Source organism: Enterococcus infantis, assembly GCF_049166715.1.
Taxonomy (GTDB): domain Bacteria; phylum Bacillota; class Bacilli; order Lactobacillales; family Enterococcaceae; genus Enterococcus_C; species Enterococcus_C leclercqii.
Genome location: NZ_JBMHFB010000003.1, coordinates 173,014 through 288,356 on the forward strand (window position 1 = coordinate 173,014; position 115,343 = coordinate 288,356).

Consider the following 115,343-nt stretch of genomic DNA (forward strand, 5'->3'; position numbering starts at 1 on the left):
TCTGGAAGAACATTGCAACGTCCATGTTTGGCATGAAGACTTTCATGATAGAAGAGAACCAGTTAGGTGCTTTATCCAAGACAGCCATCGGTTCTTCCCCATAAGCGTAGCTCAAACCAAAGTGAGCTGCATGAGCTGCCGCTTCGCCTGCTCCGCTTGCCGCTGCTTCACCGGCACCACTGGCAGCAGAAGCCGCATCGACAGTGGAAGAAGCCACAGTTGCAGAAGCACCGCCGACTGCATCGGCTGCTGAAGAGCCGGTAGTTGCCGCTCCGCTAGCTGCATAATCCCAAGTCCATGGGAAAACAGAATTACCAGTAAACCAAGAACCTTCACCAAGCCAAGTGCTTGGTTTCAGGACTTCGCCGTTACCAACGATTTTCTTGAAGGCTTCAATAAACCACACCAAACCGTAGAAGATTCGCAGTGGTACAGACCACAAAACGTTGCCATAACGAGAGGAATGGCCGCGAGTTACGTTACGATCGTCTTTGATATGGAAGAATTCGTGCATCATGTATTGGAACATGTAGTAACCAGAGCGGATATCAAAGAAGTATTTCAAGTTGACAATGTGTTTCATAATCATTGCCAAGAAACCGCTCAAGTGGATCTTACCGAAGAGTTCTGCAACGCCCCATTTGGAACCAACAGAAACCATGAACCCTTGGTAATTGGATTTAAATTTGTGTTTTTCACCGTCGCCTTTAACAGCAGAAACGATGTTGGCTGCGGCACAGTGACCGGTTTGTTCAGCCGCCTGTACAATTTGTGGTGTTGGTGTATTCGGTTGTTCTTCGTAATATACCTGGTCACCAATGATGTAGATGTTTTTGTCTTCATAGCCTTTTGCTTCCATATATTCATTGGCTACCAGACGTTGGCCTCGAGCTGCTTCCAAACCGAAGTCAGCAGCATCGGAAGTCGCTTTGACACCAGCAGTCCAAATCAAAGTGTAAGTCGGAATGACGCTGCCGTCTTTCAATTTGATGTGGTCTTCGTCCACTTCAACGATTGGTGAGTTCAATACCAACTCTACATTTTTCTTTTCCAGGTAACGAACGGCTTTGTCAGCGTCGTTTCGGTTTAACATGTTCAAGATCGTTGGCAATGCTTCAACGACTTTCAATGTGAAATCGGCTGGGTCCAATTTGTAATCAGCTGCTAGGCGGTCTTTCCATTCAATAAGTTCGCCTACCATTTCGATCCCGGTAAAGCCGGAACCACAGACAACAAAAGTCAGCATCGCTTTGCGTTTTGCAGCATCTGGTTCCAGTGCGGCAAGAGCAACTGTCCGCTCGATGTGTTCGCGGATACGAACAGAATCTTCAAATGACCAGAGAGTGAATCCGTGTTCTTTGACGCCCGGTGTGCCGAAATCATTTGGTTCGCCACCCATCCCTAATACGAGGTAGTCAAAGTCATAAGTGCCTTGTTTCGTGATGATTTTTTTGCTTTCTTTGTCGATTCCGGTAACGGTGTCTGTTACCAGTTTGACGTTCTTTTTACGAGAAAACAGACGTTGCAAGTCGTATTGGATAGCAGTCGGTTCGACCCGGCCCCCCGCTACTTCGTGCAGTTCTGTCATCATGGTGTGGTAAGAATGACGATCGATTAAAGTGATTTGGACATCTTGGTCCTTTTTCAACTTTTTCGCCATGAACTTGGTAGCCGATACTCCGGCATACCCGGCACCGACAACGACAATGTTCTTTGTTGCCATTGAAAATCGCTCCTTCAAAATAAGTATGGTGAGGGCTCTCGCTTTCAACTCCTCCCTGGCATCCCCGCAACTGACAGGCAAATAACCCTTAAGCGCAGCGGTATTTTGGGGGAAGTGAACACGGTAGACCTCGGAATTGATAATACGGAATAAAAAAACGGATTGATAATGATTACACAATCTACACTATTATATAGAGAAAAGGTGGATTTGTCTAACACTCTGGCCGAGAAAATGAACGGATTTTCAAAGTTTTTTTAATGTAAGGGTAGACCATTATTTTTATAGACGGTAACAGGCTTTTTCTACTACAAAAAGGAGTAAAACTTTTTGTAACCGTTATTAATAACGAAATTTGTGAAGCTTTTTAGAGGTGCCGGGGCAATTTGGTCTGTATCTTTTGCCGATTGAGACTTTCCCGCAGAGAAAAAAATAAAGTAAGCAGAACGACTTTTTTGAGGATGATTTCACAATCTATGTCAAAAGTTACTCAAACTATCGGAAATCCTACCAAAAAATACACAAGTTAAGAGGCTGTTGTTTCTTTTGTCACAAAGAGAGTTATTTTAATGAGCATATCGAAAAGATAACGACAGCACAGATGATGAAAAAAAACGCAGGTTTGAGAGACAAATGAAAGGGTTTTTCAGCAGATGATAATATAAAAAGCAGTTGATCTGATGATATTTGGCACTTTTTGCTGAAAAGTGTCGTGAAACAGACAACCAGACCATTTCTCTTCTCCATAAAGTTGTTATCATTGCTGTTGACATCTCGCGAAAAAAAACTAAAATGTTAAGTGTGTCACAAACTGACAAAACATATTTGAAAAGGGGAACCACAAAAATGAAATCAAAAAAATTTGTCGCTGGGTTTACAATGTTGGCTTTTTCTGCCTTGGTTTTAGGAGCTTGTAGCTCAGACAACAAAGATACTGCGAACTCTTCATCTTCTGCAGCAGCTTCCAGCCAAACAACGGCTTCATCTGCAGCGACTTCTGAATCTTCTGCAGCCGAAGTGACTTACACTGCTGGCGAAGCAATGCAAGATGGCACTTACAAATTGGAAGAAAAGAACTACTCTAACGGCTACCGCGTGACTTTTGAAATGACAGTTAAAGACGGTAAAATCACAGAATCTAAATACGACAACATCAACGAAGAGGGCAAATCAAAAGCAGACGACGCCGACTACGAAAAGAACATGAAAGACAAAGCCGGTATCGGACCAAAAGAATACATCGAAAAATTCAATACTGAATTGGTGGCAAAACAAAGCCCAACAGCAATCGATGTTGTCACTGGTGCGACTCACTCTTTTGAATCTTTCCAAAACTATGCACAACAATTGATCCAAGCAGCTCAAGCTGGCAAAACTGACACTATCGAAATCGACAATGGTGCGAAATTGCAAGATGGCACATACTCATTGAAAGAAAAAAATGATTCCAATGGCTACCATGTAACTTTCTCAATCGTTGTTAAAGACGGTAAAATTACTGAATCTAAGTATGACAATGTCAATGCTGATGGCAAATCAAAAGCAGACGACACTGACTACGAAACTAACATGAAAGACAAAGCCGGCATTGGACCAAAAGAATATATTGCACAATTCAACGAAGGTTTTGTTAAAGCAATGGGCGAAGAAGACGGCTCACCTGCTAACATGGACGTTGTCACTGGTGCAACTCACAGCTTCCACAGCTTCGTGATCTACGCTGAACAATTGATCAACGCTGCTGAAAAAGGGGACACTGCTGAAATCACTGTTGACAACTTTGTAGCAGCTAAATAAGCAATCTGCCCTGCTGATTTTAAAAACAATCAGAGTTTACAAAAAGAACCTGGTTGTTGTGAAGCAGATCGTTCACAAAAATACTAAAAGCAAAGCTCTGGAGCTTGTCGACAGCAATCGTTGGCAGGCTCTGGCGCTTTTTTTGTTGGACTGTTAACCAGGGGGAAGGTTTCAATGGGTACTGAGGATTCGTAGCTGTTTCACTCTTTTTGTGAAGAGCTGATCACTAATAGAAAATCTTGTCCGGAAAATTGACGAAAAGACTGCTTTTTGTTTTTTTAAAAGAAGGCCACAAAGGCAGTTTTTCTCGCTAGGTGCCGAGAGAATAAGGATTGTCTAAAGAATGGCAGTGAAAAGTTTTTTTGGAGGTTCGTTATCGTTTTTGTTGACATATTCACAAAACCCACTAAAATAAAAGAATAGTGTCCGAATCAGATGGGAACGCTAGCATATGAATAGTGGAAAAGGGGAAAATCAATATGAAATCGAAGAAATTTGTGACGGCTTTTACGGCACTGGCATTTTCAGCAGTGATCTTGGGTGCCTGCAGTCCTGACAGCAACTCCGGTTCAGGCTCAAGCTCATCAACGGCAGCATCTTCCAGCCAAACAGAAACAACTGCGTCATCTGCAGCAGCGAATGCTGATGTGAAAATCGCAGACGGCAAAACTACAGATGCAACTGTACCAGCTGAAGGAACGATCTACATGCGTCAACTGTACGCTGCACCACACGGCGACAAATCTTTTGCAGTAGTCAACGTAACGATGAATGGCGACAAAATCTTGTCTGCCCGCATCGATGAATTCCAATATGTAGAAAAATCCGCTGACTGGAAAGCTGTTCCAAATGTCGACGGCGCATTCGGTGAATCTTTCCCAAGCGGCACAATCTTGGTGGGCAAAGTTGAAAATAGCGACGCTTACTCTGCAATGATGAAAGAAAACGGTGGCGCAACGCAAACTTGGAGTGAAAACATCAGCGCAATCACTGATTTTGTCAAAGGCAAAACAGCGGCTGATCTGGATACTGAAATCGCTAAAATCGCAGACGATGGCAAAAATGTCGCTGACGTAGTATCTGGTGCAACTTTCAGTGATACTCGTGGCTACTTGCAAGCAATCGCGGATGCCGCTACTTCTGGTCTGGTTTCAGTTGGTGAAAAAACTGACAACAGCGACTTGAAAGAAGCTATGATCTTGGGCGCACCCCACGGCGACAAATCTTTCGCTGTAGCGACTGTAGCAATGGATGGCGATAAAGTAGCAGCAACCTTTGTAGATGAATTCCAATTCACAGATCCTGCTGACTTTGGTGGCGTTCCAAACTCCAACGGCGCATTTGGCGAAGGCATCAAAGACGGCCAAGTTTTGGCTTCTAAATTGGCTAACAACGAAGCTTACTCTGCAATGATGAAAGACCACGCAAAAGCAACTCAGACATGGGAAGAAAACGTGGATGCCATCGACGCATTTGTTAAGGGTAAAACAGTTGCTGAAATCGAAGAAGCAGCTGGCAAGATTGACTCAGAAGGTAAAAATGTCGCGGATGTTGTATCCGGTGCTACATTCACAGATTCTAAAGGCTACTTGCAATTGATCGTCGATGCTGCCAAAAAAGCAGCTGAATAAGCGCGAGTCAATCACTCATTGAAATAGTGTTCTGCAATCACGCCTTTGTCCTCAGCGACAAAGGCGTTTTGCATTTTTTTTTGCAAAAAAGCTAATGGTCAGAAGCAATGGTTTAACAAAAATGATAGAAGAGAGGACAAGCAGAAGGGGTCGCTGTTTTCTCAGACTGGGATTTTGTTTAGAAACTGTCAAAAAAAGCAGTAATCGTACCAAAAAAGCGGCAATCCATGCTATGATAACAACGGTCGCCAGTAGTTTAAGGGAGTCTTTGAAAATGGTAAAAACCACGAATAAGACACGAAGGAAAGTAGCTGCAATTGGCGGTGAACAAAGGCAGTTGTTTAGGAACTGCTGTTTATACAGAAAAGAGGATCTGCATGAGAAGAAACAAAAAACAATGGCTCGGTGGGCTGATGATGGCGCTCTTGCTTCTTTTGGTGGCAACCGGCTGTAGTACCGGTACCAAAGAAGAAACAGTGAAAATGCGAGAGGAACCTTATTATCAGGAAAAATTCCTGATGGGGACGTATGTACGAATCAGAATCTATGATGACGGCAAGGAAGCAGCTATGAAACCGGCGTTTGAACGGATTCAAGAGCTGGCGGATAAAATTACCATCAACCAAAAGGGCTCTGAAATTGATGCTATCAATGCCAAGGCCGGCGTGGAACCAGTGAAAGTGTCCGATGATATTTACTCGTTGTTGAAGACGGCTTATAAATACAGCCAAGAAACCAATGAAGCATTCAATATGACCATCGGAGCAGTTACCCAGTTGTGGCGGATTGGTTTTGATGACGCCAGAAAACCGGCGCAGTCGGAAATTGATGAAGCGCTGAAACACATTGATTACAAAAAAGTAAAATTCGATGATAAGAAAAAAACCGTCTTTTTGGAAGATAAAGATATGATTATCGACCTGGGAGCCATCGCCAAAGGATATATCACTGATGAAGCTGTCAAAGTATTAAAAGCAAATGGTGTGACGACTGCTGTAGTGGATTTGGGGGGGAATGTTTTTGTCGTAGGTCACAGCTTCCGGGGAGAGAAACAGCCATGGAATATCGGTATTCAAGATCCGAATCAATCTCGCGGGACTGTCGTAGGGACGATCAAAGAGACCAATAAAACCGTCGTGACTTCCGGAATCTACGAACGCTTCCTAGAAGTTGACGGAGTGAAATATCATCACCTGTTCAATTCGAAAACCGGCTATCCTTTTGACAATGACATTGCCGGTGTTTCCATCGTTACCAATAAATCCATCGACGGCGACGCGTTGTCTACCTCGGTGTTTGCAATGGGAACCAAAAAGGGACTGGAATTTGTGGAAGCCATGGATGACGGCACACAAGCAATCTTTGTTAGTAAAGATGACAAAGTATACATCACTAAAGGTTTGGAAGGCAATTTCGTCATCGGGGAAGACTCCGGCTACACCATGGGGGACCGCTCGAAATTGACGGACAAAGATTGAGTCCAGCTTAAGCCGCGAAAAAGAGTTGCCTTAAGTAAAAAAAGGTTCATGGTATCCGGGCCGCCTGTCAGTTTGGCAATCTGGTAGAGCATTTTGGATAACTGTCGAGAAATTTTTGTTGTAAACACAAGCGTGATGGGGCAGGCCGGCTTTCGGTGCTGCCCTTTTAAATAGACTGGGATTCAGCGGGTTTGAATAGCTGTTGACCGAAAGAAAGGACGTTTTGCATGTCATTATCTGCATTTTGGGAATTGGTGGAAATTCGCACGAAAATTGCCAGCTTGTTTCCCTTCATCATAGGTGTTTTATTTTCTTTGAGCTATTTTGGACAGGTTCATTGGGGGCTGACATTAATCTTTTTTGTGGGGATGTTAATCTTCGACATGACCACCACAGCAATCAATAATTTCATGGACTATCGTAAAGCCAAGTCTGAAACCTATCGTGAAACGGAAAATGTTATCGGAGTAGAGAAATTAAATGTTCGTCATGTCTCTTGGCTGATTATCGGTATGCTGGTGATTGCAGCTTTAATCGGAGGCTACCTCAGCTTTCAAACGGGCTGGCTATTACTGCTGATGGGCTTGGTCTGCTGTTTTATTGGCGTTTTTTATACGGCAGGACCGATTCCACTGTCTCGAATGCCTTTGGGAGAAATCTTTAGCGGTTTTACGATGGGCTTAGGCATCTTTGCCATGGTGGTCTACATCAATACCTATGATTTGCGTCCCTTTTATTTGACGCTGGATCTTTTAGGTGATGGCGGCTTTGCTTTAACCGGCAACTTGTGGCAGCTGGTGGCGGTCTTTGTAGCTGCTCTACCAATGGTCTTTACCATTGCTGATATCATGCTGGCCAATAATCTGCGGGACTTGGAGACAGACATCAAAAACCATCGCTATACGCTGGTTTATTACTTGGGACGAGAACAAGGAATCAAGCTGTTTGGCGGGCTGGTGTACACGTGCTACGGGATTATTTTGCTGGGATTAGTCGTGGGCATCTACCAGTGGCCAATCCTAATCACTTGGCTGACACTGCCAAAAATTCGGCAAAATCTTGCTAATCACCGCCAAGAATTACCGGCACCCCACAGTTTTGTCTACTCTTTGAAAAATATGGTACTGTTCAACAGCAGCTATGCTTTGGGTTTATTGCTGAGCTTGTTGTGGCAATGGTTTTTGTGAGACCGCTATTAGAAAAGCAGATCATGCTGCCTGAGCACAAGCTTTTGAAAAGCGGGTTGCCAACACCCTTTCCGTGATAAGCAATGGGATAGTCATAGTGTCTACTTGTTAAAAATTCTAGATAAAAAAATATTGCGAACCCCTTCAAGAGCTGTTACGACGGCCGAATCTTGGAGGGGTTTTTGACTGTCTTAAAGCGAGTTGAGACAGCAGCGAGCTGCGATTTTTTTAATGTAGGAAAAGCGAAAATTCAGCATCGTGAAATAGTTAAAATTCATAGGTTTTTTGAAAATATTTTATGAATTTAGATTAAAAAATAACTGTTAGAGCCGATAAAATATCGAACGATTCGATAACTTCGGTCTTTTAATTTTTAAAAATGAGATAGAAAACCCCGGTAAAATGAAGGCGTAAAATGGTGGAATAAAGATAAGTAAGCGCTTTTTAGAAAAGTAAAGTTTCGATAAAAAAATCAAAAAAATCGTTTTTTAATCATAAAAATGAATAACTATTGACCGTTATTCTGAATTTGCATATAATTTCCCGTAATATAAATATAAAATAAATTAAATGTTTGTGTGTATTTTCGCTTTTTTTAAGAAAAAGGATGGATATTAATAAGCTTAAATCAACGTTTTTTGCTATCTAAGGAGCCCTCGTGTTTTAAGCTGGAAGTCATTGGGGAAATCCGGCTTTTTCGTATAAAAAATTGAGTGGTATCAAAGTCCGGTTGGGGAATCGGCAAATAAGATTCAGGGGTAGGAGAGAGTGCAATGGCAGTAAAGAGACAATTCAATACCGAGAAAGACGTGACACCGCTTCCGATGCAGCACGAAAAGGCTTCAACGTTCAAAATCACCATGAACCGGATCTTTATCATCATGACAGTCCTTTTTTGGCTACTGTATGTGGCGTCCACGATTTTTGACCAGTGGACTCGGGGAAACGGCAGCTTTCAACAAGTGGTGGAGGCAGCTTTGTATATCGTCATTATGACATTATTGTGTTTTTCGGCATTTGTTTATCTGGTTTCACGAAATGGCGCATTGATTCGTTTTAAAGAGCACAAACGGGTTCCCAGAGAGTTGTTGGAAGAACATTTTGCTGAAGAAAAATCCGCTATTACCGTGTTGGTACCTTCCTATGATGAAGAAGTCGGGGTGATTCGCAAGACGATGCTGTCGGCGATGCTGCAGGAATATCCGCAGATTACAGTTCAGCTGCTGCTGGATGACAAACCGAATCCCACTACTCCTGAAGCGGCGGCCAAGTTGGCAGCTACTCAAGCTTTGCCACAAGAGCTGATGGCACTTTTGGAGGAACCACGCGCGCGCTTTACAGCGGCTCAGGCTGCGTTTTTGGCTAAGGAAAACAAGGGGACGACAGTGTCATCCGCTGATCTGAGATTGTTAACTCAGGAATATCGCTATGGGCGTGACTGGCTCTTGCAATTGGCAGATGATGAGCCACAAGAGGACCATGTAGATGCGTTTTTTGCAGATCAAGTCTTGCGAGAGCTGGCAAAAGAGCTGGGTTTGCAGGCACATGCTTTGAAACAAGCAGCTGCTGCCGGTAGTGGACTGCCGATTAAAAAAGTCAGTGCCATGTACGCGCGTCTGGTTTGGCTGTTTACCGCCAAGGCCGATTATTTCCAACGAAAAGAATACGTATCCTTGTCCCATGAAGCCAATAAAGCGATGAATTTGAACTCCTATATCGATCTGATGGGTGGACGCTATCGCATCGAGCACACAGCTGTGGGGAAAGTGCTGGTAGCAGTGGCAGCGGATCAGCCAGCTGATCTGGAGATTCCCGACAGTGAATTTCTGCTGACGTTGGATGCTGATTCAGTGTTGTTACGGGAATACTGCCTGCGACTGGTTTATCTCCTGCAACAGCCGGGTAATGAACAAGTTGCCGTGACTCAGACACCTTATTCTTCTTTCCGAGGATGTCCGTCACGAATTGAGCGGATTGCCGGTGCCACCACCGACATCCAGCATATCTTGCATCAAGGAACTACTTACTATGGCGCGACTTTTTGGGTAGGGGCCAACGCAGTAATCCGCAAGAGAGCCTTGGCAGATATCGCTGAAACAGAGTCTGTAAATGGTTTTGAAATCCGGCGCTTTATCCAAGACCGGACTGTCATTGAAGATACCGAGTCCTCCGTGGATTTGGAAAAGCACGGCTGGCAGTTGGTGAACTACCCAGAAAGACTCAGTTATAGTGCTACGCCGCCAGACTTCGGTTCTCTGGTGATTCAGCGTCGTCGCTGGGCCAATGGCGGTTTATTGATCTTGCCGAAGCTGTTTGCAACGATGAAAGAACGCCGGAGACAAGGCGAACCATTGAAACTGATGGAAATCTTTTTACGAATGAACTACATGACCTCCATTGCTTGGGCCAGCTTCGGATTAATCTTTCTGTTGGCCTATCCTTTTGACGATCGTTTGTTGAGTGTCTACATCGTCTGCGCGGCACTGCCGTATTTTACAGCAATGGCGTCGGATTTACGGTATTGTCGTTACAAACGCAAAGATATTTTCCGAATTTATGGCTTTAACTTATTGCTGTTGGCAGTCAATACAGCCGGTGTCATCAAGAGTTTGCAACAATATCTGACTGGGGAGAAGATTCCTTTTGCCCGAACACCAAAAGTCAATGACCGGACCGCCTGTCAAAGTCTGTATCTATGGGCGCCGTTGGTCATCATCGGTTTTTCTCTTTTCACTATTTGGCGATCGCTTTCAGTCAACAACTGGCAAAATGCAGTCTTCGCCGCCTTTAATGCCATCACTTGTGCCTGGGCGCTGCTGGCTTTTGTCGGTGTCAAAGACTTACTGGTAGATCTGGTGCACAACTTTTATACATGGCTGTTTGTGGAAGTCTCACCTAAAGATAACGGCGCACAAGAAAGTGAAGGGGAAGGCCTGGATTGGCAAACAGTCCTTTATTACGGTGACACACAAGGGGAAGTGCCGTTGAAAGTGTCGCTGTCTGCGGCGTTAGATACCGAAACAGAAGAACAAGGGCAGCGCTGATTAAAGCAGTTGCGACTCTCCTGATTAAAGCAGTCAAGGACTTGTTGGCAGGAGAGTCGATTTTTTGTCTGACTGGATAACAAAAGAGGCCGCGGCCGTTTCAGTCGAAGCGTGTTTTGCGGTGAATCGAGGAGAGATAATCAGATGATCTTGAAAAATAAAAAACGCCGCTTGTCAGTGCCCCGCTTCCTGCTGGTTCTGGCAATCTTAGTGGCAGGGGGTTTTGGCCTTCGAACATATGGGGCCGATATGGCGGCCGAGCTCGCACCAGGGAAAAAAGAAGCCTCCGATCGCAAGCCGTGGTTTGCTTCCTACGTGGATGCCACCTTGACCCCCCAATATCAGTTTGAGCAATATGAGGACAATGTGGTTTTGAGCTTTGTCGTTGCCAAATCAAATACCAAAGAAGCCAGCTGGGGCAATGCGTATTCTTTAAAACAAGCCTCTGAGGATTTGGATTTGGATCGGCGAATTGCCCGCTTGCGGCAAAATGGCAAAGATGTGATTGTTTCCTTTGGTGGATTGCTCAACGACGAATTGGCACTGGTCTATGACAACGCCGATGATCTGGCCGCCGCTTACCAGCAGGTGATCGATGCCTATCAGCTGAGCACCATTGATCTGGATTTGGAAAATGACGGTTTGACGGATCGTGAAGCTGGCAAGCGGCGAGCAGAAGCGATTGCTAAGCTTCAAAAAGACAACAAAAATCAGTTGGCAGTTTGGCTGACTTTACCGGTGATTCCTCAAGGTTTGACCAAAGACGGCACCGATACAGTGGCGGAAATGCTGGCTGCCGGTGTTGATCTGGCGGGAGTTAATCTGATGACCATGAATTTCGGTCAGGCGCGGGACGATAAAAAATCAATGGCGGAAAACGCCATTGATGCATTGAAGCAGACCCACCGGCAGTTGAAAATCTTGTATCGAGAAGCGGATATTCATTTGAGTGACGGGGCGGTTTGGCAGAAATTGGGGGCGACTCCAATGATTGGGCAAAATGATATTTCACAAGAACTCTTCACATTAGAAGATGCTGCAGTGTTGAACGAATTTGCAGTGGATGTCGGCTTGGGCCGTGTATCCATGTGGTCAGCCAATCGGGACTTATCCTCGAATAAAAACAATGTCAATACCGGTGTCGTGTCCAATCATGCCAGCGGAGTTAAGCAAGATGGCCAAGCGTTTGCAGCCGCTCTACGTGAGGGCATGGATGGGGATATCGCAGCGAGCGCCAAAGGAAAAACAGTTTCTGATGTTAAAGAAGGCGAATCAGACGCAGCCGATGACCCTAAGACATCGCCATATGAAATCTGGCAAGAAACAAAATCCTATTTGAAGGATACCAAAGTTGTCTGGCGGCACAATGTCTATCGTGCCAAGTGGTGGACCAAAGGAGATGCGCCCGACAGTCCGGTATTGCAAGAAAGTGAAATTCCTTGGGAGCTGGTAGGACCGGTATTAGAAGGAGAAAAACCGGTGAAACTGGCGACCTTACCTCCTGGTACCTACCCGGAATGGAACCCAGAAGAAGTCTATGACAGCGGCAAACGTATTATGTACAATGGCATAGCTTATGAATCCAAGTGGTGGAACCAAAATGAAAATCCTGAACGTTCCGGGGTTGACGATGACTTGATTCCGTGGCGAGCACTGTCACAACAGGAAATCAAAAAGATTTTGAAGCAAAAGTAAGTGTGGGAAATGAAGCAGTTGGCTGTTTAAGACATGATGTGAGAGCATGCTGGCTAGTCTGTGAAACCAACGTGACCCTGCGTCTAAAAACAAGTCACTTCTGTTTTTTTACAGAAGTGGCTTGTTTTTTGCGGATTCCGGTTAGTGATGCTGGCAAGTAGTAGTCAACAATCGAAAAAAGCCTGGATTTGTATAAGGTGTGCCAAGTGTTTTATTTTTATGTAAGCGATTGCTTATTGAGCGTGGCGGACGTATGATAGAGACGATATTCAGTCGCTGACAAATGTCAAAATCCGATGGGGCTAAGGAGGGGCAGATGAGAAAAGAGGTTGAGGTAAATTCACTGATATTGCTTCCAGTGTTGTTTCCTGAAGTACTGTTTCTGATTTTTGCGCTGGGGGATAATGGGTTTTCGACAGACGGCTTTATTCAGCTGTTGCTTTTTGTCTTTTTTAAAGGAGCAACAGTGTTAATCGTGGGGGAACGATTTTGTTATTATGGCAAAAATGGTTGGTCAAAAGCTTTCGGTATTGGGCGAAAAGGCGGCTCAGTCATCCGGATCAGCTGGTGGCAGGTCATTGTTCTGGCACTTCCTTGCGCTGTTTTATTGAGCCTAATTGCTTTTAACTGGGCGGCCTATCAACAGAGGCCGCTACTGTTTTATCAAGGGGAACTTGCCGCAGCTGCACTATTAGTGGCGTTTGTCTGGTATCGTGGATTGAAGAATAGTAAGAAAAACAAGTAATCCTTAAAGAAAAAGCGCCAGTTTGAAGGCACTTCTCCGATATAGTTATAAACGGAGCTGTAGGAAAAGGGAATGTGGCAATAGTTGAGTTACCGTCCTCTGAAGCGAACAGGACCAAACGTGAGACCCCAAAAGCCGACGATCTTCCATTAAAATCAGTGGAAGATCATCGGCTTTTCATTGCTAAAAATTTCAAACACAGACTTTCCTTGGTTTCAGCAAAGGAAGTCAGCTTCATTCCCTTCGCTTGACACGTATGGGTATGTTCTCTTTTCGGACAAAGACATCAAGAGGGTCACAAATTTTCCTCATCCGGATACTTTTTATTAATTATGGTTAAACATCCGTTGTTTAACACTTGGAAATGACTTAGGTCATATTCCTTTTTTCGGCTCTCGGTTGATGATGCTCGCTGCAAAGGTTAGTGACAGGACAATTGCCACAACCCTGCTTATAGAAGCCAGCTTCGATTCTTCGAAGAATGCTGTTGCAGTTGTTGGATACGTTATGAGGTGGCTGAGAACTCAGCGTAATTTTCGCTCACCGATAGATTCCAGGCTGATTTCACCGGAATTTAGTGAAATCAGGCCTTCTTTGGTACGGACGACTAATTGGCCATCATCAGTGATTGTTTCAGCAATTCCGGAAATAACCAGACCTTGCCGGCGGAAGCTGACAGTTTGTCCCAACACAAAGGAGCGGCTGCGGTAGTCTTCCAGATAAGCTGTATCTTGGGGCAGCCCAGCCAAAAGGGTAAAGAAACGCCGCCAAATTGCCTGAATCAGTTGATTCCGAGTGATGGGCGGCTGCTTGCCATCTGCAAACAAGGAGGTAGCTTTGGCTTGTAGTTCCTGAGGGAAATCTGTTTGCGGTGTGGAAAAATTGATGCCCATGCCGATTGAAATGTGGCTGATGATACCGGATTCAATGTCAGAAGTGGCTTCTGACAAGATACCCACTAGTTTTTTACCCTCAAGATAAATATCGTTGACCCATTTAATCTCACATTCCTTGCCGGTCAAGTTAGCGATGGCATCACAAACTGCCACCGCCGCCAGCAGAGTATATTGAGGCAAATCGTCAAAAGGATGGTTAGGATTCAACAGCAATGTCATGTAGATTCCCTGACCTTTAGGGGAGAAAAAGGGACGCCCGAACCGGCCATGCCCACCAGTTTGGGCCTCGGTGATGAACAATCGTGGGGCGCTGCGACCGTCGGCAACGGCTTTTTTAGCTTCAATCATGGTCGACTCACTGGTATCTGTGATTTCAACTGCCAAATCAGAGGGCAATCCACCGGGAGTCAGCGTAGAAGAAAGTGCTCCGGATGTTACGGGTCCTGTTTCATCTGTTTCATCGGCTGGCTGGATATCTGCAAGAACATCAACTTCCGCAACTCGCCCGACAATTTTATCATTTGAGACTGCCAGTGATACAGGTGTCAAATAACCTAGAATCTCGCTGGCATCCAGTACATCAGAAGGAAGATAACGGTAACCGCTGGCGGTATGTTCGAAGCGCCAACCTTCTTTTTCCAGCTCGCGGATGGCTTTCCAGACAGCAGTGCGGGAGACTTGCAGCTCCTGTGCTAGTTTTTCGCCGGAAAAAATGGCGGCGGTGTGCTTCATCAATGCTAAAACTTGATCTTTGACTGCCATGATGTTGCTCCATTCTTGGTAAAGTTTGTGTCCTTAGTGTAGCAAAAAAGCCCGGCAAACGCACCCTGCTGTCATCAGAACAATAGACAAAGGTATTAGTTCTCAGGCATGGTGTATCTGAATTGAGTGAAAAAAGACAGCTCGAACCATTGGGGGCTCAAAGCTGTCCAATAATATTTTCTATTTCTCGTAGCTGCCATTTTCACTAAATACAATATACACGAGTAATCCTACACCGACTAATGCACATGCAGCGCCTAAAAACGGAACGACTTTTCCCATTTCAGAGGCGGTCATCAAAATCGCGCCACCAACAAAGAGAAAGCCAGCCGCAAGTAAGTTTTTCATAATAACCTCCTGACATACAAAGCTTATCGTCAGCGAATTTGTTCCTGGCAGTCGTTTCTATGGTAAATTATACAAGAGATGGTTGCTGGCAGACAACCAAGCTGCCTTTAGATTAGGCTTTCTTAACGAGTCGCTTCTTTTTAAGGGCTCAGTTGAAGGACATTACATCCAATGCGTTTAAAATTTTTTCTGATTGGTGTAGAGCAAGTTGTGTGAAATACGGACTACAAGAAAAGGACGACGTGGGGAAAAGAAACGTTGACCGAAGTGCCTGGGAATATTGTAAGAATTGTGACGATTTTTGACAGGAGGTAAAGTGATGCGATATATTCGCGGTTTTCAATTTTCCAATGAAACGACACCCAATCCCAATACGTATCCTTACAATGTGTTTAAAAACAAGACTGGTGAGCTTTTGGTGTTCGATCAGGGAATCACACTGCTTTACGGTGAAAATGGTTCGGGAAAATCGACTTTTTTGAATCTGCTGGCCAATCTACTGCAGTTACCTGGCGCCGAAAAAGTCAAAAGTTTTGATGTCCACAGTGATCGTTGGCAAGACTATCAGCAAGAGGCACTGCTGTTGTATGAAGAGGATGCTGAGGGACACCGTCACAAAATTTCTCCCGACAGTCGCTATATTAAAAGTGAAGACATTTTGTATGAGATTAAAAAAGTTCAACAAGAGGCGGTTTTGCGGGAAGGCTATCGCTATGAGCGGCGGCGTTTAGGAATGACCGCAGAAAAAGCAGCTGAGCACTTGGCGTCTTTTCGTGGTGGTTTGATGATGGAACGTTTGGCATTTGCGCAGGAAAAATACTCCAATGGCGAGACCTCACTGCAAGTGTTTGAAGATTATCTGGTGCCAGACAGCTTGATTTTACTAGACGAGCCGGAGATCTCCTTGTCACCGGAAAATCAGCTGAAACTGGCGGATAAAATCAACCAGTGCGCTTACCGGATGAACAGTCAGTTTGTCATCGCTACGCATTCGCCGCTGCTTTTAGGCAAACTGGAAGGAACCATCTATAACTTCAGTAAGCCTTCACTTGTAGTGGCTCGCTGGCAGGAGCTGCCGGTGGTGCAGTTATACGGAGAATTTTTCCAGAAGCGCTATCGGGTAGATGAAGAATAGACGCTGAAAAACCACCTCATTTGCCTGATAGGATGAGGTGGTTTTTCAGGAGCAGAGCTGCCGGGTTCTAAGACCTATTTCACCGCAGCAGCATTCAAATAGCCAATCCAACTGCCACCGGGAGTGTACAAAGAATAGTACAGGCTACCGTTGAAATGGCGGTACATGGTTTTTGCTACATAGGTTTTGTTCAAGCGATATTTCGTGTTGCCTTTGACTTTCCAATCGAAGTTTGAGTAGAGGTTGTAATTTTTACTGGTGACTTTAACTTTTTTATTGCAGGAAATGTAGTAACCTTGAGGGCCTTTGCCTTTATAGGTAGCCGCGGCATTGATGTAGCCGAGCCAGTTTTTCTTGTTGTCTTGCATGGAATAGTAGGTACTGCCGTTGAAGTGGACGTATTTACCAGTGACTTTGTACGTACGCTGTTTCAATGCTGCTGCTTTCTTGGAGACGGTCCACTTGTCAAAGTTTTTGTAGCTTTGATAGTTTTTCATGACGGTAACGTAGCGGGATTCTGGCTGCCAAGCACCTTGTGCGCCGGTGGTTCGTTTGATAGCGGCAGCATTGATATAACCCATCCAGGTGCCTTTGTTGTTTTGCAGTGAGTAATAGGTGCTCCCGTTGAAATGAAGGTATTTGCCGGTAATTTTGTATGTTTTGCCCAACAATTTGGCACCATCATTTTTCACTTGCCAGTTAAAGCTGCTGTAGAGTTTGTAATTTTTAGATATGGTGGCATAGGCGCTGTCTTTTTGCCAATCTCCCTGTGCAGCAGAATTATATTTAACAGATGCTGCGTCAACGTAGCCCACATGCTGCTTTTTGTTATTTTGCAAGGCGAAGTAGTCGTGACCATTGAAATGCGTATAGCTTTCATAAATCTGTAGTGTTTGTGTTTTCCCTTGGCCCGTTTTCTGAGGGATCAGAGTAGCAACGTTGCTGAGAAGCTTGGTGCCAGCTTTGATGGTGACGTAGCCTTGTTCATCATAGGGAACACCTGCGGGACTGGCGGTTTCGTTCCCGGCAAGGGCATCATCGTTGATATAACCGATAAATTGCTTGTTTGCAGCAGTCAAGCCCCAGTATAACTCGCCTTCATCAATAAAGAAGTCGGTAGCCTTGAATGTTTCTTCTAAAATGTCTCCAGAAAAGCCGTTGAGTGTTTTGAAGGTTTCGTCAGTCCAGATTTCGTAGTCAGTCTCCAAGACGCTGAAGTAAATATTTGCTTTTTTCAATTGATTTCTAGTATACCAAGTCCCATTGATGAAAACGCTAGGTTCTTGTGCTGCTGCGGCCTGAGCGGCTTTAGGTGCTTGGAATGTTGACGGGGAGGATTCAGCGGCGGGGGCGCTTTTGGGTTCCCCTGTAAGCGCTGAACCAGACTCAGAAGAAAGCGTAGTTTCAGCAGATGGTGAAGAGGCCGATTCTGTTGTGGTGCTGTCGCCAGTTGTTGCCCAAGGCGCTTCTTGTGTAACCTCACTGCTAGCTTCACCTGGAGCTGCGTCGTTTGTCTGTTCCGACGATACCAACGTCGTTTCTGCCAATTCTCCAGTGTTTGCGGTACTTGCGGAATCACTTGTGTTTGCGCTTACATTTACAGGCGTACTAACGACCATTGCAAGACCCAATACCAACCCAATTAACCTTTTTTTCATTTTTACACCTCTTTTAATTGATAGTGAAACAAGATAAATCTAGTCTCAGACCTATCCTACCATAGTGGAAACAAAAGTTATATTCCAATTTTGCGCTTTTTTATGGTGGAAATCGACTAGCCATATACAGAAACTGCTGGATTTGATAAGATTAGGCAAATACGTGATGACCATTTGTCAGAGCGTCTGTCTACTTAATTGACGGATCATTTCGACAGCTGTCATCAGGTCAAAATGAGGGGGTTTTTACCATGGAGAAAAAGCAATATGTCTGTGATAAGTGTGGCAATCAGCATTATGAGCAAGATCAGATTCAAACCACCGGTGGCAATTTTGCCAAGCTTTTCGATGTGCAGAACAAGCGCTTCATTACGATTTCTTGCACGCGCTGTGGTTATACAGAGCTTTACAAGGAGAAAACTTCATCCGGCATGAATGTTCTTGATTTTTTGATGGGTGGTTGACAACTATCGGCTAGTATCCACAGCTGTTGGGATGTAGCTTATTTCAGCCGCGACGGCGGTACTGCTGAGTACAAGGAGGATGTCTATGAACCTGCAACAATGCCGCTATGTAGCGGAAATCGCAAAAGCCGGCAGTTTTTCCGAGGCGGCCAAGCGTTTGTATGTGACCCAACCCAGCCTTTCTCAAGCCATCCGCGAGTTGGAAACCGAATTGGATGCGGAGCTGTTTTTGCGTTCCAAAGCCGGCGCCCAATTGACAGAAGCAGGGCGTGATTTTCTGGTTTATGCCAAACAGATTTTGGCGCAGACTGAACAATTGCAGCGGCATTTTCAAAAAGGGATGACCCATGATTTCACAGTTTTAAGCCAGCACTATGATTTTTTGTCGACACCTTTTTTGCAGGTGGTGGCAGATTTCAAAAAAGTTTGTCTGAACTTTCAACTGGTGGAAACCACGACCAGACAGATTTTAAACGGCTTGCAGGAGTTTGAAGGGGACGTGGGAATCATGTACCTCGATGACAACAACCGCAAGATTTTAGAACGGCGGTTTCAACAAGATGGCTTTTCTTTTGAAATTCTAGGAAACTTTCCAACGCAGATTTTCTTGCGGAAGGATCATCCATTAGCCGCACAAAAACAGGTCACGCGGCAACAGCTGGCAGCCTATCCACAGGTGCGCTTTCGTCAGGAAGAACAAGGCAGCGGCTATTTTGAAGAAGACCCGCTGGAGATTTCCCAAGGGGTACTGGCACCAACTCGTGAGGAGCAGCCAACCAATCTGGAGTCTATCGAGGACGCTGGCGCTGCGGTGGCTGACCTTGGAGCGAAAAAACTAGGGCCCACAAAGCGGGATTCTGATGAGCCGCTACCAACTCTTTACACCAATGATCGGGGCACATTGATGAATTTGCTGTGCCAGTCAGATGCCTATGCTTCTGGTTTGGGAATCGTGGAAGGATTTGTGAAAGAATATATCTGTTTGCGACCGTTGGCTGGCGGCATGGAACATCAGTTGATTGCTGTGTTTAATGATCGGCGGCAGCGTTCTGCCATGACGAGCGCCTTTTTGGCAGCCGTCAAAGAAAGCCTGGCCACAAATGACAACTAAAATTTTACAGGAGGCAGCCGTCATCATGGGGCTGTCTTTTTGATAACATAAAAAGCTGCAAGAAAGGTTAAAGTAGCAGCCGGTCTCCATTTTTATAACGAGCTGTTCTTTTCGAAAAGTGTGGCAGACCGCTTTGTTGAGCTGCTTTAATCCGGCAGCCAAATGGCAGTGGTTTGGCGGTTTCGTTGTATAATAAAGGCAGCAAGTCTGGTCAAAAAGCGAGGAGTGAGGGCACAGTGAAACTAATAATCGGAAGCATTTGTCTCGTATTATTTGCGGTATTGGCAGTAGGGATTCGGCGACCGGCCATCAAGCAACTAGATGCCCAGGTGACGGAAAAAGTAGTCAGTATCCGACGACCGGCGCTCAATACGCTGATGTTTTTCTTTACTCAGCTAGGACGTTTTTCAGGCGTTTTGGTGGTCATGATTGCATTGGCGCTGATTCCGGGTTTTTGGCGAGGTGTGGTGTGGCCGGCAGCTATTTCGCTGACGGTGAGTTGGTGGGTGGCCTTTGCCTTAAAGCGCCTGTTGAAGCGACCTCGTCCTGAAGGGCAGCGATTGACAGAAGAGGAGGACCACAGTTTTCCAAGCTTTCATGCCACCTGCTCGGCAGCATTGTATCTGAGTGTGGTATTGGGTGGGACTGCGTGTTATCCTCAGCTGACAGGGTGGTTCGTCGTGGCTGCAGTCGGAATCGCGGGGATGATTGGCTTTTCTCGGATTTACTTGGGAATCCATTTTTTGACGGATATTTTGGGTGGTTGGTTGTTTGGGACCGGTATCACCTTGCTGGTTTGGGCAGCTTTTCAGTCAATTGTTAAGTGAAGCAAAACTGAAAGTGAATGGCCGTAGTTTTGCTTTGCGGGAAAAATTTAGGCTATCTGACAGCCTGTTACGTGGATTCCAATTAAAAGCTGGCTGGTTGTAAAAACTTTTTGTGGATTGAAAAATTTAGAATCAAAACGTATGACATGAACGAGTTTCCGTCTGTTCATGTCATACGTTTTTTTATTTGTTCAATTGGCTGGCTGGTATTTTTGTGGGGTAAGGAGTGAAGCTTTTCTCAGTGTTTCTCAAAGAGCGGCTTAAAAAAATCTTACGAAATTCTTTGAGGGGTGCCAGAGAGAGATTTAAGAATAACGGTTAATTTTTTAAAAGGAGCAGCTGAAACGGCAGCTTTAAAAGCGATGGTGAAAAAGTTGTCAACGGGGGATTGTTTGTGATTAATTGTTCATAAATTTGAAAACCAGTACTATACCTTGAAAAAAGCCTTTAAAGTACACAAACGCCCTGTTATACTGGTAGCGTTTTCTGTACTAACTAAATTATTTTCTGTTATAGATAAGATTATGAGGTTTAACGATTAGATAACAAAGAAAATAATGAGTGAACCTTGCTGAGGGTTGCGTTTTCAATAACGAGCCCTTACAATGAGCAGGTAAACAAATTAGAATGATTTTAAAGGAGAACTGACTGTGCCTACTACAACAATGGAAAAACCTGTAACAGACACACCCATCAACCCATGGGATGGCTTCAAGGGAGAACGTTGGAAAACTGAAGTCAATACCCTGGATTTCATCAAAGCCAACTACACTGAATATACTGGCGATGACAGCTTTTTAGCACCCGCTGCGGCCTCCACTGAAAAATTGTGGGACAAGCTGCAAGAGCTCTTTGAAGTCCAACACAAACAAAACGGCGTTTACGATATGGATAATAATATTCCAGCAGGGATTACTTCCCATGCGCCTGGTTACTTGATTAAAGAAGAAGAAAAAATCGTGGGCTTGCAGACAGATGTGCCATTGAAACAAGCATTTATGCCTTTTGGCGGAATCAATATGGCCAACAATGCCCTGAAATCAAACGGATATGAAATCGATGACGACATGAGCTTCATCTTCAGCAAATGGCGTAAGACCCACAATCAGGGGGTATTTGATGTTTATACCGACGAAATGCGGGCAGCTCGCAAAAACAAGATTATTACAGGTTTGCCAGATGCATACGGTCGTGGCCGCATCATCGGTGACTACCGTCGAATCGCATTGTATGGCATTGACTTTTTAATCGGCGAAAAGAAAAAAGACCTGAAACTTGTCGGCAACAAAGTCATGACCAATGACGTTGTGCAGCTGCGGGAAGAAGTTTCTGAACAAATCCGAGCATTGATGGAAATGAAAGAAATGGCCCAAGGTTACGGCTGCGACATCTCAAAACCGGCTGCCAACGCTCAAGAAGCGATTCAATGGCTGTACTTCGGCTATCTGGCTGCTATTAAATCACAAAATGGGGCGGCTATGTCTATCGGACGGGTTTCAGCATTTTTGGACATCTATATCCAACGGGATCTGCAACTGGGTTTGATTACTGAAACTGACGCACAGGAATTGATTGATCACTTGATCATGAAGTTGCGGATGGTGAAATATGCCCGTACGCCTGAATACAACCAATTGTTCTCCGGCTACCCAATCTGGGCGACCTTGTCCATTGCCGGCATGAACATGGACGGCTCTTCTATGGTGACTAAGAGTGATTTCCGAATTCTCCACACGTTGACTAATATGGGGCCTTCTCCGGAACCAAACTTGACAGTGTTGTACTCTTCACGTTTACCGGAGGGATTTCGTACCTATGCTTCTAAAGTGGCAAAACAGTCTTCTTCTATCCAGTTGGAAAACGACGATCTTTTGCGGAAACATTGGGGATCTGACGATTGCGCTATCGCTTGTTGTGTATCGGCAACTGTAATCGGTAAAGACATGCAGTTCTTCGGTGCCCGCGCGAACTTGGCCAAAGCAGTCTTGTACGCAATCAACGGCGGTGTTGACGAAATGACTAAAGCGCAAGTTGGCCCACGCTTCCGCCCGCTTGAAGGCGAGACCATCGACTTTGATACCTTCATGCAAAGCTACAAAGACGTATTGGACTGGTTGGCAGAGTTATATGTGAACACATTGAACGTGATTCACTACATGCACGACAAATATGCCTACGAAGCCCCACAACTGGCATTGATGGATACGGATTTGAAGCGGACCTTTGCGACTGGGATCGCTGGGATCTCCCATGCGACTGACTCAATCATGGCAATCAAACACGGCAATGTAAAAGTTGTTCGGGACGAAAATGGTCTGGCAGTAGACTACATCCCGCAAAATGAATTCCCGACTTACGGAAACGATAACGATGAAGCAGATGAAATGGCCAACTGGATTTTGGAATACTTCATGGGCCAAATCAAACGTCAGCACACTTACCGTAACTCGACACCAACATTGAGCTTGTTGACAATCACGTCTAACGTGGTTTACGGTAAAAATACCGGGAATACACCAGACGGCCGCCGTGCGGGTAAACCATTGGCTCCAGGTGCAAATCCTTCTTACCAAGACGGTCAATTCTTGGGTGAGAAAAACGGCCTGTTGGCTTCATTGAACTCCACCGCTAAATTGAACTATTCTTGCGCACAAGACGGAATCTCTGACACGCAAACCATCAATCCGGGAGCGCTGGGCCGGACAGATGACGAAGAAATGCAGATTAACAACTTGAAAAATGTGTTGGACGGCTACTTCGATCGTGGCGGTTACCACCTGAACGTCAATGTCTTTGGCCGAGAACTGTTGGAAGAAATGGATCGCGACATCGACAATCCAAAATATGCCAACTTCACTATCCGTGTTTCTGGTTATGCCGTGAAATTCCGCGATTTGACGCCGGAACAACGCCGTGACGTAATCAGCCGGACAGACCACTCTTCTTTGTAAGAGACAACAGAACTGTCGACTAGCTGAAGACAGCATTGGCTTTCCGCCAGGTTTAGTTAGAATCGGGTAAAAGGTCCGCTGTAACGGACTATTTATTAATCAGAAGATTGTTCCGCCCTCGCTACCCATCGCGAGGGCGGCGTTTTTTATTTGCAGCCAGCTTGCTGAACGCGGGCAGACTAACAGAATTCACCAAATAGATAAAAGAAGGGTGGTTGAAAGAGGAAGTCTGGGGAACAAACCTGGGCCGGGATTTTTGCGTTTTTCCTAAATCCGACTCTTTTAATGGGTGAAAGTTTGTTTTTGGCGGCAGAAGGTCGTATCCTCAAGCTAAGTAGGCGGCTGGTAACGGGGAAGTCGCAAAGGAGGGCAAACAGATGGATCTATTTCAAAAAATCGGTGAAGGCACCGGCGCATTGATTGGCGGGGGCATCAGTAGTGTTGTAAACCTGGTGGCAGAAGTGACTGACGCACAGGTGTTGCGGGAAGCAGGCCAAGAAATCTTTGACGGCAACAAGCAAGCCGGCCGGACAGCCGGTCGTGCTGTGGATGGTCTGGCAGAAGCAGCGCACGGCTTTTTCAGTAAAGACGATCGACAGCTGACAGACGGGAAGGACAAGCTGGCAGACGTGGCTCGTACCGCTGTCGATAGCGTGAAAAACACGGTAGATTTTGCGGCTGAACAAGTAAATGAAGCCTATGAAGGCGGCAAAGAAATGGACGGCAAGCGCCTGCTGAAAGTCGCCCGCAATACCGGCAAAGCCCTGGTAGTCTCTGCTGCGGTAGTCAGTGTAATGCAAGTCGGTAAACTGACAAAAATCAAACTGTAAAAAGTATTGAAGACAGACCTTAGCAAATAGCTGTGACAATCTTTGTGTCAAGTTCCCAGAAGTAGCATTGCCCTGGGCATACAGAGGGGCGAATTATGCTGGATTCCTTTGATGAAATAAAAGTTAGTCTGTGTTTGAGCCGATTTTTAACAATGAAAAGAGAAGTCACTTCCATTAAAAACAGTGGAAGTGACTTCTCTTTTGTTTGTGGCTCACGGTTGGTCCTGGTCGCTTCAAAGGAGGTTGGCTAGGCGATTATCACAGCTGCGCTCCTGTATTTTTCTTAGCAGTCACCTTAGATTGCCGCAGTTTCAAACGGGTATTTTCTATCAAGTCGCCGAAGCATCAAACGCCGGGGCGACGATTTGCCAGACTTTTTCAAATTCCTCTTGAAAATTTTCATTCCAGCGCTCGGCATAAGCGGGTGCCGAAAAGTACATAAACGCCAACAAAATTCCTTCAGTGAAAGCAGCCGATTTCCCGGTGGCGGCCATGAAACTTTCGCCAAGAGCCAAATTGTGGGCACGATAAAGTTCGGCATCGTTGCCGATATAAGTGGTATACAAAGCAAACATCCGGGGGTCGGCTATTTTTGCGTCCTTTTTGCGGCTTGCCAAAAGCCATAGCCAATCATGAGCTGTCTCTTTTACAGATTGTCCGGCAAGTGCTTGATAGGAAAAAAGATCGCTCAGCTGATTTTCTAACCAGTCGAGGGCCAGCTGGGACCAGAGAGCTTTTTTACTAGGAAAATATTTGTATAAGGCGGCGTGACTGACACCTAATGCCTGGCCGACCTCACTTAGAGAAAGGTTAATCCGTTTTTCAGCTTGGACCATGTCGGCGGCAGTTTGCAATATGAGGTCTTTTGATAAATTTTTCATGGCTTCAGTATAACTTGAGTTACAAAAATTGACAAATGAAACCAAAACTTCTAAGCTGTGAAAAGTTACAAAAACAATGAAATGTAAATAAGGCGGCGTTAGCGATGAAAATGACAAAGAATACTATCTTGATTACCGGCGGGACTTCCGGTATCGGCTTGGCACTGGCACAAAAATTCCAAGAGTTGGGTAATCGCGTGATTGTTACCTCGCGTCATCCAGAGGTCATTGCCCAGACCCTAGCCGAGAATCCAGGATTGATTGGCTATGAAGTGGATGTCACCAGTCTTGATAGTGTAAGGCAGCTGTTTAAAAAAGTGACGCGGGCCTATCCTGAGTTGAATATGGTCATTCACTCAGCGGGGATGATGCGAGGAGTAGACTTCTTTGATTCAGATGCGGACCTCACCAACGAGATTGAAACGAACCTTCTGGGAACGATCTACGTAGATAAACTTTTTCTGCCATGGTTGGCACAACAAAAATCAGCAGCATTGGTCAATATCAGCTCCGGCTTGTCCTATCTTGCCAGTAATGCACACCCGATTTATTCGGCAAGTAAAGCCGGAGTCAACGCCTTGACTGAAGCGCTTAGAGGGCAGGCGCGGTTTTGGGGATATAAGAATCTGCATGTAATTCAAGTCGCTCCACCGCTGATTTCAGAAACCAATCTGAATCCCACCATGCATGAAGCCGGTGACCGCAATCCTATGAATATGTCCTTGACTGCTTTTACTGCTGCAGTCATCAAAGGGATTGCCAAAGAAAAAGCAATCATCAATCCCGGTCCCAGCAAGCTGCTCTACGTCTTGAGCAGAATTTTACCGCAATCACTGCGCTCCAAGTTGACAGATAACACGCTGAAAACAGAGTTTCCTGAAAAAGCTGCAGCGGTTAAAAAGGATAACGCGAGATAATCTGTTAGCAAAAGCCAGAGTCCAGCTAAAGCAGGCTGAAAAGGCACTTTGCTTGGCAAGAAGCCTTGCTACTGCTAACAAGGCTGCTTGGTGGTATTCAGTGTTCCGAGTGACTTTGCAGAAATGTTCGCAAAGTCACTACCAGAGCCCAAAGCGAAAAACCAGCTTGCCAAAAACTGGATTTTAAAGAGCTGCACTGATAAACACTGGGAAAAGCAAGGGAAACGCATGAATGGCTATTGTTTCTGGCAGGAAAGACAGCGTCATTTTTTCCGTTATAACACAGAAGGGCTAACTAAAATTTGTGAAAATTTAATATTTCAAATCAGCAGTGTTTTCTGAAAAGAAATGCTGCTTTTTTGCAAAAAAATACATTGAGAATCATTCTCATCGTATTGAATGATGCCACCTGCTTTTTTGTCAGTGGTGTTGTGACGTAAGGGAAAAACTGTACTACTATCTGTGCCTCAGGGAATTCCCTGATTGTGGTATTTAGGGATTGGCACTATGATAACGCTGTATCAAATGTGAAGTGAAACACAAGTTGACCTGCTGTTTTCCCCAAAACAATTGAAGGTGATGAAAATGCCGCAGCGGCAATGGTCCATGATGGGGACTGTGATCTTATTGAAAGTGCCGGATTTGTCGACTTCTGGGAAAGTAGCCGTAGCTTTGGCAGGAAATGAGGCAACGACCACAAAAGTTGCAAATGAAAGTTCCAAGACAACTTTCAATTGGTCGGAGCACTTATTAGATCAAGCGGGTGCTTTTTTGAAAGAAGCCGAGGAACGCTTTAGTGCAAATGATCCAGCTGCCGAACTAGGTACAGTGAACCAGCTGGCTGGGATTCGTCCGGTAGCGGTGCATCCGCAGCTGTTTGAATTGATTCAAGAAGGGGTTGCCCAGAGCTTGGCGGCTGACAGCAATCTGAATATCGCTATCGGTCCTCTTGTCCAGACCTGGCGCATCGGTTTTACTGATGCTCGGGTTCCCACCAAAGAGGAAATTCAGGACTTGGTAAAGTTGACAGATCCTCGTAAAATTCAATTGCATCCGGCTTCTCATACGGTTTTTTTGGAGGAAGCGGGGATGCGAATTGACCTGGGGGCCCTGGCGAAAGGCTATATTGCAGATGAACTGTTGGCATTGCTAAAAAGGCAAGGTGTCCCTTGGGCACTTTTGAATCTGGGCGGCAATCTGGTGGTTTATGGTCAGACTCCTTCCCAAGAGGATGGTCGTTGGCGAGTAGGCATTCAAGATCCCAATAAACCTCGCAATGAGTACCTGGAAGTGCTGGCGCTAGCGGCTACGGAGGCTCCCTATTCGGTAGTAACTTCAGGAATTTATGAGCGGCACTTGGAGCAAGACGGCCACAGCTATCATCATATTCTGGATCCGCGGACAGGTTACCCGCAAAAAACAGATGTGGTGAGCTTGACGGTCATCTCTCGGCGCTCGATTGAAGGGGAAATTTGGACGACGCGCTTGTTTGGTAAACCCCAAGAAAGGGTACTGTCAGACCTTGAAGCACAGCCAGGCATAGAAGGAATCTTGGTGGATCGTTTTGGCAATGTTTGCCATACCAGCGGCATCGCAGCGCTTTTAGCCTGAAAAAGCAGCTGCTTCCTGCACCCAATGACCAGTTTGGACAAACATAAGCGCTGCAAACCATTTTTTCACCTACAACCATGTGAACTACCTTGCAAATTATCAGAAAGAAGTGGAAGAAATGAAACATTTTATCGGGATCGTTGGGGCCAACTCAGACGAGTCTACCAACCGAAAACTTTTGGAATATATGGAAAAGCACTTTGCTGACCAAGCGGAGATCCAGCTGATGGAGATTCGAGATTTGCCAGTTTTTAACAAACCTGCAGACAAGGTATTGCCAGCAGCGGTGCAAGAAATGGCAGCGAAAATCGAAAAAAGCGATGGCGTCATCATCAGTACTCCTGAATACGACCACAGCGCACCAGCGGCTTTGATGAATGTGCTGAATTGGTTGTCTTACGGTGTGTATCCTTTTGTGGATAAGCCAGTGATGATCACAGGCGCTTCCTATGGGACCCTAGGCAGTTCTCGGGCACAGGCACATCTGCGGCAAATGCTGGATGCACCGGAATTGAAAGCCCGCATCATGCCCAGCTCTGAATTTCTTTTGGGACATTCCTTGCAGGCTTTCGATGAAGCAGGGGAGTTGCAAGACACTGCTCAAGTTCAGCGCTTAGAAGGCTTATTTGCAGATTTCCTGCAATTTGTAGAAATCACCGGGCAGTTGAACAATACTGTCGCTGCCGACAAAGAAGCAGCGGCTCACTTCAACTGGAAAGTTGGCTGAAGCCGGTCTTTACAAAAAAAGTTGGGGACTTGAATCACTAGCCTTAAATCAGAGAATTTGAGCTGCATTCTAAAAGCCAGAGCTTGCGTTATACTTGTTAGCTGCAAATCTCTGATGATTGCAGTGAGAAAATTGCCCAAAAGAGTTTTATCATAATTTGCTATTTTATCAGAAAGAAGATGTCGTTATGAAATTAGTCGGAATCGTCGGCTCCAATGCTGATTTTTCGTACAATCGGATCCTGTTGCAATACATCGCTAGTCAGTTCAATGAGCTGTTTGAACTGGAAATTATGGAAATCCGTGATATCCCGATGTTTAACCAAAGTCTGGATGCCACCAACAGTGTGCCTATCCAAAATTTAGCTAGGAAAATCATGAAAGCCGATGGGGTCATTATCGCCACACCGGAGCATAATCACTCGATTCCTGCGGGTCTGAAAAGTGTTATTGAATGGCTTTCTTTCAAAATTCATCCATTGGAAAATAAACCAGTCTTAATCGTCGGTTCTTCTTATTATGATCAGGGAACCTCTCGGGCGCAATTGCACTTGCGCCAGATTCTCGATTCGCCGGGGGTCAATGCCGTAGTGATGCCGGGCAATGAATTTCTGTTGGGAAAAGCCCCAGAAGCCTTTGACGACATGGGCAATCTAAAATCAGAAGGCACCCGCAATTTTTTAGGCGCTACTTTGGGTAAATTCGTTCAATTCATCAAAATCATGGATGCGATGGAAAAACCTGAGTACAAGATGCCGCCAGAAGATTTACACGCCACTGGCAAAACCGCCACTACAATTGAAGGCGTTGATATGGCCGCTGAAGATTGGTTGGAGCAAGCCTCTGACAAGGTGGGTGCTGTCATCGGCAACACTTATGTCAAATTGGATCGGGGCTTGTTGACAGTAGATCAGCTGAATTGGTTTTTGAATTCAATGCCATTAGAGTTGACTTATGCTGATAGCAATAATCAATTCTTATACTACAATCACAATGCGCCAGCCGAAGAAATGCTGGCCAAACGTCAGCCAGGCCAAGTGGGGAATCCTTTAGCCAACTGTCACCCGCCAAAAGCCTACAAAAATGTGGAATGGGTCATCCAACAGTTGCGCAGCGGCAATCAGGACATCGTGCGAGTGCATGTGCCTAACCACGGACCTGATAAATTTGTGGTTCACAATTATCAATCAATCTACGATGAAAACGGCGAGTATGCCGGAATCAATGAATACATTTTGGATTTGAAACCATGGGTAGACTGGTACTTGCAGCAAACCCGCCAACAGCTGGTAGCCGCTGATGGAACCGTCGTACCAACACCAACTGCCGGTGGCAATGTGAATGGTGTTTCTGGGGCATCTGAAAAAGCCGCTGCCCCTGCTCCGGCAAGCGCCGCAGTCGATGCCGTCTCCGGCGCATCAGAAAAACCTGCAACTGTTCCCGCTCCAAGTGCAACTGTCGATGGGGTATCGGGTGCATCTGAAAAACCAGCGTCGGCAGCTCCTGTCAGCGTTCCGGCCCCACAAGCCGCAGCCGGCAGTGTGGATGCCGTCTCCGGGGCCTCGGAAAAGGGCTGAAGCCTGCAAAACGTTAAGCACTAAATTTGCGAGATGAACAGCAAATCTAAATAATTAAGCACCTCCGAAAATCAGACGTGAAAATCTGGGCTTCAGAGGTGCCTTTTTTATTGCTATAAACCAACAGCGAGGTAAACATTGCTGATTTGATTTAAGGTATTTAGCGTAATTAGCGGAGTTGATTTTGAAAACTGTCAGTAGCTCCTAACCAGCGCTGTCCCAGCTGGTGAGTCAGGTGCAAGGCATCCAGAAGTTTCATGGTCTGGTGTTCCAACAAGTCTTCGATACTGCGGGGCTGATTATAAAAGGCGGGCATCGGTGGTAAAATACGGGCGCCCAGCCGGGAAAGCTTAGTGAGGTTCTCCAGATGGATCGTACTCAGTGGTGTTTCCCGGGGAACCAGAATCAGTGGTCGCTGCTCCTTTAAGGCGACATCAGCTGTTCGAGTGATGAGGTTATCGGCAATACCACAGGCGATGGCAGCACAGGTTTTCATGCTGGCGGGAACGATGACTGTTGCATCAATGGGATAAGAGCCGCTGGCGACAGCTGCACTTTGCTCGTTTTCATCATAGAGGACATCGCATAAACAGCCGACTTCTTCTGGGGTCAGTTGCGTTTCCAACCGTAGATTTTCTTTGGCCCAATGGCTGAGGATACCGTGGACTTCCACATCTGGCATCGCTTGAAGTGCTTGCAACAAACGCACTCCGTAAAGACTACCGGAAGCACCAGTCATGGCAACTAAAATTCGTTTTTTTGTCATAGTCAACGCCTCATTTCAAGTATTCCTGCCAATCCGGAACTTCCAGAAAGGCAGCTCGGCGAAAATGTTCTTTCAAGTCATAAGGCACAGTGCCATCTAAAATAGTTTTGGCACTCATACCTTTGAAGCGAATCTGGCCGGGATTGTATTCTGGAATCTCAGAGGGATCCAGGGGATGGTTACGCATACCAGGCAGGACTAAAATATCTTTGTCCCCTTGAAAACGAGTGTTTAAGGTCCACATGACATCATTCATATCGAAAATATCCACATCTTCGTCCACCAAAATCACCGTTTTCAGTTCTTTAAATGCTGATAAAGCTAGGATCGCCGCCTGCCGTTGAATCCCTTCATCAGCGGGACCTTCTTTTTTTATCTGCAGGATACTCATGAGCTTTCCACCTCCAGCTGGCGGGTTATAGACGTTTAGAACTTTGCCGGGAATTGCTCGCTCTGTCAGATCTAAAATGCTGGCCTCTGTGGGAATACCTGCCATCGCCACATGCTCTTCACTAGGGCCAATGGTGGTCTGCATGATAGGCCGGTCGCGTCGGTGAGTGACAGCCTTAACCTTTACTACGTTGACGGCTGGGTTGGCTTCGCCAGTGTAGCCGGGAAACTCTGGCATCGCATAGCCGCTATTGGTATTGATGTCTTCTTGGATTGTGGCATGAGGCAGGATTTCGGCTTCGATGATGAATTCGGAACGTGCGATACCGACTTCTGCTACTGTCAGGCTGTCTACTAATTGTACCGGCTGTTGCCGCAGTGCGCCGGCAATCCAAAGCTCGTTGTAACCCAAAGGCGTCGTGGGAGGCTCAAAAGTAGTACCGATGGAGATGGCCGGATCCAAACCAATATTGATAGTGATAGGCATCGGACGATCCAATGCTTCAAATTGTTTTTGAAAATGTCCGATATGCCGGCCGCCGGGCATCACATACATCCCGATAGTATCGGCATCTTCCAGAACCATCCGGTGAATCGTGACATCAGACATCGTTTTCTCAGGATCAGATCCCAAAACGACGCCCATCGTAATATAAGGCCCGGCGTCTTGGGGAGTATTGGTGGGGGCGGGTAAGATTTTGCGGATATCAAAATCCGAATCTTCAGCCAAATGAACCACCTCTTGAGCAGGAGCGTCTGCGTGGGCGACTTTCACCGGTTTGACCGGATGAGCCACGCAGTCTTTCAATAGATGTCCCAGTGTTTTAGGATCGTGCCCCAAAATGGCCCCTACCCGTTGGCGACTAGCCATCAATCCGATTGCTACCCGCGTTTCAGGAAAGCCCTTGACGTTATTGAAAATAAGAGCGGGACCTTCTTGCGTGGGGCGCATCACTGTTCCGCCGGCGCCGATGTAGCGGTACACGCCCGCCAGCTGAGAATCGGGTTCCACTAGCCGATCAGTCTCGTGAAGCGCTCCGGGGAGTTGGGACAATTCCTGCAACACCCGGCGAAGATCATAAGGGGCTTTTGGATCAATAGCAGCGGGTATTTTAGGCCGTGAAGTCTCATTTTTTTGTGACATAAAAATTCCTCCTTGAAATAGTTAAAAACTTGAATTGAGTTAGTGTGCTGTGATGAGAAGGGAAACTGAATTAATTTCTCAAGTAGATTGCAGTTAGCGAAAACTGTCTATGCAAATAAACTGAGTCAGGAAAGTTCGGATGAACGTGTAGGAACCTCAGTCAGTGCTTCACCGGAGCTTCCGCAGTGACCAGATTGTTTGGCTATCTACTAGAATTGTAGCGGGAAAAAGGTCCTGAAAACAATTCAAAAAAAGCCGATTTTCATTCCAAAAAGGAATAGAACTCGGCTTGTTGTTATTTTAGGCTGTTCCAGAAACAATTACTGGCTACCGAATGAGATCCCTTGGTCCGCAAAAAGCACAGGTAGCTTTCCAGGCCTGGGGTGATCGGACGTAGTACTAGTTCTGGCGACAATTGATTGACAACGGTTTTTTCCATCAAAAGAGAAATCCCCATATGGCTGGTGACTAATTCAAGGATCATGTCGATTCGTGAACCACCATAATTGTCTCGTGGAATAAAGCCAGCTTTGCGACAGAGGTCGATGATGGGCTGCCGACTGCCAGTCTCAGAACCCAATAGTAAAAAGGACTCCTCCTTCAGTTGCTCTAAATGGACGACTTTGTCTTTGGCGCGCGGATGGTCTCGAGGCAACAATACCATTAACCGATCGGGTTCCACCAGTCGATAGTCGAAGGCCTTTTGGTTCAAATCAAAGAGACGAGCAAAGTAGATGACTTCTTCCGAAAGGTTGTCCAACTGTCCAATCTGAGGATTTTCCATCTCTTGCAGGCGCCAATCAATTTCTGGGTATTGCCGAGAAAAAGCATTAAGCAGCTTGAGGGCGTGGTATTTATTGATGGTGGGGATGGTCTGGATAACGAGGCGGTGACGGTTTTCCCGTTGTAATTCGAGGGCTTGTTCTTGCAGCAATTCCCACTGAGCTACGATTGTTTGGGCGCCAAGTAACAAATTTTTGCCAGCGGTGGTCAAGCTGATTTTACGAGAACTGCGATTGAACAAACGCAAGCCCAGTTCCCGCTCCAACGCTTGAATTTGTTTAGTAATATTCCCTTGAGTGGTAAACCGCTCCTCAGCTGTTTTCGAGTAGCTCAGCGTTTCAGCCAACGAAGTGAATGCCGCCAGTTTTTGGATGTCCAAGAAGACTACCTCCTTTAAAATTGCTTGTAACTCAATTATAAATCAAAGGGGATGGATTGGATATGTAGCTGAACTCTTGCTGCTTAGAGTGATTGTCTGCGGCCTTTTCGATAGAATTATTTCGAATGCGAAATCAATAGGAACTGATTATTTATAAGTGAGAGGTATCTGTCAGCTAAGGTGAAATTTGGATGTGTCCGTCTACTCTTTATAAACTATTGTACAGCAAGCTGTCAGTAACCGAGGGAAGCGGGACAAGTGGCCCATACTTGTGTGTCAAAATGCAGTGAGCTTTCAGTGATGTGCGTTAGTGGAGGATAACAGCCTTTTAAGGCCATGTCCAAGTTTTTGTAAAGGACTCCTATTGAATGAAATAGGAGTGAAAAATACCAATTTTGGTCCAGTTCTGGTCTATATATTTTTTCATAGTTTTTTAATTCTAAATAGAACGTCTTTTCTCCGCCAAATAAGATAAAATGGCGGAGAAAAGAGGCGGCTGGCGGTGAAAGAGTTTGATTACCATGAATTGGATAAGCTCACTCTTAGTCATAATCTGCTGAATATGCTGACCAAGATTCATGAGCACAAGGGAAAGCAAGACTGTATATTGCAACAACAGATGGCTGCTTGAAGCAAATCGTAGCGGAAAAAGTAAAATCTCGTAATCGGGATGTGTTGAAACTGATTCATGATAGCTACTAGTACATTCGCGTAGTGCCGAACGATATTTTAATGTTACATAAGAATCTTTATAATTACTCGGGCAAAAGTTATAAAGGCAAATTCAAGAGTGGTGATAATTATATTACGGAAAAAGATCTGGATGGTATCGAACGAGTTCGTTTTGTGCCAGCTCCAGCCTATTTGACATCAGATTTAATCGAAGAATTGTATTATCAATATAATCAAGCCATTCAGAAAGCTGAGATTGATCCGTTACTGCTGATTCCTTGCTTTGTTTTAGACTTTCTCTCGATTCATCCATTTAGTGATGGGAATGGGCGGATGTCTCGTTTATTGACATTACTGTTGCTGTACAAGTCGGGCTATCTAGTTGGCAAGTACATTAGTATTGAGATGCTGATTGAAGAATCGAAGCAAACTTACTATGAAGCGTTACAGGCAAGCTCTGTGGGATGGCTGGAAAATGAACAGGACTATACGCCATTTGTTCGCTATCTTGTGGGAATCATTTTGCGAGCGTATGAAACCTTCTCAGAACGCTTCGAGATTATTATCAGTCAGGAGTTAACACCAGCAGAGCGGGTAGTTGAAGAACTAGAAAAGTCTTTTGAACCTCTAAGCAGAGCTGATCTAGAGAGTTTGTTGCCGGATATTAGCCAGCGAACGATCGAACGGGCATTGGCTGAGTTACAAACAGAGAATAAGATTCAAAAAGTCGGGCAAGGGCGTTCGACTAAGTATCAGCTAATAAATGAATTCAAATCGTAATATAATTCACGGGCCATTAATAGAACCATAAAATCAGTAATTTAAAAATCAACGAGGCTAATTGAAAGTTGAATAGCTAAAAATATCAGTTTGATGCGCTATTTGAAACTCGTTAGAACCAGTGAAAACAAAATGTGAACTTTTTTAAATTAGTTTACACTTGTCAACAAGTGCCTATTTCCTTGGTATAACAGTGTTTGTACGTGGTTTTTCGATTGTTTTTCGTGTTTTTGTACCCCCCCGTTAGATAGGGGGGACAAAAACACTCGCGGACTAGCGCCCACTCGTGTTCAAGGCGAACTCTTTACGAAGGGGAATTCGCTTGAGGCGAACCCCTCCGCAAAGAGCGCCTAACGTTTGGGGAATTTGTTCTTTTATTATTGACTTTGCTACGCTAAAAAGACTACATGGATTTACCATGCAGTTTCTTCAATGGAAAGTTTGAAGGGAGTGTAGTAGATACTGATATGTTCTGAATTTTTCGTAACCAAATTGTCTTACGTTCAAAATTGGTTACGAATCGTGGTTACGAGTGCCTAATATTGACTGAAATCCAGTACAAATCTTGAGGGGGAAACACCGGTAAATAAGCATTTTTTATATTCATTAATTTAAAATAACACAGTTGAACTGCCAACTAGGTCTTAAGAAAGCACGTAAAGCTTCACAATTCTCTAAGCGTTAATCAATTTATTGTATTATCAGGCTCAACTGTTACTTTTTGGTGTCAGTTGGTGTTAATGACTACGATAATTCATTTAACAGATTTAAAGCATCGCTGATATTTTTTTTTAGAAAGGTAATGAAGCATGAATATCTCTTGAGCCGTAAAATGTTGCTTTACTTAGCTCGAGTTTCTTTAGCAATTTTTGAAGTTGTCCGGCCTATCGGAACCGGTTCCAATCAAATACATAGTTTTCTTTTTCTTTCGCCAATTTCTGTAGAGACTCATACACGTCACAGTTAATTGAGATGTCACGTTTTGAAAGTTTTCAATTGTGTATCATTGTTGCTAGGATTGATAGAATGTCTAATATAAAAACCATACTCAAAGAGATGCCCTCTTTAGTCATCCTCAGCAGTTTTCCACGTCAAGCGTCGGTCTCTAAGAAGAGTAATACTAAAATATTAAACTCTTCTTGATGAGGACTTATGTTACAGCCTCCTTATATTCTTATTTGACATCATTTCAGACGCCTTCTTTTTGAGGAAATTTGTGATGGCTAATTTCATTAGCGGGTAGTTGGATCATATTTGGTGTGTTTACAGAGGCTCTCATAACGATAGAACCTCTGTAATTTGCTGTCTCTGAAGTTTGTACGGGAGCTATACCAGATTATTTTGCTTCTTCGGTAATTTAGTAGTTTTTACTGCAATTGTCGCCATTTCTATTACCAATCTACAAAATTTGAAGTTTGCTACAAAAAAAGGCGATAATCATTTTTTTAAGTGATTGAGCTTTTTGAGTATTTGAGCAATATTGTAAGTGCTTACAAGTTGACTTCGGCCGGGTTTCTTGTGAGGTGGGAGGAACACTAATTTTGAGAAAGATTATGGAGGCTTAGAAAAATGTCAAATCTTAGAATGAAAAAAGTTGCGCTGTTTGCTTCACTGCTGTTGCTTCCTTTAATGGCAGCTGGTTGTGGAAATGATTCGAAAGGTTCGAGTGATGGGGGAAATAAAGAAGGAAAGACCGAAGTTAAAATCACTTGGCGAAATACTGGTGATCATGACAAGATGCAAAAATTCTTAGATGAGGAGTTTATTCCAAAATTTGAAAAAGAGAATCCAGATATCAAAGTAACACCCTCTTCTATAACAGCTAGTGAAGGCGATTATTTTTCAAAGGTTGCTCTGTCTATGCAGTCAGAAAGTACCGCACCAGATATTGTTGCAGAGGATTCATTCATGTTGAATTCTGATGCGAATGCCGGCTACTTGACACCGCTAGATGAGTACGTAGCAAAGTGGGATGAATGGAGCAATTATACTGAAAATCTGAAAGCAGGCTCAATTGCACAAGATGGCAAGCTATATGCAATTCCGGGAACATCGGACTCTCGTGGTATTTGGTACAACAAAAATGTTTTCAAAAAGGCTGGACTTCCAGAAGATTGGCAGCCAAAAACATGGGCAGATATTGTGGCTGCCGCTCAAAAAGTAAAAGACAGCCAACCAGATGTAATTCCTTTTGGGATGGGGGTAGCGAAAGCAAATGGAGAATCTGTTTCAATGCAAACTTTTGAGATGCTGCTCTATGGGACTAAGGATCAGTTATTTGATACAGAGACTCGTAAATGGGATGTCGACAGTCAGGGGATTATAGACTCATTGAACTTTATCGATGAAATTTATAACCAGAAAAAATTAGGGCCCTCTCTTTCAGTTGCAATCAATAGTAACTATGGCTCTGTTATGTTTCAAGAAAAATTCCCTAAAGACGAAGTTGCAATGCTGCTAGATGGTTTTTGGAGTCAAGGAAACTGGACGGAATCTGGCGCAACACCGGTTGAGAACATGACTGAACGTTTTGGCTTTGCGGCAATGCCTACTCAAAATGGTGACGAGCCAGGGACGACTACGATGTCTGGTGGTTGGACTTGGGCGATTCCTGCAAAAGCTAAAAATAAGGATGCTTCTTGGAAAGTCATTCAAGCGCTTGGTGGTAAAGAAGAACAGGCGAAGAGAGCAATCGCAGAAGGGAATCTGACGGTTCGTGATGATTCAGCGGAACTCCCTGAGTATAAAGATCAACCATTTATTGAAGAAGCAACAGGCTTTTTGAAAAATGCGCATTTCCGGCCGGCAGATGATAAATATCCGAACGTATCCGTAGAAATCCAAAACATGGTAGAGGCAGTTGCGACAGGGTCTAAATCTCCTGAACAGGCCGCAAAAGATTATGCGACCAATGTGACGCGAATTGTTGGCGAGGACAATATCAAGAAATAGAAAGTGACGAGCATAACGGCCAGCAGAAGTTATCTAAAAGCAGTTATGCTCGTTGTCTTTACTTACTAAGAAGGTGGAAAACATGGAGAATGGAATAGCGGGACGTCCGCGAGATGAACGTACGAAAAAGCCTTTATCAGATAATATAAAATCGATTTTCTTTTTACTCCCAAGCTGGCTTCTACTACTGGTTTTCTTTGTCGGTCCTATGGTGTTGACGGTGATATTTTCTTTCACTAACCTTGCGCTGACCGGAGCGGAAGCGAGTCAACTGCGCTTTATAGGATTCGAAAATTTTACACGAATGTTTCAAGATCCTGAATTTCGTACTAGTGTTTGGAACACGATTGTTTTTGTATTTTTCTCTGCTGTATTAGGTCAGTGCTTTTTGGGATTTCTGATTGCCTTTTTGATGCGAGAAAAGAATAAAACGTTTCGGCGTGTAATCGGACTGATTGTGATTGCTGCATGGGTGACACCTGAAGTAGTCGTGTCTTTTTGCTGGGTAGCTTTTTTGGGAGAGAGTGGAACAGCCAACTGGTTACTGGGCTTATTCAATATTGAACCGATAGCCTGGTTGTTTACATTTCCTATGATCAGTGTAGTCGTTGCCAATATTTGGCGAGGAACAGCATTCTCAATGATGGTTTTTCAGTCAGCGTTGGATGATATTCCTAAAGAAGTTGAAGAGGCGGCTGTTATGGATGGTGCTTCACGTTGGAAGATAGTGACAAAAATAACGATACCGATGGTTAGAGGAACAATTGCTACCAATCTTATGCTGGTTACTTTACAAACCTTGGGAGTCTTCACGCTAATTTATACGATGACTGGTGGCGGTCCAGGTGTCAGTACAGCAACTTTACCAGTATTTATGTATAAGCAGGCTTTTGTTAGTTATCAACTTGGATATGGGACAGCTATCTCGTTAGTTCTGCTGGTTCTCGGCGCAGCAGCCAGTCTAATTTATATGAAGACGTTGAAAGTGAAAGTGTAGGTGAAAGAGTATGGTGAAAAGAAGTTATCAGATTGAAACGGTAATCCACTACATCATCCTTTCAGTGTTGGGAATCTTGTTTTTGTTACCGTTATTGTGGATGATTTTTGCTTCTGTAGATACAGGAGCCATTCAGGCCTTAAAAATGCCTAAAAGTTTTACTTTGGAAAATTTTGTTTCGATTATAACAGATGGCGGATTGGTTCGTTCTTTTGGAATCGGTTTGTTAATTTCGGGTGGACAATCGCTACTGATAGTTATTTTATGTGTGTTGGCAGCCTATCCGCTTTCTCGCTACAAGCTGCGTTATAAAAAATCTTTTATGATGACGATTTTGTTCATGACTTCATTGCCGATGACCGCTGTGATTGTGCCAGTATTCCAAATGTTTCTCTATTTAAAATTCCAAAATTCATTGATTGCGTTGACGCTCTTTTTGACCGCATCATCTCTGCCTTACGGAATTTGGATGATGAAAAACTTTATGGACTCGGTTCCATTGGATTTGGAAGAATCTGCTTGGGTTGATGGAGCATCTACGTGGCAGGGAATTCGCAAAGTTGTTGCACCCCTGATGTTGCCAGGGATTTTTACAGTAGGAATTTTTACTTTTACAGGCAGTTGGGGCAATTTCTTTGTGCCCTATATTCTGATTCAATCTCCTGAGAAGATGCCAGCTTCTGTTTCTATTTTTCAGTTTTTTGGGAATTTTGGAATGGTCGATTACGGACGGTTGGCAGCATTTTCAGTTCTATACTCGCTGCCGGTTGTAATTTTATATGCAATTTCACAAAACTTTATGTCAAAAGGATTTAGTATGGGAGGGGCTACAAAAGGATGATGAATCTGACGTTTGCAGAAGATAAGCTGCGAGGGCGAATTGATGCTTTAAAAGAATTGCGCTATCGAAATAAGCTGACATTAACAGACTGGTTTGTTAAAGAAGACTCAACAAAAGAAGAGAAGTATCCTCCAACTGATTTTACATCAGGACAAGCATTTAGCTTGGATAGCTATTGGAAAGGGCGAGATTTCTATTTATGGATTCAGCGAGAAGTTGAGATCCCTAATCATGGTGAATTGCTATTTTTATTTGACATCGGTAAAACTGGTGGCGGCTATAATTCAGGTTTTGAATCACTGCTTTTCATCAATGGCAAACCGTATCAAGGGGTAGATAGCAACCATCAAGAAGTCTTTTTAGATCAGGATTTATTGGGGAAAAAACTAGATGTTGCGCTTCGTCTGTGGTCTGGTTTAGAAGGTGGGGGCCCAGAGCAAGTGCAAAAACATGAGTTTCGTCGAGCTGAGTTAGTGGAGTTAGATCGAGAAACGGACGGACTATATTATCTATCGGATGTTATTTTGAATACGATTCAAGAATTGGATGGAAATGATCCTGTTCGATATCAATTACTGGATATTTTGAATCGCGCCTATTTAGAGATTGACTGGTCTTATCCGGGGAATGAATCCTTCTATGATTCAGTCAAAAAAGCTGCTACCTATTTGTCAGATGCGGTAGATGATATGGAAAAAGACGGCAATGTTGTGATTACAGCTGTTGGCCATACACACATTGATGTAGCTTGGTTATGGCGACTAAAGCACACTCGAGAAAAAGCCGCTCGCAGCTTTTCAACAGTGCTAAAACTGATGGAACGCTATCCGGAGTATGTTTTTTTGCAAACGCAACCGCAGCTGTATAAATATATTAAAACGGATTATCCGGAAATCTATGCGAAGATCAAGGAACGAGTGGCTCAAGGTCGCTGGGAAGTGGACGGTGCGATGTGGCTCGAATCAGATTGCAATATTCCCAGTGGTGAATCGCTAACTCGTCAAATCCTCCATGGATCAAAATTTATCAAAGAAGAATTTGGCCAAGAGGTGAACTATCTCTGGTTGCCGGATGTATTCGGATATTCTTGGGCCCTGCCGCAGATTTTGAAAAAAAGTGGAATCGATACTTTTATGACTACCAAAATCAGTTGGAACCAGTTTAATCGGATGCCCCACGATACCTTTATCTGGGAAGGAATGGACGGAAGTGAGGTATTGACTCATTTCATTACAACGCCAGAACCCAAGCCCCATGCTAGTTGGGCTTCCGAATGGTTCTATACCTACAATGGGCTGTTAGAACCTCAAACTGTCTTGGGTGCCTATCGTGGCTATCGTGACAAAGATATCAATCATGAATTATTAATTTCATATGGTTATGGTGATGGCGGTGGTGGTGTGACTCGCGATATGCTGGAAAAGCGCCGCCAAATGGATCGAGTACCAGGATTACCGGAAGTCAAGACTGGACGGGCGAAAGAATTTTTTGAAAAACTGCATGAGACAATAGAAACTACGGACCATTATGTTCATGAGTGGGATGGGGAGCTGTATCTTGAATATCACCGAGGAACGTATACTTCCCAAGGATATGTAAAGAAAATGAACCGTAAAACCGAGCTTGCTTTGCGGGAGTTAGAGACGCTCTATTCTTTTGGCGAACTGCAAGGCATCGAATATCCAAAAGAGCAATTGTTTGAAATGTGGGAAGTGTTGCTGCGTAATCAGTTTCACGATATCATCCCAGGCTCTTCCATCAAAGAAGTCTATCAAGACCACAAGAAGGAATTTCAAGTAGTTACTGAAGAAAAAGAGTGTCTTTTCGAAAAGCTGCAGCAGGAAACAGAAAACCTGCTTGTAGTAAATACTGCGGCTTGGAGTCGCAATACCATTGTTGAACTGCCAAAAACGGAGCATAAGGCTTATCAAGACGATCAAGGAAATGTGTATGAAGTCATCAAAGAGAAAGATGAAAGCTATCTCCGAATTCCTGAAATTAAAGGATTGTCCGACTTGTTGTTGGTACCCACATTAGACAAGCTAAAAGAAGCTGAGGTAACTGCGCAAAAGAGTGGCAATACACTAGAAACACCATATTACATTTTGCATTGGGATAGCACAGGACACTTTACTAGACTCTTTGATAAAGAGCATCAGAGGGAAGTGCTCAAAGGAAAGGGAAATGTGCTGCAGGTCTTTGAAGATAAACCTAAGGACTACGATGCATGGGATATCGATATTTTTTATCAAGAGAAAATGGTAGAGATTCAGTTGGAGTCCAGTGACTTGACGGCTAACAATTCTCTTTTTGCAGAACTTACGTTTAATGGGAAAATCGGTGAATCACAGCTGACCCAAAAAGTCAGATTCTACAGACACTCCCGGCGAATTGATTTTATTACCGATGTAGATTGGAGGGAACGGCAGCGCCTGCTCAAAGTTGCGTTTGATGTCGATGTACGATCAACTGAAGCGACCTATGATATTCAATATGGGAATGTAAAACGTCCAAATCACTGGAACACCAGTTGGGACATGGCTAAATTTGAAACCGTTGGGCATCAATGGGCCGACTTGTCTGAGCGAAATTATGGTGTCTCATTATTAAACGATTGTAAATATGGCTATGATATCAAAGGAACAGTATTACGGCTTTCGCTGCTGAAAGGCGGTATTTATCCGGATCCAACAGCGGACATCGGGCAACATGCCTTTACCTATAGTTTATTACCTCATGATGGTGATTTTTTAGTCGGAAAAACGATTCAAGAAGCATGGGAAATCAATGAACCTTTGACACTTTTAAAACGAGAAGAATGTCTTTTACCTAAGCTTGGAATTGAAATTAGTGGTGGCGTCACTATTGATGCATTTAAAAAGGCTGAAAACAGTGAGGGCTGGATTTTACGATTGCATGATTATTCTGGTGGCCGCAGTTCAGTGAAATTAATTTTGGATAGACCGGTGGACTGGTGTTATACAAACTTGATGGAACGAAATGAAAGCGAATGGGCAACGGCTTCCGCGGGAAAACTCCAACTTGATATCCATCCATATGAAGTGGTAACACTTCGTCTACAATGAGATAAATAGGAGACAGCCGGTTGCGTGCTGTCTCTTTGTCTTTTATGTAAGCGCTCGCTGTGTCATAATTTGTGTGATGGAGGTGTGAAGATGAAGAATACCATCTACAAAAAAATTTTCTACTCTTTCTCCGTGATCATCATTTTATATACTGCCTTGATTCTTTTCGTTTTTATCTCAAAAGAACTGAGTCGACAGAAGTATGAATCCTCTGTCGAAGTGGAATTTTATCTTGAAAGAGAGGCGGCGCGGATTGACTCGCAGATTGAGACGGCGATTGATTCTACCCAGATGTTGGCTGAAAATGACGTGATTCAAAGGTTGAGTTACGCCAAAAAAACCGATTATGCGTTGTATTCTGAGGTATTTGATCAGATGAAAGAAAATCTGTTTTCAGGCTATCAATTAGGCTACAATTTGGGAATCACCCAAGGAGCAGGAGAAATGGTCATTGGATTGAACGGCTATTTTGCTTTTGATGATTACTTGTCATTTATCGGAATAACGAAGGACAATCAAGAGGCAGAGAATTTTTTCAGTAGCAATGATCGCTATCAGACAAGAATAATCAGCGTCAATCAGAACCTGTATCTATTGAGAAAAAGTTATCGCATTGGAGATCAAAGCCCGTTATATTTCATTGTGAATTGGGATAAAAATCGCTTGCGAGGTCAAGAAATCTCGAATATTGATGGAAAATTATATTTTCATGATTCTTTGGCAGCAGATGGACAGGATACGGGCGGAGCGGACAATACGGCTCCATTTTTACCACTGGATAGTACAGTGAAAAATGGCATCGGTCATGGACAAACTAAAAATGAAGCGGGGTTCTGGAAATATTCTGCTATTGTGCCCACTTTAGCCTACCTGTACATTGTTCCGCAAAGCGCATTGGGCTATATTCCGACAGACTCCATTATACTAATTCTTACTGTTCTATTTGGCCTTCTTTTGCTAGGCTCCTTGCTGACGATTTACTTCAGTCGTACAAATTATCGCCCATATCGGAAAATCATAACAGAAATTCAAAGTGGCGATATGGATACCACTGATATTGAAGAAGTAATCAAAAAGATTGAGGATCTGAAGAATAGTAAAGCTGATTTTGGTCGATTTCAGGAAGCAAACCTTGAGGATATTCGAGAAGTTTTTTTCAAAAATGTTCTTGTTGGGAAGTACACTCCAGTAGAAATCAAAAGGATTGTTCCCATTATCGGCTTAGAACCGCTGGAGCAGGGGGGCTTGATTGTCATTTTGACAATAAAAGGACGTTCCGCGGATGAAGAGAATTTGGGGGATCGCGAACTACTGAAAGCTCGACAGAGAATCATTGAATACAGCACAGATACTAAGAATATCCATTTGTACGTTCAACCTATAGATTCTAGCAAATTTGCTTTGACCTATTCTAGTAAAAATCAAGATATTGTTTTAGGAAGAATCGAAAAATTGCGCAATCTATTGGCCAATGACTTACATGTTTCGTCACAATTTGTCTTGTCGGTACCCTTTGAGTCGTTAAATGAGTTTGCCTCTACATTTCGAGATGTGTTCAGCTTGAACTCAGAAAGTATTTTCAAAACGGAACAAATCATTGTCAACCGTTCTTTGGACAAGGGGGTAAATTATGTCTATTCTGTAGAGGCAGAACAACGCCTCGTCCACTTAGTCAAATCGCGAAAAATCGAGGAAGCCACGGCCCTAATTGAAGGTATTCTAAGAACAAATTGCGTTGAAAAGCGCTTAGGCACTCAAGCCGTTGAAGATTTAAAGCAGGCTTTAGTGAATACACTTAAAAGAATCATTCAAATAGCTGGAGCAGACTACTCTGATTTTTATTTCAACAACCAAGATATTTTTGATCGTCTTGTCAGCACGGACACCAAAGTGCTCTACCGTTTGTTTCTGTCACTGTTTCAAGAGTCCTTCAGTGTTGCAGGGAAAGTGCCAGAAGAAAGCCATGATGTGATGGATCGCGTCTTGGAATACATTGATGAGAATTATAAAGAAGACCTCTCGCTGTCTGATTTGGCCGATCAATTTCGATTGACAGAATCTTATCTGTCACGAATGGTCAAGGAGGGCACAGGAATCACGTTTAAAAACTATCTTAATCAACTGAAGGTCAATCATGCGAAACAATTGCTCGAAGAAGGCAAACTGATGGTGAGTGAGGTTGCCGAAGCTGTGGGCGTCAAAAACGTGAATACATTTATTCGCATGTTCAAACAATATGAGGGAGTGACTCCAGGTCGTTATCAAACCTATGGAAAAGATGGTGGCGGTAAGACGTGATGTCTGCTTTGAATTAGCTAATCTGCCTGTAAACCAAATACCGGTTCAAGCCAAACTGAAATCCCCGCAGGATTGCTTTCCTGCGGGGATTTTTCATACCATCAGATTCAGATTTGCTGCTTGAAGGTGGGGGCCAGATGCTATAAGATTCGGATTCAGTCCCGCTCCAAGTAGTAGGTGTTTACCAAAATACCCTGATTATGGTTACCGAAGCCTTGACCGAACAGGGTCAGGCCGCCTTTATTGACTGCGTCGGGTTCAACGGCCAAGCGCAAGGTGATGAAAGGATTGTTCTTCAGGTCAAGGTCGTCGATAGTGACTGGCGAATAGGCTTCGCCGTCAATGCCGGTATCCAGTTTGTTGACCCGCAGATGCTTGAGCAGACCGTATTGGCTGAAATTTTCATTCCACCATTTCGGTGTGTAGCGACCGCGGGTGTCGGAAAAATTGCCGGGAACGGTGTAAACTGCCACCAGGACGTCATTGACATAGATGGAGATATCACTAGGCCAGACATTATTTGACAGAGGAAACTCTGAAGCAATCTCAAAGCTGATTTCCAGCATATTAGGCTCTTCATCTTCTGTAATCATATTGGGAATCTTATATTCCACAAAACCTTCGCTGAACCACAGCAGCGAAGCGTTGACACGATCAGCAGCCATGAAGTATTTGGGTTCGTCCGGCTTACCTACTAGTGCTTTGGTTGTAGCCAGTCCACAGGTAGGTGCCGCTTTAAAATCAGTAAAGTGACCGATATGGATCTCGTCATGATGAACTTTGTATCCTTGATAGACCTTTTCTGGGAAATTGATGTGGATATCATCGATTTTCAAAAAGACCATCTTCTTGTTGCGATTGATTCCTACACCTCGTTCAGAATTCAATAAGCCGGCATCCTCCATCTGTTGGACGTGACGAGTGACCATTGCATTGCTCATCTGCAGGTACTCAGCGATCTCGCCAATGGATTTTTTTTGATTGCCGATAAACTTGAGCATCTTCAGCCGCGTCTCACTGGCCAGGCATTCGTAAATAGGCAACGAGTGCAGATCTAAGTCGATTTCCATAAAAAATCATCTCCGTTTTAACTGAAAGGTTAATTTGATATTCGCTGGACCCAGTATACTATGTAATCGATTTAACTGTAAAGTTGTTTTTGACATATATTGTTTTAAAAGCGTTGACAGCGATTACAAGGGCTGTTAATTTATACGTGTAGCAAGCAGGAACAAAACAAAAAATACTTTTAAGTTAATTTTATAGCAGAGAATTTTAAAGTAGAAATAACTTAAAAGTAAAATATGGAGGGAACGGAATGAACACCAAGAAATTAGCAGGAGTTGTGTTGTTGGCCGGTGCAAGTTTGATGATGTTGGCAGGTTGTGGCGGTGGAGATTCTTCATCCGGCGGTTCGTCATCCGCAAGCAAAAATGAGATTACTTTCTGGAATCCATTTGTAGGTGCTGATGGGGACAACATGAAGAAGTTGATCGATGACTACAACAAAACCAATCCCGAGTACAAAGTAAAAAACGTCTCTTTGAAAGAAAGCGATATGTATACCAAAATTCCTACTGTTGTCAATTCGGGCAAAAATATCCCTGACTTGAATATCGTCCATGCTGAACGAATCAAGCAATACAAAGACAACGACATGTTGGTGACTTATGATGACGCGCTGAAGGACTATCCTGATATCAAAGGCGAAAACTATGTAGCAGAAGCTTGGAATCTTGGTGAGATTGATGGTGCTCGTTACAGTGTGCCGTTAGATATCCACAGTTGGGGCGTTTATTACAATAAAGAGTTGCTAGACAAATATCTGCCGACTGCATTAGATGACAATATCATTACCTTTGATGAAGTGGAAGAAATTGGTAAAAAAGCAGAAGCTGATGGCATTCGTGGTTTGGGAATCACCTGGGCTAAACCGAACTTCTTGTCACTGTTCGCTCAAGAAGGTGGTCAGTTAACTGAAGATGGCACAGCTCCGACATTGGATACAGAAGCTACCAGAAAAGCAATTCAACGCTATGCAGACATGTACAAGGAAAAAATTACTACTCGTGACGGTGAAGATCCGGCGCAATTGTTCTTGTCAGGTAAGATGGTGCTTTATCCAGAAGGAATTTGGATGCGCAATCAAGTCAAAGAAGCAAAATTTGACTGGGGGTTGACGAATTCACCACAATTGTCGAATGACTTATCTCAAGCTGTTAACTGGGCATCGTCTCACCAATTCGTCATGTTCAAAAACAAAGATCGCTCGGAAGAAAAAACCAAAGGAATCATGGAATTTTTGAACTGGGTACGAACCAACTCCTTGGAATGGGCTAAAGCAGGACAAAACCCGGCAACGCTGGATCTATTGAACAACAAAGAATACACCGATATGGAACAATCTTTGTTCACCAGCACGCCAGAAGAACAAGCAACATTGAAAATTTTCGATTACAAATACAATGGTTATGTAGCAGAATATCTTGATGCTCATGCTTTGGATGTTGTCTTCGGTAAAATGACTGTTGATGATTTTGCGACAGGTATGCAAAAAGAAGTAGCTGACAAAGTTGCAAAAGATAGTTCCAATAAGTAAGCAATCTTAGGAGTATGACATAAGGCAAGACTAGGCTGAATAACTTTCGAACCATATTGAAATAGTGAATCTGGTCATCTTCACGGCTGATGAGTCACCGGCGGAAACAGGCGCAATATTTATATGGTTCGAAAGTTTTCTGTCTTTTGGGGTCAAAGTAAACGGGTACCCCTCTTTACATACTCCTGCGAGGGTGTGTCACGCTGCAGTAATTACTTCTACAGCATTTCGATCAAGAAAGGAAACAGACTATGATGGCGACGAATAGTAAACTGTCTGCTGCTTCAAGCACAGGAAAGCAGGGACATAAAAAACTGGTACCTTGGTTGTTTGTAGCTCCGCATTTAGTCATTTTTACAATCTTCTTTTTAATTCCAGTAATCTTTGGGATTTATATCTCATTTACTGACTGGGACCTGTTCGGCTCGCCGACTTTTATCGGCTTGGACAACTATAAAGAGCTCTTTTTCCAAAAAGATTCAACATTCTATGAACAGTTGCGAATTGGTTTAGCCAATACTTTCAAATTCGTGATTTTCTCCGTTCCTTTTTGTATCGCGGTGCCGTTGTTGTTAGCTGCGGCTCTGAATACCAAACCGAAATTGGGTAAGCTTTTCCAATCGATTTTCTACATGCCGTCTTTGTTTGCTATTTCGGCAGTGGTAATCATTTGGACGCTGATTTTTAATGTGAACTATGGACCGGTAAATACAATGCTGAATTCAGACATTCCTTGGACAGGGACACAGCCTTATGCATGGGTGACTTTAGTCGTGGTGACTGTCTGGTGGACAATCGGTGGGAATATGGTCATTTATCAAGCCGCACTAAACGGAATTTCGAAGGATTTCTATGAAGCTGCGGATATCGATGGTGCCAGCGCTTTTCAAAAATTCACGAAAATTACATTGCCGGCGATTAAAGGGCAAATCTTGTACACCTTGGTAATGACCACCATTGCACAGTTCAATATTTACGGGCAACCTTTGATGCTAACTGGTGGTGGCCCCAACAATTCAACACGGGTGCTTTTGATGTATATCCAACAAAATGCGTTTGGCTCTGGGCAGTCTATTGCCGGTATTGCTTCGGCTATGGCTGTGATTTTAGGGGTTTGTATCATGATCGTATCGGCAATTCAATTCAAGTTGCTGCGTAAAGAAGACTAGGAGGAAATTGTGATGAATAAACATAAAAAATTCTCTGTTTCACGAATCGTCGCCTTCTTGTTTTTATTGGCGATGGCTTGTGTCTGGATTGTACCGTTGGCATACGGCGTCTTGACGTCATTTAAATCCGAGATGGAGCTGATGACTTCAGGATTTAAGATTATGCCTATCGAATGGGTCTTGACCAACTATCAAGAGCTGTTGGTAAATAATACTTCAACGCCATTGGTTCGCTGGTTTTTGAACTCATTGTTGATTTCCGTTTCGCATACGTTACTGGTGCTGGTAGTGGTTTCCTTATCTGCCTTTGCTTATAGCCGATTGCAGTTTAAAGGCAAGAACTTTCTATTTTCTTTCTTGTTAGCGACGATGATGTTCCCAAGTGTTGTGAACTTGATTCCGCTATATAAGATTGTGGACATTCTTGGTTGGGTAAATACCCCGTTGGCTATGATCGTACCTGGAGCTGCCGGAGTATTCAATATTTTTCTAGTTAAACAGTTCATGGACAATATTCCAAAAGATTTCGATGAAGCCGCTCAGATTGATGGCGCGAACGAAGGCACAATTTTCTTCAAGATTATTCTGCCATTGATTAAGCCGGTTTTGCTGGTAGTAGCGTTGTTTGCATTCACCGGTTCTTGGAATGACTTTTTGTGGCCGTCTATTGTCTTCAACGATATCGAAAAAATGCCGATCACATCTGGATTGCAGCTTTTACAGGGGATGTATGCAGCTAAACCGACATTGTTGATGGCGGGTGCTCTGATTGCTATCGTACCAACCTTTATCTTGTACTTGTTTGCACAAAAATACTTTTTGGAATCCATGTCACTGTCAGCTGGCGTGAAAGGGTGAGAGAAATGAATCGAAAAGCAGAACGGCGGATGGCGACCTTGATGGGAATTTGGCAGGTTATTGACGGTCTGATTACTATCTTGTATTTCGGATTATACAAGCTTGCCCCTTTGAGTGGAAAGATGGGCGCACAAGCAATTGATCAGGCCAACCAGACAGTCAACAGCAGCATGTTCACGCTGACTTGTACCTTTGGCTCGTTGTTAATTGGCCTGGGGATTTTGAATTTGGTGACAGCTAAGCGATACATGAAAGACAGTCAAAGAGACAAAAAATTTGGTTTATTTTTCTTAGGACAGGGTCTGTTTTCTTACTTTATTCTGGATATTCCATCCATGGTTTTAGGCATCGCTTGCGGAGTAGTTTACTTTGCTAAAAGCAAAGCTTCACGAAAAGCGGGCTTGGCACCAGTTAAAATCAGTCGTTCTTAAGTGTGTCAGTTACAAATAATTAAAGCGTTCGTAGCCGTCATGGGAGAAGGTTGCGAGCAAAATGGGAGAATCAGGGGTACATCGTGAGTTATGAAATGCACTCAAAATTGCAAAGTATCTCGCTGTACCGAATAGTGATGACGTTCGACTACAAACAGCTATAAGACCAAGACGATACCGGCATTGAAACGAAGGATTGCGGGTGATTGGGTTACTGAGGGTTTAGGTCTTCAAATAGAGCTTGTTTGTCGGTCAATAGGAAGGAAGCGTAAGTTGTGATGAGAAATGAATATCCTCGCCCGCAGTTTGTCAGAAAAGAATGGCAGAACTTAAACGGTGAATGGGCATTTGCCTTTGATGATGAAAATGTTGGGAGAACAGCAGGCTGGTTTAACGGTTCGGCAAGTTTGGATCAAAAAATCCAGGTGCCGTTTGTTTACCAGACAAAATTGAGTGGAATCGATAAGCAAGAGGTTCACGACATTGTCTGGTATGAAAAGAATTTCGACTGGTCGGCAAAAAGTGAACAGCGCTGTTTGCTGCATTTCGGCGCTGTCGATTATCAGGCGGAAATCTATGTAAACGGCAGCTTGGCGGGTAATCATGTGGGAGGACATACGTCATTCACATTGGATATCACTGAATTAGTCCAGCCTGCTGGCAACCGATTGACAGTTCGAGTAGAAGATTTCCACGATAGTGAAGAGATTCCTCGAGGCAAACAATTTTGGCGACCGGAATCTGCGGGGATTTGGTATACCAATACAACAGGGATTTGGCAGACTGTTTGGTTGGAAGCTGTGGCTGAGACCTATATTGATTCGGTGAAGTTCACGCCGGATGTAGATCATGGATTAGTAGAAGCAGCTGTGAAATTGAATCAATTTACCCTGGGACAACGGCTAAAATATACAATTTCCTTCAAAGGCCAACAGTTGGCTGAGGATATTTTGAAGGTGACTTCACGAGATTTGTTACGAAAAATCGATTTGTACAATAATACAATCTTCCGCAGTAATTTTCATGATGATGGTTGGACGTGGTCGCCGCAAAATCCTAACTTATTCGATGTGGAATTGACCTTGTTAGAAGACGAAGATGTTGTATTAGATGAAGTATCTAGCTACTTTGGGATGCGCAAGATTCACACTGAAAAAGGCATGGTCTTTTTGAACAACCATCCGTTTTATCAAAAATTGGTGCTGGATCAAGGGTATTGGCCAGAAGGATTGTTGACGGCGCCGACGGATGAAGACTTCAAGAAAGACATCCAACTAGCCAAAGACATGGGTTTCAATGGTTGCCGTAAGCATCAAAAAGTAGAAGATCCACGCTTTTTGTATTGGGCGGATCAGATGGGCTTCATCGTATGGGGAGAATGTGCTTCTGCCATTTCTTATACTAACGAAGCGGTGACTAATCTGACTAAAGAGTGGTTTGAAATTTTGGAACGAGATTACAACCATCCTTGTATCGTGACTTGGGTGCCGCTAAATGAAAGCTGGGGAATCCCGGAAGTGCATCATGACAGACAACAACAAAGCTTTTCGCAAGGTATCTATCATATACTTCACGCACTGGATCGTACTCGACTCGTGATTTCAAATGATGGCTGGGAAATGACTGAGACAGATATCTGTGCTATCCACAATTATTCTCATGGGCAAAAGAATGAAGTCAGAAAGTATCAGCACTTCAAAGACAGCTTGGCCGACGTGGAAGGGCTAGTGCATATGCCACCAGGTAAGTGGGCGACTTTTGCCGAGGGATATGAGTATAAAGGGCAACCGCTTTTGTTAACAGAATTTGGTGGCATTGGTTATAAAGTTGGCGGTCAAGCGGGCTGGGGCTATACCACAGCTGAAAATGATGAGCAATATTTGGAAGATTATGCTCGGATCATGACGGCAATCTTTGATTCAAAAGCTTTATGGGGATATTGCTATACGCAGCTGACGGATGTAGAACAAGAAATCAACGGTATTTTGACGTATGATCGTCAGCCAAAAGTAGACCTGGCAAAAATTAAAGAAATCAATGACAGCTATTTCCCAGAGCGGATCAATCTGCGGGGACAATGGTAATAAAAGAGTAAACAGATGCAGCTGGCAATGAGCACTTGATTTATAGTTGCTCCCAGAAGAAGGAGAAAACGCATGACAACTGAAAGAAAACTTCATCCCCGACCACAGTTTATCCGGGAAAATTGGCATTCTTTGGAAGGACAGTGGGATTTTAAATTTGATGATGAAAATGAGGGAGTGGCTAAGCAGTGGTGCCAAGGGTTTGAAAAAGACTATGACATCACCGTTCCCTTCACTTATGAAACAAAAATGAGTGGTATCCATCAAGAAGAACATCATCCAGTAGTGTGGTACCAACGGGGGTTTGAAGCTGCTCATGACGGTCAGATGCTGACCTTGTATTTTGAAGGAGTGGATTATGAAACGACCGTTTGGGTGAATGGCAGCGTAGCCGGGACCCACCGTGGCGCTTCCGAACGTTTCTCCTTTGATATTTCTTCGCTAGTCAAAGCTGGAGCAAATCAGATTGTACTACGAGCAGAAGATTCTGTGGACTGTGAACAGCCTCGGGGTAAACAGCGATGGAAGCAGGATAATTTCGGCTGCTGGTATGTGCAGAATACCGGTATCTGGAAAACGGTTTGGCTCGAGGAGCGAAAAACGGCGGTAGCTTTGGAACTGGTGAAAATTACGCCGGATTTGGATGCCGATCAAGTTGTTTTTCAACCTGAAATCAATGCGCCAGCAGGGTTTTCTGAGGATTTGGTATTTGAAGCGGTAGTGACATTTGCAGGTGAAGCTGTCAGCGAAGTACGTAGTGGATTGCGCCAAAAAATGCAAAAATTTGTGTTGGAAACTCGCCTGCAAGAAGACCCATGTTGGGGAACCAAGGTCTGGAATCCCCAAGAACCTAATTTGTATGATGTCGTTTTCCGGCTGTATAACGGGGCTGGTGATTTGCTGGATGAAGTGAACAGCTATTTCGGCATGCGGAAGATTCACATTCAAGATGGGCAGATTTTGTTGAACAACACGACGTTGTACCAGCGATTAATTTTGGATCAAGGGTACTGGCCAGAGTCTTCTATCACGCCGCCATCAGTAGCTGCGCTGGAATTGGATATCCAGAGAATCAAAGAGCTGGGCTACAACGGGCTGCGGAAACATCAAAAATTAGAAGATGAACGCTTTTTGTATTTGTGTGATGCAATGGGGATGTTGGTATGGAGCGAAATGCCCTCCACGTATGCTTTCAATGATATTGCCGTGGCAAACTTTATCCCTGAGTGGCAAGCAATCGTCAAACAGTATTACAACCACCCGAGCATCATCACTTGGGTGCCATTCAACGAGTCTTGGGGGATTAAGAATATTGCTCACGACAAAGAACAACAGGCTTTCACTGAGACTGTCTACTATTTGACGAAAGCCTACGATTCAAATCGGCCAGTAATCACAAATGATGGCTGGGTTCACACGATTTCCGATATTTTGACCTTACATGATTATGAAGAATACGGAGAAGCCTTTGCAGCCCGTTATGCTGATAAAGAGGCAATCGTTAATAATGGTATCCAGTTCAATAAAGACTTTTATGCTTTTGCTGATGGCTACGGCTATCGTGGTCAACCAGTGATTATTTCCGAATTTGGCGGAATCGCCTTTTCTACTTCAAAGAAAGACGAATGGGGCTACGGTCACCAAGTGCGCACAGATGAGGAATTCATGGATCGCTTCGATAAAATCCATCAAGCAATTCAAGATTTGCCGTATGTTGTTGGCTATTGCTACACTCAATTGACTGATGTAGAACAAGAGGTCAATGGTTTGTTAGATGTGGACCGCCAACCTAAATTAGCAGTCCCTCCTATTGCTGCTGTCAATGAACGTCGCCTAAAATAATCCGACAGTTCAGCAGGAAGACTGATATATCAAGAGAACCAGTGGCCTGTGCCGCTGGTTCTCTTTGAAAAGGAGAGAGTGGATGAAGCAGTTTCACAAAAAATGGTGGGTATGGGCAATTTGCGTGGTGGGAGTCAGCGCATTAGCTGTTCTGATTGGCATCCAATTTTTGCCTCAAAAATACCACAGTAATTTTCAAGATGAAAAAAATTGGACGGCGTATTCCGGCAGTCAAGCTGCCAAGATGAACACAGTAGAAGGAGGACTGAAAATGGCATCAGGTATGGGAAATAAGTGGATCAATGACAAACAAGAAACAACCGATTTTGAAGGGTCGGTGACGGTGACCTTTGAGGATTGGTCAACGGGCAGAGAAGAAAAATCGCCAGATGCTGGATTGCTTTTTCGAGTAGCTGAAGCTGAATTAAAAGAAAGTGACGATGTCGTGTCCGGCTATTATTTTGGTATCGATCCTTTCAAACAACAGGTCTTTTTGAAGCGAGGAGACACTACCAATGGTGAATGGGTTGAAATTGCTACAAAACGTCTGAAAATCGAGCCAGATACTGATTACCGCCTGACAGTCAAAGCAAGTGGCAATCATCTTTTGGGCTATGTAAATGAAACTGCTGACAGCTGGCCGGTGATTGACATTGTAGATGAAGATTTTATGAGTGGTAAAGTCGGCGTTCAGAATCAAGGATTGACGACGAGCTTTTCTAATTTTTCCGTAGCTGATTACCAGGCCCCAACGATTGAAGGGAAGACTTATCTCAATGCTGTTTTGGAAGAGGCTGCTGATCCAGATATTCTCTATTGGGAAGGGACTTATTATCTGTACCCTACAACTCCTGGTCGTAACATCGGGGGTATTAAAGTCTATACTTCAAAGGATTTAGTCAACTGGGAAGATGCTGGTATGGCGATGACAGCTGGTCCTGACAACTGGGGCGACAATGGTTTCTGGGCACCGGATCTCATCGAAAAAGACGGACGTTTTTATATGTATTACACGGCAAATGAGCATCTATGTGTCAGTGTAGCGGAAAATCCGTTAGGGCCATTCAAACAAGAAAAATTCGGCCCGATGCATGAGGATACCCAAGAAATCGATGCCCATGCCTTCAAAGATGACGATGGACAGTATTACCTTTATTTTGTCAGATTTGACAACGGCAACCATATTTGGGGCGCAAAGCTAAATGAAGATATGGAAACTATTGATGAAAGCTCAGTAGTGAAAGTCTTGTCACCCTCTCAGCCGTGGGAGATGGACATGGGTAACATCAACGAAGGGCCGTATATGTTGAAGCACGAAGGAAAGTATTATTTAACGTATTCCGGCTCCCATTTTGAAAGCCCATTGTATGGTGCTGGCTATGCTGTAGCTGACTCGCCTCTGGGACCTTTTGAAAAGTATGAGGAAAATCCTATCATGCAGTCTAATTCTTTGGCTCACGGCACCGGTCATCACGCCGTCGCAGAATCTCCGGACGGCAAAGAGCTGTTTATGATCTATCATCGCCACCAAACTTTGTACAACACAGATCCTCGAGAATTTGCTATTGATCGGATGCGCTTCACCAAGAACGATCAGGGGGAGACAGTATTAGAAGTCTATGGCCCAACTGTGACACCACAGCCTTATCCATCAGGCGTACAATAACAGTAAAAAAACCGCTGAGCATACACCATCTTAAACGCAAGCTGAGAAAGCCAGCTTTTGGAGATGGGTGTGTACCAGCGATTTTTTTATTGCTGCATAGCAACTCAATATTTCGGTATAATCCAGCCGGTGACTTGGTCTAATGCGATGGCGACTCCGCGGCTGACAATCGGTCGGCTCAAAAGCCAGAGAATGGTCACCGAACCGGCTAATAACCAGAAGAATTGTAGTGCTGGTAGGCCCCACCAGCTGCCCCCGGGTGGATTCATTGCGCCAATTCGATCGCCGATATCCACCAGTGGTGCCACCAAATAGACGTGAAGTAAATAAATGGCTAAGGTGTTTTGGCCCCAAATAGTGTAAAAACGGTGGCGGTTTTTTGCCAGCGTGATGAAGACGAAGATAAAGGCAAAGCTCAGCGCATACAGGTAAATGTCTGCCAATAGGTTTTGCCACAGGGGAATACCGATCAGATCATAAGCGCGATCCCCCCACAAAATTTCCGGTGGCAGATCAGCAGCTAACCACAAGCTGGCTGTTAACAGACCCACTGCGGCAATTAACAGACTCAGCAGGCGACGATAAGGGAAGCGGCGGATGCGAGCGATATGTTCTGGTCGACAGAAGTACCCAGCCAAAAAGAAAGGTAAAAAGCCCAACGTGCGCGCCATTGCCATGTAGGTACCGAATTCGGTCAAAAAACCAGAGAAGATGGCAACGACAAAACTAGCAATCAAGATGTGGCGTACTTTGACTAAATCTGGTAGTAAAAGGCGCCAGATAAACATGCAATAGAGATACCAAAGCGTCCACCCGGGATTTAGAATCAGGATTTCGTCGATTTTTCCTAGCGCCAACATAATCAAACTCAATAACAGGTTCAACAGCAGATATGGCAGCAAAAAATTACGAACAGCTGTCTCACGACCGCGCTGCAGGTTCTTGGAAAAATAGCCGGAAATAAAGATAAAGACCGGCATATGGAAGAAATAGATAAAGACATAAATAAATTCTGCTACATGATCCGTCAGACGAAAATATTCCAACGCATGACCGAAAATCACCAGAAAGATCAAGACGGCGCGGATATTATCGAAGGAATGGTCCCGGGGATTGGTTTGCGTCGTTGGATTTATTGCGAGTGACTCTGCTGTGGAAGACTTACTTGTAGCAGCCTTTGGGATAGCTTGCGGCGAGGACTGAGGTGTGGAAGGCTCAGTCTCTGCAGTGACACTCGGGACAACTGTCGACGATGGCTGCAACGGTGACAGTCTTCTGGCAGTTTCTTGTGAGTTGTCGACGACCTGTCCCCGTCTGGCTTCAGAGGTCTCTTGTTGTCGTCGAAGTCGGCGTTCTTCTTCTCGTTGTTGGATCCATTCCCGCAGATTTTGGTGTTCTCGCACCGGGGGTTCCAAGACGTCTAATGGAATCGCCGGGTCATCGAATTCATTGATGAAAGGAGCGCTATGAGGTATAGAATCTGTCGTAGTTGTCGGAGAATCAGCGGTCTCTGGGGTTGCAAGTGGTGCTGTTGCTTCTTTGCTTTCAGGTGTCGTATTAGGCTCACTAGCTTTCGCTGAGGAATCCTCGGTGGTGGCAATAAGCGGATTACTGGAAGCCGTCGTTTCAGCCGCTGTTACTTTTTCAGTAAGTCTGGCGGTTTGGGTTGCAGCGGCAGTTTCACTTTTTTCGGTGATGGCTGCTGCTTTTTTGTCCGCAGCAGGGATAGCCCTCTGTGGAGCCTCATCGGTAACAGATGGCATTGATTGTGCATCCTCTGCGGGGGAAGTTGTTTTTTTATAGGGAGCGGTAGGTTCTGAAATAATAGACACCTCCTGTAAGAATAAGGTATGCTTAAAAAAACTGTGTCATCTGTCAGTCGAACGGTTCTGTCAAATACAACAAGGCAGTAGGGAAGCGTGCCTGCCTATTTTGGCAAAAAATGACAAGTTTTGTCTCTATGATAGCATGTTTTTTGCAGGTGAGATACACGGCTATTAAGCCATTCGTGAAAAAGGCCGCGATCATCGCTTGTTATCGAAGAAACTGTTCCGGCAGAGATTTGGAGGAGCCCATGAGATTCTCAGCGAAATTCGTCAAACAAGTATTTAAAGTCATCAATATGAAAAAATTGGTAGGCAAAAATATGGTCACTCCGCCGCGCCGCTTGGAATGGAATGCCCAACAGCTGAAGCGCACAGAACTGGCGCAGCGTTCTGAAGATATTGCCGGGTCTGAATTGATTACGCTGTTTCCAGATCACCCTACCAATCGCCATGTTTTTTATCTGCATGGGGGTGGCTATGCGTTGGAAGCTTCGCCATTTCACAAGGAGATTCAGGAGTATTTTGTGAAGACATACGGCTTGAAGGTGAGTGCCTTTGACTATCCGCTGGCTCCGGAGCATACCGCCCAGGTAACGTTGGAACGCACGCTGGCGGCTTATTTACGATTGGCATTTTTGTATCCTGATGATCACTTTTATTTATTTGGCGATTCAGCGGGGGGAGGGCTGGCATTGAGTTTAGCCCAACATTTGCAGGAGAAAAGAGCTGCGGCCAACTCTGAAACAGCGGCTACTGCTGGGCAAAAAGCAACACAATCAACTGACCAACGCTACGAGCAGTTGCCAGTGTCAGTGCCGGAAAAACTGGCGTTGATTTCTCCTTGGCTGGATCTGACCCTGAGTGATCCGCGAATTTCTGCTATCGAGGACAAAGATGTCTTGTTACAACGAGATTTGTTGGCTGAAGCGGCTCGTAATTATGCCGGCGGGCTGCCGCTGGAGGATCCACGAGTTTCACCGCTAAAAGGACCATTGGAAAATCTGGGACAGCTCTTAGTAATTAGTGGCACTGACGATATTTTGAATCCCGATGTTTTGCGACTGCAAGAACGAATCAACGCTTTGGGATCACAAGAAAGTTCAGGTACTTGTCTGCATTTAGAGATTGCACCGGACATGATGCACGATTTTGTAGTTTATCCTTTGAAGGAAGCAACGCCGTATTTGGCACTGATCGGACGATTTTATGTAGATGAGCTGGCAGCGGGTGAATAGCAACCAATAAATAATGATCAATAAAAAACGACTCTCACCGAAGCAGCGCTTGAGTGTGGCTGGATAGCCAACAAAGAGCTTGCCGGCTGAGAGAGCCGTTTTTTGTTTTTTTTTTAAACCAGTTACTCCGCAGCTTTGATTTCACAGCTGTCACTAGTGGCTTCTCCGAGGGTTTCTGAAAGTGATTCAAGAGATTCAGAGTTGGTTGGCAGCTTTCCCATCAGTTCTTTAAAATTAAAGAAGAAATTCAATGTGATGGAGGTCAATGCACCGGCCAAAATACCGGATCCGAAGATGTTTTGCACGAGTTCTGGAAAGTTAGCATAAAAGTTCGGATACACAGAAGGCAACATTGCAACGCCGAGGCTCAGTCCGATAATCAGCATATTTTGATTGCCGCTGAATTCGACACCTTTGAGCATATTAACAGCACTGCCGATGATGACGCCAAAAATCGCAAAGCCCAGGCCTCCCAATACAGGTTGAGGGATCACAGAGATTAAGGCAGAAAATTTGGGGATAAAGCCGGCAATTAATAACATTGCGCCAGCACAAGCGGTAGCGTAGCGGCTTTTTTCTTTAGAGAGGTCTAGTATGCCCAAATTTTGCACAAAGGCCGTGGGTTGAACAGCATTAAAGCCTCCGGAAAAGAACGTAGCAATCCCCAGCGTTTTCAGGGTACGGCCAAACTGTTTTTCATCCAGCTCTTTTTCGACGATATTGTGGATACCCATCGAAGTTCCCGAGACTTCCACCATTCCTAAAATCATCACGATTAAGTAACTCGGTAGCATATTGAGATCTAATCGGGGCAAGCCGTAGTGTCCCGGCAGGTTTAAATCAAACCAAGGAGCCGCAGCGACAGGTGTCATATCCACCATTCCCATCAAAGCGGCGACGACAGTTCCCACTAGCAGTGCAATTAAGATGGATAAGTTTCCGAGAAAGCCTTTTAAGTACTTGCTTAAAAAAATGTGGAATAAAAAGATTCCTAAAGCTAGAAAGAAGGGCTTTAGTTCGATTGACTGAGTTAAGTCATAAGCTCGATCCCCCATCATCCAATGAAAGGTGTTGGGCAAAAGGGCGACCCCTAATACCATTAAGTTTGTTCCAACTACAATTGGTGGGAAAAAGCGACGGAGCTTTACCCAAAAGCCTGACAGCAAAAAGCAGAACAGTCCGGCTACCATCGTACAACCAGCCACTGCTGCAAAGCCTGCTTGAATATTGTCGGCGCCTAATAAGGTGCTGGTGACGACTGGGATTACAGCGAAGTTCGCCCCAAGAGCCATGGGAATCAGCGGACTGGTGCGGGGAATGATATTCAAGGCAGCCAATAGCGAGCTGACTCCGGAACAGAAAATAACAGCGCTTACAAAAAAGCGTGTTTGACTGGGATCCAAGCCGGCACTGGCAGAAATAATCAAAGGCACGGGAATAGCTGCCAAAATAGCGATAACCGTATGTTGGAAACCCAGTGGTAGTAGTTGGGATAAAGGTAACTTGCGATTGGTACCTTCAGTAGATACCTCCGAGTTAGGTGAGTGTAGCGAGTGGTCTTGAACAGGTCTTTCATCCATAAGTGGAAAAGTCTCCTTTCTTCTCAAAGCAGCCGGGCTTGTGGAATCTGCGAGCAGCCGCTTGATTGTTGAAAAGCCGTGAAGCTTCCTAGTTGGTAGTCATCTTCACGGCTTGAATGTATAGCACTAGTGATAGCAGGTTTTTCAGTTTTTGTCGGTGTTGTTCTGACGTCGTTTGGCAGTGTTTTCCACGGCGTCAACAATTTTTTGATAGCCAGTGCAGCGGCACATGTTACCGGAAAGGCCTCGCCGAATTTCTTCACGAGTGGGATTTGGAATATCATCTAGTAATTGCTTGCTGGAAACAATCATGCCAGGAATGCAAAAGCCACATTGAACTGCGCCGGCGTCAATGTATTCTTCTTGAATATCACTCAAGGTGCCGTCAGGAGCGGTTACTCCTTCAATCGTAGTGACTGTTTTGCCGTCTGCCCAAGTAGCCAAGTAAAGACAGCTGTCGATGGTTCGTCCATCAATAATCACGGAGCAGGCACCACATTCGCCGACACCACAACCTTCTTTGGTTCCCATCAAGCCGAATACTTCTCGCAAGACTTCCAACAGACTTTTGCGAATATCAATGGTACAAAAAACCGCTTCGTCATTTAGGGTAAAGCGAATAGTTTGAGTCGGGATTTCGGTAACAATCCCGTTTTGCTTCAATTGACTCATCCTTGTTCCTCCTTTTTCGTAGCGGAAACTTTCAGCGCTTCGACGATATTGCGCCCTGGCAGGATGGAGACTAGGTAGTCCCGATATTCTTTGGAAGCTCGCCAGGAATCGCGGGTATTGGTATCTTCCAGACATTTGGCACCGATAGCTTTCAGGTTCTCATCGGTGATTGTTAAGCCGCGGGCAAAGGCCTCGGCTGTATACATGCGGATTGGTGTGGGTGCAGCGACCCCAAAACAGATGCGTAGATCTTCAATAATCCCGTCTGTTTGTTTTACCAAGGTGGAACAGCTGAGATTGGCAATATCCAGCGCTTGTCGTTGGGCAAATTTGGTGTAATGGCCGGTATAGCCTTCATAGTCCTGGCGGGAGATTTTGATCTTCACTAGGATTTCTCCTGGGGACAGGTCCACCCAACCGGCACCTTTATAAAAATCAGCAATAGGTACATTCTTGATGCCGGCACTGGAATGGACTTCTAAGACGGCATTGTAGGCAAAGAGCGTAGGGGCGCTGTCAGCAGAGGTGGCACCATTACAGACATTGCCGCCAATCGTTCCGACATTACGAGTTTGCGGACCTCCTACTAATGCGACAGCTTCTCCTAACAAATGAAGGTGTGCTTTAATCAACGGATGGTGCTCAATTTCGCTAAAGGTGTTCATGGCACCAATCACCAAAGTCCCGTCGTCTTCCAAATAAATGTCGTGAAGCTCCGGGATACGGGTGATGCCAATCAAATCGCAGCCAACATAGCCGGACTTCATTTCACGCGCTTTTACCATGACATCCGTTCCGCCAGCAACTAAGCGGGCCGTGGGTTTTTCACCAGTAATGGTAAAAACATCAGCTAAGGTTGCGGCTTCGTGATAGCCGGTGATATCATACATACTCTTTTCTTCCTTTCTATATATGAAAGTGGGGTAGAAAGGCAAGGCTTCAAATCGTCCTCACCTAAAACCCTTCTACCTGAAATTTTTCTAGAACTAATCTTCAATAACGCCGGCTTTTTTCATTGCCTCAAAAACTGCCTGTGTAGCTAACGGAATTTGATTAATGGCTACCCCTGTCGCATTTTTTACCGCATTGCGGATAGCCGGAGCAGGTGAACACAGCGGATTTTCACCGAGGGATTTATTTCCGTACGGCCCTAATGGATCCACAGATTCCACAAATTCATGGTCAAAGTCCGGCAAATCCATCATGGTTGGGATTTTGTAATCCAATAGGTTATTGTTCAATGGCTTGCCGGCAGCGCTGTAACGCAAGCCTTCGCTTAAACCGAAAGCCACTCCCATCGCCATGCCGCCTTCCACTTGACCACCTGCTAAAAGAGGATTGATAATCTTACCGGAGTCATGGACATTCATACAGCTCAGTAAAGTTACTCGGCCAGTTTGGACATCGACTTCTACTTCAGCTAAGGTACAGCCGGTAGCGTAGGAGTTGTGGTGAATGTTCACGGAAGATTCTGCCACGATGGCACGACCGTGTTGCATATCATAAAATGAAGCTAGGGCAAAGTCTGCTAAAGACACGATTACTTGGCTATTGTGGGCATAAACAATCTGATTGTTTTCGATATCCATGTATTCGGGGCGGATGTCATACATTTCTGAAGCGCGTGTCAAGATCTGATTTTTCATCTTTTCGGCGCATTCTCGGACCGCAAAACCAGTGATATAGCTTTGACGAGAGGCGTAAGCACCAGTGTCAAAAGGATCGATATCGGTGTCGGTCATAGCATCTCGGATAATTTTGTCATAGCTGACTCCCAATGTTTCAGCAGCCATCTGACTAAAGGTAGTGTCTGAGCCCTGCCCAATTTCAGTGGCTCCCAGCATGAGTTTAAAGGAACCGTCTTGAATCAAAATCAAGCGGGCACCGGAGACCTCCAGACCAAAAGGATAGGTTCCAGAACCGTAAGAAAAGCTGGCAACACCGACACCACGACGTTTAGCGCCCTTTTTGTACTGTAGGCTTTCTTGAAGCTTACGGTCATAGTCAAAGGCAACACGGCCTTTCTGTAAACAGTCGTTGACCTTGAAATTAAACTGTTGGATTTTGCTTAAAGGATTTAAATAACCCTCCGGACGACCGTTTTTGATACGAAATTCGATGGGATCCATCCCGATTTTTTCTGCACAATCGTCGATTACAGATTCTAAGGCATACATGACTTGCGGGATACCATAACCTCGCATGGCACCAGCTGCGGCGATGTTGGTGTAAATTGTTTTCGCCGCGTAACGGAGGTTTTCGGTAGTATACAGGGAATTGATAAAAGTGCCCCCCTTACCGCCAATCGCATGGCCGTGGGAAGCATAGCCTCCTTGGTTACTCAACACACCGAAATCGATGGCAGTGATGGTTCCGTCACTTTTTAAGCCGATAGCGATATCGTAGTCAATGGCGTGGCGTGTACGGGTATTGGCCAAAGATTCTTCCCGAGTCAAGTTGATTTTCACTGGCCGGCCGCCACAGAGCATACTGAGAGCAACTGTCAGAGGCTCGATCGTTACGTCTTGCTTGTTACCAAAGCCGCCGCCGATAAATGGTTTTTTTACGCGGATTTGAGACCAGGGAATCCCTAAAGCTTGCCCGATAATCCGCCGACAGATATGGGGAATCTGCGTTGAACTGATACAGACCCAGCGTTGATCGTCATTGCGGAAGGCTACCGCAACTTGTTTTTCCATATGGGCATGCTGCTGGATTCCAGTGGAAAATTGCTCTTTCACTACGAAATCAGCTGCCGCTAATCCCGCTTCTACATCGCCGAAACCGACATTGGTATTGGCAATGACGTTGTCTCGTTCTTCGTGAATTCGGCGGGCATCTGGCGCCATTGCTTCTTGCGGTGTTAAGTAGACAGGATATTCTTCGTAGGTTACTTTGATTTTAGCCAGCGCTTTTTCTGCTGCCAACTCGGTTTTAGCCACCACGGCAGCAATCTCTTCTCCGTAGACTCGTACATTGCGATTGAGCATCAAGCGGTCCTCGATATCCCGCTTGGCTTCTAACATGGCATAAGGATGACCAGCTGTCGCATATTGATTTTGGGGGAGGTCTTCTGGCAAGACAATCTTGATGACATCAGGCATTTGCGCAGCTTCTGTTATGTCATAAGTCACCACTCGCCCGTGAGCAATGGTGGAGCGCAAAATCTTGGCGTGAAGACAGTTCAGGATTGGGAAGTCATCGGTGAAGTTGGCCTCGCCTTTGACCTTGGCCGCGGCATCCCAGCGGCGTTCTTTTTCCCCGACAGTAGCGTTTTTCATGGTAGTTCTCCTTTCTAATCACGAAGCATTGAATAAAATTTTAAAAGAAAAATGAAAATTATTTAGTTGGCAGCTTAAAAAAAACACGCGCGCAATTTCACGCGATTTTGCAAACGTTTTATTTACATAGAGATTCTAGCATTGTCAAAAATAGAATACAATCTGCTTTAAAATTTAATAACGAGAGAATATTAATTTCGAGAATGCACAATGTTTTGGCAATGCCTGGACCTTGTGCTTACAATAATAGAAAACTGATCTAGACCGAATTAAACATTTAAAATAACGGTGAGAATAGTTCTCAATGTTCGTGTTTTTCTTTTTTGTTTTTTGCGAATGCTTTTGTATTAGTAATTAGAATTTGTTTAGCATCCGCTATTTTTTTGAAAATATAACGGTTTAAAAAATATGGTGGAGTAAGTCGAAGCAGGCTTATGGCAACTAATAAAGTTCTCCCGGCAATTCCTGCTTAGGGTCGTGGTATACTTGAAAAAAGCTTTTTAGCAGATAACAGGCCCTTATTGGTGCGCTGTTTATCCGCTGCGAAAGGAGGCAGTATGCAACTAGAAAAACTTTACCCCGGTGATTTTTTGCAGCTGGATCCGATATTTGAGAGCGGCCGTTTGATCCTGCCGTTTTATGGCAGTCATTCCCGTGGCAAAGAGCAGTTCTTAGCCGCAGTAAAAGCCGGAACCGCTTATCAGACAGAAGCATACGGCTATCGTTTTTATCTAACAGTAAATGAAGAGGTGCGCCACTGTCTGACAGTCACGAATCTGTTGGTGGCTCCCATTGATGACGCTCTTTTGCGACTGGGAACTAATGGACAGGGGGAGCTGACTTGGCGGCGATTACTTGAAGTGTTGGAAACGACGGCCCGCAGTCGCTTTGTGGCAAAGTTGGTCTTGGCTTTTACCACGACCGCCAGCAATCAGGAGTGGTTGACCGCACAAGGCTATCAAGCAGTTGCGGAGGGCTTTGAAAAGTCCCTGACGTATCGCACTGGTCTGGTCTTAGGGGGCGGTGGTGCTCGAGGCGCCTATCAAATCGGTGTTTGGGAGGCATTACAGGAATTGCAGATTCCGCTGCAAGTAGTGACTGGTGCTTCTGTTGGGGCGCTGAATGGTGGTTTAATCTTGGTGGGGGATGTGGCGGCTGCCAAAGAACTGTGGCTAGCTATCAGTACAGATCAGGTTTTGCAGTTTCCCCGCGCCGCCTCTGACAATCACAGTCTAACGCGGCTTTTACAACAGGTCCAATCGCTGACAATTACCGCGCTTAGAGAAAATGGTGCCAGTACAGAACCTTTGGAACAGCTGATTTATGACGCTTTAGATGAGGAGAAAATGCAGGCCAGTCCAGCAGAACTCTATGTCTGCACCACCCATCTACCGGATTTTACGGAGAAAGTGGTTCACTTTGATAAAAACGACTGTGCCGGCAATCTGCAGTGGTTAATTGCTTCTGCTTCTTTTTATCCCGCGATGAAAGCCAAAGAAATCGCTGGCAATTATTACATTGACGGTGGCTATCGCAACAATTTACCGGTGGATGTGGCCTTGGCACAAGAAGTCAGTGAGTTGATTGTAGTGGACGTTAACGGTCCCGGATTTATTAAACGAACCCCAATCCCTGAAACTGTGGCGACGGTGCCCTTTGATTCTCCTTGGACCTTAGGAAGTTTTCTAGTCTTCGATCGGGAACGTTCTCGAATCAATTACCAGCTGGGCTATCTGGAAACCATGAAGCATTTTGGACGCGGCAAGGGCTACTGGTACACCTTTAGCGAGGAAGAAGAAGCTGCGTTGAACAAAGCTTGGCGCCGGTTCTGCCGCCGATTGCAGCAAACCGATGATCCCCTCTGGCAACTCATCAAAGGGCGACCATTTTGGAGTCGTTTGAATAAAGCCTACCAAAGCAAGGTTGTGTTCGAAACAGCGGGTTCTGCTTTAGCGGAGTTGTGTGGCGGGTTATTGAATGTCCCACCAGAAAAATGCTATGAAGCGGCTGAATTTCTGCCGGTTCTGAAAAAGGCCTGCAATGCGCAGGCAGAGCCGATTGAAGGCGTTTTGTCAGTAGCAGAATGGCTGCGTCAATATCGGGAACGACTGTTGGCAATTTCTGACACTCGTCAACTGCTGTATTGGCAGCGAAGTTTTACAGCCAAAACCCCTATCACAGCAGCATTGAGGCAACTGCTTGAGTTGACGCCTGTTACGGCAGTGGCCGGTGCATTTTTGACAGAATTGCTTGCCACATCCACAAAAAGCGATGAGATAACGCATAGTTAATTAAGACAGAGCAGGTTCACCTGCTTTTGAAACAGAAACGGAGGAAGACAGATGGCACAGGAATTTTCATTTGAGATTGTAGAAGAGATTGCTGTTCTTTCGGAAAATCCGAAGGGCTGGCGCAAAGAGTTTAATTTGGTAAGCTGGAACGGACGACCACCGAAGTTCGATATTCGTGATTGGGCACCAGAGCATGAGAAAATGGGCAAAGGTGTCACCTTGAGTAACGAGGAATTTGCTGCCTTGAAAGAGGCCATCCAACAGATGTAGCAACCTGGCTGACTATTTTTTGGATTGAGCATGATGGTTATAGAAAAACAAAGTGAGGGAAAACCGATGATCAAAAGCATGACCGGATTTGGCAAAAGTCGAGAGGAAAATGACCGCTATACGGTAGAAGTCGAAGTCAAAAGCGTCAACCATCGTTTTTTGGATGTTCAAATTCGCAGTCCCAAACAGGTAAATCCATACGAAGGAACCATCCGCCAACTTATCAAAGAGCGGCTTCCTCGAGGTCGGGTAGAAGTCTTCGTTACAGTTAAAGAAACCGGCGATGATACCAAAGCCGTAACAGTTCACTGGGGCTTAGTGGATCAACTGGTGAAGGAGCTGAAAGCAGAAGCCGCCGCTCGCTATGGTGAAACAGATTTGGAAGTGGCCGCTATTTTGCAGCAGTTGGTGACCTTGCCGGATTTTGTAGAAATCAAAGAAGACAAGTCTGATGATACTGGTCTGGAGGAGCTTTTAGTGACTGCCGTCAGTCAAGCTGCGGCACAAAATGCCAGCAGTCGCGAGCAAGAAGGTGCCGGCCTGGCAACCGTCATGCAGGAAAATCGCCAGACTATTGCCGATGCGCTTTCTCGCCTGCAGGAATTCGTGTCTATCTATGAAGAAGAATACCGGACACGGTTTGAGAAAAAGCTGCAGGATTATCTGGGTGAGACAGTGGATCAAGACCGCCTCCTTACTGAATTGGCATTGCTTTTGGAACGTGGAGACATCCATGAAGAACTGGACCGTTTGACAATCCACCTGCGAAAATTCGATGATTTGCTGGCTGCGACTGAACCCGTCGGTCGAGAATTGGACTTTTTGATTCAAGAAATGAACCGAGAAATCAACACAATCGGCTCCAAATCCGGTGCCATCGAGATCAAAGAACTGGTGGTACAAATGAAAACCACCGTTGAGAAGATCAGAGAACAAGTGCAAAATGTAGAGTAGCAGCTGATAAACAGACTGTGGACTGTATTTTTTAAAAAACAGCTTCTTCGCATATCCTTCGCCAGATTCGCAGACTATCGATATAATATAGAAGAAGGCTGTTGCTGGCTGTACTCCGAATAGTTTCTGGGAGCACTCCGGCATAAGAGAAAGGCGGAAACAAGATGAAGTATTATGATGTGACTTTTCACGGTGTCAGTGGGCGTTCTGTGGTGAAGCGGACGGTTCCTTCCGAGCGGGATCCTTATGAAGCGTGGCAGGATGCTTGTGCTTTAGTAACAGACGATGAGATCCGCTTGTTGGTCAATGAAACCTATGTGACTATGCGACGGGAATTGATTTCCCGCATTGATGTGGAAGCGGTGACTGATCCGATTGATGAAGCCGAAACCCGCAAAGACGAGCTGCGCAATGTAATCAACACACTTTCTAACATGGGGCTGTAAAAAGTAATTGATTTTACCGGGAGAGGGCAACCTGTCCCGGTGCTTTTTTGACTGCAGCTCATCTGCATAAACTGAAGGCCCGCTGTTTTAAAAAAGGAAATTGGGTAGGCTATCAATAAAAAAAGAAAGTACCTTTTGAGGCCTGCTCAATTCAGATGAAGCAAAATCCTAAAGTTTTCACCAGTCTATGCAAGTCCCTCTTGAAACTTTTGCGAAAAAAGTGCAAAATAGACGAAAAGATAGACTGGCACAGTGTGGCGATTTTTTCCGCGGAAGCAGCGGCTTTTTTTTATTGAAAAGCACCAGTCAAACAGAAAGGACGAAACCATGTCAGATCGTGGGTTGTTGATCGTATTGTCCGGACCATCCGGAGTGGGCAAAGGCACTGTTAGAAGAGCGATTTTCGAAAGTGAAGATAATGATTTTCAATATTCCGTTTCCATGACTACTCGCCCGATGCGGGCAGGCGAAGTGGAGGGTGTGGATTACTATTTCCGGACCCGGGAGGAATTCGAGGCGCTGATTGCTGCCGGTGAGATGTTGGAGTATGCTGAGTATGTAGGCAATTATTACGGTACGCCACTGTCTTATGTACAAAAAACACTGGATGAAGGCAAAGATGTTTTCTTGGAGATTGAAGTCCAAGGCGCTCGTCAAGTGAAAGAAAAAGCTCCAGACGGCGTGTTTATCTTCTTGACCCCGCCGGATCTGCATGAATTGAAAAACCGAATTGTCAACCGAGGAACCGATGCGATGGAGATTATCGAAGAACGCATGCGGGTTGCCCGGGAAGAAATTGAAATGATGGCCCTGTATGACTATGCTGTTGTGAATGACGAAGTGCCTAAAGCGGTGGAACGTATCAAAGACATTATCGCCAGTGAACACTTTCGCGTCGACCGTGTGATCGGAAAATATATCAAAATGCTAGAGGAGATGTAATACGTTATGATGTTAAAACCTTCAATCGACAAATTGCTAGACCGTGTCAATTCTAAATATTCCTTGGTGATTCTGGCGTCAAAACGCGCCCACGAACTAGATGCCGGTGCTAAACCGACTGTAGATTCTTTTGAATCGGTAAAATCTGTGGGACAAGCTTTGGAAGAAATCGAATCTAAAACAGTAATCAATGATCCGCATCCAGAGATCAAACGTGCGCGTATCAAAATGGAAGAACAAGAACGTAAAGCACAACAAGAACAAGAAAAGAAAGAACTGGAGAAAAAAATCCGGGACGAACAAAAAATGTAAATCAGACCACCAACTTCTGATTGTAACAATCAAAAAGCCCCATCCCTTCGATGCTAATTTGCCAAGAGGGATAGGGCTTTTTGTTTTGGATGAGAAAATAGCGTTCGATGTGTTAGTTAATTTTATCAGATTGATCGTCATCCTATAAAAGTATCAAGCAAAAAGTACTGTTTGAAAGTAAAAATAATTATTAAACAAGATTATAAGCTGCTTTCTTTTTAATTGGTGACGAATGACCTTAGAAAAGATACAATTAAAAAAATGGTTTCTTTAGGGGGCGGATAGCTATGATTTCAAAGAAAGATAGTGGCAATGCAAGGCTGCTATTATTAGTGTCTATTATAAGTTTTGCTCTGTTGCTAATAATTTACTTTGTGAATTTTCGTGAACTCACACAACAACACTTAGCTATTTGCTTAGGGCTAATCCTCGTATCAGTCGTAAGCAGTGGCGTAGCTTTTAAGAAAGGCGGAAATAGATATCTTGCAATTGGAATTGTTCTTCTGAATATCGCGTTAGTGTTGTTTGCCATATTGGCAACTATCATGTCGTTGCGAAATAACGGAAATTAATCAAGAAAACAGCTATTTCAGTCTACCGAGATTGGTGAAAAAGTTGATTCAAGAAAAGCGGTAGGACTTGGATAAGCTTTTACTCGATGTCCGCCAACAGCGATAAATCAATGAGGCCCGCTCATTCATTTACTGCTTTTACGGTAAGTTTCCTGTTGAGTTTTTGTTGCAAGAGGTGTAGATGTTCTGGGCTGAGGCCGGCTTGGCGAAAATAAGTGTCGGCATTTCCGTAATGGTGGGCCAGATGGTTCAAAAAGCGGCTCATGTTCTGGGCATCTGAGCGTAACAGTGTTGGGTCGATAGTGGTTTGAACCGATTGGAAGCGGCTGTCGGCAGCAAGAAAAGTATGGGTGACTTGGTAATCCGCGATGATGTCAGGGTAAGCTGCTTCTGCCAATTCTAAAAGCAGGGCAGCAACCACGCCGGTACGATCTTTGCCGGCGGCGCAGTGAAAGAGGGTAGCGCCGCTATTTTCAGCCAACAACTCAAAAATCAAACGCAACTGTGAGGAACGTTCTTCCAGCAGTCCGATATAGAAGTCGCCTAGATCAAAGCTGTGGCTTTCCAGGTTTTGAGTTGCATCAGCCACGTCGCCAATCATCAGGGGGATATTGAAATATTGAATGGTTTCAGTCACAGGGTCAGGTTGCTGCAACAATTCTTCTGCTGAACGCAAATCAATGATGCGAGTGACGCCATAGTTTTGTAAAAATTGGATGTCAGGGATGCTTATGTTTTGGAGACCGTCACTTCTAAGGAATGTTTGCCAAGGGGTAGGACCTGATGGTGTAGGAATACCACCTAAGTCGCGGGTGTTGAGGGTACCTGTCAAAGGCAGTCGAGTATAATGTTCCATGTGAAACTCCTCCAATTCTATTTTTGTAGTTTTTACTGTAGGGTCGGAAGCAAAATCGCAGCCGACCGTAACCTTCATTAACTTAAACTTATTTTTGTAGGGCAGTCTTTAGCGGCTGCTCTTTTTGAGACGTCCTACTAGAAGCTCCATTGTGACCATCGTCAAAAAGATGACTAAAATGATTGTGGAGATGCGGCCGTAATCGTATTTGCCGATAGCTTTGGTGAGCAGGGCGCCGATTCCGCCGGCTCCCACCATTCCAAGGGAGATGGATTCGGCGATGTTGCTTTCCAGTCGGATTGCCGTCCAAGAAAGAAACGGGTTCTTTAACCCTGGCAAAAGACCATGCCAGATAATCTGTCCCCAAGAGGCACCAGCGGCTTGCAAGGTTTCGATGATGGCTGGCTCTTGCTCTTCAATCGAGGCGATAAAAGATTTGGTGAGATAGCCGGTGGTAGGGAAAATCATTCCGATGACAGCAGCGGTATTGCCAAAGCCCAAGCTGGCGACGACGATCAAGATCCAGATTAAAGAGGGTACCGCCCGCACGAGGCTGACCAATCCTTTGATTACACCGGAAAATAGTGGCAGCGGGGCAGTGTTGGCAGCACCTAAAAAAGCCAGAAATAAAGATAAAATCCAGCCGATGGTCAGACCGGCAACTGCCAAAGCCAGCGAAACTCCTAACTGCGGGAGAATCTCCGGTAATGCAGCAATATCCAATACCATGAATTTACGGAGAATACGGCCGGCGAGTTTTCCCCGTTGCAAAAAAGTGGCTAAATCCAGATTTAAAGCTGCGGTGCTGGTGAAAAACAAAACACTCAGCAACGCAATCAGTCCACTGCGAAACCATTGTTGGCGCTTTGGGGAAAGAGGAATAGTAGTAGAAGACATAGGTGATTTCCTTTCTGAAATGAGATTCGATAGCTGTCTAGAGGATTTTTTTCCGCAAACGGCTCACAGTGAATTCGGTCAATAAGACCATCACCACCAACATGACAATTAGAAACAAAGCTTCATGGTAGCGAAACAGTCGGATATTGGTCTGAATCATGATCCCAATCCCACCAGCGCCTACCATCCCCAAAATCGCCGAGGCTCGAATGTTGATCTCAAAGGAAAATAACGTCCAGTTCAGCCAAGCAGGAACGAACTCTGGCAACAAGCCGTGAAAGAGCACCTGTAGATAACTAGCCCCGCCAGCTCGCAAAGCCTCTAGCTTGGTGGCCCCAATCTCATCAATAGATTCAGCGTAGGAGCGAGCCAAAAAGCCCAGTGTTGCCAAAATCAATGCCAAAAGTCCAACGAGATTTCCAATCCCGAAAATATAAACCAACAAACTGGCCCAGACTAAAACGGGGATGTTTCGCAAAAAACTGATGAAAATCCGGACCAGCAGACGTAGCCCGCGAACAGGATTGGTTTGTTCGGACATCAAGAGTCCAAAAAACAGCGCTAAAAAGGCGGAGCAATAGGTTCCTACTACAGCAAACAAAACAGTTTCCAGCACCAGGGGAAGATAGCTGTTCAAGTTGGCGATTTTCATGGGCCAAAAATTCTCCCAAAAGAAGCGCAGAAAATCCGGAAAACCCGCCAGTACAGTGAAAGGATTAACTTTTAGATAGGCAAAACTTGCGACAATCACTGCTAACACCAAGGAAATACCAGTAGTTTTCTTCAGCGCAGCTTCCTCTGACAAGGAAAGCGTTTGTGACTTTGCAACAGGAGTTTCTGGGTTATTCATAGTGCCAGGCCTCCTGTTTCTTTTGTCGCTGTGCTTAAAGCAGTTTCACTGGCGACAACCGCAGTGCTGTTGACTAATGGGGCATGAAGCTCGGTAGCATTGGGAATCGGTGCTTCATTCGGAGCAGTGGGGGTGATTTCCTTGATTGCTGCTTTATTGTCTTTGTTTTCAGTACCAGTAAGGGACATCTGCTCTTCTTTACCGGCGTAGATGGCAGCCGTAATCTTTGTACTCAGCGCTTCTGGAGGTCCGTCAAATACGATTTTCCCCTCTTTAACTCCCAGAATACGGGTGGCATATTGCTTGGCATAATCAACTTGATGCAAGTTGACGATGCAAGTGATCTGACGGCGGGTAGTGATGGTTTTCAGTTGATCCATGACAATGTCGGCGGATTTTGGATCCAAAGAAGCGATGGGCTCGTCTGCCAAGATCAGCTTAGGCTCTTGCATGAGGGCCCGACAGATACCGACTCGTTGCATCTGTCCGCCAGAAAGGTCACTGGCTCGTTGATAAATCTGATCTTCCAACCCCACTGTTTTCAGCAAATTCAGCGCTTGACTTCGTTCAATTTCCGGGTATAAGCCCAATAAAGACTTATAAAAAGGCATTCGGCTGAGCCGTCCATGGAGGACATTTTTGATGACGTTGGTGCGGCCAATAAGATTGTAATGTTGGAAAATCATGCCAATGTCGCCTCGTTTTTTTCGTAGCGCGCGGCCTTTCAAGCTGGTTAGCTCGCAACCGTCAAAATACACGGTGCCGCTAGTCGGTCGTACCAACTGGTTAATGGTCCGGATCAGGGTGGATTTTCCGGCTCCTGATGGACCAATCACCACGATAAATTCTCCTGACTGGACAGAGAGATTGATGCCGTCGAGGGCCAGCTTTTTACCATCGTAACTTTTCTTTAGATCGGTCAAACGCAGCAATTCCGTCATGCTTATTCCTCCTCAATTCCCAGTGTATCCACCATTTCTTTCACCACCGCGTAGTCGCTGTCATGTGCTTCAGTGAAGCGTACCTCGCCAGCACCATAAAAGGATTTGAAATAGTCGGCGTTGTCATAGCTTAGATAAAAGTCTTTCAGCTTCTTTTTGATGTTTTCGTCGAGATCTTTGCGGACGACAAAGAGCGCATTGGGGATCACTTCAGTTTCACCGATAATTTTCAAGTCATTTTTTTTGATTAAGCCGGCGTTTACCAGCATTGGGATTGTCTGACCAGCCACGGCGGCCGCATCATAGTCTCCTTTGACGACTCCCAAAATGCTGGCATCGTGTTTGCCGGAATACGCAACGGTTTTGAAAAAGTAGCCAGGTGTTTCCAGTTTGCCCGTGTCTAGAGCCAAGTCTTTGACCAATGTAGTTTTTGGATACATGTAGCCGGAAGATGAGGCAGGGTCTACGAAAGCAAAATTTTTATCTTTCAGATCTTTCAATTCGTTGATGCTGCTGTTGTCTTCTCGAGTGATAAAAACTGTGCGGTAAGGTTCAGCTCCCATCGATGTGGTGGTCACCAGCGGCTCAGCGCCAGCAATCTTTTTGGCTTGGTAATAACTCATGGGGCTTACTAGAAGCACGTCTAACTTACCGGCTTTCAAAGCTTCGATTCCTACAGAATAATCAGCTCCCTCCATCTCTTCCACGGGTAAGCCGATTGCTTTTTCCATATCTTTGCGGAATCCTTCGTGCTTGGTTCCGGCATCAGGGTTATTTTCATCCGGCATCTGCACGATCGTAATTTTTTCTGGTGCGGCTGCCTGTGCCGTCTCAGATTGACCTTTACAACCGGTTAACAGCAACAACCCCGCAGTCATAGCTAAACTTGCAACAAACATTTTCTTTTTCATTTTTGCACTTCTCCTTTTGATTGGTTGGGACGACAGCTGCTTGAAGCAGGTATGTTAGCGAGCTGTGAACGATTGTAGTTTATAATGCTTCGAGGGCGGTTTCATCAATTTTCAGTTATGTTTACGTAAAGAATGACGCCTTTTCTGTAAACGAACAGTAAAGGTTGCTGTTGGATCGTTTTATGTAGCTTGCCAACGTGGTATTCTGGTAAGGTAAGCAGCAATTAGCAAAGTAAGTAAATCAAAAGAAAAATAACTATCAAAATGTCTCGAATTATCGGATAGGTTTTCTGGCAGATGCAAAAAAAGTAAGGCAGCAAGGAATAAAAGCCTCTTTGGTCGTTTCACGCAGCTGCTTTTTTTCGACTATCTATTCTCTAAGCTTCGCTAAAACCACAGGGGCAGCTTTTCCCCTTTACAGACAAAAGCGTTTTTTTCCGTTATAATATGGAAGGATTTCTGCCGACAGTTTGAAGTTATGGTCTAAAAAAGGGCCGCTAAATGCTGTGACATACAAAATCATCAGAAAGGATGTGACCGTCAAATGCAGGAGTTTGCCAAAGTGATTGTAGATGTGCCGGCGATGCAGACGGACCAGCCTTTTACATACCATATCCCGGAAGAGCTGGCGACGCTGGTGCAAGTAGGTATGCGAGTGGAAGTGCCTTTTGGTAACGGAAATCGCCACATCCAGGGATTTGTGATCGACATCGTGGCTGATTCCATGACGGATGCGCCGTTAAAAGATATTGCCGGGGTGCTGGATTTGGCACCAGTAGTGAACACGGAACTGCTGGAGCTGGCAGATTACATGAAAGAGCAGACCTTTGCCTTCAAGATTACTTGTTTACAGACGATGCTGCCGGCGGTAATGAAAGCTGAATACCAGAAATTCGTGCGGGTCACGGATTTTGCCGCTGCCCAAAGTGCCGGACTGCCTTTGGATCTGCTGGATCAAGAAACCGGCGAATTGGAATGGAGCCAAGCTGAAACTGCCGGTGTGTTGCCGGCACTTTTGCGGCTGCGGCAAGCTGGGGCAGCGGAGATTCGCTACCAGGTGAATAAAAAAAATAAGGTCAAGATGATGCGACTGGTGAAGCCTTTGATTGCAGGTGCAGAACAAGCGCAGGTCATCAAAAGCCAACTGCGAGCCGGCGCCAAGCGTAAAGAACAGCTATTGGATTTGCTGGTGCAAGCAGCCGGAACCGAGCTGCCGGTGAAGCATTATACAGATGCGGGAATCAGCAATGTCAATTTGAATCAAGGCGCACAAGCGGGCTGGTTACGTTATGCAGAAGTCGAAACCTATCGAGATCCCTTTGCTCATCGGGAGTTTGCGACGACTACAGCGTTGTCTTTAAATGCCCAACAGCAAGCTGCCGCTGAGGCGATTCTAGCTGCTGCAGCTAAAGATGAGCCCCGGACTTTTTTGCTGGAAGGTATCACCGGGTCGGGCAAGACAGAAGTGTATCTGCAGACCATTGCAGAAGTGATGGCGAATGGCCGCACTGCCATCATGCTGGTACCAGAGATTGCCTTGACGCCCCAGATGGTGGAGCGCTTCAAGAGTCGCTTAGGGGATGCGGTGGCCGTTTTACACAGCGGGTTGTCCCAAGGAGAAAAATACGACGAATGGCGCAAGATTGAACGAGGAGAAGCTCAAGTTGTCGTGGGGGCGCGCTCTGCTATTTTTGCACCACTGGAAAATATCGGCTTAATCATCGTGGACGAAGAACATGAGGCCACTTATAAACAAGAGGAAACACCTCGGTATCACGCGCGCGATTTGGCTATCTGGCGCAGTTGCTATCATGGCTGCCCCGTAGTGTTGGGCAGTGCGACACCATCACTGGAATCGCGGGCCCGGGCGCAAAAAAACGTCTATACCCTGTTGCCTTTGAGCCACCGTGCGAATCCTGATGCGGCACTTCCCACGGTTGAAATCGTAGACATGAAAGACGAATACGCCAAAAAAAATCCCGGCAACTTTTCCCAAGTGCTAAAAGATAAGATTGCCCACCGGTTGGCTAACGATGAACAAATCGTGTTGCTTTTAAATCGCCGTGGCTATTCCAGCTTTGTGATGTGCCGAGATTGCGGGCATGTGGTGGATTGTCCTAATTGTGACATTTCATTGACGCTGCATATGGATGTCAAACGCTTGCGTTGTCATTATTGCGGTCATGAAGAACGGATTCCTGATGTCTGTCCCAGCTGTGGTAGCCGCAAGATTCGCTACTACGGCACCGGGACTCAAAAAGTTGAAGAAGAACTTCAGGGCATCTTCCCCGAAGCCAAAATTTTGCGGATGGACGTGGATACCACTCGTAAAAAAGGGGCCCACGAACGGATTTTAAAAGCGTTTGGAGAAAAACGCGCCCAGATTCTTTTAGGGACACAAATGATCGCCAAAGGATTGGATTTTCCCGACATCACTTTGGTAGGCGTATTGAATGCTGATACCGCCTTGAATCTGCCGGACTTTCGTTCCAGTGAGCGGACTTTTCAACTGTTGACACAGGTGAGCGGGCGAGCCGGACGAGCCCAAAAAGCCGGCGAAGTCGTGATTCAGACGTTTAACCCTGGTCATTATGCGATTCAATTGGCACAACAGCAGGACTATGAAGCTTTTTACCGCCAAGAGATGGGGATGCGTCACCGCAGCGGCTACCCGCCTTATTATTTTACGGTGAAGATTACTGTCAGCCATGAAGAAGAACAGGAAGCGGCGCGGGAAATCTTTGCCATCACGCGGGATTTGTCCAGTGAGCTCAGTCCGCAAGCGGTGTTGCTTGGCCCGACGCCGGGAACTGTGGCGCGGGTGAAAAATCGTTATTATTACCAATTAATTATCAAATATAAAAAAGAGCCCCATTTACAAGCGGCGCTCAAGCGACTGCTGGCTGACAGTCAGCAAGCACAGCGACGAGGGCTGTTGATTGCCATTGACAACGAACCGTTGAATTTCATTTAGAGTAAGTGACAAGGATCCGCCAGCCAAATTTGCAGCTGAGGCCTTGCTAAAAAAACAGCCCGCTTGTCATTAGAGAATAATTTGACAAAGAGCGGGGACAGATTGGAGTACGAAGCACCTATGATATTACCTTTAGTGTTACATCCTGATGACCATCTGCGGCGGGAAAACGCCGAGATTACTGAAATTACCGAAGAGCTGTGGGACTTGTTGGACGACCTTCACGACACCATGATCGCCCATGACGGGGTTGGTTTGGCGGCGCCGCAAGTTGGACGCAATGTCCGTGTGGCAGTGGTGGAAGCCGAAGAAGGCGACCTGATTGAGCTGATTGATCCAGTGATTATTGATAAAAAAGGCAGTGATGTGGATGTGGAAGGCTGTTTGAGTATTCCGCATGTCTATGGCACTGTAGCGCGAGCCGATGAAATCACTGTTCGCTACTACGACAGAGACGGCGACGAGTTGGAAATGACCTGCTACGACTTTCTGGCGCGGGCAGTTCAACATGAAATCGACCACTTGGATGGCGTGCTGTTCATCGACAAAATGATTGAACGCATCCCAGAAGATCAGTTGGAAAGCTATATGGAAGATCAAATAACAGAAGAAATTGTCGAAGAATTGGCGCAAGACTTAACAGAAAGCACCGCAAATGGCGAGACAGCCAAATTCACTGACAATGACGAAATACCAGATACCAACATTTTGAAAATGACGGACGTTGATGAGAGTAACCACAATCAGCGCCGTAAGTCTGATAGCAATAACGATACGTTTCAAAAGGAGGATGACTGAGATGACGAAAATCGTATTTATGGGAACGCCGGCCTTTTCAGTGCCGATTTTGGAAGGCTTGGTGCAAGAAGAGTATGAAGTCTTGGCCGTGGTGACCCAACCTGATCGTCCAGTGGGGCGCAAACGGGTTCTGACGCCGCCGCCAGTCAAAGAAGCTGCGGTTCGATTGGGCTTGGAAGTCCTCCAACCGGAAAAAATCAGTGGCTCTCCCGAAATGGCACGCATCAAAGAGTTGGCCCCTGACTTGATCGTGACAGCAGCCTTCGGTCAATTTTTACCGGAAAAACTGCTGCAGGTGCCGCGCTTTGGTGCCGTCAATGTCCATGCCTCCTTGCTGCCGAAATACCGCGGGGGTGCGCCAGTGCATTATGCCATCATCAATGGTGACGATCGGACCGGCGTTACCATTATGGAAATGATTAAGAAGATGGATGCCGGGGCTATCTACAGCCAGGCGGAACTTCCCATCACCAAAACCGACGATGTAGGAACAATGTTTGACAAATTGAGCCTATTGGGACGGGAACTGCTGTTGGAAACCTTGCCGAAATTATTGCAAGGAACCCTCACCAAAATCCCTCAAGACGAAGAAAAAGTAACCTTTTCACCGAATATTACTCGTGAACAAGAAGAAATTGATTGGCAGAAAACAGCTGACCAAGTGGACTGTCAGGTACGGGGGATGCGGCCGTGGCCCATCGCCTTCACCACGTATGAAGGAAGTCGCTGGAAACTTTGGGCAGTGACGCCGCTTGCAGAAGAAACCACGTCAGCCACTCCAGGTACAGTCATTAAAAAAGACAAGCAAGACCTGTGGATCGCTTGTGGTCAAGGAACTGTCTTGAGTATTACGGAGTTACAACCTGCTGGTAAAGGCCGCCAACAGATCCGGGAATTTTTGAACGGCGTCGGCCAGCAAGTGGCTGTCGGCCAAAAAGTGGGAGGCTGAGGATTCATAATGGATGATGTAAAACAACCCCAGCGCAAACCGCGTTCTCGTGCTGCTGCTAAACGCCCGCCTCAAGCACTGCGGCACTCTGCTCGACTGGCAGCATTGACTGCTTTAGAACGCGTAGCCAAAGGTGGCGCCTATTCCAATCTGCTCGTCAGTGAAGTCGCCAAAAGCGGACAGTTGGCCGACAAGGATCAGCGGCTGATGACCGAGATCGTTTACGGGACAATCGCCCGCCAGCAGCTTTTGGATTACTACTTGTCCCCTTACTTGAAACACGCAAAAAAAGTCGAGGACTGGGTGCGCTTATTGTTGCGCTTATCAGTCTTTCAAATGCTGTATCTGGACAAAGTGCCGGATCACGGAATTTTAAACGAAGCTGTCGAGATCGCCAAATTTCGCGGCAACCCCGGCACAGCAAAATTCGTCAACGGGGTCTTGCGTAACTTGCAGCGGCAGGGAATCCCTGAGTTGGCTGCTATCAAAGATCCGACTGAACGTCTGGCAACGGAAATTTCCATGCCTATTTGGTTGACCGAAAAATTGATCCATCAAATCGGTATCGAAGCCACCCGTAAACTGGGACTGTCTTTATTTGAGCCAAGCCATGTTTCTGCTCGAGTAGATACTCGTTTTGTATCGCGAGAAGACGCCATTGATTCCTTGAAAGAAGACGGTATTGAAGCTCGAGAATCCGTGGTTTCGCCCTATGGACTCGTGGCAGAAAAAGGCTTTTTAGCAGGCAGCTTACTCTTTAAAATTGGCCGCCTTACCGTCCAAGACGAAAGTTCCATGTTAGTGGCACCGATTTTGAACCCGGCACCTGACAGTCGTGTGCTGGATGCTTGCGCAGCGCCAGGGGGGAAAACAACCCATATCGCCACGTTTTTGGATAAGAACCAAGGGGGCAAAGTCGTCGCCTTAGACATTCACCAGCAAAAAGTGGCGTTAATTGATGAAAATGCTGCTCGACTACAGGTTTCCGATGTGGTGGAAGCTCGGCAGATGGATGCACGTCAAGTACACGAAAATTTTGCACCGGAAAGTTTTGATCGAATCTTGATCGATGCGCCCTGTTCCGGGCTGGGACTGATGCGTCGCAAACCAGATATCAAATACGGCAAGACAGCGGCAGATTTTGCCCGCCTTCCTCTGATTCAGCGGGAAATTTTAGAAAGTTGTGCGCCTGCCCTGAAAAAACAAGGTATACTGGTTTACAGCACGTGTACGATTGCAGAAGAAGAAAATCAACAGGTAGTGGCGGCATTTTTGGCAGAACATCCGGAGTTTGAACTAGCGGAGCTGCCTGTTGCCGCGCCACTGACAGAAGCTGTCAAAGATGGGATGCTGACCTTGTATCCAGACCGCTTCATGACCGACGGCTTTTTCATCAGCTGTCTGAAAAAACGAGGCTAGCAAGCAGCAATGAAGAGCTGCCGGTAATTAGGCAGTTCATGGGCGATAACTGACAGCCGGTCTGTGGCTCACCAGCCCGCCTGTTTTCAAGGCTCGATGAAGGTCAAACTAGTTGTATACTACGTGATTCAGGCGTTCCCACAGGGCGGCGCTACCGATTTGTTTTAGGAGGTACTGTTATTCATGGAAATCGCATTTCGTTCCGATATCGGACAACGACGCACCAGTAATCAAGACTACGCTGATGCTTTTACTAACCAACAAGACGTCACATTGGCGCTCTTGGCAGACGGAATGGGGGGCCATCAAGCGGGAGATCTCGCCAGCCGCTCGACAGTTGAAGATTTGGGTACTCTTTGGGAAGCCGGTCAGCTGACAGATCCCGAGAAAGCTTCTTCTTGGATGGTAAAACACATTCAAGAAGAAAACCATGTCATTTATGAAAAAGGCCAAGAGCAAGCAGAGACCACTGGCATGGGCACCACTATTGTCGCCGCGGCTTTGTTTAGCGATTGTTACGTCATCGGCCATGTCGGTGACAGCCGCGCCTATTTGTTTCGAGATGGTCAGTTAAAACAGCTGACCGAAGACCACTCGCTGGTCAATGAGCTGGTGCGTTCCGGTGAAATCACGAAAGAAATGGCCGCTACTCACCCGCGACGCAATGTCTTAACCCGTTCAGTCGGTATGCCCGGAGATGTGGAAGTCGACGTCACTGAAATCACCGCCCAAGCCGACGACATTTTGCTGTTGTGTTCCGACGGCCTCACCAATATGGTGTCAGAAGCCGATATCCAGACGGTGCTCCATGTGGATGCTCCACTGGCGGAAAAAGCCGATACGCTGATCGCCGCAGCCAATGAAGCCGGCGGAGTGGACAATATCACGGTCTTCTTGATCGCTAAAGGAGGCAGTCTGTCATGATTGAAATTGGCAAGAAAATCAACGGCCGTTACAAAATCATCGGCAATATCGGCTCCGGCGGTATGGCCAATGTTTATCTGGCCCGGGATTTGATTTTGGATCGGGAAGTCGCCGTCAAAGTCTTGCGTTTTGACTTCCAAAACGACCAAGCCGCTATTCGCCGCTTTCAACGAGAAGCACTGGCCTCTACCGAACTGGTGCATCCCAACATCGTTTCCGTCTATGATGTCGGTGAAGAAGACGGCATGCAATACTTAGTGATGGAATACGTGAAGGGCATGGATTTGAAACGCTACATCCAGACCCATTATCCAATTCCTTACTTAACAGTAGTAGAGATTATGCAACAGATCTTGTCAGCTATCTCGTTGGCGCATCAGCACCGCATCATTCACCGGGACTTGAAACCGCAGAATATCCTGATCAATGAAGACGGCGTAGTAAAGATCGCTGATTTTGGTATCGCCATCGCTTTGAGTGAGACCTCTATCACCCAGACCAACACCATGTTGGGATCGGTTCATTACCTGTCACCGGAACAAGCCCGTGGTAGTATGGCTACCAATCAGTCGGACATTTATGCCATCGGGATTATTTTGTACGAGATGCTTTGCGGGAAAGTGCCGTTTGACGGGGAATCAGCTGTGACCATTGCCTTGAAGCATTTTCAAGAAGAAATCCCTTCTGTGCGCATCTATGATCCCAACGTCCCGCAATCGCTGGAAAATATCGTCCTGCATGCCACAGCCAAAGATCCCGCCGATCGCTACAAAAATGCTGATGAAATGTACGATGATCTTTCGACTGCACTGCAACCAAATCGCTTGAACGAGCCTCGTTGGCAGCCCCACTCGATGTTGGATGAGACCCGGCAGCTGACACCAATCAGCGGAGACACCGGAACTTACACTTCGGATGGAGCGACTACCGTCGGCCAACTCACCGGCAAGATTCCGACTGCCGCAGCGAGTAATTCGATTGGCAATACTCAGCCGCTTTCACCAGTACCGCCAACAGATAATGCCACTGGCGACGAACCGAAAAAGAAACGTCGTAAATGGTGGCTGATCCCGCTTTTATTGGTGATTCTAGCCGGCGGTGGGCTAGCCTATGCCGTCTTTGGTGGCGGTAGTGGCGAAATTACCGTTCCCGATGTGGAAAATCTGACAGAAGCCGATGCCCGCAGTAAGTTGACTGAGGCAGGGTTGAAAGTTGCCGATAAGAGCATGGAGCTGTCTAGCGACACCATTGAGACTGGCCGAATAGTGAAAACCGATCCCGCCAGCGGAGACAGCGTCAAGAAATCTGCCGAGGTGACCCTTTACGTATCCATCGGTGCCAAAAAGATGACCATGGCCGATTACACCGGTGAAACCAAAGAGGACGCCGTCGAAAAACTAAAGCAGGTGGGCTTTAAAGAAAGTGCCATCAGCTTTAAAGAAGAGTATAGCGACGAAGTCAAAGCCGGAAAAGTCATTGACCAAGACCCAGCTGCCGACACCGAAGTCTCCCCAAAAGACGACACAGTAGAACTGACTATCTCGCTAGGTGTGAAACCAATTATCATGCCAGACTTCATCGGCCTGTCAGAAGATCGCGTAGTCGCTGATTTGACCTCCAACGGCGTCCGCAGCGAAGACATCGACGTGCAATATGAATACGACGACAATATCAATAAAGGCGGTGTCATTCGTCACACCCCTTCCAAAGGCCAAGAAGTCATCCCGGGACAAACCAAAGTCACACTGGTCGTCTCCAATGGCAGCAGCCGCTTGACCTTAGAAAACCTGGCAGGATTAAGCGAGACCGAAGCCGATAACAAGCTGAAACAACTCCAACTGGAAGCTGTCACCGGTAACGCCGAATACTCCGATACCGTGGCAGAAGGCAAAGTTATCCGTACCGAACCCAGTGCCGGCAGTCCTGTCAATATCGGTGACAAGGTCAGCCTGATTCTCTCTAAAGGCAAAGAGCCGGAACCGGAAGAAGAATCCTTTACCGTGAAATATACCGCTAGTTTCACCGGTAACAGCACGCAACAGACCGATACCAGCTCTGGTGGCGAAACGTCAGCCGCCGCAACCCAGGACATCACCATTTGGTTGAAAGACAAAGAACACGACAAAGAAGAAGTCGCCAACTTCACCGTCACAGAAGGCGGCCGCGAACAAACCGGCAGCTTTACCGTCACCATCAAGAAAGGTGAATCCGCCACCGTCTACTACCAAAGAGCAGACGGCAAAGAAGGCAGCCAAAAAGTCAGCGGCGAAACGACGATTGCGGTGCCTTAATCAACTCTTGAAATCCAAAGAAAGAAACGCTGAATGACATAAATTAAAAGAGCACATGAAATGATGACGCAATCATTTCATGTGCTCTTTTAATTTAGAGAGAAGAACTGCTCAGACACAACTAGCTCGATAAGCATAGTTAAAAATGATTAGAGGTTGGAAAGACAGATACCTTTCTACTTTATTAAGCACTATTCAGACTCAAACCTTTTTGATTGGAAATAAAAAATGCTCTGATGACTACTTGAAAAAAATTATATTTCTACTTGCTTAAGTTTAGATAAATATTAGAAAAAAATGAAAAATATCGGTTTTTTTCTTTTAGAAAACAGGCTTAGTAAATTACGCTGTCAAATTTTTTTTAATGAGTTTATGCATCCAAACTTACGAATTAATTTAAAGATTATCAATAATATCAACTGTAATTTAATAAGTCCGTTAAAAATAGTGATGATCTTTAAATTGAAAATAATATCATTTTATTTAAAACAATTGAGAAAAAATGATAAAAAATGCTGGTTTTAATATAGGGCTGTTCTTTATATCTAAGTTAACTCATTTATAATCACATTTGTTGTAAATAAATAGTTATACTCTTTCGATTTATAATCTTATTCTTATTTGTTGTTAATATTAACTAATGAAGTTATAATTAAATTGTGGGTGATCAGAAATTTAAAAAAGTAAGTCTGGGTATTGCGATTGCTGATTTGGAAAAATGTCGGAACTTAATTCACCTCACGTAAGTTGATGTAAGTGGGATGTTTGGGAGGAAATGCTAATGAGAAAGAAGAGTTTACGTAAGAACAAGAGAGAGGGTGAGAAAATGAGAAAATTATGGTTGCCGCTCACTATGATTATCGCGATCTTAATCCCGTATGCTTTAACATTATCTACGATTTTTCCGGAAAAGGTCGAAGCGGTAACGACTGAGAAACAAGTCGTCTTGGACGAGGATTACGCCAAAGTAGAAGCTTCTTATGAGGAAAAAGAAGACTACTTTGAATGGACAATCGAATTTGAAAAGAAAGCCAGTGAGAATGAAGGCAGGCTTCGGATAGCAATTGACACAACAGATACGGGGTTTGGCACGGTTAGTGACATTCGTGGGGAAGGACTGGCTTCTTTTACTGAAGAAGGCGACGATCTCAAAACCATGAAGGTTGAGAATGATGAGAAAGATTTAGATTGGTATTACACTAAAATTTTCTCGACAGAGGTAGCAAGTGGGACGTTGAACTTCAAATCCGAAAAAACTGCTGAGGTAGGTGAATTGCCTTTAGTAGTAGCGATGGATGAGAATGTGTATACCGAAGAATTGGATACAGAAAAAAATCCTATTGCTGAAGAAAACAAAGAGGTCGAAGAAACAAATTCCAATAAAGATGAATCAACTAATCTGGATAAAGCAGACTCTTCAATTCCTTCTAAAGAAGCAAAAGAAGACACTTTAGAAGAAAGTCAAGAATCTGGTGGTAGTTATACAGGTCTCGATCAATCTCTTCTGTTAAAACAATCACTTGCCATCAGAGCTTTGTCAGATGATTCGTCATTAGAGCTAGGGCCCTATGCAACAAGCGATCCGTTCAATTATGTGCTTTATGAGGAAGAGACAACAAATCAACGGCGCTCATTAGAACACGCAACAAATGATTATGCCAATGGAAAATCCACCAGTTTATTGTATCAAGGCTTTAAAGGTCCTCTATTCGATAATGGAAGTCTGATAACAGATGAAAATTATGATATTGGTGGTGCGAATTGGCGTAACTATGACTATGCATCGAAAGATAATGGTTCAAGTCCTGCTGATGGAACTGGATATGGTCCAACGGTTCAGCTTTGGGGAACGGACCAAAACTTTGCAAATAGTTATTTAGATTATAACGGTGCCTATATTAAGAAGTGGGTGGAGCCAAATACGGATTATGCTGTTTTGTCTGAAAAAGATATTGAGGGGAAAACGGAGGACGAAATTGAAAAATTGAAACAAGATAGAACAGTTGTCTACAATGTCTATCTTGATGTCATTGGAGGAGAAAAAGTAACGCAACAAGCTGTTGATATTGTCTTCGTATTAGACAAATCAACTAGTATGGATGAGACCATCCCAGATGGAACAGCGAGGCCCCCTTCAAAATTTGATAGTATGACAACTTCTGTCACAGCTATGGTGGATGATCTTTTTGAAATTGATAGTCTAGATCTTCGAATTGGCATGGTTGACTTCCAAGGCTATCGGGCTGAAAATATCAAGTCAAATATCATGGAGATGACAGACAAAGAAAACAAAGCTAGACTTACGAATAAAAGTATTAATAATGCTTTATATGAGAAATGGAGTGGTAGTAGTGCGACACCAATCACCAAAGGGCTGAAGGAAGGCTACGACTTACTTTATAAAGATGACGGGGGAGAAGGTAGAAATCCAGAAAAAATTCTAATTATTGTTGGAGATGGTACGCCGACATATAGCTATACTGGTTTTTATAAAAGGGGTACCAACAATAGTTTTTCTAATACGTGGAATGCTAGTGGAGGTTATGAGGGCTCAGAAGCATATTGGGCAACTGCTACAAAAACTGAAAGCGCCATTTTCAGAGATTATGAAACCGGAGAAGCTTCGCTTTTTTATGATAGCAACACAATCGCATATCCAACTGAATTCGATATAGACAATTATAAAGGAGGTCCAAGTCAAGAATATAACACGGACTTCCGCTATGGAGAAGTTCCCAACACCTTGACTGGGAACACTAATATCAGAAATAACTGGTACGGACCAGGTACTCCTAGCTTAAATACTCAAACTAGAAGTACTGCAGCTCAAACAATTGCTTATCATCACTGGAAAAAGGCGCAACTTGCAAGTCAAGGTAAGTCAAAAGCACAAGTTTATTCAGTCGGTCTGGGACTTGCATCAGGAAATTCGAATAATGCTACATTAGACGCCTTAGGTAGAAACGTATTGAAGAACTTGGCAGATTTAAAATCTGAAGGTTCTAATGAATCGTATTACTACAGTGCCGATACCGCAGATGAACTTACAAAAGTACTATCAGAAATTGCTCAAGATTTTGTGCGAACGATCCAAAATGCGACTCTGTATGATGCAACTGGTAAAAATATTTCAATATTTAATGCTGGTAAGGATGCGGAGATAACTTTTTATCATCTTGATTCTGCAACTAGTGGCGACTTACGCTATGAAGAACCCGTTGAGTGGAACACAACTACTCATGGTCCACGACCAGATGTTGTTGCACATCCAACTACCTATGAAGACGGAAGTTCCAAGAATCATGCTTACCGGTTTGAAGGGATTTCTTTAGGTGAAGGGGACATGGTGAGAATCAAGTATCAAGCAAAACTTGATGCAGGGGCTCAAAATGGGAATTTTTACACAGTAAACGATGAAGCGTATATAAAAAACCAAGCTGCTGCTGCTGAGCAACGACTCTATTTCCCAGCGCCATCAATCCGTTACCTTAGAGGAGATCGAAATCTAAATGTCTACAAGACAGGGCAAGACGGACGGCCACTACAAGGAATCACACTAACGCTTTATTATGTTTCTGATGATGGAAATGGAAACAGGGAGTTAGAAGAAATTGAAAGTAAAATGACTGGTTCTAACGGAATGGTTTCTTTTGAACATGCCTTTAATGTCTTGGATAATAATGATAGTAGGCTTTATACAGTTAAGGAAACGGCTGGTCCAACCTATTATAAGTTATCTGAGAAAGAATACGATTTCCAAATTAAGAAAGTGATTCGGGATATGAGTGATTTAGAAGAGGATGAAGAGACCAACGACGATGAAAATATAGAAGGCATTGGTCATTATGAACTGACAGACTTTACCTCAGGAGAACTCAAGACTTACGCAGAAGCCGGTATAGAACCTTATGATGATCCACTGTTATGGGATGGAGTTTATCAAGGAACTGACCATATATTTGGAATTTACCAAACTGTGAATCGTGATGAGGGAGGAGCAGAAACTACATTCAAAGATCTCTATGTAACACTTGATTTGCAAAATGAAATCAAGCCTGTTGAACTTTCTTTGAAAAAAATTCGAGAAAATTCGGAAGTTCCGCTACAAGGCGCCGAATTTTCATTGCAGACATTAGAAAATGGCGAATACGTGGAAATTGCTTCAGGTACTTCGGATGTTGAAGGAAAGGTATCGTTTGTAACAGGTGAAAAAGAACCTTTCTATTTAAACTATGAATTGGGAACTAATCAAAAAGTCTATCGAATTGTTGAAACAAAGGCACCAGATGGCTATTTACTTCCGGAAGATGACGAATATTGGGAGGTTCAGCTAAATGCAAATTCTGAGAGTGGAGCAGCAAACTTAGAATATAGAAAATCCGGAGAAAATTCATGGCATAGAATTTCTTATTCGGAAATAGAAGGTCTGGGAGATAGTCCAGTTATCCCAATCGAAATTGCCATTGAAAACACGTTAAGCAAAAAGGAATTTCGTGTTAAGAAAGTAGATGAATCAGGCAATGCCCTGAATAATGTCGGCTTTGAATTGCGTTCTTATACGCTAGATGAAGAAGGAAATCGCTTATACAATGCTGGAACCTATAAAGCATACAGCGGTGTGCACGGAGAGAACGACAAATCAACTGATGGTATTGGCTACTTTTACAGCAAACTGGAAGAAATGGCAGTTGGTGAAGATCAAAACTTTGATAATCCTTTAGATCTACAACCGGGTCTTTATGAGGTTCGTGAAACAAATTCATTGCTAGGATACTCTAGTTACCAAGATAAAATCGACTTTGAGCTAACTGAGAACGGTATTTTTGAATTTGAAAATGATGCAAGCGAGAACGAAATGTACTCATTTAGTGAAACAGGCGGTAGCACGGATGATCACCTACTAACTCTTACTGTGAAGAATACTAAGCTGCCTATGATGCTGGAGCTTCAAAAAGTCGATAGTCATACAAATGAAAAACTAAGTGGTGCAGAATTCACTATTAAAAATTCTGAAGATGAAGAAGAGAAATTAGTCGTAAACACTCAGGATGGATCAATCTACTCTCACAACCCTATTATTGCAGGGACCTATACAATAACGGAGACTAAATCGCCGGATGGATATAGAGTATTGCCTGGATATATAGAAGTTACTATCTCTGAAGAAGATGGAAATATTGAGGGCACTGCCACGTATCATTATGAAGACAATGAAGAAGCCAAGGAAGTAGATATAAGCGAAGTCACAGAAGATGGACAAAAGGTTCTTAAGATTTCCTTTAATGTCGGAAACGATCCGAAAGTTCCGCTTCCTTCCACCGGTGGTCAAGGTCGTGAACACTACTTCTTGATAGCAGCGGCTGTGATTATCACTATGGGAGCAGTGGGCGCCATCTATGTCTTCCGTAATCGAAAGGGGGCGAAGTAAATGTTGAAAAAGCTACTAGCAGTTACTTTTGCCTTGCTTCTAAGTTTTTCAACAATTGGTGGTCTCTTCAGCCTAAAAGCGAATGCAGAGACTAAACCGGAAAATGTTGAATTGATTTTACACAAGCATATTTCTCGAGATGTCAATGCAGATGAGATCGAGGAGTATCAGAATACGGGTTTGCCTATTGAAGAGTCAGAGTGGGAGAACGTGGATGTGGTTACCAAAGCAACACCACTGAACGGTGCCAATTTCACTGTCTATGACATCACTGATTATTATGAATCACAGGCAATGACGCCGACACAATTTGTGGCTTACTTTAGTACGATGAATCGCAATCAATTGAACGATTTTATTGAGCGAAAGCAGCCGCAAGAAGCGACGAATAGTCCAATCAAAACGAAGTCCGATGTTGAGTTTGGTGAGGGTGTCGCACGAATCAAGGTACCACGTTTAAATGGTGATCGTGATGCCGTCTATCTAATTGTTGAAACAGCCTTGGATCCAGACAGAGGTTTCAACATTGATTTAGAAAAGAAAGCCATCCCTATAGCAGTTGTCTTGCCGATTATGAATCCAAAAGATGAAGCCAATGAATTGACGCAAATTCATATCTATCCCAAAAATATTGGGTACTTGCGAGACCCTTATTTCTTCAAATACGGTCGCGAAAAAGGTAGTGATGAATTAGGTGTACCGTTGCAGGGTGCGGAGTTTGTAGTATATCGATACAACGACACGAATGAAAAATTATATCTAGATATGAGTCCAGCCTCAGATTTACAAAACAAATGGATTGGATCAAATGACCCACTAAATGATCCGAATGTGAATAAATTTGTCTCTGACCAAGATGGCTTAGTAGATATGGGAGAACGCTTCTTACCTTCAGGAACCTACTATTTTGAAGAAGTAAAGAGTGTGCCGGGCTATGAAATTGATGCCGAAAACAAAGCCATTGAGATTGTTATTCCAGATTCGTGGGTTGATGCAGAGGGAAATCCGCTTTATGTAACGGTCAACGGTCAAATCATGGATGAGTTGGAATCAGGAAAAGTACCACAATCGGCTTATGACAAGATTGAGCCTCGTGTTTACAACTACACTGATGGTAAGACAACGGACTCCGATCCGCCTGCTACCAGTGAAGAACCTAGTAACGGACCACGGCAGCCAACGAATCCACCCAAAAAACCAGGAGGCTTACTGCCAAGTACTGGGGAAGTTAAAGCAGCGATTTCATTATTTGGAATCATGCTGATCGCGTTTGTGATTTATATGAAGAAACGGAAAAGAGCGTAAAGAAATTTGTTACTGGAGGAGTAATCCTCCTCCAGTTCAAAAATAAAAACAAAAAAGGAAGCGAAACTACTTTAGGAGGAAGAGAAATGAAAAACAGAAAGTTATTGAAAACATGGGGATTACTGGCATCTACAACAATGTTAGTACCATTGGTTGCTGGATCATTAGGAGGAGGACCAGTTGCTGAAGCGGCACCATTAAACACAACTACCGATATTACAATTCATAAGTTGGTTTTTGATGAATTACCTGCTGGTATTACGCTAGATGATAATGGTCGTGTTACAGGGGAAATTAAGAATGATGGCTCTGCAACCGCTGCTGAAGATTACTTTGATGACGATACAGTATTGAAATATTTAGAAGATGCTGAATTTACTATGTATGATGTTACAGAAAAGTATTGGAGTACCATCAATACAGAAATTCCTGAATCTGAATCTGATCCTAAAGAGAAATATGACATGGATGCTACTTTTGAATTAATCAAAGATAGCGGAACTAGCTATACTGTTGTAAATTCTGGTAGAACTGATGAATTTGGTCAAGTTACTTTTGAAGATGTCGCTGACTATGAAACAGATGAAGAGTATGAAGGGAAAAACAAGGTTTATTTGATTGTTGAAACGGATGCACCGCCATTTACGTCTAATTGGTCTCAACCAATCGTTGTGATGTTACCTTTTCATAATGAAGCTGACGAAGTCGTAGAAGAAGTTCATCTATTCCCTAAAAACCTTGAAGTTGGTTTTGATAAGAGTTTAACTGGTGGAACAACACAAACAATTGAGGTTAACGGCGAGACTATTAACTATGCTGATTTTAATAAAGGTGCAGAAATTAACTACAACATTGAATTTATGATGCCGTTAAATATCAATGCAAACAAGGATGAGAATGAAAAACTATACACTCAATTTGATATTACAGATACACCAACAGAGAACTTAAAATATAAGAGCTTAGGAACTCCGGTATTAGAAGTATTTGATGGACCAGATTGGACTGCTATTACTGATTTAGCGTTGGGAACAGATTACACAGTTGTACCTTCAGAAACAGATGGTGGTTTCACCGTATCCTTCCAAATGGAAGATGCAACTTTAGATAAACTTGGGGACTATGCTGGTCAACAAGTTCGATTGAATTATGTAATGACACTAACTGAAGATGCTGAACCGCAAATGTTTGAAGACAATACGGCAACAATTACTTTTGAACATAACGGAAATACTATCACTGATACAGATCCAGGTGAAAAAGTTACAACTGGTGGACATCATTTCTATAAATATGATGGCTCAAAAGGAAATAATGAGACAGCAGTAGCGGATGCAGAATTTATTGTCGGTCGTACAGTAACTGAAAATGAAACTACAACAACTGAGTACGCACAGTTTACAGATGCTCAGGGAGAATTAATCACAGATGCTACAGATACAAAGGTCGCAGCAACAATCACTTGGACGACAGCTAAAGCTAACGCAACTATCTTCAAAACTCCAGCGAGTGGAGAGTTTTCTGTTGAAGGATTGGCATATGGAAGCTATTTTGTAGAAGAAATAAAAGCAGCGCCAGGCTTCGTATTACCAAATGATCCGATTACGAATTTTGAAGTGAATGAAAATTCTTACCTTACAACCATGAATGATCCTACTGAACTATCAGATCCCGAAAATATTGTCAACTACCCTAAAGGAACTCTCCCTTCAACTGGTGGTACTGGGATCTTCGCTTTCTTAGCCATTGGTACTGCATTGATGATGGGCGCTTACCTTTGGTTCAAAAATTCTAAAAAACAAGAGGTTTAATCACTAGACTTCTTCTAGGGAAACTTCAAAATGAAGTTTCCCTTCTTTACATAGTATGGGAAAATGGAAAGGGGGAAGGCACTGATGAAAAAAGAGGATAAGATTAACTTCGGCTTGAAAGTATTGATGGCGCTTCTATTTTTAACGGGGGCGGCGGTGTTTTCCTACCCTTTTGTGGTGGATGCATTGAATAATTTTGTCGATCAGCAAATGATTGCCAAATATCAGCGGGAAGCGAATGAGCGGAATGAGGCACAGCGAGAAAAATTAATCAGCGAAATGGCAGAAAAAAATGCAGCCATGACGCGAAAAACGAATATTCCTGGAATGGGTTTGGTAGAAGATCCGTTTGAAGATGCTATTAAAGGAGCAGGTAATCCAGGTCGTGAGTATTATGAAGAACATACTTTGGGGGCATTATATATTCCGGCAATCAATGTGAGCTTGCCTCTATTTGATGAGACCAATGATATTCTGCTGCAACGGGGGGCGACCCTTCTGCAAGGAACCTCCTATCCTATTGGTGGTGAGGATAGTCATTCTGTAATTACGGGGCATACTGGACTATCAGACAAAAAACTGTTTACAGATCTCAATAAGCTTGAAAAAGGGGACTATTTCTATATAGATGTTTTAGGTGAGAAACTAGCCTATCAGGTAGAATCCTTCAAAACGGTATTGCCCACCGAAATCGACTCACTAGTAATTCAGCCGGGAAAAGATTTGGTGACGTTACTGACATGTACACCTTACATGGTGAATACTCATCGACTCTTGGTGACGGGTGTTCGAATTCCTTATCAAGAAAAAATGGAAAAATCTATAAAGAAAGCGCAAAATTATCATACGTATCGGCTAATCCTGCTAGCTACAGCAGTTTTTGTATTTTTAGTCTTGTTCTTTTATTGGATTTGGCGAAAAGTGGTCGCTTATCAAGCTACAAAACGACACTATAATTTACGCTTTATGGTAACTACTACTACGCCAATCACTTTTTTATTAATGGACAAAAAAAGACAGCCCATTTTAGTAGATGGGCAGCCGCAGCAGGCAGTCACAGACGAAAATGGAGAGGTCTTGTTTCGAGATTTACCCGGTGGTTTTTATAAAGTGAAAGCAGAAGCTGCAGATATAAGTTTAATTAAAGCAAAGGTTTGGCATCTTAAAGATGGAGAATTTAAATTGTCAGGCAAAATGATACAGCGTCTGAAAAAACCAACGCGGTATATCTTAAAGCAAGGGGGAACGAAGTGAAAAAAAACACAAAACAGTTAATTAGGAAGCTTTTGATGATTTTCATTTTTTTCCTAGGAATTCTGATCACTTTTTATCCCTTCTATTCAGATGCGCTGAACAATTATTTGGATCAAGTCATGATTGCAAAATACCAGCGCGAAGCCACCGAGAAAAATGCGAAACAACGCTCGAAATTGGCTGCTGAAAATAAGGAACTAGAAGAACATGGCGGGAATCCTGGGGCAGACCCTTTTACCGAGGGAAAGGGTAGTTCAGCTGACAGTTCCTATTATAATGAACATTTGATTGGGACTATTAATCTTCCTGCGATTAATGTGGAGATTCCAGTTTTTGACACCACGAATGATAAGCTATTGGACCGAGGAGCGACTGTTTTACAGGGTACCTCATTTCCAATTGGTGGTGAAAGCACTCATTCAGTTATATCGGCACACCGTGGTTTACCTAATAAAATGTTATTCACTGATTTACCCGAGCTGAAAAAAGGTGATGTGTTCATTTTAGAAATTCTAGGTGAAAAGCTAGCGTATGAAGTGGATAAAATTACAGTAGTGGAACCTAATGAGACGGAAGAATTACGCATTGTTTCAGGAGAAGACTTGGTGACTTTATTGACTTGCACCCCTTATATGATCAATTCTCATCGACTGCTAGTAAGAGGTCATCGCGTTCCCTACACTGAAGAAGTGGCGGCTTCAGTTAAGAAGGGCGATCAGTGGCGTTTGTTAAAACAATGGCTGATTATTGGCGGGCTGTTCTTGTCATTGTTCGTACTATTGTATTTGCTGTATCGGTCTTGGATGACCTATCTTTTACGTCAACGCAAGATTGATTTGATTTTCTTTGTGCAAAATGCTGAACAACAACCCGTTGAGGGACTTGCCTTTACACTAGGTGATAAAAAAGGGCGTCCTTTAAAACGTGAACATCAAAATTATGTGGTAGTTTCAGATGAAAAGGGACAAGTTCGTTTTGAACAATTGCCTGGCGGTATGTATACTATTGAAGAAACGGGACATTTACACGAATACCAACCCCTCAAAACAATGCGTGGAGGATTGAAAAAACGTAAGCAACAAGAACCGATTTTCATACTCCCAACGTCATTCAATGCGGACCGGATTGAAAGAGCTAGCAATACGATGATACTTCGCTTACGTAAAGAGCAATCAAGCTGAACCTGATAGAAGGGGGATAAAGGATTGAGGATCAACATAGCGAATGCGTGGTGTCTATCATACAACTTTTATAGTCGTTTTTTTAAAGGCTAGTGTCTCCTTTTTATCCATTAAACTATGGTAAAATAAACGAGAATATCAACGTGGGCTATAGGAATATAGCCCTTTTTGAAAATGTTTTTTTAAGAGTGAATAGATAATTGTTGGTATGAGTGAATTGGGACAGACCCACACAACAAACGAAAGAAGGTGTCCCATGAAAGGACAGATCCGCAAAGCGCTGAGCGGTTTTTATTATATCGAGGCAGAAGGGCAGACTTGGCAGACTCGTGCCAGAGGGAATTTTCGGAACCGCAAGATCACGCCACTAGTCGGAGACCAGGTGATTTTTGAAAGCAGCAATCTGACAGACGGATACTTACTGGAGATTCAACCACGGAAGAATGAATTGGTGCGGCCGCCGGTAGCCAATGTCGATATCGGTGTGATTGTTATCAGTTTGATTGAGCCGGCCTTTTCTTATAACTTGTTGGATCGTTTTTTGGTAACTCTGGAGGACAAAGAGATTGAACCGGTGATTTATCTGAGTAAGCTGGACTTATTGCCGGATAATCAGCTGGCTGAAGAAATTCGGACAACTTACGAACAAATTGGCTATACGGTAATTGCTACTCGGGATATCGATGACGCCCGCCGACAGCTGTTTCGGCTTTTTGCAGAAGGCGTGACCGTCTTTATGGGACAATCGGGGGCTGGTAAATCGACACTTTTGAACAAGCTGGTGCCGGAGCTGGAGCTGGCGACTGGCGAGATTTCCGAGTCGTTAGGTCGCGGGAAGCATACCACGCGTCATGTGGAACTTTTGCCGGTTGCCGGTGGATTAGTGGCGGACACACCGGGCTTTTCTTCTATTGATTTTTTGGAGATTGAAGCTGGGCAGTTGCGGCACTTATTTCCAGAATTTGTCAGAGCTTCAGTTCACTGTAAATTTCGGGAGTGTATGCACTTGAAAGAGCCGGAGTGCGAAGTGAAACGACAAGTAGCAGCAGGCGAGATTGCTGAGAGCCGTTATGCGGACTACCAGCAGTTCATCGAGGAAATCGAAAAGCGCCGACCCGTTTATCGCAAGAAAAACAAATAACCTATTTGATACTGCAAAATGCAAGGAAGACAGTCCTGCCAAAGGGCTTCACTAGCGGGGACCTTGGGGAGTTTGTAGCATTTTCCAGTAGAGAATGTTAAAGTTTCACAGACAAAGGCATCATCAAAAATCAATTATCTGAAGCGGAGGAATCATCATGAAAATCGCACCATCTATTTTAAGCGCTGACTTTGCCAATCTGGCCCGAGATGTGAAACTGGTGGAAGAAAACGGGGCGGATTACATCCATGTAGATATCATGGACGGACATTTTGTACCGAACCTGACATTTGGTCCGAATGTCGTAGCGGCAATCCGGCCCCATACCAAATTGCCGTTGGACTGCCATTTGATGATTGAGCAGCCGGAGCTTTATGTAGATGCTTTTGCCAAAGCCGGAGCAGATATCATCAATGTTCATGTGGAAGCGACCCCACATATTCATCGTGTCTTGCAGATGATTGAGGCGGCTGGTGTTCGAGCTGGCGTGACAATCAATCCAGGCACGCCGGTATCAGCAATCCAGCATGTTTTGGGGATGGTCGATCTGGTGTTGGTGATGACGGTCAATCCAGGGTTCGGTGGACAGAAATTTATTCCTGAGGCTTTGGAAAAAGTGACCGAGTTGGCTGAATTACGAGATTTACAAGGTTATGGCTTTGAAATCGAGGTGGATGGTGGCGTGACCCACGAGACCATTGGCGTCTGTAAAGAAGCCGGCGCAGATGTTTTCGTAGCCGGTTCCTATATTTATGCTGCCGAAGATCCGGCTGGACGCATCGCTGCCTTGCGGGAGGTTTTAGATCAATGAAAACACTGATGGTCGCTGGGGGTCAGCCTGCCGACTGGCCAGCTTTGGCGCAGGATTACCAGCGCTATGTGGGAGTGGATCGGGGGTCTTTGTATCTGTTAGAAGCCGGCTTGCCACTGGATATGGCCGTCGGAGACTTCGATTCATTGCAGGAAAAAGAGCGTCAGCGGGTGTTTGCTGAAGCGGGGAGTGTCAGTCAATCGCCGGCGGAAAAAGATGACACCGACACCCAGCTAGCCTTGGAAAAAATCTTTGCGCTGGATCCAGCAGCAGAGGTAACGATTATTGGCGCTACCGGTGGTCGGCTGGATCATCTGTTGGCGAATCTGTGGCTGGGATTGGAGCCGCGCTTTCAACCGTTTTTGCGACAGTTTCGTTTGTTGGATCGGCAGAACAGTGTAAATTTTTACGGCCCGGGGACCTATCAGGTGCAGCCGGAAGCGGGAATGACTTACCTAGCTTTTTGTACTCTGACATCGGTAGCTGCCTTAACATTGACTGATGTAAAATATGAATTGAATCGTCAGCCGATGCCCCAACCAACTTCTTATGCCAGTAACGAATTTCTGCCGGGAATACCGGCAACCTTTAGTTTTACCAACGGCTTAATCGCCGTGATCCAAAGCCGCGATGCCTGATGAGGGTGTGGCGGCTTTTTTGTTTTTAGATAGGATACGACTACTGGCATAGTGCCTACGAATTTGAAAAAATAGGTTTGAGATAACCGGCTCTCAATGGGCGCAGCCTTGTTTCTTCCAACAGCTCCCAAAACAAACGAATAGTTTTCTCAACCACCTTATTGTTTCTAAAGTCAGTATCCTAGCGTCTAGAGTTTTTTTGTACAAATTAAGAATGGGACTTGGACTTGGGATCGTGGTGCGGGTAGTGAGAAACAAATCTAGGGCGCTTAATTGCCGGTTGTTTTTTTTGTGAGTTGTAACGTGTGCCAGTCTTCTTCTGAAAACATTTCTCTAAATGGAGGCTTTCTAAACGGGAACGAAGGTTGATAAAATCGTCTTGGATGTCGCGAAAGGTATATAAATAGCTAGGGCCATCATAGTTAGTAGGAAATAGATTTTTGTGTGCAGAAATCAATAAATCAATTTGCTCCGGGTGGTCTTCTGAATAGGGGATACATTCTATATAAGGGACTGCTTCTAAAAAAGCTTGTAGCGGAAGGGCCAAGATGAAATTATTCTCGTTAGTTACACTGACTTTTAGCTTTTTAGTTGCTAATTGTGTATTGAAGGTAGGGAGTAAAAAGTAGGCAAACAAACTAGCTAAATGGGGGCATATCGGCTTTAACCAATGAAACTCTTTTTTTTGAGCAACATCTCGAAAAAAACGATAACTGAAATTTTCAATCTCCCAAAAGGCCGGCGTTTCAGCTCGCAAGCTAGGTTCAAAAAACGTGTAGAGCAGAGAAGGCGTGTCTTTCAACAGATAGCTGAGATTAAAAGTGCCCATGATATTAGCTGCCAAGACGTCAAAATGCTCTGGTGTTCGCTGAGAAAAGAAGGTAGTCAATAGCTTGTCGCAAAAGCTATTGATAATCATTTGTGGTTGTGACTGTTGCTGCAGCCACTCGCGAAAGGCAGCGTATGACCGAGTATCTGTCCGAGTATAGATAGCACCGGTATACATCTGAAAGTAAAAAGCTAGTTCCTCAGCTGCAACAAGATCTGCTGGGGTCGTGCGAGCTAAATAAGTTGTGAATTCCAGATGATGAGCTCGGCGAACCTCATCACACAAAGGAAAGTCATCAGGGGTTAGATCAGATTTTGGGTAATATCCAGCTTTTCGTCGGAGTTCAGCAATCTGTAAAAACAAGACAATTTGGTTGCGAGTCCCATATGCCATATGCTCATCAAACGTATCAACTATGCTATCAATAAGTTGGGCGGGCGGTAGGTCCTTCAAAGATGGATTAGTTTTCAGGTCTGGCTTGATAGACCAAAATAATGTGCCTAAGAAATGTCGGATTGCGAGCTCGTTACCAGTGAGTTTTAGCTGGCTAATATTGAGTTTGAAGCGATAAGGGGCTAGTAATTCCTGTAAGTTTGATAATCTACGAAAAGCAGTGGCGCGACTTAAGAAGTTTTTCTGGCAAAAATCATCCAAATTGCTTTCAGGGCAGGTCAAGATGAAACTAAAAACACGGATGATTAGTGAGTTTTCTAGAAGAAATTGACGATAAACGGAATCGTTGGGCGAATCAGCAGGCAATAGTAGTGTTTCTTTGTCGTCCTGTAAAATTGGTATCACCTTACCTAAAATATTACTGAGGTCTGTTTCCAACTCAGTTATAATCATGGTCATTTTATTACTAGTCAACTTCAATGACTTCCGTAACTTTGTGAACGACAGCGAGGTGGTGCTTATTAGAAGTTGGTAGCTGTCGAGTTTCAAATGTTCAATATCGTCCAATAAACAATGAATCAACACAGGGACCACACCTTTCTTTACAGCTGATAGTGGGAATTATACTTGCTATATTCAATAAAAATTATTCATAAAAAATATTTTTTTAGTTTACTAAGATTATTTAAAAATAATTTATTTATATTATACTATCATATCCAACAAGTTTAAGTTAAGCAAAATGAGGTGAAGGTAGTGGTAGTTCAACTGTTTGCGGGGTGCTATTTTCAAAGAAGCCTCCTTTCTTAGAAAAAAATTAAGAGTCGGGGTCTGCCTTTTGTTTGCTGAAAATTAATGATAGAATGGAAACTGCAGTTTAAAGAGAATAATCCGTGCTGTGAAAAGGGTTTTCCGAGTATTGAAGAGACGCCTGCGATAGTTTTTGTCTGCTTCAACACTCACGAAAATAACACCCATTGCACAGGTAATCATTTGGCTTTGACAGGTAATCACTAAAAAGTCTGGGCTACTAGGATACAACAGTGGGTAGTGAGCTGCCTTGTTTTTGCTCTATGAGGACTGGGGTACATCTGATTGTCAATTGAGCGTAAAACCACGGCCAAAAACACTGGTTAATTGGCTGAAAGCAAGCCTTCATTTTACTTATACCTGTCGGGTTTTTCCGGTTGTTTTTTGCCGGCGGAATACCCGCAAGCACATTCATTATAGGAGTTGTCCCTGTGAAAAAATTCAATCCCAATAAAAATATAATTATCGCTTTGGTCATCGGTATCTTGGTAGTGACGGCGCTCAGTCTCAGTTTGGCCAAACGTTCTTCCGGCGGCAAGCCCAATATCGTGCAGTCGGTGGTCAATGACAGTGTCGCCATTATGGATAAAGTCGTGTCAGCGCCAGTGAAATTCGTAGAAAACGGTATCGACAGTGTGCGGGATCTGCTGGATACTTACAAAGAAAACGAACAACTAAAAGCCAAACTGGACGAGTACGACAATGCCGTTTTGCAAAATGCGAACAAAGATCGGGAAATCAAGAATTTGAAAGATGAGCTGGCCCTCAATGAAACACTTTCCGATTTTGATAAAGTCACGGCGAATGTTATCAGCCGCTCGCCGGATTCTTGGCAGGATATCCTGATTATCGACAAAGGCTCCAAAGACGGTTTGGAAAATAACATGGCCGTCCTCAGTCAAAAAGGACTGGTGGGCCGAGTGATCGAGGTTAATTTGGCTTCTTCAAAAGTGGAGCTGTTGACTTCTGCCAATCAAAGCTCCAACCACTTCCCGGTCCGCATTTCATCAAAATCCGGCGAGGCTTTCGGTATCCTGCGTAACTATGACGAAAAACTGGGGGCATTGGTGGTCGATCAGCTGACCGGCGATGCAGAATTAAAGGCCGGCGACATCGTACAGACATCCGGTCTGGGAGGCAACTCACCGGCAGATCTGCCAGTCGGGGAAGTCGTGGAAGCTAAGACCGACAAGTTTGGACTGGATAAAAATGTCTATGTGAAACCTTATGCGCAAATGTATGATCTCTCCGTGGTAACCGTGGTGGCCCGGGCAACAGGAGGGGAATAGCATGGCGGAAAAAAAATATCTGCCTTATTACGCTGCGCCGGTGTTGTTTTTGTTGATGTTGGTGGATACCCAGATCACCCGGTTGTTTGATACGGCCACTCAGCACGTCTATCTGGCCAATGCCCATCTGTTCTTGATTGCACTGATGGTGGGCTGTATGTCTTTATCAAAACGTTATATGCTAATTGCCGGTGTCGTTTTGGGGCTGCTCTTTGACTGTTATTATATCGGGGCTATCGGGATCTATACCGTCGCCATACCTTTTGCCGTTTGGATGATGTATCTGTTATCAGGTGTCTTATACCGCAATGTGTTCACCATGTTTTTTGGAACGGTGATTTTGGTAACGGCCTATGAGCTGTTGACGGTTTCCATCCAATTGTTATTCAATTTGACTACCGTCAGCTGGAACTTTTTCATCGCCCGCTTTTTAGGCCCGACGCTGTTGTTGAATCTGTTGTTGTTCGTAATCTTTGTTTTTCCCTTCAAGAAATTATTTGCTGCCAAATAAGTGCAGTTATCAAAAAAGAAAAGCAGTGAGAAGACTGAAAAGGTCTTTTCGCTGCTTTTTTGCGCGTGGTGAGAAAATGAAAACAAAGGATGAAAGGGGTGCGAAGATATTATTTGGTTTTCGGAAATTTACAAAAAACTGACAGAAAAAGCGGAATCTTTACGAGATAGACATTTTGAATTTACATGCAGCCCTTAGACTGACAGTGTTTCAAATAAAACAAAAGGAGTCACGCGTCCATGAAAAAAAACAAAAAGTTGTTGGGTGTCTATTCGGGGATTTTATTAGGAGCAGTCTTGCTACTGGGTGGTTGCGGCAGCGGAAATAAGGCAGCCGATACCGCCAAAGCTGCCACTGAGACAGAGCCAATCAAGGTCGCCTTTTATCCGAATGAATCTGCAGCAGAATTTGAAAAGTCCCGTACCGCCTTGAAAGAACTGATCGAAGAGGCGACGGATCGTAAAACCGAGATCGTCACGACCACCGATTACAATATTGTTGTGGAGTCTATTGCTAACGGGCAAGTAGACATGGCTTTTATGGGAGCAGAAGGCTATATCGAAGCCAATAAAAAAAATGACAAGGTACAACCAATCCTGACGACAGCGGGTCCCAGTGGAACGTTAGATGATGCTCTTTATTACAGTTTCTTAGCAGTCAGTGAAAAAAGCGGGGCAGACTATCAGAAAGGTGACAGCTATACCATCGACGGAATCAAAGGAAAAACGATGTCCTTTGTCTCCAACAGCTCCACTTCCGGCTTCAAAGTTCCAAGCAGTGAAATCGTCAAACAGTTTGGGCTAAAAGATGCTGATGAGTTGATTTTGGAAGGAAAGTTCTTTGATAAGGTGCTGTTCGGCGGTTCTCACCAAGGCTCAGCAGTCAACCTGTTGAAAGGGGATGCCGATGTTGCAGCCTTTATGAATATGCCGCAATACTTCGAAGTCGCAGAAGGAAAAGAAAATCAGACTGGAATGTTGTATCAGGTAAAAGCCGATGCGGCGGCACCGTTTGATTCAGTCCGTGGAGAAAAAGTCCGCGTCATCCAAGCGACACCGGTGTTGAATGCGCCGTTTGCTGCCAATACGGAAAAGCTGTCCGACGCAACAATCAAAAAAATTGTCACGAAACTCACCAGTCCTGAAGTGGCGGAAAATCCGGTCTTGTTTGCACCAAAAGGCGGGGATCAAATCGGATTGTTCACTAAGGGAGACAAAGAGTGTTTCATCGAAGTGACGGATAGTTTTTATGATCCAATCCGGAATTTGTGAGGAGTAAAAATATGCTGTTGGAAATAAACCAGATCTCAAAACAGTACAGTAATGGAAAAAAGGCCTTGACGGATGTCTCCTTTTCAGTAGAAAAAGGAGAATTCGTCTCCATCATCGGGCCATCGGGGGCCGGAAAGTCTACGATTTTACGCTGTATCAACCAGCTGATCAAAAATGACAGCGGCCAGATTCTCTTCAAAGGGACGGATCTGCAGCAACAGAACAAAAAGGGCATGCGGACTCAACGCCGCAGCATTGGCATGATTTTTCAACATTACAATCTGGTCAGCCGTAAGACCGCCGTGGAGAACGTGCTCCATGGGCGACTGGGTTATAAATCGACATTGGCCGGCTCGTTGGGTGTATACAGTGAAGCTGAGAAAAAGCGGGCCTTTCAGCTGTTGGATCAAGTCGGACTGGCGGAATTTGCTTACACTCGCTGCGATGAGCTCAGCGGTGGGCAGAAACAGCGGGTAGGAATTGCTCGTGCCTTGATGCAGGAGCCGGATTTGATCTTGTGCGACGAGCCTATTGCCTCGCTTGATCCTCGGGCTGCTAAAGTGGTCATGCAGTACTTGCGCAAGGTTACTAATGAGCAGGGAATCTCTTGTATCGTGAATCTGCATCAGGTGGATGTGGCCATCGCTTATTCGGATCGGATCATCGGTATCACGGCCGGAGAAGTGGCCTTTTCCGGCACACCAAGTGAGCTGGGTCAAGAGCAGATCACTCGGATTTATCAATCAGAAGAGTTACTGGTGTGAGAATATGATGGAGAAGAGTGTACAAACTGATTTTTTCAGAAAACAGAAATGGGGCTTCCTGCTATTGGCAGCCCTGCTTTTGGCTATCTATTTCGGAGCGGCGGGTTATGTGGAATTCGATCTTTGGCGATCTCTGCCGGCTATCCCGGAAAGCTTTGTTTGGCTGTTCAAAAATTTCGTACCGACAGAAACTTCCCTGGCCTATCTGCCCTTGATTGCAGAAAAACTTTTGGAAACAATTTTGATGGCGGTGGCGGCCACCATGAGTGCGACGGTGATGGCATTTTTGGTGGCGGTGCTGGGTTCACGGGAAATCGGACTGAATCCGCTGACTAAGGCATTTGGTCGAATTGTGGCCAGTTTCTTTCGTAATATTCCCATCGTTGTCTGGGGGATGATTTTACTCTTAAGCTTCAAGCAGAGCGAGTTGACGGGTTATTTGGCAATCACGTTTACGACATTCGGGTATTTAACCCGCTCCTTTATGGAAACCATCGACGAAGTGGCTGGCAGTACGATTGAAGCCTTGAAAGCTACCGGAGCGACGTACTTTCAGATTATTTTCCAGGGAGTTTTACCGATGGCGGCGGGCCAGTTGATCAGCTGGGTCTTGTTCTTGATCGAAAACAACATTCGTGATGCTACCTTGGTGGGGATCTTGACCGGTACCGGAATCGGTTTTTTATTCGATATGTATTACAAGAAATTCCAATATGACGTTGTCGGTCTGATCACCTTGTTGATTGTGATCGGTGTGGTCTTGCTGGAATTAATCTCAAATCAGCTCAGGAGGGTAATTTTGTAAATGGAAGCACAAAAACAGGAACCATTATTTATGGAATCAATCTATCCGGCCGAACACCACATGCGCCACACCCGGCAGCAGAAAATCCGGATCCGCGCTTGGAGTTTGAAAGGAGCACTGCCGCTGTTGGTGCTATTGCTTTTGGCGGGAATCACAGGGTATACGTTTTTGACGATGGATTATGGCAATGTGGTGTTGCAAGAAGGGGTCAGTCAATTTTTCGGTGATCTGAAGCAGGTTTTTTTTGAACCACGACTTTCCGGACGCTTTACCTGGGGTACCTTGCTCCAGGCATTGGGAGTAACGATTGCGCTGTCGATTTTGACAACCATTTTAGGTGGCGGAGTCGCATTGCTGCTGAGTTTATGGACGGCTCGTAATCTAGGAAGTCGTGGCAGTTCGACAGTTATTCGAGTAGTGATGTCGTTTACTCGGGCTGTTCCGACAATCTTATGGGTACTAATCTTTGCGGTCTTGATTGGTTTGGGGCCGAATGCGGCTGTTTTGGGGATGACTTTTCACACGGTGGCCTATTTGACCAAAGTCTATTCCGAAAGTATCGAAGAAATCGACGACGGAGTGATTGAAGCCCTGAAAGCCGGTGGCGCAACCTGGTGGCAGATCATCTTTCAGGCAGTCCTTCCTACTTGTATCACAGCACTGTTGTCTTGGACCTTTATCCGTTTTGAGATCAATTTTACCAATGCGGTGGCAGTAGGTGCTGCGGCGGGTGCCGGTGGGTTAGGCTTTCAATTAGCCATGGCCAGCTCCTTTTACTTCGACTTCCGTGAGATTGGCGTGATGGTCTATCTGGTACTGGGCGTAGCGGCGATTTTGGAGATGATCTCGATCCGATTACGATCAAAATACGTGACACGCACATAGCAACAAAGCCATGGAGGGCTTTTTACGAAACATATGAGAATTGACAAAGGAGTTTTTCAGCATGCAGAGAAACAGAAGAACACGGATTTTAGTGGAGGATCAGACAGACTTGGCCTTGCAACTGGCGCAAGAAGCTGATGGGTTATTTCCGGTTGTAGTCAGAGAACCGGCACACCCGGGGTTAATGATGACCCGGGTAAGGGAATCTGCACAAAATACCCTCTTTTATTTAGGGGAGGTCCTAGTCACTCGCGCTCGTGTATCCATAAATGAGCAAAGCGGTCTGGGACTGCTGCAAGGGGAAGAAAGGGAAAAGGCGCTGGCGTTGGCAGTAATTGATGCTGCTTATCCTTTGCTGCCGGATGAAAAAAAAGCGAGCTGGGATGCCTTGTTGCAGACTGCCGAAGAACAGATTCAGCTGCAGCAGACGATTCGACACAAACAGGCTGCAGGAACGAAGGTTTCCTTTGATACGATGGAGGTCGAGCAATGATGCTGGTACATGAGACACAAGCATTATTCAGAAAACTGGTTCATGGGTTTTCCTATGCCGGAGAGACGGTGATCCTGCCTAACGTTGCAGAGACTGTCGGCTTAGATGAGCGGTTGTATCTGACCGCTGCTACACTGTTGGATCAGGAAGTCAGTTTCGCTACGCTCGGTTTTGACTCACTGCAGGGACAGCGACTGGCGCAAGAATTTCGCAGCCGTCAAGTCCCCACATCACGGGCGGATTTTGTATTTCTAAAACTGCCTGCCGCCGATTCGGCAGATGAGCTGAGTCGGTTAAAAGTCGGCGATCTGGTGGACCCGCAGAAATCTGCAACTATAATCGCAGTTTACGACGAACCGACCGCCGACGACGAAGCACGCCGCTTCTTATTGCAAGGTCCCGGGATTCCGGCTGTGCTGGAAAAGGCATTTTCGGTGGCGGTGGCGGAGCTTTTGGCGATTCGCAATGAACTGAATAAGGAGTATCCTCTGGGAATCGATGTGATATTGATAAACGAAAAACAACGGGCGGTTTGTATCCCCCGCACGACTGTGATAAAGGAAGTGGACTAGCGATGGCATACGTAGCGGTTAAAGGCGGTCAGTTGGCCATTGATGAAAGTTTAAAACTGCTGGAATATAAAAAAATTGAGGACGGGGATTTGCTTCAAATTGAAGGAATCGCGGCCAATATGAAATTGCTGGTAGACCAGGTCATGAGTGAGGCCTCCTTGTATGCCCCAAAGCTGGCAGCCAGAGCTCTTTGGCAGGCAGAAGGTTCCGTAGAAGAGGCAGTTTTCTTGCTGCGGGCCTACCGTTCCACCTTGGAGCGACTGGGGGATACCGAAGTGGTAGATACGGCCAAAGCAATGTTTGTCGAGCGCCGTATCTCAGCGGCTTTCAAAGATATTCCCGGTGGTCAGATGCTGGGGGCAACCTATGACTACCTGCATCGGTTGATCGATTTCTCCGATTCTGAAACGCATGAGAAAAAGACAGCCGAATTGATGGCCGCCTTTCAAAAAAAAGCAGCTGCTGTGACGGAGGGCCAGCCATTGCCGGATTATCAAAAGGTATCCCAATACCTCCGCGGTCAAGGAGTGTTGGAGGCAATCTCGGAAAACAATGAAGCACCGGAGGATATCACCAAAAAAATCTTGGAATTTCCTACCAAACGCTCAGAACGGTTGCAAAGTCTAACCCGGGGGATGTCTCAAGCACTGATGGCACTGGCCTACGCCATCATTAGGGGGTACGGTGCAACCCACCCGACTGTCGGTGAGTTGCGAGTCGGTGACGTGGGATTGTCTTATGCAGATCCCGCCACGGAGTCTTCACCTGAAGAGTGCTATTACATCGGTTCAATCCAAGTCACCGAAGCGGAAATGTTCATCCCGGTGGCAGTTAAAAAAGAAGGGCGTGACATGATGGAGATCGAAATCGGCTACGGCATGGTTTACGGACGCAATGAGACCAAGGCAATCTCGATGGGTATTTTGGATCACAGTCTAGAGGTAGGCGATAAGGAAGTGCCGACCGGTGACGAGGAGTTTGTCTTGTATCACATTGACAGCATTGAAGCGACCGGCTTTTTATCCCACTTGAAGCTGCCCCATTACGTAACATTCCAGTCAAAATTGGACAGTATCCGCAAGACCCGGGAGGAAATGACCCATGCATGAGACCGACTATAATTTTGCTTTTTTTGATGAAGGCTCTAAGCGGGAAATCCGCCGGGCAATTTTGAAGGGGATTGCTATCCCCGGCTATCAGGTGCCTTTTGGTTCTCGTGAAATGCCAATTGGACGGGGGTGGGGGACCGGTGGACTGCAGGTCACATTGTCTCTGGTAGGAGTGGATGACTGTTTGAAAGTCATCGACCAAGGCAGCGATGAAAGTGTCAATGCCGTCAATATCAAAAAGCTGGTAGAAAAAACGACGGGGGTTGCCATTACCAGTGATACTGCCGAAGCTTCCTTGATTCAGTCGCGCCACCGGATTCCGGAAAAGTCGCTGACAAAGGAGCAAATTCTGGTGTTGCAGGTGCCGGTCTGTGAGCCGCTGCGAGAATATGAACCCAGTGAATACAAAACCAAACGTCTCCATGCGGACAAAGAATACACCGGGTCTTGGCTGTTATTGTTTGATCAAATTATGCGTTACGGAGTGACTACGACTGGTGCTGAACACCCGGTAATCGTCAATGATCGCTATTTGATGACCCCTTCGCCGATTCCCCGCTTTGATAATCCTAAAATGACCCACAGTGACGCCTTGATCCTTCTGGGAGCCGGGCGGGAGAAAAAAATCTTCGCAGTACCACCGTATACCAAGGTCAAATCCATTGATTTTGAAGACCGACCGTTTGAGGTGGAAGATTTCTCTCAAATAATCTGTCGTCTTTGCGGCGCAAGTGGTGTCTTCATGGACGAACTCTTTGATGAAAACGGGAACGTGCTTCATCAGTGCAACGACACCAGCTTTTGCAATGAAAGGAGAAATCGCCATGATGCGTGAACATGACCTGAAAAAAGCAACTGGAGCACCGATCCTGACCATCGATCATTTGGATAAACAATACGGGAAGGGCTGTCCGATATGCGCTGATCCGGCCAACCGCCAACTTGAAAAAAATTACTGTCCGACCTGCGGGACAGTCTACGCTTGTCAAGATATTTCCATGTCGGTTTATAAAGGTGAAATCATCGGAATCGTGGGTGAATCCGGCTCGGGCAAATCCACGCTGATGAAATGTTTGTACTTCGATGAGGAGCCTACTAATGGCGACTTCCATTTCGTACGCCAGACAGAGGATAACGGCAACCTGTTTCAGCTATCCTCACAACAAAAACGCAGCTTACGTAACGAATGCTTCGGTATGGTGTATCAAAATCCGTACCTGGGCTTGAAAATGGACATTTCAGCTATTGCCAATGTGGCTGAAAAGATGATCGCCGGCGGAAATCGAAACGTAGCAGAAATGACGGCAGTCGGAGGGGCTTTTCTGGAAGAGGTAAATATTCCTCGTTTTCGAATGAAAGAAGTCCCTAAGAATTTCTCCGGCGGGATGCAACAGCGGGTCCAAATCGCCAAAGCTTTGTCCACTAATCCGCCGATTCTCTTTTTGGATGAGGTCACAACAGGGTTGGATCTTTCAGTACAAGCAGTGGTTTTGGACATCATTAAACGAATCCAGCAGACCCACCAAATCAGTATGTTGGTAGTTTCCCATGATCTGGGAGTCATTCGCATGCTGGCCCAACGTACGTATGTGCTGCTGAATGGGCAAGTGATTGAGAGCGGTTTGACGGATCAGATTTTAGAAGATCCGCAACATCCCTACACTCAACAGTTGGTTTACTCATTGCTATAAGAAAGGGGCACGCTCATGTATATCATCACCAACGGTACCATCGTGACATCGGAGGAACTGCTGACACATCACGCACTCGTGATTGAAAATGACACCATCCAAGCGATTCTCCCAAATAAGAAAATATCTGAGATTCCGTTTGGCACACGAATCATCGATGCACGGGGTGGCTGGATTATGCCGGGTTTCATTGATATTCATTCCGACTACATTGAAAGCATTGCTTCACCTCGTCCAACCTCACTGATGGATTTCGAACTGTCGCTATATGAAGCCGAACGGGAGCTGTTGATCCATGGTATCACAACGATGTATCATTCCTTGAGTTTATTAGGACAAGAAGTTTTTGGTGAAAAGCAGATTCGGCTCAGTGAAAATGTCATCAAGCTGCTGGAACTCATCAGTGACAGCAATCAAAAAGAGCATTTGATTCACCATCGGATGCACTTGCGTTATGAAATCGACAACTTCCACCAATATGAGTTGGTTAAGTTTTTGATTGAAAGCGGCAAAGTCCATCTGCTCTCATTTATGGATCATACTCCCGGTCAGGGACAGTACCGGGATTTGGAAACGTACCGCTTGATCGTTGCCGGCTATCAGGATGGACCGGTGGCTTCCGCCGAAGAATTGTATCAAGAAGGGATTGCAAAAGAAAAATTGAGCATGCAGGATTTGCGAGTGTTGGCTCAGACCGCAACAAATCACAGAATTCCCCTGGCTTCTCATGACGATGACACCGTCGAAAAGCTTAGTGTTGTACGGGAATTAGGCAGTTGTATCTCTGAATTTCCCATCACAAAAGAAGTTGCACGGGCTGCAGTGGAACAAGGGTTATACACCGTGGGCGGCGCGCCGAATGTCCTTTTGGGACGATCCCATTCCGGTAATCTTTCGGTTCTGGAAGCGATTCAAGACGACAGCATCAGCGTCTTATGCAGTGATTATTATCCACCGTCCATGTTGCATGCAGTGTTCAAATTATGGCGGGAAGGGCATCTGTCATTGGTGAATGCCGTGCGTCTGGTGACCTTGCACCCAGCGGAAGCGGTGGCCATCGATGACACGACCGGCAGCCTGACTTGCGGCAAGACAGCTGATGTCATCATTGTAAACTATGCCGGTAATCAGGTACCGGTAGTTACTCATACCTTCGCAAAAGGAGTCTTAATCAATGAAACCACCTATCGAAACTAGCGTAGAGAGAATCGCTGAGACGACTGCTACGACAGAGAGGCCACTAATCCGGTTGGAAGAGGTCTCGAAAACCTTTACCCTTCACAATGTAAATAAGCAGGTCGTTGGCTGCCGTGATATCAGTTTTGACGTAGCAAAAGGTGCATTTGTCGGCATCACCGGTAAAAGCGGCAGTGGTAAAACGACGATCCTGCGCTGCATTTACCGGACGAATCTTCCTCAAAGCGGCACCATTCTTTACGATTCATCGCTTTTCGGTAGAGTCGATTTGGCAACGATTGATGAGCGGAAAATGTGTTTGATTCGGGACTATGAAATCGGCTACGTTTCCCAATTTTTGCAAAGTCTGCCACGGGTGACGGCCTATGATATCGTCTATCGTTCAGCATTAGAGACCTGCGAACCCAGGGTGGCTAAGGTGGAGACCGAACGACTGCTGCACCATTTTGAAATCAAAGAAGAGTTGTGGGACCTATTTCCCAATACGTTTTCCGGTGGTGAAAAACTGCGCCTGAATATTGCCAAAGCCATGGTCAAAAAACCGGAGCTGCTGCTGTTGGATGAACCGACTGCTTCATTAGATCAACACTCAAAAGAGAAGGTGCGGGACTTGATTGAGCAGTTGAAAAACGTCGGGACCACGATGATCGGGATTTTTCATGATCTGGAATTTATGGACAAGCTGTGCGATCAGGAATTCAATATCCAACAAGGCTCATTTGTATAAAAAAAGGAGAGATATACGATGAAAGCTGATCTGCATGTACACAGTTATTATTCTGACGGGACCTGTTCTCCGCAAGAGATCCTGCGATTGGCGCGGCAAAAAAAGATTACTGATCTTGGTATCGTTGATCACGACTCCTTTGCCGGCTTGGATGAATTCAAACGTCTTTTTGATCCCTCGCCGATCAATTTGATCGAAGGAATTGAGATCAGCGCTTATGATTTTAAACGGAGACGCAAGGTTCATATTTTAGGCTACAACATCGTCAATCGGACCTATGTCGAGCAGTTGTGCCGGCCCCTTTTGAAGCGCCGACACCAGAATACCTTGGCCCAGCTGGAAAAGATTCGGCAGGCGGGCTACCAAATTGATGAAGACCAGGTCCTGCACTATGCCCGACACAGCGGTACAGCCTATAAGCAGCACATCATGGATGCCCTGATTGCCGCCGGTTATGAGCAGACGGTTTACGGACCGCTTTATACCCGGTTGTTCAAAAATGGCGGTGTGGCACAGATGGATATCAAATACGTCGATGCTCGTGATGCCGTGGCAGCCATCAAACTAGGCGGTGGTATGGCAGTAGTGGCCCATCCCGGTCAGCTGAACAGTTACGAGATTATTGGTGAACTGGTGGAAGAGGGGTTGGATGGAATTGAAAAGTATCACCCTGATCACACCAAAAAAGATGAAGCTAAGGTACAGCAACTCATGGACCTCTATGGAATGGAAAGCTTTGGCGGCTCGGATTTTCATGGAGGACATGGACCGGATCATTTTGGTACCTGTGTCATCACCAATGTCCGGGAGTTTTCAGATCGCCTGTATCAAAGTCCGGTGGAATCCACAATCTTGTTTAATTAAGCTGAAGCGCGCCAGAGAATCAGCGAGAAAAGTTCAATCCAAATACCAGTAAAAAGCGGCAGCAGACGAAAAATCCGCAGGTCGCTTTTTTGCGACTTCTCTTGATACTGGCGTTTCTTTTCAGAGGCAGCCTGGAGCAGTCGTATTTGAAACATATCTGTAACACTCTCCTTACAAGGCTGACATATCTCTATGGTACAATTCTATTTGTTAAAAAAGCTTTAAGCACTGGCTGTTTGAAGTGTCACAGACGAAGAAGTCATTCGTACTATAAGCCATTCGGAGGAGAACAACGTGAAGAAACGTGGATTATCAGCACTGTTGGTATGTTCATTGTTATTAACTGCAGTCGCTGCACCGACAGTCGCCGCAGCGGACGAGTTCGATAACCAAATCAAACAACAAGATCAAAAAATCAGCAGCTTGAAGGGTCAGCAGGCTGACGCACAAGCGCAAATCGATAGCCTGGAAGGCGAAGTTTCCACCATCACAGAAAAAGCGAACAAGCTCGTGAAGGAACAGGAAAAACTCGTTAAAGAGCAGGACAAATTGCAAAAAGAAATTATTGACTTGGAAAAACGAATTGCCAAGCGGGAAGAAAAAATTCAAAACCAAGCCCGTGACGTACAAGTTAACGGTAACAATACTTCTTATTTGTCAGCTGTATTAAATGCGGAATCAATCTCAGATGCGATTGGTAAAGTAACAGCCATGACGACCATCGTCAATGCCAACAACGAATTGGTCACTCAACAAAAAGAAGATAAAAAAGCGGTTGAGGACAAAACAGCCGATAACGCTAAGAAACAAAAACAGCTGAATGAAAACCAAGCTGAACTGGAAAAACAGAAATCAGTTATCACTGAAAAACAAGCAGACCTGAACTTGATGAAAGCAGACTTAGCTTTGGAACAAAACCAAGCGGAAAACAAAAAAGCAGGTTTGGTACAAGCCAAAGAAGCTGCCGAAGCTGAAAAAGCGCGTATCGCCGAAGAAAAACGCTTGGCAGAAGTTGCTCAGCGACAAGCGACAGAACGGGCTGCACAGCAACAAAGAGAACAACAACAAGCTGTTGAATCCGGCAACACGCCAACTGCCGAAACAACGGCACCATCTTCAGAGTCAGAAACAACGCCATCAACAACCCCAAGCAACACAGGTAACGACAATGGCGGCAATGCTGGTAGTACTGGTAATACTGGCAATAAAAATGGTGGCAATACTGGTGGGAGCACCGGCGGCAGCACGGAAACACCCGCGCCAACCCCTACCCCAGAACCAACACCAACTCCTGAACCTACGCCGACACCAACACCTGAACAGCCAAGCACTGGCGGTTCTACCGGCAGCAGTACAGCCGGTGATCTAATTGCTACTGCGAAGAAGTATATCGGTGTTCCTTATGTTTGGGGCGGATCTGACCCAAGTGGATTTGACTGTTCCGGTTTTACTTCTTATGTATACCGGGAAGCTTACGGTCGAGAAATCGGTCGCACAACTACGCAACAAGAAGGTAATGGTTCAATCATCAGCACCTCTCAAGCCAAAGCTGGCGACTTGCTGTTTAGAGGAACTCCTGGATCTTCTTATCACGTTGCTATTGCCTTGGGTGGCGGCATGTTCATCCATGCGCCAAGTCCTGGTGGCTCAGTTCGGATCCAAGCTGAATCTGTTTGGTACTCATTCGACTTTGCTGTATCAATGTAATTGAAGCCGCGCGGAACTAGCTCGAAGTGCGGATTATAATCTTATAATTAGAAATGATTGGCCCGAAATCTTGAGAAGGATTTCGGGTTTTTTTCAACAAAAAAACTAGCCACTCGCAGACTTCGTTGAGTTTCGGTGGCTAGTTTTTTGTAAAAGCATCCCTACACACGCCTTCTGCTTTTTCACATTGCCCGAAGAGCTTGAAGAGAGTGATTTTCAAATTGCAAAAAAGGCATTGGATTTCTGCGAGATTTGGGGGGATTTCTACTGACAGTATTATCTAACATGGTTAACGATACAAAAGCTGATACATACGATAAGGTCTGTTTCGTAGTATTCCGGAAAAAACGTGGGGCGTAGATTCGAGACTAATAATTTCATGGCCATCACGTTGAAAAGCCACCAGCAAGGTATCCAGAAAAATGGTATCGCCATAGTCCAAATTGATAGAGTTGACGTCTTCTGGTGGCTCTAGAGGAATAGAAAACAAGTAGACATGGGTGAAATCGTCTTTTGGTTTGATGATCTCGTCGGCCTTTGAGTTTTGATACATCTCCCAAGCCAGTCCTTTGGCTTGGGTCGTGGTCTCTCTGAGTTCGTTAGAAGCTTCGATGGGTTCTTGCATAAATATGCTCCTTATCCTAATTGTGCAAAAGAATATCGCAATAGGTAGTTTAACTGAGTGACAGTTGTTCACCATAAAAACTGCCGAAATGCTGTTTGAAGGGGACTGGCAGCAGTTGAGACAGTGACGAAAAAATCTGCTTTGGTACCGGGTATCAGCTGGAGTTCAGTTTGAATCAAGATGGTTAATTTTTCAGGAGACAATGTGGTATTGACTCGATAAAGCGTGGTACTGTAGTTGGTCCATCCTCCTGCCTAAATCAAGGCACCGGTGCCTCGAATCTCAGGATTTCTACATTGAAAACAACAAACAGATTGAGAATGATGGTGTTCTCTTGGTTGCGGCCAAGGCTATTTGGAGCTCGTGAGATCGGATAACCGATTTTTTTCGTAGAGTTGCAATGGAAAACGCCTAAGAAGTCACGGAGCTCTTGCTGATTTTTTGCAGGTACTTTCTTGAACTAGACTATAACGGAGCGCTTCTTTCCAATATGAGATATCGTTTGTAGTATAGTCGCATCCGAGTGAAAAGACGATTCCCAAGCAAAATGGGAACCTGAAAAAATGTTTTGCTAGAGGTTAGTTACTGTTGGAAAGAGACAATCACTGTTGTGGCAGATAGTCTTCACTCAATTGCAGGAATTCGGCAATGTCGGCTTTCAAAATGTCGATACCTGCCTGCCAGAAGTCTGGCTTGGTCAAATCGGCATCTAAGTGTTTTGCTGCCAATTCTTCGGTGGTCATTGCGGCAGTATCCCGCAAAAGAGCAATGTATTTGTCTTCAAAACCGGTACCTTCTGCTTGTGCTTTGGCATAGATTCCCAAGCTGAAGAGGTAGCCAAAGGTGTATGGAAAGTTGTAGAAAGGTACTTCATCAATAAAGAAATGCAGTTTTGCTGACCAGAAATGTGGGTGCCAGTTGCCTAAACTGTCACAGTAGGCTTCTTTTTGAGCGGCCAACATTTTTTCAGTAATCTCAGCAGCAGACACTAGACCCGCTTGCCGAGAGTGATAGAAGTCTGTTTCAAAGATAAAGCGGGCGTGGATGTTCATAAACATGGCAATAGCGTTTTGCATTTTGATGTCCAACAAGTTGAGTTTTTCTTCAGGGGTTGCTGCCCCTTTCAAGTTGGCATCTGCTACGATCAGTTCGGCAAATGTGCTGGCAGTTTCTGCGACATTCATGGCATATTCTTGGTTCATAGCCGGTAGATCCCACATGACTGAGCTGTGAAAGGCGTGTCCAAGTTCGTGGGCGAGTGTTGCGACTTCACCGACAGCATTGCCGTAAGTCATGAAGATGCGAGATTC

At 44.9% G+C, this 115,343-nt stretch carries 88 protein-coding genes and 3 pseudogenes (2 of these 91 only partly in view); 67 read left to right on the plus strand and 24 right to left on the minus strand.

The annotated features are described in order from the left end of the window. Positions 1-1,723, minus strand: partial view of an FAD-dependent oxidoreductase gene (locus tag ACOMA8_RS04830; RefSeq protein WP_421368952.1) — the 5' portion only. 281 nt of this gene lie to the left of the window's left edge; 1,723 of the gene's 2,004 nt are visible here — the first part of the coding sequence; it begins with the start codon at positions 1,721-1,723; its stop codon lies off the left edge, out of view. Between the two features lie 846 nt (positions 1,724-2,569). On the opposite strand from ACOMA8_RS04830, the gene pplA reads away from it, so the two are divergent. The 7 genes from pplA to ACOMA8_RS04865 all read left to right on the plus strand — a co-directional run bounded on the left by pplA (position 2,570) and on the right by ACOMA8_RS04865 (position 13,300). Further along, on the plus strand, positions 2,570-3,520 hold the full coding sequence (pplA, locus tag ACOMA8_RS04835; protein WP_421368954.1) for an extracellular electron transfer flavoprotein PplA: 951 nt from the start codon (positions 2,570-2,572) through the stop codon (positions 3,518-3,520). 479 nt (positions 3,521-3,999) lie between these two features. Continuing rightward, positions 4,000-5,151: a peptidoglycan-binding protein gene (locus ACOMA8_RS04840; protein ID WP_421368956.1), complete on the plus strand. Its 1,152-nt coding sequence runs from the start codon at positions 4,000-4,002 to the stop codon at positions 5,149-5,151. Between the two features lie 413 nt (positions 5,152-5,564). Continuing rightward, positions 5,565-6,629 (plus strand): FAD:protein FMN transferase, encoded by a 1,065-nt coding sequence (locus ACOMA8_RS04845; RefSeq protein ID WP_337248037.1) that lies wholly within the window; start codon positions 5,565-5,567, stop codon positions 6,627-6,629. A gap of 227 nt (positions 6,630-6,856) precedes the next feature. Beyond that, on the plus strand, positions 6,857-7,816 hold the full coding sequence (menA, locus tag ACOMA8_RS04850) for a 1,4-dihydroxy-2-naphthoate polyprenyltransferase (RefSeq protein ID WP_421368959.1): 960 nt from the start codon (positions 6,857-6,859) through the stop codon (positions 7,814-7,816). A 773-nt stretch (positions 7,817-8,589) separates the two neighbouring features. Continuing rightward, positions 8,590-10,860, plus strand: coding sequence for a glycosyltransferase family 2 protein (locus tag ACOMA8_RS04855; RefSeq protein ID WP_421368961.1), 2,271 nt, complete (start codon positions 8,590-8,592; stop codon positions 10,858-10,860). 144 nt (positions 10,861-11,004) lie between these two features. Further along, positions 11,005-12,555 (plus strand): chitinase, encoded by a 1,551-nt coding sequence (locus tag ACOMA8_RS04860; RefSeq protein ID WP_421368964.1) that lies wholly within the window; start codon positions 11,005-11,007, stop codon positions 12,553-12,555. Between the two features lie 316 nt (positions 12,556-12,871). After that, entirely contained in the window at positions 12,872-13,300 is a 429-nt protein-coding gene (locus tag ACOMA8_RS04865; protein ID WP_421368966.1) for a hypothetical protein, read from the plus strand. Positions 13,301-13,824: 524 nt separating this feature from the next. On the opposite strand, the gene ACOMA8_RS04870 is transcribed toward ACOMA8_RS04865, so the two are convergent. Together ACOMA8_RS04870 and ACOMA8_RS04875 are read right to left on the minus strand one after the other, a co-directional pair. Further along, positions 13,825-14,958, minus strand: a complete 1,134-nt coding sequence (locus ACOMA8_RS04870; RefSeq protein ID WP_421368969.1) for a biotin--[acetyl-CoA-carboxylase] ligase — start codon at positions 14,956-14,958, stop codon at positions 13,825-13,827. A gap of 180 nt (positions 14,959-15,138) precedes the next feature. Next, positions 15,139-15,306, minus strand: a complete 168-nt coding sequence (locus ACOMA8_RS04875) for a hypothetical protein (RefSeq protein WP_421368973.1) — start codon at positions 15,304-15,306, stop codon at positions 15,139-15,141. Between the two features lie 319 nt (positions 15,307-15,625). On the opposite strand from ACOMA8_RS04875, the gene ACOMA8_RS04880 reads away from it, so the two are divergent. Continuing rightward, positions 15,626-16,441, plus strand: coding sequence for an AAA family ATPase (locus ACOMA8_RS04880; RefSeq protein WP_421368975.1), 816 nt, complete (start codon positions 15,626-15,628; stop codon positions 16,439-16,441). Between the two features lie 74 nt (positions 16,442-16,515). Here the strand turns inward: ACOMA8_RS04880 and ACOMA8_RS04885 are convergent, their stop codons facing one another. Then, positions 16,516-18,099: a hypothetical protein gene (locus tag ACOMA8_RS04885; protein WP_421368978.1), complete on the minus strand. Its 1,584-nt coding sequence runs from the start codon at positions 18,097-18,099 to the stop codon at positions 16,516-16,518. A gap of 251 nt (positions 18,100-18,350) precedes the next feature. Between ACOMA8_RS04885 and ACOMA8_RS04890 the strand changes: the two genes are divergently transcribed. From ACOMA8_RS04890 to ACOMA8_RS04910, 5 genes are all read left to right on the plus strand, one after another. Then, complete coding sequence (locus tag ACOMA8_RS04890) at positions 18,351-18,563, plus strand: zinc ribbon domain-containing protein (RefSeq protein ID WP_161900268.1); 213 nt, start codon at positions 18,351-18,353, stop codon at positions 18,561-18,563. Positions 18,564-18,648: 85 nt separating this feature from the next. Beyond that, complete coding sequence (locus tag ACOMA8_RS04895) at positions 18,649-19,674, plus strand: LysR family transcriptional regulator (protein ID WP_161900267.1); 1,026 nt, start codon at positions 18,649-18,651, stop codon at positions 19,672-19,674. A 236-nt stretch (positions 19,675-19,910) separates the two neighbouring features. After that, entirely contained in the window at positions 19,911-20,501 is a 591-nt protein-coding gene (locus tag ACOMA8_RS04900) for a phosphatase PAP2 family protein (protein ID WP_161900266.1), read from the plus strand. 692 nt (positions 20,502-21,193) lie between these two features. Beyond that, entirely contained in the window at positions 21,194-23,452 is a 2,259-nt protein-coding gene (gene pflB / locus ACOMA8_RS04905) for a formate C-acetyltransferase (RefSeq protein WP_202622230.1), read from the plus strand. A 377-nt stretch (positions 23,453-23,829) separates the two neighbouring features. After that, positions 23,830-24,282, plus strand: a complete 453-nt coding sequence (locus ACOMA8_RS04910) for a hypothetical protein (RefSeq protein ID WP_421368981.1) — start codon at positions 23,830-23,832, stop codon at positions 24,280-24,282. Between the two features lie 329 nt (positions 24,283-24,611). Here the strand turns inward: ACOMA8_RS04910 and ACOMA8_RS04915 are convergent, their stop codons facing one another. Continuing rightward, positions 24,612-25,163, minus strand: a complete 552-nt coding sequence (locus ACOMA8_RS04915) for a TetR/AcrR family transcriptional regulator (RefSeq protein ID WP_421368984.1) — start codon at positions 25,161-25,163, stop codon at positions 24,612-24,614. A 104-nt stretch (positions 25,164-25,267) separates the two neighbouring features. Between ACOMA8_RS04915 and ACOMA8_RS04920 the strand changes: the two genes are divergently transcribed. The 4 genes from ACOMA8_RS04920 to ACOMA8_RS04935 all read left to right on the plus strand — a co-directional run bounded on the left by ACOMA8_RS04920 (position 25,268) and on the right by ACOMA8_RS04935 (position 29,994). Beyond that, positions 25,268-26,080 carry an SDR family oxidoreductase gene (locus ACOMA8_RS04920; protein ID WP_421368986.1) on the plus strand — a complete coding sequence of 271 codons (813 nt, stop codon included), beginning with the start codon at positions 25,268-25,270 and terminating at the stop codon, positions 26,078-26,080. Positions 26,081-26,665: 585 nt separating this feature from the next. Further along, entirely contained in the window at positions 26,666-27,691 is a 1,026-nt protein-coding gene (locus tag ACOMA8_RS04925; RefSeq protein WP_421368989.1) for an FAD:protein FMN transferase, read from the plus strand. Between the two features lie 118 nt (positions 27,692-27,809). Next, positions 27,810-28,418 carry an NADPH-dependent FMN reductase gene (locus tag ACOMA8_RS04930; protein ID WP_161900262.1) on the plus strand — a complete coding sequence of 203 codons (609 nt, stop codon included), beginning with the start codon at positions 27,810-27,812 and terminating at the stop codon, positions 28,416-28,418. 187 nt (positions 28,419-28,605) lie between these two features. Then, positions 28,606-29,994, plus strand: coding sequence for an NAD(P)H-dependent oxidoreductase (locus tag ACOMA8_RS04935; protein WP_421368993.1), 1,389 nt, complete (start codon positions 28,606-28,608; stop codon positions 29,992-29,994). Between the two features lie 169 nt (positions 29,995-30,163). Here the strand turns inward: ACOMA8_RS04935 and ACOMA8_RS04940 are convergent, their stop codons facing one another. The 3 genes from ACOMA8_RS04940 to ACOMA8_RS04950 form a co-directional block, all read right to left on the minus strand. Continuing rightward, the gene (locus ACOMA8_RS04940; RefSeq protein WP_421368996.1) at positions 30,164-30,760 is read right to left on the minus strand and encodes a UbiX family flavin prenyltransferase; all 597 of its coding nucleotides are present in this window, start codon (positions 30,758-30,760) and stop codon (positions 30,164-30,166) included. Between the two features lie 10 nt (positions 30,761-30,770). Beyond that, complete coding sequence (locus ACOMA8_RS04945) at positions 30,771-32,294, minus strand: UbiD family decarboxylase (protein WP_421368999.1); 1,524 nt, start codon at positions 32,292-32,294, stop codon at positions 30,771-30,773. Positions 32,295-32,589: 295 nt separating this feature from the next. Further along, positions 32,590-33,456 carry a LysR family transcriptional regulator gene (locus ACOMA8_RS04950; RefSeq protein WP_421369002.1) on the minus strand — a complete coding sequence of 289 codons (867 nt, stop codon included), beginning with the start codon at positions 33,454-33,456 and terminating at the stop codon, positions 32,590-32,592. 496 nt (positions 33,457-33,952) lie between these two features. Here ACOMA8_RS04950 and ACOMA8_RS04955 point away from each other — a divergent pair. Further along, positions 33,953-34,908: pseudogene (locus tag ACOMA8_RS04955) on the plus strand (Fic family protein). 794 nt (positions 34,909-35,702) lie between these two features. Here ACOMA8_RS04955 and ACOMA8_RS04960 read toward each other — a convergent pair. Continuing rightward, a pseudogene (locus ACOMA8_RS04960) lies at positions 35,703-36,050 on the minus strand (site-specific integrase); the annotation flags it as partial. 427 nt (positions 36,051-36,477) lie between these two features. Here ACOMA8_RS04960 and ACOMA8_RS04965 point away from each other — a divergent pair. From ACOMA8_RS04965 to ACOMA8_RS04985, 5 genes are all read left to right on the plus strand, one after another. Continuing rightward, entirely contained in the window at positions 36,478-37,860 is a 1,383-nt protein-coding gene (locus tag ACOMA8_RS04965) for an extracellular solute-binding protein (protein WP_161900257.1), read from the plus strand. An 82-nt stretch (positions 37,861-37,942) separates the two neighbouring features. Continuing rightward, on the plus strand, positions 37,943-38,857 hold the full coding sequence (locus tag ACOMA8_RS04970) for a carbohydrate ABC transporter permease (RefSeq protein WP_421369006.1): 915 nt from the start codon (positions 37,943-37,945) through the stop codon (positions 38,855-38,857). A gap of 10 nt (positions 38,858-38,867) precedes the next feature. After that, entirely contained in the window at positions 38,868-39,698 is an 831-nt protein-coding gene (locus ACOMA8_RS04975; RefSeq protein ID WP_161900255.1) for a carbohydrate ABC transporter permease, read from the plus strand. Then, a complete protein-coding gene (locus ACOMA8_RS04980) occupies positions 39,698-42,784 on the plus strand; it encodes an alpha-mannosidase (RefSeq protein ID WP_421369172.1) in 3,087 nt (1,028 codons plus the stop codon). The genes ACOMA8_RS04975 and ACOMA8_RS04980 overlap by 1 nt, the downstream gene beginning before the upstream one ends. 90 nt (positions 42,785-42,874) lie before the next feature. Continuing rightward, positions 42,875-45,082 carry a helix-turn-helix transcriptional regulator gene (locus ACOMA8_RS04985; protein ID WP_421369009.1) on the plus strand — a complete coding sequence of 736 codons (2,208 nt, stop codon included), beginning with the start codon at positions 42,875-42,877 and terminating at the stop codon, positions 45,080-45,082. Positions 45,083-45,237: 155 nt separating this feature from the next. Here ACOMA8_RS04985 and ACOMA8_RS04990 read toward each other — a convergent pair whose 3' ends face one another. Then, complete coding sequence (locus ACOMA8_RS04990) at positions 45,238-46,152, minus strand: ArsR/SmtB family transcription factor (RefSeq protein WP_421369012.1); 915 nt, start codon at positions 46,150-46,152, stop codon at positions 45,238-45,240. A 248-nt stretch (positions 46,153-46,400) separates the two neighbouring features. Here ACOMA8_RS04990 and ACOMA8_RS04995 point away from each other — a divergent pair, with 248 nt between their 5' ends. The 7 genes from ACOMA8_RS04995 (at position 46,401) to ACOMA8_RS05025 (ending at position 55,731) form a co-directional block, all read left to right on the plus strand. Then, positions 46,401-47,681, plus strand: coding sequence for an extracellular solute-binding protein (locus ACOMA8_RS04995; protein ID WP_161900252.1), 1,281 nt, complete (start codon positions 46,401-46,403; stop codon positions 47,679-47,681). A 254-nt stretch (positions 47,682-47,935) separates the two neighbouring features. Further along, on the plus strand, positions 47,936-48,850 hold the full coding sequence (locus ACOMA8_RS05000) for a carbohydrate ABC transporter permease (protein WP_202622228.1): 915 nt from the start codon (positions 47,936-47,938) through the stop codon (positions 48,848-48,850). A 12-nt stretch (positions 48,851-48,862) separates the two neighbouring features. Beyond that, positions 48,863-49,708, plus strand: a complete 846-nt coding sequence (locus tag ACOMA8_RS05005) for a carbohydrate ABC transporter permease (RefSeq protein WP_161900250.1) — start codon at positions 48,863-48,865, stop codon at positions 49,706-49,708. 5 nt (positions 49,709-49,713) lie between these two features. Beyond that, the gene (locus ACOMA8_RS05010) at positions 49,714-50,139 is read left to right on the plus strand and encodes a hypothetical protein (protein WP_161900249.1); all 426 of its coding nucleotides are present in this window, start codon (positions 49,714-49,716) and stop codon (positions 50,137-50,139) included. Positions 50,140-50,414: 275 nt separating this feature from the next. After that, positions 50,415-52,223, plus strand: coding sequence for a glycoside hydrolase family 2 protein (locus ACOMA8_RS05015; RefSeq protein WP_421369017.1), 1,809 nt, complete (start codon positions 50,415-50,417; stop codon positions 52,221-52,223). Between the two features lie 72 nt (positions 52,224-52,295). After that, positions 52,296-54,065 carry a glycoside hydrolase family 2 protein gene (locus ACOMA8_RS05020; RefSeq protein WP_421369020.1) on the plus strand — a complete coding sequence of 590 codons (1,770 nt, stop codon included), beginning with the start codon at positions 52,296-52,298 and terminating at the stop codon, positions 54,063-54,065. 82 nt (positions 54,066-54,147) lie between these two features. Then, positions 54,148-55,731 (plus strand): family 43 glycosylhydrolase, encoded by a 1,584-nt coding sequence (locus ACOMA8_RS05025; protein ID WP_421369023.1) that lies wholly within the window; start codon positions 54,148-54,150, stop codon positions 55,729-55,731. A 104-nt stretch (positions 55,732-55,835) separates the two neighbouring features. Here the strand turns inward: ACOMA8_RS05025 and ACOMA8_RS05030 are convergent, their stop codons facing one another. After that, a complete protein-coding gene (locus ACOMA8_RS05030; RefSeq protein ID WP_421369026.1) occupies positions 55,836-57,494 on the minus strand; it encodes an acyltransferase family protein in 1,659 nt (552 codons plus the stop codon). A 311-nt stretch (positions 57,495-57,805) separates the two neighbouring features. Between ACOMA8_RS05030 and ACOMA8_RS05035 the strand changes: the two genes are divergently transcribed. Next, entirely contained in the window at positions 57,806-58,792 is a 987-nt protein-coding gene (locus ACOMA8_RS05035) for an alpha/beta hydrolase fold domain-containing protein (RefSeq protein WP_161900244.1), read from the plus strand. Between the two features lie 122 nt (positions 58,793-58,914). On the opposite strand, the gene ACOMA8_RS05040 is transcribed toward ACOMA8_RS05035, so the two are convergent. The 4 genes from ACOMA8_RS05040 to xdhA form a co-directional block, all read right to left on the minus strand. Then, positions 58,915-60,372, minus strand: coding sequence for a uracil-xanthine permease family protein (locus tag ACOMA8_RS05040; RefSeq protein WP_421369030.1), 1,458 nt, complete (start codon positions 60,370-60,372; stop codon positions 58,915-58,917). A 144-nt stretch (positions 60,373-60,516) separates the two neighbouring features. Continuing rightward, positions 60,517-61,044, minus strand: a complete 528-nt coding sequence (xdhC, locus tag ACOMA8_RS05045; protein ID WP_161900242.1) for a xanthine dehydrogenase subunit XdhC — start codon at positions 61,042-61,044, stop codon at positions 60,517-60,519. Then, on the minus strand, positions 61,041-61,934 hold the full coding sequence (xdhB, locus tag ACOMA8_RS05050) for a xanthine dehydrogenase subunit XdhB (protein ID WP_161900241.1): 894 nt from the start codon (positions 61,932-61,934) through the stop codon (positions 61,041-61,043). Before xdhB ends, xdhC begins: the two co-directional genes overlap by 4 nt. A gap of 96 nt (positions 61,935-62,030) precedes the next feature. Beyond that, a complete protein-coding gene (xdhA, locus tag ACOMA8_RS05055; RefSeq protein ID WP_421369033.1) occupies positions 62,031-64,325 on the minus strand; it encodes a xanthine dehydrogenase subunit XdhA in 2,295 nt (764 codons plus the stop codon). Positions 64,326-64,882: 557 nt separating this feature from the next. Between xdhA and ACOMA8_RS05060 the strand changes: the two genes are divergently transcribed. The 7 genes from ACOMA8_RS05060 (at position 64,883) to ACOMA8_RS05090 (ending at position 70,112) form a co-directional block, all read left to right on the plus strand. Then, complete coding sequence (locus tag ACOMA8_RS05060; protein WP_421369037.1) at positions 64,883-66,616, plus strand: patatin-like phospholipase family protein; 1,734 nt, start codon at positions 64,883-64,885, stop codon at positions 66,614-66,616. Between the two features lie 51 nt (positions 66,617-66,667). Continuing rightward, positions 66,668-66,886, plus strand: a complete 219-nt coding sequence (locus ACOMA8_RS05065; RefSeq protein ID WP_421369040.1) for a YdbC family protein — start codon at positions 66,668-66,670, stop codon at positions 66,884-66,886. A 69-nt stretch (positions 66,887-66,955) separates the two neighbouring features. Further along, positions 66,956-67,840, plus strand: a complete 885-nt coding sequence (locus ACOMA8_RS05070; protein ID WP_421369175.1) for a YicC/YloC family endoribonuclease — start codon at positions 66,956-66,958, stop codon at positions 67,838-67,840. Positions 67,841-68,004: 164 nt separating this feature from the next. After that, on the plus strand, positions 68,005-68,286 hold the full coding sequence (locus tag ACOMA8_RS05075) for a hypothetical protein (protein WP_161900237.1): 282 nt from the start codon (positions 68,005-68,007) through the stop codon (positions 68,284-68,286). A gap of 327 nt (positions 68,287-68,613) precedes the next feature. After that, complete coding sequence (gene gmk, locus ACOMA8_RS05080; protein WP_161900236.1) at positions 68,614-69,228, plus strand: guanylate kinase; 615 nt, start codon at positions 68,614-68,616, stop codon at positions 69,226-69,228. A gap of 6 nt (positions 69,229-69,234) precedes the next feature. Further along, entirely contained in the window at positions 69,235-69,540 is a 306-nt protein-coding gene (gene rpoZ / locus ACOMA8_RS05085; RefSeq protein ID WP_161900235.1) for a DNA-directed RNA polymerase subunit omega, read from the plus strand. Between the two features lie 287 nt (positions 69,541-69,827). Beyond that, entirely contained in the window at positions 69,828-70,112 is a 285-nt protein-coding gene (locus ACOMA8_RS05090) for a hypothetical protein (RefSeq protein WP_421369043.1), read from the plus strand. Between the two features lie 121 nt (positions 70,113-70,233). Here ACOMA8_RS05090 and ACOMA8_RS05095 read toward each other — a convergent pair whose 3' ends face one another. The 5 genes from ACOMA8_RS05095 to ACOMA8_RS05115 all read right to left on the minus strand — a co-directional run bounded on the left by ACOMA8_RS05095 (position 70,234) and on the right by ACOMA8_RS05115 (position 74,567). Then, positions 70,234-70,968, minus strand: a complete 735-nt coding sequence (locus ACOMA8_RS05095) for a tyrosine-protein phosphatase (RefSeq protein WP_421369046.1) — start codon at positions 70,966-70,968, stop codon at positions 70,234-70,236. A gap of 108 nt (positions 70,969-71,076) precedes the next feature. Continuing rightward, complete coding sequence (locus ACOMA8_RS05100; protein WP_421369048.1) at positions 71,077-71,865, minus strand: PhnE/PtxC family ABC transporter permease; 789 nt, start codon at positions 71,863-71,865, stop codon at positions 71,077-71,079. A 37-nt stretch (positions 71,866-71,902) separates the two neighbouring features. Beyond that, the gene (gene phnE, locus ACOMA8_RS05105; protein ID WP_421369050.1) at positions 71,903-72,715 is read right to left on the minus strand and encodes a phosphonate ABC transporter, permease protein PhnE; all 813 of its coding nucleotides are present in this window, start codon (positions 72,713-72,715) and stop codon (positions 71,903-71,905) included. Next, positions 72,712-73,656 carry a phosphonate ABC transporter ATP-binding protein gene (gene phnC / locus ACOMA8_RS05110; protein WP_421369053.1) on the minus strand — a complete coding sequence of 315 codons (945 nt, stop codon included), beginning with the start codon at positions 73,654-73,656 and terminating at the stop codon, positions 72,712-72,714. The genes phnE and phnC (ACOMA8_RS05110) overlap by 4 nt, the downstream gene beginning before the upstream one ends. 2 nt (positions 73,657-73,658) lie before the next feature. Continuing rightward, positions 73,659-74,567: a phosphate/phosphite/phosphonate ABC transporter substrate-binding protein gene (locus ACOMA8_RS05115; RefSeq protein ID WP_421369056.1), complete on the minus strand. Its 909-nt coding sequence runs from the start codon at positions 74,565-74,567 to the stop codon at positions 73,659-73,661. Positions 74,568-75,111: 544 nt separating this feature from the next. Between ACOMA8_RS05115 and priA the strand changes: the two genes are divergently transcribed. The 14 genes and pseudogenes from priA to ACOMA8_RS05185 all read left to right on the plus strand — a co-directional run bounded on the left by priA (position 75,112) and on the right by ACOMA8_RS05185 (position 97,491). Continuing rightward, positions 75,112-77,541 (plus strand): primosomal protein N', encoded by a 2,430-nt coding sequence (gene priA, locus ACOMA8_RS05120; protein ID WP_421369059.1) that lies wholly within the window; start codon positions 75,112-75,114, stop codon positions 77,539-77,541. A 120-nt stretch (positions 77,542-77,661) separates the two neighbouring features. After that, positions 77,662-78,150: pseudogene (gene def, locus ACOMA8_RS05125) on the plus strand (peptide deformylase); the annotation flags it as partial. Positions 78,151-78,340: 190 nt separating this feature from the next. Continuing rightward, positions 78,341-79,288 (plus strand): methionyl-tRNA formyltransferase, encoded by a 948-nt coding sequence (gene fmt / locus ACOMA8_RS05130; RefSeq protein ID WP_421369061.1) that lies wholly within the window; start codon positions 78,341-78,343, stop codon positions 79,286-79,288. Between the two features lie 9 nt (positions 79,289-79,297). After that, positions 79,298-80,707: a 16S rRNA (cytosine(967)-C(5))-methyltransferase RsmB gene (gene rsmB / locus ACOMA8_RS05135; RefSeq protein WP_421369064.1), complete on the plus strand. Its 1,410-nt coding sequence runs from the start codon at positions 79,298-79,300 to the stop codon at positions 80,705-80,707. 183 nt (positions 80,708-80,890) lie between these two features. Then, positions 80,891-81,631: a Stp1/IreP family PP2C-type Ser/Thr phosphatase gene (locus ACOMA8_RS05140; protein WP_161900225.1), complete on the plus strand. Its 741-nt coding sequence runs from the start codon at positions 80,891-80,893 to the stop codon at positions 81,629-81,631. After that, positions 81,628-83,922 carry a Stk1 family PASTA domain-containing Ser/Thr kinase gene (gene pknB, locus ACOMA8_RS05145; RefSeq protein ID WP_421369068.1) on the plus strand — a complete coding sequence of 765 codons (2,295 nt, stop codon included), beginning with the start codon at positions 81,628-81,630 and terminating at the stop codon, positions 83,920-83,922. Before ACOMA8_RS05140 ends, pknB begins: the two co-directional genes overlap by 4 nt. Positions 83,923-84,703: 781 nt before the next feature. Next, positions 84,704-89,350, plus strand: a complete 4,647-nt coding sequence (locus tag ACOMA8_RS05150) for a SpaA isopeptide-forming pilin-related protein (protein WP_421369070.1) — start codon at positions 84,704-84,706, stop codon at positions 89,348-89,350. After that, positions 89,351-90,655, plus strand: coding sequence for a pilin N-terminal domain-containing protein (locus ACOMA8_RS05155; protein ID WP_421369073.1), 1,305 nt, complete (start codon positions 89,351-89,353; stop codon positions 90,653-90,655). Between the two features lie 86 nt (positions 90,656-90,741). Further along, positions 90,742-92,466, plus strand: a complete 1,725-nt coding sequence (locus ACOMA8_RS05160; RefSeq protein ID WP_421369076.1) for a SpaH/EbpB family LPXTG-anchored major pilin — start codon at positions 90,742-90,744, stop codon at positions 92,464-92,466. Between the two features lie 84 nt (positions 92,467-92,550). Then, positions 92,551-93,720, plus strand: coding sequence for a class C sortase (locus ACOMA8_RS05165; protein ID WP_421369079.1), 1,170 nt, complete (start codon positions 92,551-92,553; stop codon positions 93,718-93,720). Beyond that, positions 93,717-94,901 (plus strand): class C sortase, encoded by a 1,185-nt coding sequence (locus ACOMA8_RS05170; RefSeq protein ID WP_421369081.1) that lies wholly within the window; start codon positions 93,717-93,719, stop codon positions 94,899-94,901. The genes ACOMA8_RS05165 and ACOMA8_RS05170 overlap by 4 nt, the downstream gene beginning before the upstream one ends. Before the next feature lie 256 nt (positions 94,902-95,157). Beyond that, positions 95,158-96,042, plus strand: a complete 885-nt coding sequence (gene rsgA, locus ACOMA8_RS05175) for a ribosome small subunit-dependent GTPase A (protein ID WP_421369083.1) — start codon at positions 95,158-95,160, stop codon at positions 96,040-96,042. A gap of 157 nt (positions 96,043-96,199) precedes the next feature. Next, positions 96,200-96,853 carry a ribulose-phosphate 3-epimerase gene (gene rpe / locus ACOMA8_RS05180; RefSeq protein WP_421369085.1) on the plus strand — a complete coding sequence of 218 codons (654 nt, stop codon included), beginning with the start codon at positions 96,200-96,202 and terminating at the stop codon, positions 96,851-96,853. Next, a complete protein-coding gene (locus ACOMA8_RS05185) occupies positions 96,850-97,491 on the plus strand; it encodes a thiamine diphosphokinase (protein WP_421369087.1) in 642 nt (213 codons plus the stop codon). The genes rpe and ACOMA8_RS05185 overlap by 4 nt, the downstream gene beginning before the upstream one ends. Before the next feature lie 208 nt (positions 97,492-97,699). Here ACOMA8_RS05185 and ACOMA8_RS05190 read toward each other — a convergent pair whose 3' ends face one another. Then, the gene (locus ACOMA8_RS05190; RefSeq protein WP_421369089.1) at positions 97,700-99,187 is read right to left on the minus strand and encodes a helix-turn-helix domain-containing protein; all 1,488 of its coding nucleotides are present in this window, start codon (positions 99,185-99,187) and stop codon (positions 97,700-97,702) included. Between the two features lie 767 nt (positions 99,188-99,954). On the opposite strand from ACOMA8_RS05190, the gene mreC reads away from it, so the two are divergent. The 14 genes from mreC to ACOMA8_RS05260 all read left to right on the plus strand — a co-directional run bounded on the left by mreC (position 99,955) and on the right by ACOMA8_RS05260 (position 111,701). Further along, complete coding sequence (mreC, locus tag ACOMA8_RS05195) at positions 99,955-100,812, plus strand: rod shape-determining protein MreC (RefSeq protein ID WP_421369091.1); 858 nt, start codon at positions 99,955-99,957, stop codon at positions 100,810-100,812. Position 100,813: 1 nt separating this feature from the next. Continuing rightward, complete coding sequence (gene mreD / locus ACOMA8_RS05200; RefSeq protein ID WP_421369094.1) at positions 100,814-101,323, plus strand: rod shape-determining protein MreD; 510 nt, start codon at positions 100,814-100,816, stop codon at positions 101,321-101,323. 239 nt (positions 101,324-101,562) lie between these two features. Further along, positions 101,563-102,594 (plus strand): phosphate/phosphite/phosphonate ABC transporter substrate-binding protein, encoded by a 1,032-nt coding sequence (locus tag ACOMA8_RS05205; protein WP_421369095.1) that lies wholly within the window; start codon positions 101,563-101,565, stop codon positions 102,592-102,594. A 14-nt stretch (positions 102,595-102,608) separates the two neighbouring features. Beyond that, positions 102,609-103,358 carry a phosphonate ABC transporter ATP-binding protein gene (gene phnC / locus ACOMA8_RS05210; protein WP_421369178.1) on the plus strand — a complete coding sequence of 250 codons (750 nt, stop codon included), beginning with the start codon at positions 102,609-102,611 and terminating at the stop codon, positions 103,356-103,358. Between the two features lie 7 nt (positions 103,359-103,365). Next, positions 103,366-104,163 carry a phosphate/phosphonate ABC transporter permease gene (locus tag ACOMA8_RS05215; RefSeq protein WP_421369180.1) on the plus strand — a complete coding sequence of 266 codons (798 nt, stop codon included), beginning with the start codon at positions 103,366-103,368 and terminating at the stop codon, positions 104,161-104,163. Continuing rightward, positions 104,164-105,048, plus strand: a complete 885-nt coding sequence (locus ACOMA8_RS05220; protein WP_421369097.1) for a PhnE/PtxC family ABC transporter permease — start codon at positions 104,164-104,166, stop codon at positions 105,046-105,048. Positions 105,049-105,109: 61 nt separating this feature from the next. After that, positions 105,110-105,541 carry a phosphonate C-P lyase system protein PhnG gene (gene phnG, locus ACOMA8_RS05225; protein ID WP_421369100.1) on the plus strand — a complete coding sequence of 144 codons (432 nt, stop codon included), beginning with the start codon at positions 105,110-105,112 and terminating at the stop codon, positions 105,539-105,541. Beyond that, entirely contained in the window at positions 105,538-106,113 is a 576-nt protein-coding gene (gene phnH / locus ACOMA8_RS05230; RefSeq protein WP_421369102.1) for a phosphonate C-P lyase system protein PhnH, read from the plus strand. Before phnG ends, phnH begins: the two co-directional genes overlap by 4 nt. Positions 106,114-106,115: 2 nt before the next feature. Then, complete coding sequence (locus ACOMA8_RS05235; protein WP_421369105.1) at positions 106,116-107,222, plus strand: carbon-phosphorus lyase complex subunit PhnI; 1,107 nt, start codon at positions 106,116-106,118, stop codon at positions 107,220-107,222. Further along, on the plus strand, positions 107,215-108,057 hold the full coding sequence (locus ACOMA8_RS05240) for an alpha-D-ribose 1-methylphosphonate 5-phosphate C-P-lyase PhnJ (RefSeq protein WP_421369108.1): 843 nt from the start codon (positions 107,215-107,217) through the stop codon (positions 108,055-108,057). Before ACOMA8_RS05235 ends, ACOMA8_RS05240 begins: the two co-directional genes overlap by 8 nt. Beyond that, positions 108,047-108,913, plus strand: a complete 867-nt coding sequence (locus ACOMA8_RS05245) for an ATP-binding cassette domain-containing protein (RefSeq protein ID WP_421369111.1) — start codon at positions 108,047-108,049, stop codon at positions 108,911-108,913. Before ACOMA8_RS05240 ends, ACOMA8_RS05245 begins: the two co-directional genes overlap by 11 nt. Positions 108,914-108,928: 15 nt before the next feature. Continuing rightward, positions 108,929-110,110 (plus strand): alpha-D-ribose 1-methylphosphonate 5-triphosphate diphosphatase, encoded by a 1,182-nt coding sequence (locus tag ACOMA8_RS05250; RefSeq protein WP_421369115.1) that lies wholly within the window; start codon positions 108,929-108,931, stop codon positions 110,108-110,110. Next, entirely contained in the window at positions 110,088-110,837 is a 750-nt protein-coding gene (locus ACOMA8_RS05255) for a phosphonate C-P lyase system protein PhnL (protein ID WP_421369118.1), read from the plus strand. The genes ACOMA8_RS05250 and ACOMA8_RS05255 overlap by 23 nt, the downstream gene beginning before the upstream one ends. An 18-nt stretch (positions 110,838-110,855) precedes the next feature. Then, positions 110,856-111,701 (plus strand): PHP domain-containing protein, encoded by an 846-nt coding sequence (locus ACOMA8_RS05260; protein ID WP_421369121.1) that lies wholly within the window; start codon positions 110,856-110,858, stop codon positions 111,699-111,701. Here the strand turns inward: ACOMA8_RS05260 and ACOMA8_RS05265 are convergent. Continuing rightward, positions 111,698-111,856: a hypothetical protein gene (locus ACOMA8_RS05265; protein WP_421369124.1), complete on the minus strand. Its 159-nt coding sequence runs from the start codon at positions 111,854-111,856 to the stop codon at positions 111,698-111,700. The two genes, ACOMA8_RS05260 and ACOMA8_RS05265, sit on opposite strands and share 4 nt — an antisense overlap. A 139-nt stretch (positions 111,857-111,995) precedes the next feature. Between ACOMA8_RS05265 and ACOMA8_RS05270 the strand changes: the two genes are divergently transcribed. Then, on the plus strand, positions 111,996-113,408 hold the full coding sequence (locus ACOMA8_RS05270) for a C40 family peptidase (RefSeq protein ID WP_421369127.1): 1,413 nt from the start codon (positions 111,996-111,998) through the stop codon (positions 113,406-113,408). Positions 113,409-113,697: 289 nt separating this feature from the next. Here the strand turns inward: ACOMA8_RS05270 and ACOMA8_RS05275 are convergent, their stop codons facing one another. Both ACOMA8_RS05275 and ACOMA8_RS05280 read right to left on the minus strand, forming a co-directional pair. Then, on the minus strand, positions 113,698-114,033 hold the full coding sequence (locus ACOMA8_RS05275) for a hypothetical protein (RefSeq protein WP_421369130.1): 336 nt from the start codon (positions 114,031-114,033) through the stop codon (positions 113,698-113,700). 602 nt (positions 114,034-114,635) lie between these two features. Then, positions 114,636-115,343 carry the 3' end of a M3 family oligoendopeptidase gene (locus ACOMA8_RS05280; RefSeq protein WP_421369132.1) on the minus strand. It continues 1,107 nt past the right edge of the window, so 708 of the gene's 1,815 nt are visible here — the last part of the coding sequence; its start codon lies off the right edge, out of view — the gene reads right to left on this strand; its stop codon occupies positions 114,636-114,638.

Excerpts from the sequence above, each read along its gene's own strand:
- pplA (WP_421368954.1), top strand. The coding sequence starts at position 2,570 with ATGAAATCAAAAAAATTTGTCGCTGGGTTTACAATGTTGGCTTTTTCT.
- ACOMA8_RS04840 (WP_421368956.1), top strand. The coding sequence starts at position 4,000 with ATGAAATCGAAGAAATTTGTGACGGCTTTTACGGCACTGGCATTTTCA.
- ACOMA8_RS04845 (WP_337248037.1), top strand. The coding sequence starts at position 5,565 with ATGATGGCGCTCTTGCTTCTTTTGGTGGCAACCGGCTGTAGTACCGGT.
- menA (WP_421368959.1), top strand. The coding sequence starts at position 6,857 with ATGTCATTATCTGCATTTTGGGAATTGGTGGAAATTCGCACGAAAATT.
- ACOMA8_RS04855 (WP_421368961.1), top strand. The coding sequence starts at position 8,590 with ATGGCAGTAAAGAGACAATTCAATACCGAGAAAGACGTGACACCGCTT.
- ACOMA8_RS04860 (WP_421368964.1), top strand. The coding sequence starts at position 11,005 with ATGATCTTGAAAAATAAAAAACGCCGCTTGTCAGTGCCCCGCTTCCTG.
- ACOMA8_RS04865 (WP_421368966.1), top strand. The coding sequence starts at position 12,872 with ATGAGAAAAGAGGTTGAGGTAAATTCACTGATATTGCTTCCAGTGTTG.
- ACOMA8_RS04870 (WP_421368969.1), bottom strand. The coding sequence starts at position 14,958 with ATGGCAGTCAAAGATCAAGTTTTAGCATTGATGAAGCACACCGCCGCC.
- ACOMA8_RS04875 (WP_421368973.1), bottom strand. The coding sequence starts at position 15,306 with ATGAAAAACTTACTTGCGGCTGGCTTTCTCTTTGTTGGTGGCGCGATT.
- ACOMA8_RS04880 (WP_421368975.1), top strand. The coding sequence starts at position 15,626 with ATGCGATATATTCGCGGTTTTCAATTTTCCAATGAAACGACACCCAAT.
- ACOMA8_RS04885 (WP_421368978.1), bottom strand. The coding sequence starts at position 18,099 with ATGAAAAAAAGGTTAATTGGGTTGGTATTGGGTCTTGCAATGGTCGTT.
- ACOMA8_RS04890 (WP_161900268.1), top strand. The coding sequence starts at position 18,351 with ATGGAGAAAAAGCAATATGTCTGTGATAAGTGTGGCAATCAGCATTAT.
- ACOMA8_RS04895 (WP_161900267.1), top strand. The coding sequence starts at position 18,649 with ATGAACCTGCAACAATGCCGCTATGTAGCGGAAATCGCAAAAGCCGGC.
- ACOMA8_RS04910 (WP_421368981.1), top strand. The coding sequence starts at position 23,830 with ATGGATCTATTTCAAAAAATCGGTGAAGGCACCGGCGCATTGATTGGC.
- ACOMA8_RS04915 (WP_421368984.1), bottom strand. The coding sequence starts at position 25,163 with ATGAAAAATTTATCAAAAGACCTCATATTGCAAACTGCCGCCGACATG.
- ACOMA8_RS04920 (WP_421368986.1), top strand. The coding sequence starts at position 25,268 with ATGAAAATGACAAAGAATACTATCTTGATTACCGGCGGGACTTCCGGT.
- ACOMA8_RS04925 (WP_421368989.1), top strand. The coding sequence starts at position 26,666 with ATGCCGCAGCGGCAATGGTCCATGATGGGGACTGTGATCTTATTGAAA.
- ACOMA8_RS04930 (WP_161900262.1), top strand. The coding sequence starts at position 27,810 with ATGAAACATTTTATCGGGATCGTTGGGGCCAACTCAGACGAGTCTACC.
- ACOMA8_RS04935 (WP_421368993.1), top strand. The coding sequence starts at position 28,606 with ATGAAATTAGTCGGAATCGTCGGCTCCAATGCTGATTTTTCGTACAAT.
- ACOMA8_RS04940 (WP_421368996.1), bottom strand. The coding sequence starts at position 30,760 with ATGACAAAAAAACGAATTTTAGTTGCCATGACTGGTGCTTCCGGTAGT.
- ACOMA8_RS04945 (WP_421368999.1), bottom strand. The coding sequence starts at position 32,294 with ATGTCACAAAAAAATGAGACTTCACGGCCTAAAATACCCGCTGCTATT.
- ACOMA8_RS04965 (WP_161900257.1), top strand. The coding sequence starts at position 36,478 with ATGTCAAATCTTAGAATGAAAAAAGTTGCGCTGTTTGCTTCACTGCTG.
- ACOMA8_RS04970 (WP_421369006.1), top strand. The coding sequence starts at position 37,943 with ATGGAGAATGGAATAGCGGGACGTCCGCGAGATGAACGTACGAAAAAG.
- ACOMA8_RS04975 (WP_161900255.1), top strand. The coding sequence starts at position 38,868 with ATGGTGAAAAGAAGTTATCAGATTGAAACGGTAATCCACTACATCATC.
- ACOMA8_RS04980 (WP_421369172.1), top strand. The coding sequence starts at position 39,698 with ATGAATCTGACGTTTGCAGAAGATAAGCTGCGAGGGCGAATTGATGCT.
- ACOMA8_RS04985 (WP_421369009.1), top strand. The coding sequence starts at position 42,875 with ATGAAGAATACCATCTACAAAAAAATTTTCTACTCTTTCTCCGTGATC.
- ACOMA8_RS04990 (WP_421369012.1), bottom strand. The coding sequence starts at position 46,152 with ATGGAAATCGACTTAGATCTGCACTCGTTGCCTATTTACGAATGCCTG.
- ACOMA8_RS04995 (WP_161900252.1), top strand. The coding sequence starts at position 46,401 with ATGAACACCAAGAAATTAGCAGGAGTTGTGTTGTTGGCCGGTGCAAGT.
- ACOMA8_RS05000 (WP_202622228.1), top strand. The coding sequence starts at position 47,936 with ATGGCGACGAATAGTAAACTGTCTGCTGCTTCAAGCACAGGAAAGCAG.
- ACOMA8_RS05005 (WP_161900250.1), top strand. The coding sequence starts at position 48,863 with ATGAATAAACATAAAAAATTCTCTGTTTCACGAATCGTCGCCTTCTTG.
- ACOMA8_RS05010 (WP_161900249.1), top strand. The coding sequence starts at position 49,714 with ATGAATCGAAAAGCAGAACGGCGGATGGCGACCTTGATGGGAATTTGG.
- ACOMA8_RS05020 (WP_421369020.1), top strand. The coding sequence starts at position 52,296 with ATGACAACTGAAAGAAAACTTCATCCCCGACCACAGTTTATCCGGGAA.
- ACOMA8_RS05025 (WP_421369023.1), top strand. The coding sequence starts at position 54,148 with ATGAAGCAGTTTCACAAAAAATGGTGGGTATGGGCAATTTGCGTGGTG.
- ACOMA8_RS05030 (WP_421369026.1), bottom strand. The coding sequence starts at position 57,494 with ATGCCATCTGTTACCGATGAGGCTCCACAGAGGGCTATCCCTGCTGCG.
- ACOMA8_RS05035 (WP_161900244.1), top strand. The coding sequence starts at position 57,806 with ATGAGATTCTCAGCGAAATTCGTCAAACAAGTATTTAAAGTCATCAAT.
- ACOMA8_RS05040 (WP_421369030.1), bottom strand. The coding sequence starts at position 60,372 with ATGGATGAAAGACCTGTTCAAGACCACTCGCTACACTCACCTAACTCG.
- xdhC (WP_161900242.1), bottom strand. The coding sequence starts at position 61,044 with ATGAGTCAATTGAAGCAAAACGGGATTGTTACCGAAATCCCGACTCAA.
- xdhB (WP_161900241.1), bottom strand. The coding sequence starts at position 61,934 with ATGTATGATATCACCGGCTATCACGAAGCCGCAACCTTAGCTGATGTT.
- xdhA (WP_421369033.1), bottom strand. The coding sequence starts at position 64,325 with ATGAAAAACGCTACTGTCGGGGAAAAAGAACGCCGCTGGGATGCCGCG.
- ACOMA8_RS05060 (WP_421369037.1), top strand. The coding sequence starts at position 64,883 with ATGCAACTAGAAAAACTTTACCCCGGTGATTTTTTGCAGCTGGATCCG.
- ACOMA8_RS05065 (WP_421369040.1), top strand. The coding sequence starts at position 66,668 with ATGGCACAGGAATTTTCATTTGAGATTGTAGAAGAGATTGCTGTTCTT.
- ACOMA8_RS05075 (WP_161900237.1), top strand. The coding sequence starts at position 68,005 with ATGAAGTATTATGATGTGACTTTTCACGGTGTCAGTGGGCGTTCTGTG.
- gmk (WP_161900236.1), top strand. The coding sequence starts at position 68,614 with ATGTCAGATCGTGGGTTGTTGATCGTATTGTCCGGACCATCCGGAGTG.
- rpoZ (WP_161900235.1), top strand. The coding sequence starts at position 69,235 with ATGATGTTAAAACCTTCAATCGACAAATTGCTAGACCGTGTCAATTCT.
- ACOMA8_RS05090 (WP_421369043.1), top strand. The coding sequence starts at position 69,828 with ATGATTTCAAAGAAAGATAGTGGCAATGCAAGGCTGCTATTATTAGTG.
- ACOMA8_RS05095 (WP_421369046.1), bottom strand. The coding sequence starts at position 70,968 with ATGGAACATTATACTCGACTGCCTTTGACAGGTACCCTCAACACCCGC.
- ACOMA8_RS05100 (WP_421369048.1), bottom strand. The coding sequence starts at position 71,865 with ATGTCTTCTACTACTATTCCTCTTTCCCCAAAGCGCCAACAATGGTTT.
- phnE (WP_421369050.1), bottom strand. The coding sequence starts at position 72,715 with ATGAATAACCCAGAAACTCCTGTTGCAAAGTCACAAACGCTTTCCTTG.
- phnC (WP_421369053.1), bottom strand. The coding sequence starts at position 73,656 with ATGACGGAATTGCTGCGTTTGACCGATCTAAAGAAAAGTTACGATGGT.
- ACOMA8_RS05115 (WP_421369056.1), bottom strand. The coding sequence starts at position 74,567 with ATGAAAAAGAAAATGTTTGTTGCAAGTTTAGCTATGACTGCGGGGTTG.
- priA (WP_421369059.1), top strand. The coding sequence starts at position 75,112 with ATGCAGGAGTTTGCCAAAGTGATTGTAGATGTGCCGGCGATGCAGACG.
- fmt (WP_421369061.1), top strand. The coding sequence starts at position 78,341 with ATGACGAAAATCGTATTTATGGGAACGCCGGCCTTTTCAGTGCCGATT.
- rsmB (WP_421369064.1), top strand. The coding sequence starts at position 79,298 with ATGGATGATGTAAAACAACCCCAGCGCAAACCGCGTTCTCGTGCTGCT.
- ACOMA8_RS05140 (WP_161900225.1), top strand. The coding sequence starts at position 80,891 with ATGGAAATCGCATTTCGTTCCGATATCGGACAACGACGCACCAGTAAT.
- pknB (WP_421369068.1), top strand. The coding sequence starts at position 81,628 with ATGATTGAAATTGGCAAGAAAATCAACGGCCGTTACAAAATCATCGGC.
- ACOMA8_RS05150 (WP_421369070.1), top strand. The coding sequence starts at position 84,704 with ATGAGAAAGAAGAGTTTACGTAAGAACAAGAGAGAGGGTGAGAAAATG.
- ACOMA8_RS05155 (WP_421369073.1), top strand. The coding sequence starts at position 89,351 with ATGTTGAAAAAGCTACTAGCAGTTACTTTTGCCTTGCTTCTAAGTTTT.
- ACOMA8_RS05160 (WP_421369076.1), top strand. The coding sequence starts at position 90,742 with ATGAAAAACAGAAAGTTATTGAAAACATGGGGATTACTGGCATCTACA.
- ACOMA8_RS05165 (WP_421369079.1), top strand. The coding sequence starts at position 92,551 with ATGAAAAAAGAGGATAAGATTAACTTCGGCTTGAAAGTATTGATGGCG.
- rsgA (WP_421369083.1), top strand. The coding sequence starts at position 95,158 with ATGAAAGGACAGATCCGCAAAGCGCTGAGCGGTTTTTATTATATCGAG.
- rpe (WP_421369085.1), top strand. The coding sequence starts at position 96,200 with ATGAAAATCGCACCATCTATTTTAAGCGCTGACTTTGCCAATCTGGCC.
- ACOMA8_RS05185 (WP_421369087.1), top strand. The coding sequence starts at position 96,850 with ATGAAAACACTGATGGTCGCTGGGGGTCAGCCTGCCGACTGGCCAGCT.
- mreD (WP_421369094.1), top strand. The coding sequence starts at position 100,814 with ATGGCGGAAAAAAAATATCTGCCTTATTACGCTGCGCCGGTGTTGTTT.
- ACOMA8_RS05205 (WP_421369095.1), top strand. The coding sequence starts at position 101,563 with ATGAAAAAAAACAAAAAGTTGTTGGGTGTCTATTCGGGGATTTTATTA.
- ACOMA8_RS05215 (WP_421369180.1), top strand. The coding sequence starts at position 103,366 with ATGGAGAAGAGTGTACAAACTGATTTTTTCAGAAAACAGAAATGGGGC.
- ACOMA8_RS05220 (WP_421369097.1), top strand. The coding sequence starts at position 104,164 with ATGGAAGCACAAAAACAGGAACCATTATTTATGGAATCAATCTATCCG.
- phnG (WP_421369100.1), top strand. The coding sequence starts at position 105,110 with ATGCAGAGAAACAGAAGAACACGGATTTTAGTGGAGGATCAGACAGAC.
- phnH (WP_421369102.1), top strand. The coding sequence starts at position 105,538 with ATGATGCTGGTACATGAGACACAAGCATTATTCAGAAAACTGGTTCAT.
- ACOMA8_RS05235 (WP_421369105.1), top strand. The coding sequence starts at position 106,116 with ATGGCATACGTAGCGGTTAAAGGCGGTCAGTTGGCCATTGATGAAAGT.
- ACOMA8_RS05240 (WP_421369108.1), top strand. The coding sequence starts at position 107,215 with ATGCATGAGACCGACTATAATTTTGCTTTTTTTGATGAAGGCTCTAAG.
- ACOMA8_RS05245 (WP_421369111.1), top strand. The coding sequence starts at position 108,047 with ATGATGCGTGAACATGACCTGAAAAAAGCAACTGGAGCACCGATCCTG.
- ACOMA8_RS05250 (WP_421369115.1), top strand. The coding sequence starts at position 108,929 with ATGTATATCATCACCAACGGTACCATCGTGACATCGGAGGAACTGCTG.
- ACOMA8_RS05255 (WP_421369118.1), top strand. The coding sequence starts at position 110,088 with ATGAAACCACCTATCGAAACTAGCGTAGAGAGAATCGCTGAGACGACT.
- ACOMA8_RS05260 (WP_421369121.1), top strand. The coding sequence starts at position 110,856 with ATGAAAGCTGATCTGCATGTACACAGTTATTATTCTGACGGGACCTGT.
- ACOMA8_RS05265 (WP_421369124.1), bottom strand. The coding sequence starts at position 111,856 with ATGTTTCAAATACGACTGCTCCAGGCTGCCTCTGAAAAGAAACGCCAG.
- ACOMA8_RS05275 (WP_421369130.1), bottom strand. The coding sequence starts at position 114,033 with ATGCAAGAACCCATCGAAGCTTCTAACGAACTCAGAGAGACCACGACC.